Source organism: Bacillus sp. 2D03 (genome assembly GCF_003946765.1).
In the GTDB taxonomy this organism is placed as follows: domain Bacteria; phylum Bacillota; class Bacilli; order Bacillales; family Bacillaceae_G; genus Bacillus_A; species Bacillus_A cereus.
Genome location: NZ_RPSJ01000002.1, coordinates 1 through 115,343 on the forward strand (window position 1 = coordinate 1; position 115,343 = coordinate 115,343).

Genomic DNA, 115,343 nt, shown 5'->3' on the forward strand with positions numbered 1-115,343 from the left:
ATATTCATTACTACAATCACAAAAGAATTAAAACAAAACTAAAAGGATTGTCCCCTGTGCAATACAGAGTTCAATCCTTAGTAGCTGCTTAATATATTTGTCTAATTTTTTGGGTTCAGTTCAAATTTAGGGGGCTTTTTTATTGTTATCAATAAAATTGAGGGGCCGTAGTTGGTTCAATGGAATACGAATTACCTTGTAAATAGTCTGACTATTTTTTATAAAAAAACTATTCATTTACATTTTTTGGTTTCGTGTTATATTTTTAGTGTTAACATAGTTGTATTGAAAATTCTGATTTTAAAATTAGGAAAACTTTAGAAAATGAAATACTCTTACTTGAATTGAAAATCATATAAACATAGTTTGAAAGTAAAGTATGAAAATGAATCAGATTTTTAAATTAAATTTGTCAATTCAATAGAGGTTCGTGGGGGAAATGTAACTAAGAAGAAATCTCTTATACTCCATGTTTTTTATTTGTAAATCGGTAATTCTAATAGCTCTGACGAAAAGTAAAGGAGTAAAAAAGAAGTGGATAGTTTGTTTAATAGAAGATAGGTGTAAAAAATAAAACAACGGAGGTTTTATAATGAATAAAGGAATACTGCAGATTACAGAAATTGAAGAAATTACTATTCCGAATCTATTGAAGGATAAAATGAAGAATCTGATAGACAATGAATTAAAAACTCATAATCCTTATACTTGTGATCAAGAAATAGTAGCATATTTTTCAAAAGAGTGGCTTAATTGTTTGATTGACTATTCAAAGAAAACCCCGAATTCAGACATGAAAAATCTACTACACATGATAAAAATAGCGAATTGTGGTGGGAACGTACCGCCTATCCTTATTAAAAATACTCCATGTGATCCTATGGAAACACTATTACCTGGGGAAAATCGCAGAGGTTTTAATTATGGTGAAGACGAACACGATAGAATGAAAAAATATTTTTATGCAGAATGGGTCACATGGCTTTTTGCCACACTTTTTAATTATGATGCTTTAATTCACCCATCCGAACATGCTGGGAAAAATAGATTTCATCTCATTTCTCCTTTAAATAACGATGAAGTTTTGCGAAATGTCGGTGCAAGCACCGGTGGCGGGAACTTTTATCAACATAACGATGCCACAGTGTATACAGATATGAAAGAAAAATCAGATATTGAAGCAAGATTGAATACATTCAATACGAATTTAGAAATTGTATCAAATAGACTTAATAAATCTGTGGAACGAATAGTGTCTGAAATTACTTGTGGAAAATTTACTAGAGTTGATGCTCTTTTATTAAAAGGAGTGTTAAATTTAAAAACTCAAACTCATATTGGAACGCCAAAATTACTTCAAAAGCATCTTGAAGAAAATCACTTCAGTAAAGATGACATATTGGCAATAAGTAAAATGCCTATTGCTCATATAGCAGGAATGGCGGATGGTGAAATATCTGGATTTGTAGGGGAAATAAACCAAATTATATTTTTGGATGATAATGGCGATATTATTGCAACTTGTTTAAATGGAGCAGAAAATAGATTGATTTATGTGGGAGAAAGTGAAGAAGAAAAATTGAAATTTGACATGTTTTTAGAACTCTTACGAACAACGCCTACTTATAAGGTTCCACTTACATCTGAAGATTTATTACTTATACCAAATTCTTACTATGGTAAACAAACAAATGTAACTCATGGTAGGGAAAGGTTATCTGAGGAAGAATATAAAATCCCGATTGGAAATAATAAATACGGAAGAAGAATTGTTTGCAGGCAATACGTTTCCAGCCGATTACGTGATCAGAAAGAAAGTTACTTTAAAGATTTAATTAACTAGTTTAAAGAGAGGAGGGCTGATGGGGAGGTTTGGGGTATAATAGCTCAAGTCTTCCCATATTCTTTGTATGGATTTTACTATTGAATTACTCATATTACTATTTTTAGTAGCTGTATTAGCAGGATGGGTAGACACGATTGCTGGAGGCGGTGGTATGATAACTATCCCGATAATGTTATTAGTAGGTATGTCTCCTTCTGTAGCGATAGCAACTAATAAACTGCAAGGGAGTAGCGGAACTCTCATGGCAACAGTGTTTTTTATTAAGAAGAAAGAGATTAATCTTAAAGAAATGCGTTTGTCCATCTTAATGACCTTTTTTGGATCAGTTTTGGGTGGATGGCTTGTTTTACAGATACGAGCAGAATATCTAATTATGATATTACCTTTTTTACTTGTTTTTATTGGGATTTATTTTCTATTATCTCCAAATATAGCAAACGAAGATCGACCGAGAAAAATAAGTATGTTGTTGTTTGCGTTAACAGTGGCTCCGTTACTGGGATTTTATGATGGTTTCTTCGGCCCAGGAACAGGTAGTTTAATTGCTTTAGCGTTCATTCTTTTATGTGGATATAGTGCTACACGGGCGACTGCAAATGCTAAGATTTTGAACTTTACAAGTAATTTCGCTGCTTTGTTGTATTTTATTATTTTTGGCCAAATCGATTGGACAATTGGATTGATTATGATGCTTGGTCAAATTATAGGGTCATATATTGGGGCGAAGATGGTGCTTACAAAAGGGACGGCATTAATACGACCAATAGTGGTTATTGTTTGCTTTGTCATGGCAATTAAAATTTTTTTACAAAATATGAACTAAATGTAATCAATATATTATTTGTATCAAAGTTAAAGTGTTTTCATGTTCTTATTGCAGTATTACACTGTTTAAGATGTGTTCAAAATTACACAATTTGACTAGTGTAATGTATTGCGTTATGCTTTTTCTAGTATAAAAGAAAGGCTTGAAGATAATGATTCGTCGTTTGAGAAAGCTAAAAAATGTAGCAGTCGTAGTAAGCTTCTAAGTAAATAGCAATATATATAATACTTAGAAGCGAGGAATAAAGCTATGAAGTATCCATTATTTAATCATTGGTCAGAAACAAAGTATATAAAAGATATAGTAACAAATCCACTCATTGAAGTAGGAGAGTACTCCTATTATTCAGGCTATTATAGTCATCAAAATTTTGAAGATGGATGTGTAAGGTATTTGTGGGGAGATGCTAAGTCCCAAGCACTTTTCAATCCAATTGAACAGATGGGATGGCACCTTGATAAACTCATTATTGGGAATTATGTTTGCATTGCAAGTGGAGTAGTCATTTTAATGGGTGGTAACCATAATCATCACTCAGAATGGATTACAGTATATCCATTCGCTGAGCAAATTAAACAATCATATGAACCTAAGGGCAATACAGTCATTAAAAGTGATGCTTGGATTGGAATGAATGCTATAATAATGCCTGGCGTTACTATTGGTGAAGGTGCAATTGTTGCTGCAGGATCTGTAGTAAGTAAAGATGTTCCGCCGTATACAATAGTTGGTGGAAATCCTGCTAAGGAAATAAAGAAACGATTCACTGATACAGAAATAAACATGTTAATGGAAATGCGTTGGTTTGATTGGGATAGGAAATTGATTGAGAAGGCAATTCCGCTGTTATCTAGTCCATCCATCGAACCATTATTTACTTTTTATAAAAATGAAGTGAAAAATAAATAAATCAGTTAGAAAAACTACATCCAGTATAGGGTGTAGTTTTTTATTTTTTGTAAATGTGGAACAAATGTATTATTTAGATTGTCTATTAATTGTAATCCTAAAAAATATGAAAGTGTGAATCATTTTGAAAAATATAAGGGGATTAAAAATAAGGATATGTGTGGAAATACAAAGTATTAGCGCACCTAAAAGTGTCGGATGAGATGGTCTATATGAAAGCGATTCTAACGTTTTATATGTATATACAATTTGAGAACACTGTCTATTTTTTTTGCGGGATTATGTTAGAATAACGCTTTTTTTTAGTACAAAGAAATTGGAGGTAACTGAAGTGAAAGGTATGTTTTGCAAGAGAGTTATTGCAATAGTAACAGTGCTTACAATATTTTGTAGCATGGTCGTTACAATTGGAAAAGCAGCAGCGGAAACAGATCCTGCTATAGACGTTGAAGCAGGATCAGCAATTTTAATAGAAGCAAATTCCGGAAAAATTTTATATGAAAAAAATGCAGATGAATCATTGGCAATTGCTAGTATGACAAAAATGATGAGCGAATACTTAGTTCATGAAGCGGTGGATAAAGGAAAACTTAAATGGGATCAAAAAGTTAAAATCTCTGAATATGCACATAAGATTTCGCAAGATCGTTCACTATCAAATGTTCCATTAGAAAATGGTGGCTCTTATACGGTAAAAGAGTTATATGAGGCAATGGCAATTTACTCTGCAAATGGTGCAACAATTGCTTTAGTTGAACAGATTGCTGGTAAAGAGGTCAATTTTGTAAAAATGATGAACGATAAGTCAAAAGAGTTTGGTATGAAAGACTATAAGTTTGTAAACTCTACCGGCTTAACAAATCAAGATTTAAAAGGATATCACCTAGAAGGGACAACTCTAGACGAGAAAAATAAAATGTCTGCAAGGGATTGTGCAATTTTAGCACAACGTCTTATTCAAGATTTCCCCCAAATATTAAATACAGCAAAAATTCCTAAAAAAACATTCCAAGAGGGTGGTAAATATCCAATTGATATGGCGAACTTTAATTGGATGTTAAAAGGCTTAATTAAGCAATATGAAGGTGTAGATGGTTTGAAAACAGGAACGACTCCAGAAGCGGGAGATTGTTTCACTGGTACAGTAGAAAGAAATGGTATGCGCCTAATTTCTGTAGTGATAAAAGCAAAATCTCATACGGCACGTTTTGATGAAACAAAGAAATTATACGATTATGGATTTGCGAATTTTGAAGTGAAGAATGTCTATGGAAAAGATTCAGTAGTAAAAGGGCATGAAACAGTTCGAGTAGCAAATGCAAAAGAAAAAGATGTAGTAGTTCAAATGAAACAAGTTGTTTCGCTTCCAATGCCGAAGGGCAACAAAGACATTTATAAAAAAGAATTTAAAGTATCGAATACGGAACAAGAAGCGCCTATTAAAAAAGGTGTAACAATTAGTAAAATGATTATCTCGTCTAAAGATAATACAGATCATGGGTTCTTATCAGGTAATTCATTACAAATAGACCTTGTAACAAAATCTGATGTGGAACAAGCAAATTGGCTTACACGTTTTATACGTAAAACAGGATCTTTTTTTAGTGGTATGTGGGATAGTGCGATTGATATAGTAAAAAGCTAATTTTATAGGATACAACTAAATGTTTCACTTTATAAAAATTTAATAAAATCTTTTCTTTGTATTAAATATTTTGTTTTAAATTATGTATATAAAAAAATGGAGGTCAAATTAACTTTGTACTGCTTATATTAGGAATTTAAAGAAAGAATATGTACAATTCTCCCACTACATTCTTATAGTGGCCTTTATGAACAGCAAAATTTACAATTTACAAGGAGAACATTTTATGAGTAAGAGAATAAAAGAATTAGATTCCATACGAGGGTTAGCGGCACTTACTGTGGTATTTGGACATTTTTGTTTAATGCTACCATCGTTGCCTAATTCTATTAAATTTTCCCCACTTAGGTTTTTATGGGCGGGTGGGGAAGCTGTTATCGTTTTTTATGTACTAAGTGGTTTTGTGTTATCTATGGCACTTTATCATTCAAAAACAAATTATTGGGGATATTTAATTAAGAGATTTGTAAGAATCTATATTCCTTATTATTTTTGGATAATCGTTACCTTTGTTTTATTTATTTTATTTTCGTCGTATGAAGTGGTAGGACTACGGGATTGGTTCTATGATAGGTGGCAAGGGTCTATAACAAAATTAGATATTTTAAACCACTTTGTGCTTCTTAATAACTTTTTTACGGAAAATTATAATCCAGTTATTTGGTCATTGGCTCAAGAAATGCGTATATCTATTGTGTTTCCTTTGTTATTCCTTCTTTTTTATAAACTGAATTGGAAGAAAACGATACTATTTGCTTTGAGCTTTTCTTTAATTAGTGTTGTTCTTAATATGTTGCATATTGGGAAAGCTGAAGGATTTTATAATGGTTATGCTGATACACTGCATTTTACATCTATGTTTATGGTTGGAATGTTACTTTTTAAGTATCAGGAAAAACTTATCTACTCATATAGGAATATGAAAAAAATTAAAAAAGGATTTCTTATTGCATTAGGGGTTATTCTATATTTATATTCCATTTTAATTTATGGTTTTTCCCGTAATGATACAACTTTCTTATTAAAAGATTGGGGTGTCGTAATGGGGGTTAGTATATTTATTATAATGGCTATGAGTAACCTAAAAGTAAAAGTATTTTTAAATAAGAGTGTATTTGTATACTTAGGAGAAATTTCATACAGTATCTATTTGTGTCATTTTCCAATCATGATGATACTATTTAAACTATTGTATACAAAGATACCTATCTTTTTCCTTCTTACTTTGTGCATTGCAATGACAATACTTTTTTCTATAGTTTCGTATCATTTAATCGAAAAGAAATGTATCAACTGGGCAAAACAAAGAACAACAAATTTTTTGAAAAAAAGTATAATTCCTAGCGGGATTTTATTTCTTTAGTAAATATACGAATATGACCGATTCCTTAGTATACTTGGGAATCGGTCAATTTTGGATTCTAAATGTAAATATAGTAAAGTCGAATATAATTGAAATCGAAAAACACTTAGAAATAACAATTACGCTGTGAGCTATTGTATAGTATAGATATGTTTAAAAATAAAGGGGGAATACATATGTGGAAGCGATTTGTAGCAATTGGTGATAGTTTTACAGAGGGGATAGGGGATGAAGTTGAGGGAATTGCATTAAAAAGCTGGGTAGATCATTTTGTTCAACTGTGTGAAAACGATATAGAATATGCCAATTTTGCAAAGCGTGGGTTAGTAACTAAAGAAATTCGCTCGCAGCAATTGGAAAAGGCGTTAACTTTTAATCCAGATTTGGTTAGTCTCATTGCAGGGGCAAACGATGTTTTAAAAGGACGTTGGAATCATGATGCATATAAGAATGATATGGAATTTATGATAGATACATTAAGTAAAGCAGGGGCTGATATTATTATAGCAAACCTTCCAGATTTTACAGTTAGGCTTCCTTTTGCTTCTGAAAAAAAACAAGTAATAAAAGAACAATTATTAGAGGCAAATGAAGTTATACATTCACTGAGCAGAGAGTATAAGCTTCATCATGTTGATTTTTGGAATCATCATTTAGTTAATGACAATACGCTTTGGTCTAAGGATTTAATTCATCCAAACTCAAAAGGATATGTAAAAGTTGCGGAATTGATTTTTAGTAGTTTGCCTGTACAGAAGACAAAATAATAGTTTGCAATGTAACGAATATGATATTAAGTGTATGAAGCTATGTTTTTTAGTAAATGGAAAGAACTAAACATTTAGCAAACAAAGCGTTTCTACGATATATTTCTACAATAATGCACAAATACAGAATCACAAAGAAAGATCACTTATGGAAATAGGTGGTCTTTAAATGTTTTTATAACTAAATTAGTATATACTGTATTACTAACAATTTCGTACTACATAAAAATTAAGTTCTCTTATAGAAAAACTGATTTTATATTATCTTAAAATATAATAACATGTTCAAATCATATTTTGGGTATGTATCCTAATTGTGAATGATGTGTAATTTTTTTTGAAGTATAAATATCCAATAAATAAAATAGGTAGTAGGTGCAGAAGTATTAATACTATATTATTCAATTCTTGTTATGAGTGCATTAGTGATTGGTAATATTATATTTTTATTATCAACTTTAGTTATTGGAATTAATTTGAATAGAAAATATGTAGGATAGGGAAAGGTGCATATACTTTAATGTATATATACCTTTTTATTTAATAGGATTTATAGTCTCTGTAAACTATTATATTAATAAAATTAAAAAACTTAATTCTTGATATCCTTATGGCTAAAGCCATCTATAAAATGACAATATAACTAAATAATTGTTTGGTATGATTTGTGGATTTAGCTTTTTATCCGAATTTTCTGATTCAAATATTTCAACTTTATGAATATAGTAGGTGAAATATTTGTGTGATAGTATTTGAGATAGAAAAAAGCCAACTTTAAAAAGGATGTGAATTGAATGTGCAAACGACTGTAAAGGGTTATATTAAGGCAACGTTTAGCTGTTATTAGTGTAAGGTAAAGATATATTTTGTAACAGTTGATATAAAAATGAAGAAATAGGTACGCTTTCGTTTGTCTGACTATTTTAAATATATGAAAAACAAGACTGGTTTGAGTTTTGACGAAATTAAATTCTAGGTGAGATGTCAATAATGATTAATTAGGTTTAATAAAGAGGTACCTTATACGCAAAAGCGTTTATATTAGTAACCTAAGGAGCTTGCTTTTATGAAAACTACTGATTCAAAAGGCCTATTAGAAAATAGGGTTTATTTACAAGTTTTCTCTGCCTATTCATTGCTTATGCTTGGTGTTTTTATTGATATGTTAGCGATTATGACTATAGTTGGGTTTGAATGGGAAGTAGATCCTACCATGATTGGATTGATTCCTGTTGCATATGCACTTCCTGGAATTATTTTTGGCTCATGGGCAGGTGTTATTGCAGATCGTTTTAGAAAAATTCCAATTATGATGTTCTGTAATCTAATGGTTGGTCTAATAACAATTGCTCTTTTATTTGTACAAGATATCCACTGGCTCTTAGTGGCATTAATGATTCGTTCCATTTTTATTGTTTTCTATTATCCTGCACAGCAAACACTAACAAGACAGATTGTATCCCCGGACTTGCTTACTAAAGCAGTAAGTATCAACGGAATAGTAGAGCAGGGTACAAAGATAGTAGGCCCACTTATAGGGGGCATGTTGTTGAGCTGGTTTCAACCAGAGTTCTGCCTCATTATAAGAGCTATAAGTTGTTTATTAGCTACTTTAGTTTTGATACCCACAATAAAATTTAAAGAAACTATATCGAAAGAATTTGTTGAAAAGCAAAAACAAAGTACTTGGACCGCTTGGGTACAAGGGTGGGGTTATGTGTTATCTAATCGGATAATATTATCAACCATGATTTTCGTTACAATAGCCATGGCGGTATTACAATTAGTAGACTCACAATTCCCAACTTTATTTAAGAGCTTATTCCCACATGATAAAAGTAAAATGGGATATATCATTTCTATTATTGGTCTTGGCGGAATACTTGGTGCATTACTAACTCAGAAATTAAAACAATTTCAATATGGCTGGGTAGTATGCGGAGGTATGGTTTTAATGGGAATTGGTTTTGGGGGGATTGGTTTGATAACGCCCGGTACGGTCTTCGTTTTAGCCTATTTAATTAGTTTTATCGCTGGTATCGGAAGTGGGCTGATGCTTGTATCTAATCAAGTCATTTTACAAATAGAATCGGATCAAGATCAAGTAGGAAGAGTATTTGGTATACAAAGCAGTTTAACAAACGCAGTTCTAATTATTTCTCCTGCTATGAGTGGTCCATTAGTGCATTTGTTTGGAGTAACTCAACTCTATGTTTATGGAGGGATTGGGCTTGTTATTATTGGAGTAATTGGAGTTTCACTGCAGAAATATTTATGGGCTAAACATAAACACGAACCTATAAGAGCAAATAATTTTTGAAGGGAAGATTTTTATGACCAATGAGGAATGTTATCCATTAAGCCATCCGCAGCGAAGAATATGGTATACAGAAGTTATTCATTCTGATAAAGGAATATGTAATTTAAGATTTTTATTTAAACTTCATCGAAAAATGAACTATTCAAAATTAAACCAAGTTGTGAATCGCGTTATCAGTGAAAATGACGGTCTGTGCATTAGGTTAAAAGAAAATGAGCATCAGGAACCGAAACAATATTTTATTAAACATGAAGAACAAGAATTTGAGTTTTTTGATTTCAGTAATGTGGAGAATACAAATTTGCTTGAGGAATGGATTGAGCAGAAAACAAAAGAAACGTTTACATTATTTAATTCAAATTTATACTATTTCGCTTTAATAAAATTAAACGATAATGAATGTGCAGTCTTTGGAAATGTTCATCATATTATTATGGATGGTTTATCAATTCAAATATTTACTGAGCAGATTGCAAAATATTATTATGACATGCATAACGAGAATGAGGAAGGCGAAATTAAAAATTCATATGTTCAATTTCTGACTAATGAACAAACATATTTGAATAGTAGTCGTTTTCAAAAAGATCAAAAATTCTGGTTAGAGGAATTTAAAACACTGCCATCTGCGACTGGATTGAAGCCTTATAATACGTACCAAGTTAGTACCAAAGCATCACGTGAGACGTTTATATTAACGGAGCATTTGAAGAGAAAGATAGAAAAATTTTCTGAAGATTACAAAATTAGTTTATACACTTTTTTTGTTGCTGCTTTCTCGTTGTCCATGTATCGGTGGACCTCATCGCTTGATATTGGTTTAGGAATGGCTTACGGCAATCGTATGACTAAAATGGAGCGAAAATTGATTGGAATGATGGTGAGTACAGTTCCTTTAAGAATGGATATTGATCCGGAAGAAGAAGTACTTTCATTTATTAGTAGGGTATCCAGAAAACAAAGCAAATTATTGAGACACCAGAAATATCCATTTGATTTGTTATTAAAGCAGATTAATAAAGAGAATAATAGTAATGTGAGACTTTTCGGAACTACGATTGATTATAGGGATCGTGATGAAAGTGGTGACTCACTATGGATTCCAAACCATGAAGAGGTGCAAGATTTTGCAGTGCATATTGAAAATCTAATTGATATTGACTCTTTACATGTACATATTGATTATCGTGAGGAGCTATTTTCTAAGGAAGAGATAAAACGTTTTTTTAACGTGATGTTAGCGATAATGGAAAACACTTTTGAAAAACCAAAGCAGAAGGTAGCTGAAATCGAAATCATTTCTGATGAAGATAAAAGAAGAAGTTTAGTTGAGTTCAACAATCCTAAGCTGGATTTCCCATCTCAAGTAACTATTCATGAAATGTTCGAACGGCAAGCGATGATTTATCCAAATGCTATTGCAGTTACGTATGAAAAAGAAAAAATTACTTATAAGGAGCTTAATGAACGTGCAAACCAGTTAGCTCATTATCTGCAGAAAAAAGGAGTAGGACCTGATAATTTAGTTGGACTGTGCGTTGAACGTTCCCACGAGATGATTGTAGGTATTTTAGGGATTTTGAAGGCTGGTGGGGCTTATGTCCCACTTGATCCAACATATCCAGAGCAACGACTTCAATATATTTTAGAAGATGCTAGCATTCAGTTATTCGTAACGCAAGAAAGTTTAAAAGAATTAAAATGGTTACCAGAAAATGTCGAGGCGATTTGTCTGGATCGTGATCAAGATGAGATTTGGAAAGAAAGTAAGACTTTGCCGGTTTCTAGTGTCGGTCCCCAAAATCTGGCATATGTAATCTATACTTCGGGATCAACGGGAAATCCAAAGGGCGTTATGATAGAGCATCACAATGTCATTCGGTTATTTAAATCGACGGATTGTTGGTATCAGTTTAATGAAAAAGATACTTGGACGCTTTTTCATTCGTATGCATTTGATTTCTCAGTATGGGAAATTTGGGGAGCGTTATTATATGGTGGAAAATTAGTTGTTGTTCCGTACTGGATTAGTCGATCACCTAAGGATTTTTATCAATTATTGGTGGAGGAAGAAGTCACAGTTCTAAATCAGACACCTTCCGCATTTCGACAATTAATACAAGTATGTGAACAAGAAGATAAGAATAAAAATTTACAGCTGCGTTATGTCATATTTGGCGGAGAAGCGTTAGAACCTACTAGCTTGTTACCGTGGTTTCAAAGGTATGGGGAGAAAAACCCACAGTTAATTAATATGTATGGAATTACAGAAACCACAGTTCATGTTACATATTATCCAATTACTTTAGATGATGTGCAGCATGCTTCAAGAAGTAATATTGGAAAGCGGATTCCCGATTTAGAAGTGTATATACTAGACGCTTATCAACAACCTGTTCCTATAGGTGTTGATGGTGAACTTTATATTGGCGGGGCGGGGCTTGCACGTGGGTATTTAAATAGACCTGAATTAACAGCAGAGCGTTTTATATCTCATCCATTTAGTAGTGATCTGAAAGCAAGATTATACCGGACAGGAGACTTAGCGAGGTATTTGCCAGATGGGAATCTAGATTATCGTGGAAGAATTGATCATCAGGTTAAAATACGTGGTTTCCGAATTGAGATTGGGGAAATTGAGTCTACTTTACATACATATGCATATGTAAAAGAGGCAGTTGTAATTGTAAGAGAAGATCAGCCAGGCGATAAAAGATTAGTAGCATATGTTGTAGGAGATGGAAATGTAGATGCGTGGAGAGAGTATCTTAAAGCGAAACTACCAAGTTATATGGTTCCTTCGGGATTTGTGGCGATGGAAGCTATTCCACTTACAGCTAACGGTAAAGTTGATCGTGAGGCCTTACCTATGCCGGAGGAAAAGCAGATTAATAGTGAATGTGTTGGCCCTCGGAATAGTAACGAACAGATACTAACTACCATTTGGAAGAGAGTATTAGGTGTTAAAAAGGTGGGAATCTATGATAATTTCTTTGAAATTGGTGGCGACTCGATTCTCAGTATTCAAATCATATCTCAAGCAAGTCAAGTGGGGTTAAAACTTACTCCAAAGCAAATGTTTGAATGCCCAACTATCGCTGAGCTGGCACAAGTGGCTATAGAAACGCAGGGAGTACAAGCGGAGCAGGGAATTGTGATAGGTGATGTGCCTCTTACTCCAATTCAGTGCTGGTTCTTCGAGCAAGAACATGCACATCCAGAGCATTGGAATCAATCAATGCTTTTAAGAGTAAAAGAAAGATTGGATGTGAAGTTACTAGAGGGAGCGATATTAAATTTACTGAAACATCATGATGCTTTACGTTTCCGGTACGAACAGTTACCAAACGGAACGTGGAGGCAGAGAAATGAAGGGACTGATGAACTGTCAGTACTCCATGTTGTAAAACGGAATCAAGTTAATGAAAAAGAGTGGAATAAAATAATACAAGAAGAGATGAACATTAATCAAGCTAGTTTCAATTTAATTACTGGTCCGTTAATGAAAGTAGTGTACTTTGAAGATAACTTGACTGAAAATGATCGAATATTCTGGGTGATACATCATTTAGTAGTAGATGGAGTGTCATGGAGGATTCTATTGGAAGATTTACAGGTGGTATATAACCAGATGAAACAAGGTCAAGAAATTCGCTTACCTGCGAAAAGTACATCTTTTAAAGAATGGTCTGAACGACTTCAGACATACAGTGATTCGGGTATTTCAAAAGAAGTAAAGGATTATTGGAATGAACAAGTAGAAAAAGAAACGATGAAAATTCCAATGGACTATCCAATACAAGAAACGACAGAAGAATCGATTGATCAAGTGACGGGGACTTTAGGAATAGAAGAAACACAAGCATTGTTTCACGAAGTTCTAGTCACTCATAAGACAAGGATTGATGAGGTACTATTAACGGCATTAGGACAAGCTATCGTCGATTGTACAAATCAGCAAACCGTTTCTATTCATCTAGAAGGACACGGAAGAGAAGAGATGATTGAAGGTATTGATTTATCAAGGACAGTGGGCTGGTTCACGAGTATTTATCCCGTTCATCTCAATTTTCAAGGAACTCAGACACCTATTGAAGGGTTAAAGGCAGTCAAAGAGCAATTGCGTCGAATCCCAAATCGCGGAGTTGACTATGGTATTTTACGTTACTTGAATAAAGGATTAGTTCCGTTTTATCAGCAAAAGCCTTCAATAAGCTTTAACTATTTGGGCCAATTTGATCAGGTGTTTTCAAGGGACTCTTTGTTTATGCAAGAGACAGGATTTACATTTTTAGATCATGCTCCAGATTCCAAACCATCTCATCTAATTGATGTTATCGGAATGGTGAAAGATGAAAAGTTACATTTTATTTGGATGTATAGTAGGGAACAGTTTTCTAAATTAAAAATTCAAGTGATAGCAGATGGTATGTTGAGGCATCTTCGTCAACTTATAAATAAACCAACAACAGAGTCTGCTTTTACGGTATCAGATTTTGCTGATGCAGAGGATCTTACGGAAGAAAGCTTGAGCAAAGTATTACTTAAATTAACAAAGAAGAGGGTGTAAAAATGGGAGACGTTATTGATATATATGGTTTATCACCTTTGCAAAAAGGAATACTGTTTCATACTTTATACGATCAAGATGATGAACATTCTTTTTCCTATATTGTACAAGTAGGTTTCTTGCTCGGGGGGCAATTGGATGTTGATACTTTTGAAAAGGCTTGGGAATATGTTATTAATCGACATGAGGTTTTACGTTCAGTATTTGTATGGGAGGAAGTAGAAAAGCCACTACAAGCGGTTTACCAACGTCTTCCTTTTACTATTCATCAAGAGGATTGGAGCACCCATCCACATGAGGAAAGGGCGAAGAAATTAAAACAGTTTTTGAATGTAGATCGTAGAAAAGGATTTTTATTGGATGAAGCACCATTGATGAGAGTCACTGCGATTAAAGAAGCAAAAGAGAAAACGAGAATTATTTGGACACATCATCATATTTTGCTAGATGGATGGAGTGTGTCATTGGTCTTTAGTGAAGTGATGGAAGTTTATCTCAAGATGATAAAGGGAGAATTGTTGAATTTCCCTAAATCTCTTCCTTATAAAAAATATATTCAATGGATAAATAAACAAGATCAAAGTCAAGCAGAGGAATTTTGGAAAGAAGAATTAAAAGGGTTCTATGCACCTACTCCATTAGCAATGGAAAGAAAGGATCAAGGACAAGAGAAGGGTTATGGAGAATGTGCTTATCAAGTATCTGAGGAACTTACTGAGAGTTTACAAGAGTGGGTACGAAATAGTCGATTAACGTTGAATACGTTAGTACAAGGTGCATGGGCTTATTTGATGAGTAGGTATAGCGGTGACAGTGACGTCGTATTTGGCGTAACTAGCGCTGGACGTCCTACTGATTTAATAGGAGCAGAGAATATGGTGGGGCTATTTATTAACACATTACCTACCAGAATTCGATTAACGGATAATACATCAGTAGTAGATTGGCTTCGTAAAATACAAATGAAAGAAATGGAACGAAGACAGTATGAGTATAATTCGTTGATAGATATTCAAGGCTGGAGTGAGGTTCCGCGAAATTGCTCCTTATTTCATACCTTGTATGTGTTTGAAAATTATCCAATTCAAGGTGAGAGAAATGATGATTTAAGATTACTAGATGTTACAAGCACGGAACAAACAAATTATCCTTTAACACTCATTGTAATGCCCGGTAAGAAAATTACTTTAAAGTTGATGTATGATCGAAGCTATTTTAATGAAGAAGCAATAAATCGGATTCAGAATCACTTATTGCAAATATTAATTCAGATGACGAAGAGCCTAGATTCAAAACTATTTGAAATTACTCATTTAACAGAAGAAGAACAAATACAGTTACTAGAGGAATGGAATCATACTCAATTTAATTATTCGGCTGAAGGCATGATTCATACGATGTTTGAGGAGCAAGTTAAAAAAACACCGGAAGCAATCGCGGCTAGTTACGAAAATGAACAAATTACCTATAAAGAGTTGGAGAAGCGTGCAAATCAGCTAGCTCATTATTTACAAAAGCATGGTGTAGGCCCAGAGTCTCTAGTTGGGGTATATATGGAACGTTCATTACAAATGATGATAGCGTTATTAGGTATTCTAAAATCAGGAGCAGCGTATGTTCCACTTGACCCTACTTATCCAGAGAGTCGACTTCGATATATATTAGAGGATGCTGGAATCGAAGTACTAGTGACGGAAGAGAATTCTAAAAATTTGTTTGTATCTGAAAATATAGAAACAATTTGTATGAATAAAGATTACACTGCAATTGAAAAAGAAGAATCAACCCCATGTATAAGTGGTGTAACAGGAGAAAATTTAGCGTATGTTATGTATACTTCAGGATCTACAGGGAATCCAAAGGGAGTAATGATTGAGCATCATTCAGTAATTAATTATCTAGAATGGATGCAACATAAATATCCGCTTTCTGAAAAGGATGTGGTCTTGCAGAAAACGCCATTCTCATTTGATGTCTCTGTTTGGGAATTGTTTTGGGGCATTCACGTTGGTGCAAGTGTATCTTTCCTACCTCCAGGTGGAGAAAAAGATCCTTCTATTATAGCTGAAGTGATTAAACAACATCAGGTTACTATAGTTCAATTTGTACCTTCGATGTTATCTGTTTTCTTAGACCACTTCAATCATATTGAATTGAACATGAATTGCTCGTCCGTACGCCATGTATTTTCTGGTGGAGAAGAACTAAGTTCAGGGTTGGTTAGACGATTTCAACAGAAATGGAATTATAGTGGACAAGTGAAATTAACCAACTTTTATGGGCCAACTGAAGCCACTATTTATGTGAATGCATTTGATATTCAGCCTAATCAAGAATTTGTTTCTATTGGGCAGCCAATACAGAACACGCAATTATATGTATTAGACCAAAATCAACGCTTGCAATCAATAGGAATTGAGGGTGAGTTATATATTGGTGGTGCTGGTTTAGCACGTGGATACTTAAATCGTCCGAATCTTACTGCTGAAAAATTCGTTTCGCATCCATATCGATTTGGGGAACGACTATATCGAACAGGAGATTCAGTAAGATATTTAACTGATGGGAATTTAGAATTTATAGGTAGAATGGACCACCAAGTCAAAATGCGTGGTTTTAGGATTGAATTAGGAGAAATTGAAGCGACTTTAGAAAAATGTTCGTTTATTAAAGAGGCTGTCGTATTAGTTAGAGAAGATCGTCCAGGTGATCAACGATTGGTTGCATATGTAATAAGCGATGGAAATACCGAGGAGTGGAGAGAGTATTTACAAAAACAATTACCGAATCATATGATTCCAGCGCACTTTATAGAGTTAGAACACTTCCCGCTTACTCCAAATGGGAAAATTGACCGAAAGGCCTTGCCAGCACCTGATGAGCAAGCTATTGAAGATTTAAATGTGCTACCTCGGACGCCATCGGAAGAGCTTATCGCCTCGGTTTGGAGTCAAGTGTTAGGAACAGAAAATATTGGCATTCAGGATTCCTTCTTTGAACGTGGTGGGCACTCACTACTTGCTACTCAAATTGTCTCTCGATTGCAAGAACTGTTCCAAATTAAAATTCCATTACGTGAACTTTTCAAGCACGATACAGTGGAAGCATTGGCGAAACGGGTGGATCAGTTACGAAAAGAAGATAAAAAACGAGAGGTTGCTCCCCTTGTACCTATGACACGAGAAGAAATTATCCCACTTTCCTATGCGCAGAAACGTCTATGGTTTATTGATCAATTAATGCCAAATAGTGCTATGTACAATATCCATGCAGCGTGTCGCTTAACAGGTGAATGGTCAATTGAAGCATTGGAGGCCGGATGGAATCAATTGTTGGAGCGTCATGAATCATTAAGGACGATAATTCTAGAACAAGAGGGTGAACCTTTTCAACAAGTTCAATCTCATGTATTCAGACATATTCCTCAAACGAATCTAACAGATCTTTCTTTGGAAGATAGGGAAAGAGAAATGAAACGGCTCATTCAAAACGAGGCTGAGGAACCATTTCATTTTGGACAAGGTCCTCTAATTCGAACACGAATGTTGAAAGTGGACAAGGAAGAATGGATTCTCATTTGTACGATGCATCATATTATTTCAGATGGATGGTCAATGGGAATCTTACTTGAAGAATGGATGGCTTTTTATGAAGGCGCATTAAGCGGCAAACCGGCAGAATTGAAGGAGTTATCTATCCAATATGCAGATTTTGTTATGTGGCAGAAGGAATGGCAAAAAGAAGAGAATTTGAATCAGCACCTTCAATATTGGAAGGAAGAATTGTCTGGGGAACTACCGGTTTTACAACTACCGATGGATCGTCCTCGACCTGCAGTTCAAACCCATCGTGGTGCAAGTCAGTCCTTAATAGTGGCGAATTCCTTACAGGAAAAGCTCAAAGATTTAAGTTTGCAAGAAGGATGCACTTTATTTATGACATTGATGGCAGCGTATCAAAGCTTCCTTTCTCGTTATACAGGACAGGACGACATTATAGTTGGAAGCCCAATCGCTAATCGAAATGTGAAAGAGATTGAGGGATTAATAGGATTTTTTGCAAACACGTTAGTTTATCGAGCTGATTTCAGTGAAAATCCGACGTTCCAAGAACTTTTATCGCAGATAAGAAAAAAAGCACTAAAAGCATACGAGTATCAGGACATCCCATTTGAGAAAGTGGTAGAATCCGTAAAACCTGAACGGAATACAAGTCATTCACCAATATTCCAAACTATGTTTACTTTACAGAATACGAAACAAGAGTTTCTTCAGCTATCTGAAAGACAAATGGAACTCATGGAAAGCCATGTTTCTGTTGCCAAATTTGATTTGAGTTTATTTGCTTCTGAGACGGAAGAAGGATTATCACTAACCTTTGAATATAATACTGATTTGTTTAATGATACAACCATTGAACGTATGGTAAATCATTTTGAACATTGGCTAAATCAAATTGCCTCTTATCCAAAATGTTTATTATCAGAATTGAATATGTTATCGAAAGTGGAATATAAGCAACTACTAGTGGAATGGAATGAATCAGCCGTTATAGATATAGAAGATAGCACGATTCATACAATGTTTGAAGAACAAGTGGAAAAAACACCAGAAGCAATTGCAGTAGTGTGCGAAGATGAAGAACTAACATATCGAGAGTTGGACGAACGCTCGAATCAGTTGGCACATTATTTACAAAAAAATGGTGTAACATGCGAAACATTGGTTGGGATTTGCGTTACACGTTCATCCGAGATGATTGTCGGTCTCTTAGGAATTATGAAGGCGGGAGGAGCATATGTCCCAATTGATCCAGCGTATCCGGAAAGTCGACTGCAGTACATTTTAGAAGATGCTCAAATAAAGGTACTGGTGACACAGGAAAAGTTACAACAAAAAATGGTTATACCTACATTCGTCAACGTCATTTGTATTGATCGTAATCGAGCAGAAATAGAACAAGAAGTTACTACGGTATGCACGAGTGAAGTGACGGGCGATAACTTAGCCTATATTATCTATACTTCAGGTTCCACTGGAAATCCAAAGGGAGTAATGATTGAGCACAGGAATACAGTAACAATGATTCATTGGGCGCATCATACGTATTCTCGAAAGGAATTAGCGGGAGTATTAGCTTCAACTTCACTATCTTTTGATTTATCCGTTTTTGAAGTATTTGTTCCCTTAACGATGGGTGGTAAGGTGATTGTCGCTGAAAATGCTCTACATCTAGACAAGTTGTCTACCAAAGGTGTGACTTTGGTTAATACTGTGCCATCGGCAGCAAAGGAACTGGTTCGAGCAAAAACAATTCCTTCTTCAGTAAAGGTAATGAATTTGGCTGGAGAACCGTTACCATATCCGCTTGTTCAAGATTTATACGAGAGAAGTACGATTGAGAAGGTGTTCAACTTATATGGACCGTCTGAAGATACTACGTATTCCACGTATATGGAATTAGAAAAGGGTGTCATGCATAGGGTACCACCAATTGGTAAACCAATCTTCAATACAGAAGTATATGTATTGAGTGCTGAACAAAAAATGGTTCCAATTGGTGTAGTTGGTGAGTTGTACATTGGTGGATCAGGGTTAGCACGTGGATATTTAAAACGCCCTGACTTAACGAAAAATCGATTTATACCGCATCCGTTTAAAGAAGACGAGCGAGTATACCGGACTGGAGATCTAGTAAGGTATTTGCCGGATGGAAATTTGGAGTATGTTGGACGAATTGATCATCAGGTGAAAATTCGTGGGTTCCGGATTGAACTAGGAGAAATCGAAGCGGTATTACAAAAGCATACATTAGTTAACGAAGCTATTGTGATGGTGCGGGAAGATTATCCTGGCGATCCACGTTTGATTGCCTATGTTGTAGGAGACGGGGATGCTCAAAAGTGGCGTGATTATCTCAAGGACCAACTACCAAATTATATGATTCCATCCTATTTTGTTGGATTAAATGCATTTCCACTCACTCCTAATGGAAAAATTGATAGGAAGGCTTTACCAGCACCAGAGAAGCAGGAGATAGCGAGTTGTTATATTGCTCCTCGTACGTCTACGGAAAAAACAATTGTTTCGATATGGCATGAAGTTTTAGGCATGGAAAACATCGGAATTCAAGATTCGTTTTTTGAAATTGGTGGACATTCATTACTTGCTACGCAAGCCGTTTCTAATCTTAAAGAGGCTTTTGGAATCGAGATACCATTGCATGATTTATTTATGTTTCATACGGTGCAGCAATTGGCAGAACAGATTGATCAATTGCTCGATAACAAAAATCAAGAAATGCAGAATGATAGTAAGGAGAATGTAAGCCTTCAAGATTATATTCAAAAAGAAGCAGAAGTGAGTAATGATGAAGAATTACTGGAACTGCTTAAGCAATTAGAAGAGTTATCAGAGGAAGAAGCACAAGGGATATTTGAGAGTAATTTGATTGAGGAAGGGGTAAAAAAATGAGAAGTGATTTACTTGCAAAGCTGAGTTCACTTTCTCCTGAGAAGAGAGCATGGCTTCAGAAGCAAATGCAAAAAAAGGAGAATAAAGAAGCACTCCCGTTGTCTTATGCACAACAACGTTTGTGGTTTATGGACAGATTTAACCCAAACAGTTCTTTATATAATATTCCAACAGTATGGCATCTAAAAGGAAATTGGATACCTGAAGCATTAGAGAAGGGATTCAATCGACTCATTGAACGTCATGAATCATTACGAACTGTTTTTAAAGAAATAGGAGAACAGCCTGTGCAACAAATTGTCGAATTCCTTCCTAGAGCATTACCTGTAAGGGATTACTCTCAACTTCCTCTAGAAGTAAAAGAAAAAGAGGTAGATAGTTTAATTGCGAGAGAAGCGCAAGAACCATTTGATTTAATGAATGGTCCTTTAATTCGTAATCAGCTTGTTCAATTAGAGAAGGATGAATGGTTATTACTGTGTACGATGCATCATATTATTTCTGATGCTTGGTCCATTGGTATATTCATGAATGAATTCCTTGCTTTCTATGAAGAAGAAACGGGCGGAAATCCTGCTAAATTAAGTTCATTATCTATTCAATATGCAGACTTTGCGAAGTGGCAAAAGGAGTGGTTGCAAGGTGATGTGCTAAATCGTCAGCTTACGTATTGGCAGAAAGAATTGTCTGGTGAGCTTCCTATCTTACAACTGCCAGTGGATCGACCTCGACCGGTTAAGCAGACTTACTCTGGGGCTGCGCATCATGTGATTTTTCCTTATAAATTGCTCAGTCAATTGAAGGATATAAGTCGACAAGAAGGATCTACTTTATTTATGACTTTAATGGCCGCATACCAGAGCTTTCTTGCTCGTTATACGGGACAAAAAGATATTCTAGTTGGTAGCCCGATTGCAAATCGGAACCATAAGGGAGTAGAAGGATTAATTGGTTTCTTTGTTAATACGTTGGTTTATCGATCAGATTTGAGTGGCACCCCTACTTTTCGGGAGATTTTGAACCAAACAAAGAAAAAGGCGTTAAAAGCTTACGAATATCAAGATATACCATTTGAAAAAGTGGTAGAAGCTGTGCAACCTGAACGAAGCATGAGTCATTCCCCTATATTTCAGACCATGTTTACGCTACAGAATATAAAACAAGAACGACTAGATTTGCCTGATAGAAGTATTGAAATGGTAGAAAGTAATATGTCTATTGCTAAATTTGATTTGAGCTTAACTGCCTATGAAGTGGAAGAAGGTCTATTCGTCTCATTTGAATACAACACGGATTTATTTGATAGTAGTACCATTGCACGTATGGCAGGACATTTTGAGAACTGGCTAAATGAAATCACGTATCATCCAGATGAATCATATACAAAGCTGTCAATGTTATCGGATACTGAGCAAAAACAACTCCTAGAAGAATGGAATGATACGGACGTAGTTTATGGTCATGATTGTATGATTCATGAGCTATTTGAGCAGCAAGTTGCACGGACACCTGATGCAGTGGCGGTAGTTTATGAGGGTGGAAAGCTAACGTATCAAGAACTAAATGAAAAATCGAATCAATTGGCACATTTTCTACAAAAACGAGGTATCGGACCTGAATCATTGGTTGGTATATGTATTGAACGTTCTCCTGATATGATTATCGGTCTCTTTGGGATTTTGAAGGCAGGTGGGGCTTATGTCCCACTGGACTCAAGTTATCCTGAAAACCGCCTGAGATATATTTTGGAGAATTCACAAATTCAAGTGCTGTTAACAAAAGGGGCACTACAGGACTGGTTACCTAAAGATATTCAAGCAATTTGTTTAGACCGGGATCAAGTGATGATTTCTAAAGAGAGTAATTTAGCTCCGGTAAGTGGAGTAACAGCAAATAACTTAGCCTATATTATATACACTTCGGGTTCGACGGGAAATCCAAAGGGGGTAATGATTGAACATCATTCCGTTATCAACCGCCTACAGTGGATGCAGAAAAAATACCCATTGTCCGAGGAGGATACAATCCTACAAAAGACACCGTTTTCGTTCGATGTTTCTGTCTGGGAATTATTTTGGTGGTCATTTGTAGGAGCACGTGTTTGTTTACTTCCACCAGGAGGAGAGAAAGATCCTGCGGTGATTGAGGAGTATATTGAACGATATCGCGTGTCCACTATGCACTTTGTTCCGTCGATGTTATCTACTTTCTTAGATTATATGGAACTATATAATTCGAAAAGGGATGTATCGTCTTTAATTCAAGTTTTTACTAGTGGAGAAGCGTTAAACACTGAGCATGTTCGCCGGTTTAAGGGGATCTTTTACAATGTTCAGCAAACAAAGTTAATTAACTTGTATGGTCCTACTGAAGCGACTGTGGATGTGACTTATTACGATTGTGATTTAGAAAAAGAAGCAATGATTATTCCGATTGGTCGTCCGATTGATAATACAGAGTTGTATGTGTTAGATCAATATCAACAAGTGGTCCCGATTGGTGTGGCAGGGGAACTTTACCTTGGAGGAGTAGGATTGGCACGTGGCTACTTCAATCGACCGGATTTAACTACTGAACGTTTTATTCCGCATCCTTTTAAGGACGGGGAACGATTATATCGAACGGGTGACTTGGTGAGATATATGAATGATCGTAACTTAGAATATATTGGAAGAATAGATAACCAAGTTAAAATTAGAGGATTCCGAATTGAATTGGGAGAAATTGAAGCAGCTTTACATGATCACTCATCTGTAAAAGAGGCAGTCGTGTTGGTGAAGGAAGATCGACCAGGAGATAAGCAGTTAGTAGCTTATGTAGTGGGGGAAGGGGATACTGGAGAGTGGCGTGAATATCTTAAGAAGCAATTACCACATTATATGGTTCCGGCATACTTTTTCCAAATTGAAGGTATGCCACTTACTCCAAATGGTAAAGTGAATCGGAAAGCATTATTGGAATTAGAAGAACAGTTCATAAGTGAAGATATTACTTCATCACGAACACCAGTGGAGGAGCTCATCGTTTCCGTTTGGAGCCAAGTGTTAGGAATAAAAAATATTAGTGTTCAGGATTCCTTTTTTGAAATCGGTGGTCATTCACTACTAGCTACTCAAGTAGTGTCACGTTTACAGGGAATTTTTCAAATCGAATTACCAGTACGTGAACTATTTGAATATACAACGGTGGAGTCACTGGCAAAGCGATTAGAACAGTTACGTAAAGGAGATAAAAAACGAGAGATTCCGCCACTAATACCAATGAAACGAGGAGAAGCTATTCCACTATCTTATGCCCAACAACGTTTATGGTTTATTGATCAATTTACACCTAATAGTGCCCTTTACAATATGCCAATGGTATGCCGTCTTACAGGGAATTGGCTACTTGAAGCATTGGAAACGGGATGGAATCAACTAATAGAACGTCATGAATCACTGCGGACGGTCTTTCAAGAAGTGAATGGTCAACCCGTACAGCAAATTGAACCGTATGCTTTTCAATCAATTCCGAAAACGGATTTAACTATGCTTTCTTCTGAAGATCAAGAAGAAGAAGTTAAACGTTTAATTCAACAAGAAACAGAAGTGCCATTTGATTTAACAGAGGGTCCATTAATCAGGACAAGTATTTTGCACGTGGGAGAGGAAGAATGGATACTCCTTTGTACTCTACATCATATCATTTCAGATGGATGGTCAATGGGAATCCTACTTGAAGAATGGATGGCATTTTATGAGAAAGCAACGAATGGAAAGGTAGCGGAACTTGAACCATTACCGGTTCAATATGCCGACTTTGCTCAGTGGCAAAAAGGATGGCTAAAGGAGGAGGTGCTTGATCAACAACTCCAATATTGGAGGGAAGAATTGTCTGGGGAGCTTCCTGTACTCCAACTTCCTGTGGATCGCCCGCGTCCCGCAATACAAACTCATCACGGGTCGACATACACTCTGGTTCTGCCAAGCACGCTACATGATAAATTGAATGAACTTAGTCGAAAAGAAGGGGCTACGCTCTTCATGACGCTTTTAGCTGCATATCAAAGTTTTCTATCTCGTTATACGGGACAAGAAGATATTCTGGTCGGAAGCCCAATTGCGAATCGGAATTATAGAGAAATTGAAGGACTAATTGGTTTCTTCGTTAACACGCTAGTTTATCGAGCTAATTTGAGTGGTAGACCGACATTTCAAGATGTACTGTATCAGGTTCGTCAAAAGGCATTGAAGGCGTATGAATATCAAGATATTCCATTTGAAAAAATTGTAGAAGTTGTGCAACCGGAGCGAAGTACAAGTCATTCGCCAATCTTCCAGACTATGTTCATCTTGCAAAATATGAAACAAGAGTTACCGGTGTTATCGAGTAGAAGTATTGAAATGATAGAAAGCCATAGTCCAATTGCAAAGTTTGATTTAAGTGTAATGGCAGTTGAGACGGAAGAGGGATTACTTTTTACTTTTGAGTACAATAAGGATTTATTCAATGCTACTACTATTGAACGGATGGCAGGACACTTTGAGAAATGGCTACATGAAGTTTCTCATCGCCCACAAAATCCGTTGCATGACCTGAGCATGCTATCAGAAACCGAGCGTACTTTGTTATTAGAAACATGGAATGACACTGTAATGGAAATGTCTCATCAGGGTCTTATTTGCGACAAAGTTGAGGAGCAAGTAGCAAGGCGTCCTGATGCGATTGCGATAGTTGATCAAACAAAACAGTGGACTTATGGTGAATTGGATACACAAGCAAATCAGTTGGCAAATGTTTTACAGCGAAAGGGAGTAGCCCCAGAGTCAGTGGTAGGGGTTTATCTTCCGAGGTCAGCTGAGCTGATGGTAAGTTTACTAGGCATTTTAAAAGCTGGTGGAGCTTATGTCGTTTTAGATCCGTTGTATCCAAAATCAAGGTTAGAATACATGATTGAAGATGCAGGAATTCAATTTGTAGTGACGGCGGAAGGACAAGAAGGACATTTCGCACACGTCGAAATGGTGAGGTTAGAAGAATTAACGGTGGAAAGCGTAATCGCACCTACACGTCAAATAAATCCAGAGAACTTAGCCTATATTGTTTATACCTCTGGTTCTACAGGAAAACCGAAGGGTGTCATGGTTGAATATCGCTCATTAATGAATATGGTTTCTTGGCATCAGGAAGTTTATCATATTTCAGCAGAGGATCGTGCGACTCAGATTGCAGGGGTTGCTTTTGATTCGGCTGTCCAGGAGATCTGGCCGTATCTAACTGCTGGCGCAGCACTCTACTTGTCAACAGAGGAACTGAGAATTAATCCAGAAGCACTAAGGGACTGGCTCATTGATTCACGAATAACAGCTAGCTTTGCACCTACGCCTATTCTGGAAAGACTCTTGAAATTATCTTGGCCAGATAAAACGGATCTTCGTTTTATCATTACTGGTGGGGATCAATTAACGCAGTATCCATCTAACGATATTCCTTTTGCGGTAATTAATCAGTATGGTCCATCGGAAAATACCGTTGTTACCACAGATTGTTATGTACCTGTAGGAGTGACAACAGGTACGCCATCGATTGGTCGACCGATTGCGAATACAGAAGTTTATGTGTTAGATTCTCATCTTCAGCTAGTACCAATTGGTGTAATTGGAGATCTCTATATTGGAGGGAAGAGTCTTGCACGTGGATATGCTAATCGTCCGGATCTTACAAAGGAAAAATTTATTCCACATCCTTTCAAGTCAGGAGAACGTCTCTATTATACAGGAGACAAAGCAAGTTATCTTTCTGATGGTAATCTCCAGTTCCATGGACGTATAGATGACCAAGTGAAAATTCGTGGTTTCCGGATTGAATTGGGAGAAATAGAAGCTGTTTTGCAGGCACATTCTTCTGTCAAAGAAGCTGTTGTATTGGTGCGAGAGGATAATCAAGGTGATAAGAGATTAGTAGCTTATGTAGTTGGTGAAGGAAGTGTCCATGAATGGCGAGAACATCTACAAACACATTTACCTAATTACATGGTTCCAACAAACTTTATTGAGATGGAATTTTTACCACTTACACCGAATGGAAAACTTGATTTGAAGGCATTGCCTATACTTAGTGAACAATCCACTGAAAATACTGTATACCCAAGAACTCCGCTGGAAGAACTTATTGCTTCAGTGTGGAGTCAAGTGCTAGGAATAAGAGACATTGATGTTCAGGATTCTTTCTTTGATCTCGGTGGTCACTCTCTACTTGCTACACAAGTGGTCTCGCGCTTACAGGAAGTCTTTCAAATCAAATTGCCAGTACGTGAACTGTTCGAATATTCAACGATCGAGGCATTAGCGAAACGAATGGATCAGTTACGTAAGGGGAATGAAAAACGAGAAATTCCACCATTGGTGCCGATGGAACGTGGAAATAATATTCCACTATCTTATGCCCAACAGCGCTTATGGTTTATTGATCAATTTGCACCTAATAGTGCCCTTTATAATATGCCAATGGCATGCCGCCTTACAGGGAATTGGTTACCTGAAGCATTGGAATTGGGATGGAATCAGTTGATAGAGCGTCATGAATCTTTGCGGACTGTATTTTATGAAGAGGATGGCCATCCTGTGCAGCAGATTCAACCGTACGTTTTCCGTCCGCTTCTGCAAATGGACTTAAATAAGCTTTCATTAGAGGAGCGAGAAAGAAAGCTGGAGCAATGGATTCAAACTGAAGTCGAATCTCCATTTGATTTAGAACAAGGGCCATTATTCCGTGGGAAACTCATAAGAATTTCAGAAGAAGAATGGGTTCTTCTGTGTAATATGCATCATATTATCTCGGATGGGTGGTCGATGGAAATCTTGCTTCAAGAATGGATGGCATTTTATGAGAATGCGATTGGTGAAAAACAAGCAGAGCTGGAACCACTACCAGTTCAATATGCCGATTTTGCTCAGTGGCAAAGAGACTGGTTGAAAGATGAAGTACTATATCAACAGCTTGCATATTGGAAGGAAGAATTATCTGGTGAGTTACCAGTCTTAATGTTGCCAATGGATCGTCCGCGTCCGCCAGTGCAAACCCATCATGGATTAACTCATAATGTTTTGTTGTCACGCTCATTACTGGATAAATTAAACGAACTAAGTCGTCAAGAAGGGGCCACACTTTTCATGACCTTATTGGCATCGTATCAAAGTTTCCTTGCTCGTTATACGGGACAAACGGATATTATTGTTGGTAGCCCAATTGCAAATCGAAATTATCGAGAAATTGAGGGGCTGATTGGTTTCTTTGTCAACACTTTGGTTTATCGAGCTGATTTAAGTAATGCACCGGCATTTCAAGAGTTGTTATCTCAAGTACGGATAAAAGCATTGAAGGCGTATGAGTATCAAGATGTTCCGTTTGAGAAAATTGTAGAGGTTATCCAACCTGAACGAAATACAAGCCATTCTCCGATTTTTCAAACCATGTTTACTTTGCAAAATACGGGACAAAAGCTACCAGAATTACATGGAAGAAATATAGAAGTAATGGAAAGTAATGCTCCGATCGCTAAGTTTGATTTAAGTTTAACTGCTGCAGAAGTGGAAGAGGGTTTATTACTTACTTTTGTTTATAGAACTGATTTATTTGACAGCTTAACTATTGAATCCATGGCTGAACATTTTGGGAACTGGTTGAATGTAATCGTGGAGAATCCTGATAAATCATTAGCTAAGTTGCCTATATTATCAGGATTACAGCAAAAACAGTTGGAAGAGTGGAATAATGGTGCTGTAGCATATCCACAGGAAAGTACAATTCATCAGCTGTTTGAAGAGCAAGTAAATCGTACACCTGATGCGGTAGCAGTGGTAGATGAAAAACAGCAGTTAACGTATCGAGAGCTGAATGAAAAAGCTAATCAATTGGCCCACTATCTTCAGCAATGCGGAATTGGGAATGAATCATTGGTTGGACTTTGCTTTGAGCGTTCAATTGAGATGGTTGTTAGTATTATGGGGATTTGGAAGGCTGGAGCAGCCTATGTTCCATTAGACCCATCATATCCAGAAAGTCGCCTACGATATATTTTGGAGGACACTGGAATTCAAGTATTAGTTACGAACGAGTCATTGAAAGATTGGATACCTAAAGAAATCAAGATAGTTTGTCTAGATAGGGATCAAACAATGATTTCGCAAGAAAGCATTCTTTCACCAAAATGTGAAGTAACAGGAGAAAATCTAGCGTATGTTATCTATACTTCGGGATCGACAGGGAACCCAAAGGGTGTCTTGATACAGCATCATTCTGTAATAAACTTGTCGCATGGTTTACAAAAAGAGGTTTTCGAAGATGAGATACCATCTAACATGCATGTCGGTTTAAATGCGTCAATTGCCTTTGATGCATCTATTCAGCAATTACAAATGCTGCTTTATGGTTCAAGTTTGTATATTATTCCAAGCGAAGTACGAAGTGATCCGGAGCAGTTTGTAGCTTATATTAGGGAGAACAAGTTAGAAATCTTTGATATAACACCTTCATTGCTTCAATTACTTATAGATGTCGGATTGTTAGAAACGTGCGATGGCGTTCATGTTCCAAGTAAGGTACTGGTTGGTGGTGAAGCAATTATGCCGTCATTATGGGAACAGCTAGTAGAGACTGATAAAATCCAGTTTTATAATGTATATGGTCCTACAGAATGTACGGTTGATGCAACATGCTATCATATCAAAAAAGATAGTAAGAGAGTAACAATTGGGCGTCCATTGCCGAACGTTCAAACTTATGTATTAGATAGAAATAGGTTGCCAGTTCCAGTTGGTGTAATGGGGGAACTTTATATCGGAGGAGCAGGTCTAGCAAGGGGGTACTTGAATCGTCCAAAGTTAACATCCGAACGATTTATTTCTCATCCATTCAAAGAAGGCGAGAGGTTATATAGAACAGGTGATCTTGTGAGATATCTTCCTGATGGTAATATAGACTACTTAGGAAGAATGGATAATCAAGTGAAGATTAGAGGATTTCGAATTGAACTTGGAGAGATTGAGTCGACTTTACAAGAGCATGACTTAGTAAAAGAGGCAGTTGTAATGGTTAGGGAAAATCAGTCGGGAGATAAGAGGCTGGTAGCTTATGTAGTGGGCGAAGGCAGTTTAGAAGAATGGCGAGAGTATCTTAAAACAAAACTGCCAATCCATATGATACCTTCCTACTTTGTCGAAATGAAAGAATTACCGCTAACCATAAATGGAAAGATTGATCGGAAATCGTTACCTATACCAGATTATCAAGGAACACAAGAAGGATACGTGGCCCCAAGAAATGAACGTGAACATAAGCTTTCTATCATTTGGGAACGTGTGCTAGGTTCAAAACGTATTGGTATGAATGATAACTTCTTTGAAATTGGTGGAGATTCAATTCTTAGCATTCAGATTGTCTCGCGCGCGAAGCAAGTTGGTTTACAATTGACACCAAAACAAATATTTGAACACCAAACAATTGCTGAGTTGGCGCAAGTAGTCAAAGAAGAACAAGGTGTACAAGCTGAACAGGGAATTATAACTGGAGAGACGATACTTACACCTATTCAGCAAAGGTTTTTTGCACAAAATCATCCTAACCCACATCATTGGAATCAATCCATGTTCTTTAGAACGAAAGAGAAATTGGACATAGGATCACTGGAAAAGGCGGCAGGTAACCTTCTACTTCATCATGATGCTCTGCGTTTAAGATATGAACGTTTACCTAATGGGGTTTGGAAACAGTGGAATGAAGGAATAGAAGAACAATTGATGCTTACTGTCATTTCATTAGACGAAGTGCCGGAAGCTGATTGGCATCAGGTTATTCAAAAAGAGATTAATATTGCACAAGAAAGTTTGAATTTACATGATGGTCCGCTAATGAGAATGGTGTATTTTGATGAAGGTGAGCACGCTGGCCGATTATTTTGGACAATTCATCATTTAGCCGTGGATGGTGTTTCTTGGCGAATTTTATTGGAAGATTTGCAAACAGCATATACGCAAGTAGTCCAAGGGCAGAAAATTCAATTACCTATGAAGAGTACATCTTTTAAAGAATGGTCGGAGAAATTACATCATTACGCTGAAACTGGCCTATCAAAAGAAGTGCTACATTACTGGGAGGAGCAGGCTGAACAAGACGTAGTTAAATTGCCGGTAGATGGTACTATAAGTAATCCAGTAAGCGCAGTAACTGAGGAAATTACTGTGGTGTTAAATGAGAATGAGACCCGTATGTTATTGCAAGAGACTTTAAGCACTCACCGTGTCCAAATCAATGAAGTATTATTAGCAGCATTAGTACAAGCTACGGCAGCATGTACGGGGCAGCCGATATTGAGCGTAGATTTAGAGGGACATGGTCGAGAAGAGATTATTGAAGATGTTGATTTATCGAGAACTGTGGGATGGTTTACAAGTATTTACCCAGTTCATTTAAATATTACTAGTGCTAATACGCCAATTGAAGCATTAAAAGCAGTTAAAGAACAAGTTCGCAAAATTCCTAATAAGGGTGTTGATTATGGGGTGTTGCGTTACATGAACGCAACAATGTGTGAGCAATTAAGCTCCCAATATACACCGTCTATTAGTTTTAACTATCTTGGACAATTTGACCAAATGTTTTCTAGCGATGCAATGTTTATTCCGGAGAACGAATTTAAGCGTTTAGATCATGCTGCCGGTTCCAAGCGATCGCATGTAATTGATGTAATTGGGGTTGTAACGGATGGAAAACTTCAGTTCACTTGGGTATACAATGTTGGACAATTTGCCAAATCAACGATTCAAAGTATTGCACAGAATATGCTATATCAACTGAGTACATTGATTCAATTTTCAGATAGAGAATCTGCACTGACCATTTCGGATTTTGCAATGGCTAATCTTAGCCAAGAAGGTTTGACAAATGTACTAAACAAAATGCATCGCGGAAAGAACAATCAGATTACTGATTTATATCCACTATCACCTTTGCAAGAAGGTATGATTTTCCACACATTGCATGACCAAGGGGATGAACATGTTGCACCGTATATAGTGCAATTGAGTTTTATGATTCGAGGAAAAATGAATATTCCTACATTTGAGCAGGCGTGGAAATCTGTAATTCAGCGGCATGAAATTTTTCGTACAGGATTTGTATGGGACGAAATTGAAGAACCTGTACAAGTGGTGTATGAAAATATCCCATTTAAAGTGAATAAAGAAGACTGGCGTACAATGACAAGTGAAGAGATAGAGGAAAAAAGAAAAGTCTTTTTGGCATTAGATCGAAAACAAGCCTTCCAATTTGATGAAGCACCATTGATGCGGGTAACAGTCATTCAAGAAGGTGAGGAAGAATATCGGATTGTTTGGACCCATCACCATATTTTACTGGATGGATGGAGTTTACCATTAGTATTTAATGAATTACTTACAGTCTATCAGAAGAGAATGAATGGAGAAGCTGTGAAGTTACCTAAGTCCTCACCATATAAGAAATATATCCAATGGTTAAGAGAGCAAGATAAGGAGCAGGCGGAACAATTCTGGAGAGAGAAGCTAAAAGGTTTTACTGCGCCAACTTTGCTGGGCTTAGAAAGTAAAGAGGAAGAAAAAGGTTACACAGAGAAGGTTACGTATTTATCAGAAGAGCAGACTCAAGCGTTACAAGGATGGGCGAAACGCAATAAACTTACTTTGAGTACAGTAATTCAAGGTGCATGGGCATATCTCATGAGCCGATATAGTGGAGAAAATGACATTGTTTTTGGTGTAACAAGCTCAGGGCGTTCTACGGAGATTATTGATGTTGAAAACATCGTAGGTCCTTTCATTACAACGTCACCGACGCGAATTCAATTGATGGATGATATAAAATTAATAGATTGGTTGCAAAAGATACAAGAGGAAGAGATAGAAAGAAGACAATATGAGTATGCTTCTTTGACAGAGATTCAGGGGTGGAGTGAAGTTCCTAGAGGAATACCGCTGTTCAATAGTTTATATGTGTTTGAAAATTATCCAGTGAAAGAGGAGTCTTCAGAAAATCTGGAAATTGGTGAATTGGAAGGGGTAGAACAAACCCACTACCCATTAGGGTTAGCTGTAGTTCCAGGAATCCAGTTATCGTTAAAGTTAATGTATGACCGTAGTAAGTTTAATAGAGTAACCATTGAACGAATGCTGGGTCATTTACACAAAGTGTTAATGCAAATGCTCAAAAACATTGATCAAAATCTATCGGAGCTAGTATATATTACGGAAGCTGAACAAAGAAAGCTATTGGAAGAATGGAATAATAATACTATATCCTATCCACGTGAGAATGCAATTCATCAACTATTCGAAGAGCAAGTAAATCGTACGCCTGACGCGTTGGCAGTGGTAGATGAAAAACAGCAACTAACATATCGAGAGCTGAATGAAAGAGCTAATCAATTAGCCCATCATTTACAGAAATGTGGAATTGGGACAGAGTCATTAGTTGGCCTTTGCTTTGAGCGTTCAGTTGAGATGGTGGTTGGTCTCATGGGAATTTGGAAGGCTGGAGCAGCCTATGTTCCATTAGATCCATCGAATCCGGAAAGCCGCCTACAATATATTTTAGAAGACACAGGAATTAAAGTGTTAGTTACAAATGAAGTATTACTAGGCTGGATTCCTAAAGACATTAAGACAGTTTGCCTAGATAGGGACCAAGCAATGCTTTCTCAAGAAAGCAAACTTTCACCAATATGTGAGGTAACAGGGGAAAACTTAGCGTATGTTATCTACACTTCTGGTTCGACAGGGAATCCAAAGGGAGCTTTAGTACAGCACCATTCTGTAATAAACCTATCCTATGGTTTACAAAAAGAAGTTTTCTCACATGAGATACCTAGTAATATGCGCGTCGGTTTGAATGCATCAATTGCCTTTGATGTATCTATTCAGCAATTACAAATGCTGCTTTATGGTTCAAGTTTATATATTATTCCAAGTGAAGTTCGCACTAATCCAGAACAATTTGTGTCCTATATTAGGGAGAATAAATTGGAAATGTTTGATATGACACCTTCATTACTTCAATTACTAATAGATGGAGGATTGCTAGAAATAAGTGCTGATGTTCATGTACCAAGCAAGATATTGGTCGGTGGTGAAGCAATCATGCCGTCATTATGGGAACAGCTAGTAGAGACCGAAAAAATTGATTTTTATAACGTATACGGTCCTACAGAATGTACGGTTGATGCAACATGCTATCATATCAAAAAAGATAGTAAGAGAGTAACAATTGGACGTCCGTTGCCGAACGTTCAAACTTATGTATTGGATAAAAATTTGTTACCTGTTCCAGTTGGTGTAACAGGTGAGCTATATATTGGGGGTGCAGGTATAGCGAGAGAATACTTGAATCGCCCAGAATTAACAGCAGAGCGATTCATCTGTCATCCATTTAATGAAGAAGAGCGTTTATATCGTACGGGAGATTTGGTTCGTTATTTACCTGATGGTAATTTAGATTACTTGAGAAGAATTGATAATCAAGTGAAAATTAGGGGCTTTCGTATTGAACTTGAAGAGATTGAAGCGAGTATAGAGAGGCATCCATTGGTAAAAGAAGCAGTAGTTTTGGCAACAGAGGATAAATTAGGAGAGCAGAGATTGGTTGCTTATGTAGTTGGAGATGGTAGTATGCATGAGTGGCGTGAGTATCTCAAGACACAAGTACCAAATTATATGGTTCCCGCACACTTTATTAAGGTAGACGAGATTCCTCTTACAACGAATGGCAAAGTTGATCGAAAGGCATTGAACAATTTAACTATTCATAGAGAAAATAACTTCTCTACACCAATCATTCCAAGGGATGAAATTGAATATCAGTTGATTAAAATCTGGCAGGATGTGTTACAGATAGAAGATGTCTATGTAAATGATGATTTCTTTAATAGAGGAGGACACTCTCTCCTTGTAATTAAATTAGTTTCAAAAATTAGGGAGAAGTTTGGAAAAGAGATTAAGGTTTCAACATTGATTAAGAATCCAACATTGGAAGGAATCGCATGCCTTATTCGTGATAAGCATGATATGACGAAATCAGTAGCAGCGCTAGTTCCACTACAAGAATCAGAAAAAAGCCCTTTCTTCTGTGTTCATCCGTTTATGGGGAATGTATTTTGTTACATTCAACTAGCAAGATTACTTAAGAACCATTGTTCATTTTATGGTTTACAGAATCCTCTTATAGAAAAGGGAGAAATTGATGAATTGACCTTGCCGGAACTAATTCAACTTTACATTGAAGAAATCAAACGTGTTCAGCCAGAAGGCCCATATCGTCTTGGAGGATGGTCTTTAGGCGGTGCAATTGCTTATGAAATCGCAACTGTACTAAAGAATCAAGGTGAGGAAGTTGAGTTGTTGATACTAATGGATACTAAAGTACCTTCAAAGCAGGACTATAAAACGAGTGAGGATATGCTCTCATATATATCTGAACATTTCATTCCTAGAGATCTTACTGAGCAGGGGGAAGGCCTCTTCCATGAACAAGATATGCTTGTAGAGCGACTAATTATGGAGGGAGTACTCCCGCCTGATGCAGATCTTATGAATTTGAAGCAAGTTATCAATGCTCATAGGAAATGCCTGAACTTAATGGCAGAGCATGATTTAATACCATACTTTGGAGAAGTTATCTACTTTAGTGCTGAGGAAGGAAAAGAGTTGTTTACAGATTGGGGACCTTTATTAAATGGAAGAGTAAATAAGTATTCTGTCCCTGGATCACATGAGGAAATAGTAGACTTCCCCGCAGTTGAAAAGATAGCTAAGTACCTATTAAATGAATTTGAAGGGATAAAAGAAACATCCCTTTCATTAACTGAAAAGTAGAGAATGCAAAAGATGCAACGCTATGAACGAAAAGGGCAGCCCAATAACTGCAAATAAAGCGTAGGCAATAATGAATATATCAAGAGTATTACTTTTTAAGAGGATAATGGAAAATTTACTTGATAGAGACATAGAAACCTATATGAGTTGCTCATAGAATGATGTAAATGCTCTCTATTTTTTGTAATAGAAACTAATGCTTTGATGATATTACTGAGGAAAGGTGTATATTTTCATTGATATGTAAATATGCACCTTTTCTATTGTATTTGCAATTTAATAAAGTTAATTTGAATTTATGTAATGCACATATATGAAGCCATCTTTTAAAAAAGGAAGTGATTTATCATACACATTCAAGCTGTGAAAATACCAAAGAATATTGAAAGTCATTTGTTTAAGCAACTTAGTAACTTGGTTTCAAATGAGAAGAAAGAACGAATGAAGCGTTTATTAAACTCATGCGACGTTAATAGGACACTGATAGGGGATTTACTAATCCGATCTCTAATCTGCCAAAAGTATAAAATTAATAATGAAGAAATTAGATTTAAATATAATGAGTATGGAAAACCTTTTGTTGAAAATTTTTCTGACTTTCATTTTAATCTGTCACATTCAGGAGAATGGGTGGTTTGTACTACTGCTAATTTTAATGTGGGTATTGATATAGAAAAGGTTTCAGAGATAGAGGCTCTTAAATTAGCAAAAGAATTTTTTTCAGCGGATGAATTTTATGATATATCTAATATGAATTCTGATGAACAAATTAATTATTTTTATGATTTATGGACATTAAAAGAAAGCTATATAAAAACGATTGGAAAAGGGCTTTATAACCCATTAAATTCATTCTCTATAAAAAAAGAATCACGAGCTTTAATTTTATACAAGAATATACCTAAAAACTTTTACTTTAAACAATATAACATTGATCTAAATTATAAGTTATCTGCTTGTGCAACAAGGGATGAATTTCCGCAAGAGATAATAATTAAAGACATTTATGCAATTTTCCAAAATATATACAAATTTGAAAGTAAGGAGAAAATCAATGCAGGAGACTAAACTTTTTTGCTTTCCACATGCTGGGGGATCTGCTTTTAGTTACGCAAAATGGAAAAATTACTTTAATCCATATATTGAGGTAGTCCCGATAGAGTTAGCTGGTAGAGGATATAGAATTGAAGAAAACTTGTACCAAAGTATGGAAGAGGCAGTAAATGATGTCTACAATAAAATAGTTATGCAGATAGATGATTCGCCCTACATTCTATTCGGGCATAGCATGGGAAGTTTGATCGCCTATGAAGTAGCCAGAAAAATAAAAGATTCTAAAAACGTATCGCCTGAATTTCTTGTTTTGTCCGGTAGAAATCATCCAAATAGTAAAATAAAAAATATCCGACATAATCTTTCTAATGAGCAATTTAAAAGAGAAGTTATTGCAATGGGAGGTACACCATCTGGGGTACTGCAATCAGAAGAATTAATGGAGATTTTCCTCCCTATTCTAAGAGCAGATTTTAAAATCGTTGAGACGTATATTCATGACAAAAATACACAACCATGTGATATTGATTTTCTTATATTTAATGGGGAAAATGATGAATTTACTACATATGATCAAGTAATAAAATGGGAACGATACACAAGTAAAACGTGTACTTTTCATTCTTTTGAAGGTAATCATTTCTTTCTAAATGAAAATATTGAAGAAATAGCAAATAGTATTATAAGAAAGTTAGATTCTAAAAGATTTTCAAATAGTTTTTAGAGTTTTATAAGTATGCTCATAGCTAAAAATATTAAAGGGTTTGAAGTATACACTTCTTGTGCAGATATGCATGGCAAAAAGACAATCGAGTACATTCGGTGGTCTTTTTCTATTTTCATGGAGTTTGTGGCGAAATGGTAGACTTGCTAGATTGTGGATCTAGTATTCCGTTGAATGTGCGGGTTTAAGTCCTGTCATTCCGACCACGAGGGGGTATAATTTAAGGGCAAAATAGGGGCCTCCAGAACCTCTGACCATAATTGTATAAACGTAGCGAACATTTCCTATCTACAGGTCTATTTATGTACCAAAGGGATACATTCGGTACATATTTAATACAGCGCATTGGTGAAGCGGCCAAACACATCGCCCTTTTACGGCGACAACCGCGGGTTCGATTCCCGCCATCCACTTATACTTGTTCATTAAAAGGTTTCACAAACAATATGTAATACGTTATGGGTACTTACATAAATTTATTGATTTTCAGTTAAAAAAGTATTGTGCGATTATACACGTTATGTTACAGTAATGTTACTAAGTTGTTACATTATATCATAAATGTTTCGTTGTTATTTCTTGTTATTTCCGTAATGTTACAAAAACTATAAATATTGTTATGTGTATAGGAGTGTGTGTAGTAAAAAGTCTGAGTTGAAAGTACGTGCACACTTTAAATTTCCTTTCTGTCTGAATGAAGAAGACTACCAACTAATTAAGGGCTTTAAAGTAACCACTTTAAATAAAATGTGCTTCCTTTCCCACACACAATTGAGTACATATTTAAAGTACAGCCTAATTGCTACACAGACTCTTGTACATATAAACATTAAGGTGAAATAGAGATAAGAATTCATTACATAAAAAGCATTACCAAGCTAAACGTACAAAATATCATCTGTGCATTTTGATGAAATGTTAAAATGCTTAGATGATATTTTTTTTGAAGAATTCTTGGATATGTTTATGAATAACAATTCCTAATACTTAATGATTCTCTACTACTAAAACATCCGATAATTTATGTAATTAGATTTATAGGGTGTATGTACATTCACTTATATAGGGAAAATGAGGTTTTTCATATGAAGTATAGTTATAAAGTGTTTATATTTATTTGGACAATTATTTTATTGTTTTTTCTACTTTATTATGGTTACAGTGAAATTTCCGAAAACAAGCAAGTGCCAGTCATAACAATCAAACAATAAAAATAAGAAATACTACAAAAGCAAAACATAATAAAAATAGATACCCGAAAATGTTTAAGAACAGGAACAATTACATGCATAAACAACTTTACGATTTCCATGCATACCCCACGTCATTTGGGCAATAGGGGAAAAGTATTATTATTTGGCGTGCGCAATCTTCCATCACTAGTAGAAACGGAAAGTTCCGTATCCCTGCTGAAGGAGGAAGATGTCTACCTGCCAGGGGGCGGATCTATTCAGCATCTAGAAATATTGGAATTAAAAGTGTAGAAAACAAATAGTGAAAAGGGAACATATCTTGTGTTTCCTTTTTTATTCTTGTAGATAAGTCTGGGGAGAAAACGGGGATTTCTGCACGTAACATAGATCTCATCGGTATACTAATTGTGTTTTACGTATAGCTGGGAGTTGGTGTGATGGTATTTGCAATGGATGTGAGATTCCGTCATTCTTTTCATGAAATTGAATCATTAGACATTCCAAATATATTGTTTCCGAGTCAGTGCAGGAAATTGTATCAAGTGATTGGAATCGGCATTCAAGAAGAATTCCGCAATCCCTATGTCATTATAAAAGAGCAACATGGTTCCGTTACATTCCGATTACCAGAAGAATTATCAACATGGGTGCAGAACAAATTATTACTTGTTAAAGGGGGGCCAGTTTGTTTCCATACTGCATTTCAGTTAGCCATACGAAGTTTTGTGCCATTTTTTGATCTCGGATATAAAAAGAATAGTCTGTCAGGTTAGGTGAGGAGATACCACCTCTGACTTTCACATCATACGTAGGATGTGGTGTAACTTGAATCAATTCAGATTTATGATTCTGAATAAACATTCTAACCTTTTCAAACTTGTTAATTACGGGCTGTATCTCCATTTTAAACCGATCATAGGGATATGTTTTATTTTTATTGTAATACCTATCCAGTTCAATCAACTCTGAAACTGCTGTATCAAATTCACTCTTTACTTCAGGATTTACTTTTTGCAACCATTCTTTTGCATAAGGGCGGAATGAAGATTTATAAAACAAATTCATATCAAAACGAGCTAATGTGAGTGGCTTTCCTTTTTCTTTTTGTTCTTTCATATAGGTAAATAATTGTTCAAGTTCCTCAGTTTTCCATACAGAGTATAAGGATTGTTTCATCGCTTCTGTAGCGGTTGAGTTATCAAAATTTTGCTGAACAGCTGCTGCTTCCCAAAGCCCTGTTTCAAATGCAATCACATCATATTCCAGGTGTAACAGCTTGGGAGGAAGTGCTGGAAGACGGGATCCCTAAGAAAGCAAAAAAACTAGGTGTGAAATAATCAGTTATTTGTGATGGTGGATTCTCCTAGGTGGAGGGTTCGCCGTTTTTTATTATATGTTATGTTGTGGTTTTTATATAAAGCATATTGAAAAGATGGATTAAATCTTCTGGAATGATGTCTCCATAATTAATAACTTGTACAATAACCTTTCAATTATCACTAAATCCATTCATATCAACAAGTTGTCCCATATATCCCTTTGTAGCAATATCTTTTAAAGTACGCTAAAAAATACCCTTTATTTTATCTTTATCTTATCTTTACCTTATCTTTAAATTTTTATATTAAACTTGAAACCTTAAAGTATTGATATATGAGTCTAAAAGGGTGGGAGATAGATGTTCATTACATAGTTTATATATAACCAATTACCTTTGAAAAATTGCATTTCTTATACGAGGAGGAATATATGAAGGATACAAGTAAAAAACAAATTATAAAAGTGTTCCTTATTAGTATTTTAGGCTTAGGAACAATACTTGGAATGCTATATTTTAATCATAAAACCAATATTCAAAAAAATAAAGCGCTAGCCACCGAAAAACGTGTATTGCAATATGAATCTACCTTGAAAAAAGAATTAGAAAAATATAATTTAGGAGAGAAAACAGCAGTTTTATTAGGAATTATGTACCAAGAGAGTAGAGGTGAGGGAAACGACCCTATGCAGTCATCCGAATCACTTGGATTAAAGCCAAATGAAATTCAAGAGACAAGCTTGAGCATTAAACAAGGGGTAAAGCACTTTGTTAAAATGTACAAGTATGGAACGGAAAAAGATGTTAGCATGGATACAATTATTCAAAGCTATAATATGGGGCCAGGGTATATTGATTTTATTGCTAGTCAAGAAGTTAAACAACACTCGGAGGATTCGGCCAAAAAATTTTCTAAGATGAAAGTTGATCAAAATCCAGCAATGTATACTTGTGGTGGAAATAAAAATAATTTTAGGTATCCATATTGTTATGGTGATTTCACATATGCCACAAAGGTAAATGGAAAAACAAAACTTATTGAAGAACTTCTTCGAAATGTACATAGCTCTTCTAAATAAGTTGCAGAATGAAATATAATGATACCGTCAGTCATTAACAATAATATCTAAGAAAAAACTATTTTATTTCTTAATTCACATAATTTTCAAAAACAAATCCCGTAGATGTTAATATTTGTTATATAATATATTTGTCAAAGCATTACCCCTAAAGTTTCTACAGTCAATCTGTAAGATAGTTTGTTTGGCCCGTATATTCACCTTAAACTAAAAAGAACTTGTAGAGATTCCTACAAGTTTTTTTGTTTTAAGGGTTAAATGTGGATTTCAAATATAGTTGTAATTTTTTGAGGGGGAAAGTAAATGTTTATAAAAACAGAAAGGTTATTAATACGGAAATTTGAGTTCAAAGATTGGCAAGCTGTTCATGAGTATACATCAGATATCAATGTTATGAAATACATACCTGAAGGGGTTTTTACTGAAGAAAACACAAGAAACTTTGTGAATAAAAACATTGGTGAAAACGCTAAGAACTTTCCTGTAGTATTAATTCATAAAGATATTCTGATTGGTCATATAGTTTTTCATAAATATTTTGGTGAGCATACATATGAGATTGGTTGGGTGTTCAATCCTAAATATTTCAATAAAGGATATGCTTCTGAAGCAGCACAAGCTACATTGGAATATGGCTTTAAGGAAATGAAATTACATAGGATTATAGCTACATGTCAGCCACAAAATACCCCATCATATCGAGTAATGGAGAAGATTGGAATGAGAAGAGAAGGCTATTTCAGGAAGTGTATACCACATGGGAATGAATGGTGGGATGAATATTATTACGCTATTTTAGAAGAAGAGTAGTGCTTCAGAATGCATCATTTAAATTGACACTCTTATTCCTAAATAGGCAAGTTGACTATCTTTATTGGGGATTCTTGCTACTAAAGGCGAAGTTTATTTTCAGTATCGCTGACGTGCAAAACTTTGTATAATCTGATCTTATCTCTAAATCACAACTGTTACCCCATCACCAGCAAGTTAAAGTTTCATTTTATTTTGCTAACTTGATCGTGATGTGACGTAACCTTAATTATTTAAAAATTTTAAAAAGGCCCCTTAGTCATGTTAAAGGGACCTTGATCACGCAAATGATCTGTAAACCAATTCATTTTTGATATACAGATCATTTGTATGATAATTTTTATAAATAATTGCTAAATAGTGAATTTACATAAATGCTTTTAGTAGTTCTTGAATTAATGGGATTGCTCCACCTATAAATTTTAAAACTGCCATTGCGATTTCCATATTATTCTCTCCTCTTTTTCGTATTAAGATGTAATAAATCTTTATAACCTTATTATAGTAAGCGCTTACAATTATAACAATACATTTTCGTATGCAATATTGCATATTTATACGTTAGATCTCTATTATTCATTTTTTAATGGTACTATAGCGAGGTGAGAGTCTTTAAGGGTTCTGCTTAATAGGAGGAAATATGGAAAGAGTGCAAGCGATTTACAGTAATCAAAAATTTAAGAGTTGGGTTAAACAGGTATTAGCTGTAGGAGGAGTAATAGGGTGCTGTTATTTGGTGTTATATGTTTTCTGTTTCTTAGTTATCATGTAAATAGTATACAACTAAACTAGTAGAGTCTTGCCTAGAAAGGTAAGGCTCTTTTATTGTAGTACCTGGAGATGAGCAAACTACATACAATATCTCTCAGGTTTTTCAGATCACTTTGTACGGTTTCTTGTTTAGAACACTAATTCCTATCATTGAAAACAGAATTCTATGGATAAAAAATATGTTTTTACTAGATACATATTAAAAAGACAAGCATAAATTATATTAGATTTTGACAAAGTCTTTTTGATTCCTTTTTATATAATATAATCCTTATATTGATACGTAAATATAATACAGTAATAATGATTTAAAAGCAAGAATTTTAGTAGCGGTACGTTCACACATCCATCAACTTAAGTTTTTAAAGTAGCTCTTAAACAAAAAAATTCTTTTTTTAATTGATTAATAGTAAACAAGAAAGATTGGCAAATTAACAACTAAAGAGATTTATTCAGGTAAAATCTATCAAAAGGTCCTTTACAAAATTTATACATAATTCAATTACAAAACAATGTAAAAATTATGCATTTTTGTAATATAAATTCATTGACACTTGTGTATATAAGTAACTATACTCGTTACATCAAATTGAATGCGTGATAATACGATTTTATTATTATTACAAACATGTAAATATAAAAATAGAAAATTTCAATTTGATAAATACAATGGTAGAGGTGTTTATTTTAATGAAGCACAAATTAATTGCAACAGGTATCCTTGCAGGAGCTATATTATCCTATTCTTCTAATATTTTAGCAGATACTCATAAATTCCCAGATGTTCCTACATGGGCTGATAAATCCGTTAACTATTTAGTTGATAAACAGGTATTAAATGGTTATCCAGATGGAACTTTTGGTTCAAATGATTCCTTAGACAGAGCTTCGGCTACAAAGATTATGACAAAAGTTTTAGGTATACAAATTGATCCTAATGCAAAACCATCTTTTACAGATTCACAAAATCACTGGGCTACTCCTTATATTGCTGCTGCTGAAAAAGCTGATATTGTTAAAGGTGAAGGTAATGGAATCTTTAATCCATCCGGAAAAGTAACTCGTGCTGCTATGGCTATCATGCTAGTAAGTGCATATAAACTACAAAGCGCAGCAAATCATAACGAGCAGGTTAGATTTGAAGATTTAAAAGGGCATTGGGGAGAAAAACATGCCAATATTTTAATAGATTTAAAAATTTCTAATGGTACCGAGAACGGTTGGCAACCAAATAGATTTATAACACGTGCTGAAGCTGCTCAACTTACTGCAAAAACAGATATGTTACAACAAAATTTAAACGATGAAAAAGAGGTTATTACTGCTACCTCATATGAAGATTTAAATTTAACAGTGGCTTCGAAAATTACAGCTCAAGAGATTGATAGTTTTATTGCAAAATATCATTCAGATAGTCCCTTAGTTGGACATGGACAAGATTTTATCAATGCGCAAAATCAATATGGCGTGAGTGCTCATTATTTAGCGGCGCATGCGATTTTAGAATCTGGATACGGAAAATCAGAAATCGCATATCAAAAACATAATTTATTCGGTCTACGTGCATATGATGGAGATCCGTTTAAATATGCGAAATATTTACCAAGCTACGGCGATAGCATTGCTTATAATGCTAATTATGTACGAGAAAGATATTTAGAAGAAAATGGTATGTATTATAACGGGCCAACATTAACTGGCATGAATGTGAAATATGCATCAGATAAAGGCTGGGCTAAGAAAATTGCAGGCATTATGGAACGTATTAAACCGTTTCGTGTAGAAGACTATACATATGAAAAAAAATTATCAAAGAATCCTGAAACATTAGATGTCGAAGCGTTATCAAATGAAATTCCGTATAAAATGTATGCAGACGGTTCAAGCACAAATGTTGTATCATCAGCTACTTACTACCAGGTACCTTATCCATTTAATTTGAAAATTAAAAGTAGACCAGATGTAGCTGTCGAGGAAAATAAAGTTGGTACAGTAACTCCTGGAACAACCATCTTTATTTATCGTGAAGATCCAAATGGATGGGTAGAATTCTCTTTTGAAGCTAATGGAGAAAAATATTGGACATTAAAAAATAAATTAAGTATGTAATTAAAAAGATCTATTGCACTAGTTTTAAAAGTATGGGATTGGACAATTGATTCTCTAGATTGGAAATACAGTAAATTACCCGTTGATGTAGCAGCTGCAAAGATTATTCAAAATGTCTTAGTAGGTGCGACATCCGCATGCTTTTTCGGGAAAATGTTGCGCAAAGTAGGTTCATTTTCAGCACTATCTCCTGGTTCACCGTAATCTTTAATGATGTAATATTCCTTATCTTAAATGTATATATTGAATATATGAATATATTGTGTTATGATGTGAATTAGAAACTCGCGTGTTTCAAATACAACATTTTTATCTTCTTGATGACCTCTTATCTTTCCATAAGAGGTCCTTTTTTATCCCTCCGTATTGCATAGCCGCTAAAATACTATGAAAAGATACTAGAGACTACTACAATGTGATATTCTCTAGTATTTTTTCTTTATCCATATTATCTATTGTTGGGTAATCGATGAATTATTAATTTTTGTATGATTTTCACAAAATAACTTTGAACCATTATTTATTTCAATTTAAAATAATAAAGGGGTATATATGAATAGGTATGTCCTTTTTATGTGATGATAATGTGAATTGAAGCGTAATACTGAAACGGTAAACGAGAACAATCAGTGCCGAAACAGATAGTAAGGAAAGTAAAACAGTAACAGCAGACAATACTTATAATGAAAACGTTCATAATGGACTGTCTATGGATGGAGAAAAAATACGAAAAGATAAAAGGGGCAAATGAATATGAACAGAGCCTTTAAAGGTACCGTATTAGCAGGGATAAGTGTGGGTTTCTTGCTAGCTGGTTGTACAATAGAAACATATGTCCTAACGCAGTCCAGAATATAAGCAAGTAGATTAAGTATTCTAAGCAGATAAATGAAGACTATAGCGATGAAGAAATTGAAAGACAACTAAGAGGTATAGCATCCTGACTTTCTAAATAACATGAGTGTTTCTATAGAATGAATCCTTAGGAGGGCTATTGTGGAACCTTTAATCAATGCTATTTTATACTTTGTATTTTTATTTGGAGCACTGTTTCTTATACTGGGTACTGCATTGGTTTTATTAATCGCGGCTGCATTACCAGTAATCTGGAAGAAGAATCTATCATTCCTAATGATTAGTTTAGGTATAAATATACTTGTCATTCCATTGTCTTTTTTTATTGGCGGGATGGCAACAGATTCCCCTGGTAGTACGATGCACGATTTTTGGGAAGTATTTTTCTTTATTCAGGTATTTCCGTTTCCCCTAGTACTGCTATCTTTAGTTTGGTGGCTTGTGCGTCGAAAAAAAGCAAAAGTTCATGTATAGTGTTTTTAATGCAAATAAGCTGTCCGTTTGGGCAGCTTATTATATTTATTACTAAGCGTGATTATTTCCAAAATGAATGCAATACCACTATACAGTTAAATTGAAGGTGAAACATATTGAAATCTTATCAAACTTTAGCCCACTTGTATGCATTAGGACTAGGCTGCGGACTTTGGAATAGAGAGGAGGTTATTTCATGGTGCGATAGGTTGATTGAAGCAAGTGATCACCCGCCATATGAAATTATGGAGATATCTTTAATGTCTAAAGCAAAGCTGATATATATAGAATCGGCTTTACTGTCATATAGCCGCATAGTTGATGAAAAACCCTTGGTAAACATCCTTCTTTCAGTCTTAAATGAAAAGTTAGTAGCTCAGAAATGGAATATTAAACAAGCGATTACTTGCTCTACTCGATTACTAGTAAATAGAGGCCTGTATTGGGAAGAAGAATATTTTGATTTATACAGCCTTAATGATAGCTATGACTTAGCACAGGAAGGTATCCATTTCAATGAAAAAGATGTGATTTCTGCTTATATCGATACATTAGATGTTTTTCGCATCCATTTTAACGAGTTTGAAGATCTCTATTTACAAGTCATGAAACAGAAGTGGCAAGGGGAGAAGGCAGGAAAAAGAATCATTGAATCGTAAGAGTTATTTCCTGTATTTATCACCAAATTTATCTAGCCAAGACAAATCTGTCTTCGTGTTGATGAATTTTTGTCTCTTAATAGCTTAATGCTATCGTTTTTAATTTTTCCGACAGCAAGCAAAGTTAGCATGTTTAATGCATAATCAGACGCCTGTAAATGAGCATTACTATTTAAATTTTTACCAGAGAGTAATTTAGTTAATTAGTAGAAAAAGGAAGGGGCCTATTTGGCTCCTTCCTTTTTCTCATACATACATAACGCTTGTTGACAACTTATGAAATAATAGCATTCATCGCTATTAAAATATAACATTAAAAGCAATTAATTAGATATGTAATTTTGCATATATTGTACTATTTCATGAATAGGAACAAAACTATTTATTCCTTTCTGTATGGAGACAAATAGATTTAGGTTTACTTAGGGTAAGAAGACCTGATCATTGATTGCTGGTTAAACCATATTTCTACGTATTTGAAACAAATTATTTCACTGAATTGTATGTTAAAGAGAGTGCGGGATTTATGAAATGTAGATTATTCCTTGATTTCTTACTCGTGATTTTACTTGGACATCGGAAAAGAAGTTACGTTATATACGATTTCAAAAGGGGATATTATTCAGTGCATCCAAAGATGCACTCCGTTTCCTGTTTCCTATCCTACTAAATTACCATTCCAAGCAAATTTCTTCTCTTTCAAACAATTCATCCATTGAATAAAGATAATTCGGCCATACGTATCGGAGGACATGAAACTTTCTTAATACCATTTGGAATATATTTCAATATACTTCCGATACTATAACAGATCGAAAATTTCTTTATTGGAGGTATATAATGGCATATCCATTTCGTAACTTAGTATTTGAAGGTGGCGGGGTAAAGGGAAGCGCTTATATAGGTGCCATCCGTGCACTAAATGAAGAAGGGATTTTACCAGAAATACAACGATTTGGAGGGACTTCAGCAGGAGCGATTACTGCATTACTTTTAGGTCTTTCCATTCCATTCGCAGATCTTGTAAAAATCCACAAAGACATGAATTTCAAAGCGTTTAAAGATGATGATTTTTCGATTGTACAAGATAACATTCGTTTGTTTTTTGATGGTTTTGGTATCTATAAAGGGGATTTCTTCACTGAGTGGGTAGGAAAGATCGTTGAAAAGTGGACAGGGAGTAAGGACACAACTTTTCAGCAGTTGTATGACAAAACAGGAAAAGACGTGTTTTTCCAAGGAACGAACGTTTCTACACACCAGCTTCGTACGTTTTCTCGCGAAACGACACCTGATGTCCCGTTAGTAGTTGCTGTGCGGATTTCGATGTCCATCCCATTCTTTTTTAAATCTGTGGAATGGGATAAAGATTATTATGTAGACGGAGGTGTACTCGATAACTACCCAATTCGTTTATTTGATCGGAAAAGTTTTGTGAATAAAGAAGAACACTTCACGACCACAGATACGATTGACGAGGTTAATAAACTGATAAGCAATATAGAGGATCATTCTACACTAAGAAGCTTACACACGAAATACAATGCATCTTTCTTTGATCCTACAGATGAAATTGTCTACAACAAAGAAACACTTGGTTTCCGTTTAGAATCTCAGGCGGAGGTTGCCATGTTAAAACATATCGCAACCTCAACAGAACATCATATTGGCCATTCTCTTATTCATTTTGCATGGAATTTGTCTCAAACCATGATCAAAGGTCATGAGAGCGGAAAAACCACCAAAGAAGATGCTGCCCGCACTGTATTTATTAATACATTCTTTACGTCGTCGTTTAATTTTGATATCACAGAAGAAGAAAAGAAAACACTCATGAATTCAGGTTATACTTCTACTAAAGACTATCTACATCAGTTTAATACGTCTGAAGTAAAATTGTTTAATCGACCATAAAGCCGAGTGCAATGCACTTGGCTTTTTTTAATCGTCCTGTAAATTCTTTTTTTAGTAGCTAATAAAAATTTAGATAGACTATGCATAGAACAAGAGAGAGGAGATAACAGAAAGTAATAAATATAAGTTTTGATGACTTCTTATTTTGTAAAACTAGGGTGTAGAAAGGGTGAAACAGGTGGAAGAAAAACGAATTATGATTTATACAATTTTTTGGCTAACACAGTACAAAAGAGAACCTTAAAACGGTGGATAGGAATGTATCAAAAAATGAATAGAGTAGCAAGGCGGATTTATTGTGGAAGTAGGGATTTTCCTTTTTCTTTCTACTGATAATAAAGCGTTATGTAGACTGGGGATGTATAAGGTATTCATTGCTATTCCTTCAAAATGCTGATGTTACATCACATTAAAATAACCTCTAATTTAAGTATTGAAATTCTCTAAATCTCTATGTATTATATTCTTGTATTTTCTCACTTTGCGAAGCCTAGAAAACATCATCATTTCTGAAAGAACTCGAACTCTAGCCGGTTCTTTGAATTTACTTGAACTTATTTTTGAATCATTGTATTATATTTTCGAGTCTTACTCATATAAATCATTATCAGGAGAATCTGCAAATTTGCAGGTTCTTTTTTATTTTATTGAAAGTAAAATTTTAGCCAGTCGTTTATTTTCATATTGTTGGTTTTTATACGTGTTTGGTAAAAAATCAATGTGTTGCAAAAAAATACTATGCTGAAATCTAGTTCGGTATAGCAATGTGCATATAAAAGATCTCACTTTGCTATATCCCCTAAAAAGAGTCATAAAAATCTATATTTTTTTAATTCAGTTGCATACTACAAAACTTCTTTTAAAAGAAATGTATGTACATACACATTATATTTTGTTCTATAACTCTCTAACTTTTGTTCACGATAGTCTGTTAAGTACAGGATTATTGGCGGGTGGTGCAATAGGTGCAGAAGATGTGAAAACAAATGAAAAAGTACAAGTTGCTGTTGCAGGTAAAGAGGGAAATATGACGTATAAAGAAATTGATAAAGCAGAATCTCCATTGTTATTTGGAATGTATCCTTTATGTTAAGATCCTAATAAGAAGTTAGTTTTTTTTGATAATTAATATTTATACAAAATGTATAATTAATATACTAAAACGTTTTTAAATTTTATTAATGTATTCCTTTTCATCTGAATGAATTATTTATTGCAACAGGTTTCCCTTTCAAAATAAGATGTTCAAACAAAAGACAATATAAGTATCTTTATAATGATTTTTCAATATAATCAATGTGTTTATGAAAGGAACTCTGTGTTATTTTTGCTTTTTTACTAACTAATACAGCTTCAAACAAAGGACACAATTGCTACATACTAAGTGTAATTTATTACCTATTCAAAATTCTGTCTATTCAATCTTTCTAAAAATAAAAAAAGATTAAACTTATAAATATACAAGTTATAATGAGGGCGTCGAGACACAATTTATTACCTCTAGAGAAAATATCAAACCTCGTTTTGGATTAAAAATTCTAAAGAACTTGCCAGTAATTTTTTTAAATTGGACATACTGATATGATTACTATACGGAGGATAGCGGATTAGAAGGGAAGTTTATTCAACTCAATAAAGAAAGCGTTATCAAATGAAACTTGTTTTGAATCGATCATTCTAATAACTTAGATTCAACTACAGCTAAAAATAATAAATTATGGGGGTGCTTATATGAACATGAATGTAGCATCTATTAAAGAAAAAAAGATTGTTAAATACAAAAGTTGTTTTGATGTGATTGGGCCCATAATGATAGGCCCTTCAAGTTCACATACTGCAGGTGCTTTGGCTATTGGAACAGTTGCTAATAAATTATTTCAAGGTCTTCCCAAAAAAGTTGTGGTAAAGTATTATGAATCATTTGCTGAAACCCATAAAGGTCACGGAACTGATTTTGCAATTATTGCTGGTATATTAGGCTTAGCTGCTGATGACAGCAAAGTGCCAGATGCTATTAAAATAGCAGAGTCTAAGGGAATTGACATTACCTTTATTGAACAATTGGGTAATAGTCCTGCTGGTCATCCAAATACGGCAGATGTATATGCAGAGGATGAAAGTCGAAGTATTAGAGTAATGGGTATTTCGGTCGGTGGTGGGTTGATTGAAGTCAAAAATGTTGAAATTGATGGATTTAGCTTAAATCTGCAGGGGCCATTGCCAGTTGTTATTGCGATTTCAGAAAGAGCTGACTTTGAATTTGTTTTACGCAGGATCTTTAAACAATATGATGTGGAAATTAACAACTTTCATAGTTTGGAAGATAAAACAAAATATTTATATGCATTCGCTTTGGATTCGATATTGCCAGGTAATGCTCAGAAGGAATTAGGAGATTTAAGCAATATAGCTAATCTTATTATTCTTTAGTCACATTAAGGAGTGAAAAATATGTATATGGCCATAAAAGAAATTGTGGATGCAGCTAATAAAAGCCAAAAGCAAATTTATGAATTAGCAATCGAACAGGAAATCAAACAAACTAAAACTTCTTATGAAGAAGTATGGAGTAAAATGGAACGAAATTTAGCGACTATGCAACATGCAATAAATAAAAGTATCGAGGGCGACGGTGTATTTTCTCCAACAGGTTTGACCGGGGGGGATGCTGTAAAAATTAAAAACTATCGAGAAAATAGGAAAACTCTTTCTGGAGATTTGATGGTGTTAGGGATTCAAAGTGCTATCGGTGTTAATGAAGTAAATGCTGCATTAGGAGCTATTTGTGCAACTCCAACAGCAGGTGCGAGTGGGACGATTCCGGGAGTCCTATTTAGTATTAAAGATACGTTGCAGTTAAGTCATGAAGATATGATTCATTTTCTATTCACTTCAGCGTTATTTGGAACGATAGTCGCAAACAACGCTTGTATTTCAGGAGCGTATGGAGGATGTCAAGCTGAAGTAGGAAGTGCCTCAGCGATGGCGGCTGCAGCTGCGGTAGAAGCTGCGGGTGGAACGCCACAGCAATCTTCTGAAGCTTTTTCGATTGCATTACAAAATTTACTCGGTTTAGTTTGTGATCCGGTCGCTGGTTTGGTAGAAATTCCTTGTGTAAAGAGAAACGCCATTGGAACGGCAAATGCTTTAGCAGCAGCGGACATCGCATTAGCCGGCGTAAACAATCTCATCAATGCTGACGAAGTGATTGAAGCCATGTATAGAGTTGGAAGACAGATGCCTCGCGAATTAAGAGAGACAGGTTTAGGTGGTATTGCAGCTACACCTACAGGAATTTCCATTAAAAATAAAATCTTTGGGGAGAAACAATCAAATCAATAAGTTATCGAGTATATTGTGAAGTTTTTAACAATTTTTACTCTATTGTTCGCCTAAGGATGTCTGTATATTGGGGGAGTTATCAATAAAATATACTACTATATAATTAAAATATTTTATAAGTGGTAACAAACCCTTCAGGTTGATGCTTCGCTAATTTTTTGATTTTTATTAACCTAGAAGGGGGATATTCGTTGTGGGGCACTATATAAGCTATTCATTTTCAAGAACGGTCTATATTCCTATATCTTAAAAAGAGAATTAAGAATAGGACACAAGGAGGAATTATTATATGGATGGGAATACTGCAAAAAACATAGAATTTCAAGCTGATAACACTGCAGTAAAAAATGAGAAATATCTAGACCCTAAAAAGTGGCATAAACAGGATACTACCTGGGCATTGAGCCTTTTTGGAACAGCAATTGGAGCAGGAGTACTCTTTTTACCGATTAATGCAGGTTCAGGTGGTTTATTATCATTGCTGTTAATTACCATACTTGCATATCCTGTTATGTATTATTCACATAGGGCGCTTGCTAAAATGATTTACGCTTCGAACTCTGCCGATGAGGGGATTACAGGTACAATAAGAGAGTATTTTGGAAATAAGGCAAGTATCATTTTTAATATTGTATATTTTGTCTCCATTTATACGATTGTGCTGATGTACTCGGTCGCACTTACAAATACCGCTAGTAGCTTTATCGTGCATCAATTGCACATGTCGGAGCCTCCAAGGTCCATTTTATCGCTTGTTTTAGTACTCGGTCTTATCGCTATACTAAATTTTGGTCAAGATATAACTGTAAAGATCATGAGCATGCTAGTGTATCCTTTTATAGCTTCTCTACTTTTTATCGCAATATCTTTGATTCCACAGTGGAATACGTCAATGCTTAGTTTTTCAAGTGTTTCTACTGCTTCAACAGGAACAGGATATTTAGGAACGATATGGATGATACTTCCAATCATAGTATTCTCGTTTAATCATTCGCCTATGATTTCGTCATTTGTTATGAAACAGAGAGCTACGTATGGAATAGATGCTACTGATGCTAAATGTGCTCAAATACAAAAAGTTTGTTATATTATGACATTCGCAGTTGTTATGTTCTTTGTTTGGAGCAGTACCTTAAGTTTAACTCCAAATGATCTTAAGGTGGCAAAAGAACAGAACTTGTCAATCCTATCATATCTTGCTAATGAGCTTAATTCGCCAGTAATCACTATTGCAGCTCCTATCATTGCATTTGTGGCTATTACAAAGTCTTTCCTTGGTCATTATATAGGAGCGTATGAGGTAATGCGTGACATGATTATCAAGTCCAGTAAAAAACGTGGGAAAGATATAGGAGAAAAAACAGTTAAGACAATGATTCTTACTTTTGTCGTATTAACATGCTGGTATGTTGCTTATACAAATCCAAGTATTCTTGGAATCATTGATGCCCTTAGCGGTCCGCTAGTTGCTGCTATCTTATGTATACTACCAATGTATGCAATCCATAAAGTAGCAGTACTTGCTAAATACAAAGGGAAATCTAGCAATGTATTTGTCATTATTATAGGTATTCTTACTGTCCTAGCAAGTATTAAGTCATTATTCTAATCCACTATTGTTAGTATCGATGCAAAAATCGTGGGATATGGAAAAAAGAAAGATTCTTATCGGAACTGAATTCTATATTGTTAAACTAAAGAAATCATGTTTTTGGACAAACTCCTCACATTGGAGAGTTTGTCTTTTTTTATTATATGCATAACTTTTATCATTTTAGCCAAGAAGACCCCTTCCTCAAGGAACGCGAAATAAGTAGGTGGGAGATGAATTGGCTAAAATGATAAACTGGTGACCCCGTATGTAGAAGTAAAAAAGGGGAAAACTATTGTATAATTATCGATAATTTAGGGGGCGCCAAATGAAACATAATAAAGAAGTAACACTTGGGGATTACGTTGAATTTTCATATCGTAAAAATCATAATTTGAAATTAATGGGATTTGTGGTGAATGTTTTACAAAATACAATTGTTGTAGATATTGCGGAAAGAATGGATATCGAGGTAGATGATTTTAGGCAAGTTGTAAAGCATGGTTATTATAATAAAGTGGTTCATAAGCAAATAAAGAATAGTGTTTCATAAAAAGTGCTCCTATATATAAATTTAGGAGCACTTTTTATGGAGAGAATTTTCGCAAAGATTTTTTTGTCTGAGGTATAAAATTTTCATATAAAAATACGTTTTGAAGATATTTTCTTATTTGTTAATTAATAATTTTTTCAATCTTTATAGCTGTTATGGATTTAAAATATTATTCATAAAAATTTCACATAATTTTATTAAAAAGAAAAATACTAATACTTGTTTTAATACTTTACTTCGAGTCATTAAAACAAATTTACTAACTACGAAACAAGGAGGCATCACTGTGGACATTCGTGAAGGATTAATTCCAACAGCTTTAGGTACAGCAGTGACAGCAGCAGGTTATGCTCTTAAACAAACTCGTGGAACTAATAAAATGATTGCAAATACAGTATTTGGTTTTGGTTTAGCACACGTCGTTTTAGGTGTAATCGATCTTGTTGAACATCGTCGTTAGAACGAAAGGCAAGCATTGATATATGCTTGCCTTTTTGGGAGTACATTTATTATTCATTTTTCAAAATATGTTTGTATGACGTAATCATTATCAATGTAATTAAATAGTTACACTACAAGAAAATTAGAAAGTAAAACTGTGAGCATTGAATTTTATGAAATGAGATGGTGATGGAATGGAATTTTCTTCTGAAAGTAATACGTATCATGCTGGTGACATTGTTTATATTTTTTACCGAAATCCTCATACTCAAGACGTAGCTAACATACAAGCTGCAGCAGTTGTAAATAATCCTGAAAGACCTAATGAATTAGCACTATTTCTTTACGAAACGTATTATCCACTAACAAATGAGATGGCTATATATGCTACCGAAGATGAAGCAAACCAAGCTTACACTTACTATTATGGTGATATTTCAGAGGGGATGTTAGAATGAATAAGCCATTTATGCCTAAGCTCGTATATTTTGAACCGAAAGCATTAGATTATCCTTTGGGGAAAGAGCTGTTTGAGAAGTTTTCAAAGATGGATGTTGAAATTCGACATACTACTTCCCATAATCAAGTAAGAGATTTGCCAGGGGATAACGATTTTCAAAAGTATCGAGTAGCAAAATCCACGCTGGTTGTTGGTGTTAGAAAAACACTGAAATTCGATACTTCCAAGCCTTCAGCAGAGTATGCAATTCCTTTTGCAACGGGATGTATGGGACATTGTCATTATTGTTATTTACAAACAACGATGGGAAGTAAGCCTTATATACGAACGTATGTAAATGTTGAAGAAATTTTAGATGCTGCTGATAAATACATGAAAGAGCGTGCACCTGAAGTAACAAGATTTGAAGCGTCGTGTACTTCAGATATTGTAGGAATCGATTATTTAACGCATACCCTTAAACGGGCCATTGAGCATTTTGGAGAATCTGAATATGGGAAATTGAGATTTGTTACGAAATTCCACCATGTAGATCATTTACTTGATGCTAAACATAATGGAAAAACAAGATTTCGCTTTAGTGTAAACGCTGATTATGTGATTAAAAACTTTGAACCAGGAACTTCTCCCTTAGCTAAACGAATTGAGGCAGCAGGAAAAGTAGCTAGAGCTGGATATCCTCTTGGTTTCATTGTAGCTCCTATTTACCTGCATGAAGGCTGGAAGGAAGGATACTATCATATGTTTGAACGCCTAAATGCTGAATTACCTCTTGATGCACGGGATGATATTACATTTGAATTTATTCAACATCGTTTTACAAAGCCAGCTAAGAGAGTAATTGAAAAAAACTACCCGATGACAAAACTAGAATTAGATGAAGAGAAAAGAAGGTATAAATGGGGGAAATATGGAATCGGAAAATACATTTATCAAAAAGAAGAAGAAGAGGATATAAAAAACTATCTGTATTCCTATATGAAACAGTTCTTTCCTAATGCAAAACTAGAATATTTTACATAAAAGAAACGAAAAAAATTCATTACATTATCAATCTAAAAAATTACTCACTCAAAAAAGTGATATTGGTCAACAATTCGCTAATAAATCATTTGAAAAATTTATATACGAAAGTCTTTTATGTAAAAATATGTTTCATTATGAACTGAATCCCAACAGTTAAACAGAAAAATACAGCGGTTGTATGAATATAAGTCCGGTATTGTACCGGGCTCATTCTTTTTAACGTTGCATCAATTCTTTTGTGAACATATTAATTTGAACATGTTTAAAAACGAACCATCTTTTGACAATGGTATTAGCGCTTTAGAAAGAACTTTCATAAAAAATGGTACTAATAATCCCTCCAAGTATTACTCCCATAGTAGAACCTAATAACAAAAATCTAATTGTTTAATTAGTAATTCTAATCTACCATTTTTTGCTGTACTATCAACTAAAGAAACAGTAAATGGTTGTTGAAACATATTAGAAAATCGAGCAATTAAAGACATAATATTATATTTAGCAAAAGCCGATGCAACTAAAGCTAATTTCGCTCCAACAAGTTGAACTCCATATCCTAAAACTTCTATAGAAGTCATAAGCATTAAAAATAAAAAGATACAAATTACTTTAAAAGTAATAAACTCCATAATCATACCCCTTAAGTTTCTATAAATACATAACTCAATAATTATATTAAAAATATTCAATATTTTCATTAAAATATAAATCGATTTCTATTTTATAATCAAAAACTATACTCTTTTATTTTGAATGATGGCATCACCTTTTATTAGAATTGTCCCTTGGTTTAGCAAATGTTTTTTTGTAAATAATATATTTGTTAAACCATTAATTAAGGGGGACTAGTATGCCGCAGGATCGAAAAGAAGAAGTGCAAAACGATACATATGAAGGAAAAGAGGTTATGCCAGATAATCCACAATATCTACCGCGTCACGTGCAAATGGAGCTGCCTCCCGAATTTTCTATAAATCCTCTTTTTGCCCGCAAAGGAGAATCAGTCGTTCCGCGCTTTCACATGCCTGATGAAGGCATGTTACCAGAAACAGCGTATCAAATCGTCCATGATGAAATGACTCTTGATGGCAATGCACGCTTGAATCTTGCAACATTCGTTAGTACATGGATGGAACCTACCGCAGAGCACTTATATGCTAAATCATTTGATAAGAACATAATTGATAAGGACGAATATCCACAGACAGCTGAAATTGAGGAGCGGTGTGTCCGCATTTTAGCCAACCTCTGGCATTCCCCCAGCCCCCTTACAACTATGGGCGTTTCAACAACTGGATCGTCGGAAGCCTGTATGCTCGGGGGGCTTGCGTTAAAGAGACGCTGGCAAAATGCACGAAAAAGAGAGGGTAAGCCGGTGGATCGGCCTAATATTGTGTTTAGTTCTGCTGTTCAAGTCGTTTGGGAAAAATTTGCGAACTATTGGGAGGTTGAACCACGCTATGTGAAGGTTAGCCCTGAGCATCCCCGATTAGATCCTCAAGGGGTCCTTGCAGCCGTGGATGAAAATACGATTGGTGTGGTACCGATTCTCGGTGAGACTTATACCGGACTTTACGAACCGGTTGCCGCCATTGCAAAAGCGTTGGACGATTTACAGGAGAGGACGGGACTCGACATTCCTATGCATGTAGATGCGGCTTCGGGCGGATTTATAGCACCGTTTCTTCAACCAGATTTAGTCTGGGATTTTCAGTTGCCGAGGGTGAAGTCCATCAATGTATCGGGACATAAATATGGATTAGTCTATCCTGGCTTGGGTTGGATAATTTGGCGGGAAGCTGATGATCTCCCCGATGATTTAATCTTCCGCGTCTCCTATTTAGGCGGAAACATGCCGACTTTTGCCCTGAATTTTTCACGTCCTGGCGCACAAGTGCTCCTACAATATTACAATTACCTGCGTTTGGGGAAAAGTGGGTACTATGATGTCCAAAGGGCTTCTCAGAAGGTCGCTCTTTTTCTTAGCAAGGCAATTCAGGAGATGGAACCGTTCGAACTTTTGTCCGATGGTTCGGATATTCCGGTTTTCGCTTGGCAACTGAAAAAAGGTTACACATTAAACTGGAACCTTTATGATTTATCTCGACAATTGCGTGTGTTCGGCTGGCAAGTACCCGCATATCCATTGCCTCCAGACCTAGAAGCAGTGACGATTATGCGCGTTGTGGTTCGAAACGGGTTTTCTATGGATCTCGCGCATTTATTTTTGAGGAACCTCAAACAGGCCGTTGCCTTTCTGGATTCCTTGGATGGACCTATGCCACATGATACGAAATGTGATAATGGGTTTCATCACTAATTGGGGAGCAGCTCTCGTCGTCGTTAAGTTGAGCTCAACACTCATAACTTTTCGAGCTATCGACTGGGAAGAGGTACAGAAAAGCTGATGGTTTCAACCAAGGGATACATGATGATAGGTGATGAACAAATTGATGCCTGAGGGCTTTACAATATCAAATCATACGCCCAGTTTTCAGAAATCTATTGGCTTTTCTTCTGGTTTCGAAAGACACAATTCAAATCTGTTGAAGAGTTAAAGAAATTTGTAGCTAGTATTTCCTTTTGGGAGGTACCATTACCTGCTTTAGGAGTTACTCCACCATTACATTGGATTTTATCGGATAAATGGGGTGAATCTATTGTATTAGAATCGACAAGGAGTAGTGACTAATAGTCCTGAGTTTAATTGGCATTTACAAAATTTAAGACAATATATAGGTCTTAAATCGCAGCCATGCGAGGGGGATATACCATTAAGTACTTTTGGACAAGGTTCAGGTTCAATGGGACTTAATGGAGATTTCACCCCACCATCAAGGTTTATACGAGCAGCGTATGGTAAATAAAATATTCAGGGTATAGATAACGAAGAAGAGGGTATATCGGTCATTTTTCGTATTTTGTAAAATTGTGAGGTTCCAAAAGGAGGAGTAATAACGGAAGAAGATACATTAGATAATACTATTTATACAAGCGCAACGTGCATGGAGTCTGGTACATATTATTATCATATCTATGATTGTAGATAAATTATTGCCCTTCGATATTAGTAACAGGATAGCTGCTTAACGATAAAAATGAATTTGCCAATTTTCTTGCAAAATGTAACGGGTGCTCTACCGATTGGATATGAATATACATAATTAAGGGATTCATGTATAACCAGTGATTATGTAAAGCACTGACAATAATTCCTTGTTGTACAATTGATTTCATAAATGCAGGGATCTCTTCTTGTAGAACCGCGATTTCTCCTAAATTTAATGCATTGCCATTTTGATCCAACGATTCAAAACTTACTCCGACGGGAACTACATAGGCACTTCGTTTTCCTTGAACCAGGACCTTAAAATTGCGGTGAAAAGACACCGAACAACCACCTTGATTTATTTTACTCTTTCCTTTAAGAATTGCAGCAAATTGATCAGAAATGAAATTTAAATTAGACATAAGTTCAATTCCTTTCCCGTGCTAAATTTATCCATTTAGAAATTTAATTTAAAAAATGTAGTTCCTTCTTTTAAAGAAAAGAACTACTTATAAACAACTTTTCTCTAAAATAAACAGGCTGATATGTGTAATTTGTACCCTGTTTATTTTAGAAGAAATATAAATGTTATTTCCCAACAAACATAACTTAATGAATCCTTTCTATATATCATTATAAAAAATTCATAAAGTAGGCAATTGTACATCTTTATTTTATGTAGGTTAGATAAATATGTGCCTTAATAAGTCTGTGCTTTCTTTATGAAATTCTTATTGGTAATTAATACAACAATAAATTTAATATATTTTAATGATTGTATAGGGTAAAACTTAAGTTGTTTTTTCATTGAGACTATTCGTTTTTTCCATATTTCATATGGGAGTAAAGCACAAATTATTAATCCTATTGTTCCTAAAAGTAGCTTTGTTAATTGAGCATCAACAAAATGTCTACTGTTATAACCGTAATGTTGGACAGCGACAATGGATGGAGGTTCTTCTGCTACGCTATATTTAGGAGGAAAGGTTATAAATTCACCGTCTACATTATCCCATGAAGATCGTTATTTACTGAACGCTTGGGTGGTAACAGCAAACCAAAAACAAAAAATAAAGATGACAATTGATGGGAGAAAAATAGATACCAAAACATCAGATGAATTTGATGCGAACATTTCAACGAATTTATGAATTATTAAAAATAGAACAAATACATGATTTTTATCCCGTTAGCTGGAAAATTGAAATTATTTTTAAAACTTAGAAATTCTTATTTCATACTCATGATTTGCACATTATCAAACGAGAGTGATGAGGATTCCAAATTTATGGAATTCTTATCACTCTTTTTTAGTTTTTTGTAAATATGGAACAATATCATTACTTTCACTGTCTATTAAGCGTTAAAACATTTTTTATTAAATAAATTAAGAAAGGAATCATCATTTTTAACTAAGGGAGAAGATTGAATTGAAAAAATTATGGATGCTGCTTTTCGTTTGTTTTGCGGTTATGTTGGTAGGATGTAATAAAAACGAACCGCCAAAACAAGCATTTGAAGAATATATCAATTTATGGAATGATAGAAAATTTACAAATATGTATGATCATTTATCAGATCATGCAAAAAAATCAATTTCTAAAAAAGAATTCACAGAAAAATATCAAAAAATCTATGAGGGGATTGGAGCTAAGAATTTAAAAGTTAAAATGAAAGGAGAGAATACGAAAGATAAAGAGCTTTTTCTTTTTGAAGTTAAGATGGATACGGATGTAGGATCAGTTTCATTCATCCATGAAGCAAAACTTGTGAAAGATAAAGAGTCTTGGAAAATAGATTGGACACCAGACTTCATTTTTCCAGGAATGAAAAAAGATTACAAAGTACGTATGCAAATAGAGCAAGGAAAACGTGGAGAAATATATGATCGAAATGGAAAAGGGCTTGCAACGAATGGTAAAGCGACTGAGGTTGGAATTATTCCAGAGAAACTAGGCGAAACAGCAGCGCAAACGAAAGAAATAGTAGCACAATTACTTGATATGTCTACAGAAGAGGTTGAACAAAAGCTCACAGCGAAATGGATAAAACCAGACTCCTTTGTACCAATTGGTATTTTAAAAGAAGGAACCAGACAGAATGATTATATTGAATTAGAAGGAGTTTCATCTCGTCCAGTAAATATTCGTACGTATCCATTAGGTGAAGCAGCGGCACACTTAACTGGATATATAGGAAAGGTGAATGCGGAGGAGTTAAAATCACTTCAAAAACAAGGTTATCAAGCAGATGATTTAGTAGGTAAGACCGGTTTAGAGAAAGTGTTAGAAAATAAATTGCGTGGTGAAAAGGGTGGACGCGTATTTATAGAAGATGAGAAGGGGAAAGAGATTAAAAACGTAGCAAAAAAAGAATCAAAAGAGGGAGAAACTGTTACGTTAACAATTGATGCTGCAATTCAAGAAAAAATCTTTAATGAGATGAAAACTGAAGCAGGGTCTAGTGCAGCGGTCAATCCTAAAACAGGTGAAACAATCGCACTTGTAAGTAGCCCTGCTTATAATCCAAATATAATAGTTAGAGGAGCATCGAAAGCCCAACGAGAAGTATGGAGTAACGACTCGAAACTACCAATGATGAATCGCTTCACACAAGCATTTGTACCAGGTTCCGTATTTAAAACGATTACAGGTGCAATTGGTTTGGAAACAAACACAATAAATCCAAAGGAAGAATTTAAAATTCAAGGATTAAAGTGGACAAAAGATTCATCTTGGGGAAATTACTATGTAACGCGTGTGAAGGATGCAAGTCCAATTGATTTTGATAAGGCAATGAAGTACTCTGATAATATTTATTTTGCTCAACAAGCTTTGAAAATGGGAAAAGATCAGTATGTAAATGAATTTAAAAAGTACGGATTTCATGAAAAATTACCAATCGAATACGAATTTCCTATTTCAATTATTGCAAAAGATGGGATAAAAAATGATATTCAACTAGCAGACACGGGTTATGGACAAGGACAAGTATTAATGACGCCACTTCATTTAGCATTAACATATGCACCGATTGTGAATGAAGGGAATATTCCGTCGCCACACCTTTTAAAAGAAGCAAAAGTAGCGGGGAATTGGAAAGAAAATGTGATTTCTAAAAAGAATCAAGAGATATTAAAGAGTGCATTAATCAAAGTCATTAATGACCCTGATGGCGCGGGGAGAATTGCAAAGGTTAATGGTGTAACGCTTGCTGGTAAAACCGGTACAGCAGAACTGAAAGAGTCGAAAGAAGCAGACGGAAAAGAACTGGGATGGTTCGCAGCTTTCGATGCAAATGCGCCAGACATGATTGTTACAATGATGATTGAAGATGTAAAAGGAAGAGGAGGAAGTAACGTTCCAGGTGAAAAAGTAAAACATGTATTTCAGAAATAATACTTAATTATATGGTGAATTTTTTGACTAAATTTATTACATGTTTGCTTAACTCAAAGATATAAATTGGGGAAAATATAGAACAATTAAATTTCAAAAAAGCATTCTCGATTAGAAAGAATGCTTTTTTGCTGTGATTCTAGAAAAGTTGACATTGTTAATGGCAAATAGAAGGAGATAGCAAATTGAAATGGACAAGTGGAGTGTTACGTTAAATTCAAAAAACAGATTTTCATGAGTAGAATTTTATCATTGTATGCTTTACTTGTTTTTTAGTAGTATTATTCTGCTTGAAAAAAGATAAACAATGGAACAAATGAAACTTGTATCTTGTCTATATATTGAAACCATAATAAAAGTGAGGGCAGTTTTTATGTTTATTCAAATAAGTTTGAGGTGTGGAAATGGAACAGACGTTTATTGAAAAGTGTAATCATGATGAGCTGGACTATGTTATAAAAGACTATTGGCAAGATGTATGGAATTATTCATTTATTATTACGAAAGATCCACACTTATCAGATGATATCACACAAGATGTATTTATAAAGGTGTTTAAAAATTGGAATTCATTTCGAAAGGAGTCATCTGTTAAAACGTGGATATTAAAAATCACAAGAAATACGGCAATAAACTATTTGAAATCCTCCTATTTTAAAAGGATATCTTTAATAGGATTTTTTAGTGACGATAAGCAATCCTTGTCAGCAGAACAAGAATTTTTTAAGCAAGAAGAAATGAATGATGTGTGGAAGGTTGTATTAGAACTACCTAAAAAGCACCGTGAAATAATTATATTGGACGCAAAATATGAATTATCTTATGAAGAAATGGCTGAAACATTAGGAGTATCCATTGGAACTGTAAAATCGAGATTAAGTAGAGCGAGAAGTAAGGTTTCAAAATTAATAGGGGAGGGTAGTAGTGATGAACAATAAACAAAATCCTGACTGGTATAGAAAAATAAAAAAAGGGCCAATGGAGAATCGTAAAGATGAAGAAGAATTTATTTCTAAAATAAAGCAGTCTATATATGAAAATAATGAAGTGGATTTTGTAAAACATAAAAGACCATTTCGTAAAAAAGCATTACCTATTGTAGTTGTTTTGGTTTGTACAATGTTATTTTTCATTGTTCAACAACCTTGGCTTGATGATAATAAATCACCGGTACAAAGTAGTACTCAAATTAAGCCTAAAACAAAAGATGAGTCTGCTCAAGATCCATCATTAAAACAATTTATGAATGAACTATATCAAAGTACGAACTCAAAAAATGAAAATGACCTGTACAAAGCGTTAAATGATGAAGTTCTATTTAAAGGGAAGAGTTATAAGAAGGATGAACTGAAGTTTGATGAAGATATTTTTCATGAGTTGCAAGTCGCCCTTACAATGGGAGGAGAGTTTGCAAAAGATACAAAGCAAGTATATAAAGTACCAAGTGGATTGACAGAAAGTAACCAACCAAACCAAGCGCATTTTATATATGCAACTGTTACTGGAAATAAAACGAAAATTTTAGCTGAACCAAAGCGAGAATCACAAGTTTTATATGAAGTATCTAATGAAATGGTAAAAGCTTGGATTCCAGAAAAAGTACAGAATAATGGATATATAAAAATATCTACAATTAACGGTAATACTGGATATGTACAGAAAGAGTATGTTTTAACTGATATTAAATATTCATTTATGTTCGAAAAGAATAATGAAGGTATATGGAAAATAATAAATATAGATTCTATATGGTAAAAGAGGAAGGTTCATTAAAGTGAACCTTCCTCTTTATTTTTATTTTCTTTTTGAAGAGTATTCCAGTACTCTAAAATTTCTGATGTAACGAGAGCGGCAATGTTTTTTTCTGAATTACTACCAGGGATAACGACAGAAACGGCAATTTGTGGATCTTCCGTAGGAGCATACGCAATGAAAAGAGAGTGATTTATCATTCTTGCTTGCTCATTTGGAAAACCTGTAATACCTGTTTTACCTGCGACGTCAAAGGGCAACTTTTTAATTTCCTCTATATTTTGACTCATCCCACCTTGCACGACACTCCAAAAGTTCATCGGGTAACGATTTGAACTTTCTAAAATGGGTTTAAACTTTTTGGTTTCCTTACCATCTTGACCAATAATCGCACTTACGATTTGAGGTTTATATTTGTCGCCTTTACTTGCCAAAGTTGCTGCATATTGAGCGAGTTGAAGAGGAGTATGCACTTCATTTCCTCCCCAAGAGGCATTTAATAAAGCTGAAATCCCATTTTCAAATTTATTAGATGGATGGAATTCATATTGTCCGTCTTCTTCAAAGGGTAAATCAATCCCAGTTTTAGAACGTAGGCCGAATTGCATTAAATAATCTGTCCATATATGTGCCACTTTTTCTATATTTCCATTATTTTGGTTGAATAAGGGCAGAGCTACTTTTGCTGTCATAAATGTGTTAGATGAATTAATGATAGCCTGCCTCGGTGTAATCTCCCCTGTTGGTGTTCCAGGCGCATTCGTAATGTTATTTTGATTATCATACTGAAAAGTACCTTTATCTAAATAAGTATCTTCTGGTTGGAAAAGCTTTTCATTTAATCCAATTAAAATAGTGAGTGGTTTTATAGTAGAAGCCATATTTACATAAGATTCACCATACTTTAATTTTTGAATTGCTTTATTTTGCGAAAGAGATTTAATGTTTTCTTTTCTAGAAGATACATGTGTATTTAATATATTTGGATTAAAAGCTACCGAGTTGGCCATAGTTAAAATTGCGCCAGTTTTTGCATCGCTCACTATAGCATAACCAGCTTTAGCATCAGGTGTTTTCTTAATTTGAGATTTTAATGCTTCTTCTGCCTTTTGCTGCAACTCAGAGTCTAAAGCTAGCCGCACATCTTTTCCTTTTTGTACTTTTTGAATGTTCCATAAGAACTTTTTATTATTCAATTTAAAAATAAGAGTTTTGCCTGGTTTTCCTTTTAAATCATTTTCATATTGCAGCTCAATCCCGCTTTTTCCAACAGCCAAATGCTTTGAATTAAGGTCATTTTCTACATACCCAATTACCTGTGAACCAATTTCGTGTTTAGGGTAATATCGAATCCATTCATCTTTAATTATTACATTATTGGGTTTATTTTTGTTTATGAATGCAAGTTCATTCTCATTAATATCAGAGTATAACGGTATATCATTCATAGTCTTCTTTTTACAAGATTGTTGTAATTGAGATTTTATGTTCTCTGTAGAAATATCATGTTGAAACTCGCTTGAAAATTGGTTGAAAAAAGCTAATGTGTTTGATGTATCTTGTTTCGATAGCTTTTCATCATTAGAAGTGCAATATAGAGACTTAACTTTCTTATTTGTAGCTAGCATTACACCATTTTTATCAAAAATCTTTCCTCTTTCAGCTGAAGAAGTTGCGATAGTAATTGAAATGAAGTTGATTTTTAATAAAATTAGTAAAATCAAACCTACAATAGAAAGAACCGCAATAAATCTCCATCTTTTTGTATGTAACATATAACCCTCCCTTATGTAGCCTATTTCATCTTATATTTAATTATTTTTTTTGTAAATGTGGAACAACTTTATTGTTTAGGTTGTCTATTAAGTATTACAGCATGAAGAAAGGAATAATTAGCATGAAAATTTACTAGCAAGTTTATATGTAAGTTTAATAAGAGTCATTATACAGTTTAGCACTTCTAATGCAAGCGGCAAAAAATAGAGAGAAAACAAGAAGGGAGAGTTACTAATTCCATAGCTAAACGAAAAGGAATAGATGCTTACAAGGAATAAGCAAAAGATTGAGGCGATATTTATAACCGATTATCGGTATCTAATATATAAGGGATGTTTTTAGTATTTGTAGCAATTCCTGAAAGGATTAAATGGAGGATTTATGAAAGGACAAAAAGGCAAGAAGCAGAAGACATATATATCTATTCGATTAAATATAATGTTCCTTTGCATATTTGTACTATTCTCAGCTATTATTATGCAGCTAGGAAAGGTACAAATCGTTGAGGGAGAGGCTTATAAGAACCAAGTGGAAAGTAGTCAAAATGCAATAACTAGTATTCCAGTTCCACGTGGGCAAATTTTAGATCGAGAAGGGAAAATAGTTGTTAATAATAAATCTCTTCGCACAATTACGTATACAAGGGTGAAGGGAATTACGAGTGAAGATATTTTAAAAACAGCAAAAGACTTGGCGAAAGTACTTGAAATGCCTGAACAAGATATAAATAAATTAACAGATATCGATAAAAAAGATTTTTGGATGCAGTTGAATTCGAAACGTGCGGAGACAAAGATTACTAAGAAAGATATAGAAAAGTTTAAAGAAAAGGGTATAGAGGGAAAAGAGTTAGATAAAAAAATAGAAGACTTAAGAAGAGGTCGTGTTACAGAGGTAGAATTAGCAGAATTAACAGCACAAGATTTAAAGGTGTTAGCTATTAAAAGTAAAATGAGTTCAGGTTATCAACTAACACCACAAATCATTAAAAAAGATGTAACAGATGAAGAGTATGCGCGGATAAGCGAAAATCTTGCGAATTTTCCAGGAGTAGATGCAACTGTTGATTGGGAACGTAATTATGTAAACGGTAATTTATTTCGTTCTGTATTAGGAAATATTACGAGTAGTGAAGAAGGATTACCGAAAGAAAATTTAGATTCTTATTTAGTACGTGGATATAACCGTAATGATCGTGTTGGAAAAAGTTATATTGAACAACGATATGAAGATGTATTACACGGCACAAAAGAAGAAGTGAAAAATATTACTGATAAATCAGGAAACATTGTTAGCACAGAAATAATCTCTAAAGGAAAAAGTGGTAATAGTTTAACATTAACGATTGATATGGAATTACAAAAGAAAGTGGAAGAAAGTATAGAGAAAAACTTGAGAGCTTTTAAGAGTTCAGAGCCACTGCTCGATCGAGCTTTTGTTGTCATGACGAATCCAAATAACGGACAAATTTTATCAATGGCAGGCAAAAAGATTGTAGAAAAAGAAGGAAGAATAGAGGTTGAGGATTTGGCATTAGGTAACATGACAACTTCGTATGAGCTAGGGTCAGCTGTAAAAGGTGCTACTTTATTAACTGGATATGAGACAGGGGCAATACATCCAGGAGATCAATTTTATGACGCGCCGATGAAATTTAAAGGTACACAAGCTAAGAAATCGTGGAATGTATCCGGATTTGGTAATATTAATGATTTACGGGCTTTACAAGTATCTTCGAATGTATACATGTTCCAGACAGCTTTAAAAATTGCGGGAGTCAATTACGTACCAAATGGCTCATTGGATATTAAACAAGGAGCATTTGATACGATGCGCTATTATTTCAAGCAATTTGGTTTAGGTGTCCCAACAGGTATTGATTTACCGAATGAAATAATTGGACAAACGAGAAAAGTAGATAGTCAACCTGGTTTTTTACTAGATTTTTCTATCGGTCAGTATGATACGTATACGCCGTTGCAATTAGCGCAATATATTTCAACGATTGCGAATGGGGGTTATAGAATGCAACCTCAAATTGTACAAGAAATACGAGAACAATCAATAAAAGAAGAGGTTGGCAAAGTTATACGTTCCATAGAGCCTGTCGTATTAAATCGAATTGATATGAAGAAAGAACATATTGATCGTATAAAAGAAGGGTTTAGATGGGTATTCCAAGAAGGTGATGGAACTGGCGTGAAATATTTCAAAAACGCGCCATATAAACCAGCAGGAAAGACAGGAACAGCCCAAACTGTATATGGTGGAGATGACCCGATTGGTAGAAATGCAAAAGGAGAACGTATGGAATGTTATAACTTAACGTTAGTTGGATATGCTCCATATGATAATCCAGAAGTAGCATTTTCCGTAGTAGTTCCATGGCTTCATGATGATAAAAATGGAATTAATTCTATAATTGGAAAGGAAGTATTAGATGTATACTTTGATTTAAAACAGCAACGTATACATGGTGAATCTACTAGTACAGGTGGTTCCAAGCAAAATTAGAATACTTTTCTCAGGGAAGAGAACCTGTTTATATAAAGCCATTTATAAGTAAAAAAATGAAATGTGAAATAAGAGATAGTGGCGATCATAGCTACTATCTCTTATTTTGTTAATAATTCTCATACTAGCTATAAATTTTTTCAGTTTATGGAACAAATTTGGTTCGGTGATTGTCTATTATGTGTACGTATAAAAAGGTGCTAAAAATTTGGAAGGAATGATGATTTTGAAAAATAAGAGGATGCTAAAAATAGGAATATGCGTTGGTATATTAGGTTTAAGTATTACAAGCCTAGAAGCTTTTACAGGAGAGTCACTGCAAGTTGAAGCGAAAGAAAAGACTGGACAAGTGAAACATAAAAATCAGGCAACGCATAAAGAGTTCTCTCAACTTGAGAAAAAATTTGATGCTCGATTAGGTGTATATGCGATTGATACTGGTACAAATCAAACAATCTCTTATCGACCTAACGAAAGATTTGCCTTCGCATCAACATACAAGGCTTTAGCCGCGGGAGTATTACTACAGCAAAACTCAATTGATTCATTAAATGAAGTAATCACATATACGAAAGAAGACTTAGTGGATTATTCACCTGTTACAGAGAAACATGTAGATACTGGAATGAAACTAGGAGAAATTGCAGAGGCAGCTGTTCGTTCAAGTGATAATACTGCAGGGAACATTTTATTTAATAAAATAGGAGGACCGAAAGGATATGAAAAAGCGCTTAGGCATATGGGGGATCGGATTACTATGTCTAATCGCTTTGAAACAGAATTAAACGAAGCTATTCCAGGAGACATTCGTGACACTAGTACAGCGAAAGCTATTGCTACGAATCTTAAAGCTTTTACGGTCGGAAATGCACTTCCAGCTGAAAAACGTAAAATTCTTACAGAGTGGATGAAAGGAAATGCTACAGGGGACAAACTTATTCGTGCAGGCATACCAACTGACTGGGTAGTTGGAGATAAATCAGGTGCTGGTAGTTACGGGACAAGAAATGATATTGCTGTCGTTTGGCCTCCAAATAGAGCACCAATTATCATCGCAATTTTATCTAGTAAAGATGAGAAAGAGGCAATCTATGATAATCAACTCATTGCAGAGGCAACTAAAGTTATAGTTAAGGCTCTTAGGTAATAGTATTTTAGTTTTCGCATTTTTAACATGAAAGTATTAAAAGTATAAAGTTAGAAAACGACTCTTTTCTTGTAATAAGAGTCGTTTTTGTATTCTTATTATTAAAAAGGTAAAAGTAAAAATATAACGAATATATATGACATATCTCATACGAAATTTCATGTACTGCATTATTTTATTAATTTAAACAAATTTCAAGAAAGTATAATATAATTCAGTTAGCATATAGAAGTGTTTGATGAGAATGTAAAGGAGAAAATATGAAAAAGAAAATTAATAGAATTGTAATGATTATTTGTATATTAGTAGGTTTTACAATCTTTTTATATTTACAGAACAATTTAATAAGTATAACTGAGGTTAAAATAACCTCTAGTAAAATACCATCCTCTTTTAAAGGGTATAAAATTCTACAAATTTCAGACTTACACAATAAAAAATTTGGCGATAATCAAGATGTGTTAATTCAAAAAATAAAAAGTATAGACCTAGATATTATTGCGATTACGGGTGATTTAATTGACAGTAAATCATACGATGCAGAAGTGAGTATGCAATTAATACAAGAAATGGTAAAGAAGTATCCTGTATATTTTGTGACAGGAAACCATGAACAATGGTCTGGAAAGTATAACAGTTTAGAAAAAGAGTTGAAGAAATATGGTGTCAATGTTTTAAGGAATGAACATGTAGGCATTCGAAAGGGTGAGCAAGAAATAAACTTGCTAGGTATTGATGATCCAGAGTTTGTTACTGGAAACCGTGATGAAGGAAATATTATAATAGATGAAATTAAAAAAGCAAAAATTGAAATGCAGCCAGATAGATATAATGTATTATTATCCCATAGGCCTGAATTTATAAAGGAATATACGAATGAGAGGTTGGATTTGGTTTTATCGGGACATGCTCATGGAGGGCAAGTTAGATTGCCATTTATCGGTGGATTAGTTGCTCCAAATCAAGGTGTTTTACCTAAATATACAGCAGGTTTATATGTAGAACAAAATACATCAATGGTAGTGAGTAGAGGATTAGGAAATAGTATCATTCCGCAAAGAATTTTGAATAGGCCAGAGATTGTAGTCGTGCAGTTAAATTAAGCTGTACGATTTTTTTATGCAAAAGTGAGTAAAGAGATTTTATGTATTTTGCAGGAGTTAACATTACAATTTTGTTAAAAATTTTCTACGTTACATAAAGTAACAAAATTTGACCCTGATTGTTTGTTATAGTGTAAATAATCAAAAAACTTAAAATTTGTCGAGTGAAAATTGTGATAAGTAATTCATGTAAAAAACTTAAAGGGGTGTACACATGCATAAAGAATATGAAATTGAAGAATACACGGCGATTGAGGAACAAATACATTATTATTGTAAATGTTTATTAGTAAGTCATCCTGATCAAATAATAAAGTATTTAGAAAAAAGGTTAGAAAAATATGCAGAAACATTACAATATGCACATTTATATCCTGACACAGTTATTTTACCGTTACAGCAATTAGTTATTGAATATTCTTTAGATGTTGCTAGAATTCGGAAGTATATGAATTTAAAAACGTAAAGTGAAATTTATAGTTTAAATGAAACAGAGTCGATTTTAGGAAATGAAATTCTAATGTCGACTCTGTTTCATTGTTTAATATCGTTGATTGAACATACATACTAATCAATGAAGTTTGACATATAATTAAGCAAGGGTAAAATAAAAGTGAGTACTCACTCATTTTATTGAAAAAGGAGGATGAAACGTGCAACAACCTTCAATTATTTTACGGACTGTATCAAAAAGTTTTGGAAAAAAAGAAGTGTTACACAATCTTTCATTGCAAGTTGAAAAAGCAGAAATTTTTGGTTTTGTTGGACCTTCTGGATCGGGGAAAACAACGCTCATTAAAATGATTGCAGGTATTAATGAGGCAACGAAAGGTGAAGTGCTTGTTAATAATACTAATATGCCTAATTTAAATGAAATGAAAAGAATTGGTTATATGGCCCAGGCGGATGCATTATACGAAGAATTGTCAGCATATGAAAATGCAGATTTTATAGCAACGATGTATGGACTAAAGGGAAAACGTAAAAAGATAAGAATTGCAGAGGTTTTTGAACTTGTACAATTGTCACAGTATATGAAAAAGCAAGTACAACAATTTTCAGGTGGAATGAAAAAACGCTTATCATTAGCAATAGCGCTCCTTCACGAACCAGAAATATTAATTTTAGATGAGCCTACAGTGGGGATAGATCCGCTTCTTAGAAAAACGATTTGGGAAAAATTTTATGATCTTAAAAAGAAAGGCACAACGATTATTGTAACGACGCACATTATGGATGAAGCTGAATTTTGTGAGCGTCTAGGGTTAATTAGAGAAGGGAAACTAGTTGCGGTTGGAACAACTGAAGAATTGAAAAAACGCGTGTCATCTGGACGGATTGAAGATGTCTTTTTGCTAGAAGAGGTGGTGCCATCATGAGAGTTACTGGTGTAATTATACGTATTATTCGTCAATTTTTTCGAGATAAGCGTTCGTTAGCAATGATGTTTGGAGCACCGATGTTATTACTTTGGCTTTTGTCACTAGTGTTTACACAGAAAGACTATGTACCGCAAATTGCTGTTGTTGATATGCCCGCTCAAATAGTAAAAATGATGAAAAATCAAGAAGCGTCAATTTATGAATACAGTAAAGAAAAGGCGATTTCTGAGTTGGAAAAACAAAAGGTAGATGCAGTATTTCGTATAGAGAATGGAAAAATGAAACTTCTGTTGGAAGGTAGTGATTCGTCAAAAAATCGTGCTGTACTTCAAGTATTGCAAAAAAGTACAGAGAAGAATGATGTATCGATTATGAAACCTGAAGTAAATTATTTACATGGCTCTAAAGACTTTACGATGTTTGATGGGCTTGGTCCTGTATTAATTGGTTTCTTTACATTTTTCTTTGTATTTATATTATCAGGTGTATCTTTCGTAAGAGAACGTTTAAGTGGTACGCTAGAAAGGTTATTATCCACCCCAGTAAGAAGATGGGAAATAGTCGCAGGTTATATTATTGGTTTTGGAATCTTTGCCTTTATACAATCCATTATTATCGTAAGCTTTTCCGTTTATATTTTAGATTTATACGTAGCTGGCTCCATATGGCTAACGCTACTTATTACATGTATGCTCTCTTTAACTGCACTAACATTAGGTACGTTTTTATCGGCATACGCAAATAATGAATTTCAAATGATTCAATTTATACCGCTTGTTATTGTGCCACAAATCTTCTTTTCTGGATTGTTTCCAATGGAATCTATGAATAAGTGGCTACAAATGTTAGGGAAAGTATTTCCACTCACATACGGCGCTGACGCAATGAGACAAGTGATGATTCGGAATCAAGGGTTTACAGAGATTGCATTAGATCTTACTGTATTATTACTTTTTTCACTATTATTTGCAGTAGGAAATGTATTTGCTTTAAAGAAACATCGCAAAATATAATAATGACAAAAAGGAGCTTTATAAATGCAGAAGGATTGGCTGGAGGAATTAATAGCTGCAACTAATACGGATAAACGAAATGAACGTCAAATGCGAATATTAGAGGCGGCTGTTGATATGTTTGGAGAAAAAGGATACGCTTCAACTTCAACAAGTGAAATTGCAAAGCGTGCTGGTGTAGCGGAAGGAACCATCTTCCGCTACTATAAGACGAAAAAAGATTTATTGTTAGCAGTCGTCATGCCAACATTAACAAAGTTTGCTGCACCATTTTTCGTACAAACCTTCGCAAAGGAAATATTTAAATCGGAGTATGAATCATACGAAGGGTTTCTAAGAGTTGTGATTTATAATAGATTTGAATTTGCAAAAAAGCATTTTCCAATGATAAAAATATTAATTCAAGAAGTGCCATTTCAGCCAGAACTAAAAAATGAAATACAACATTTAGTAGAAACAGAGTTATTTTCACATTTTAAAAAGTTGATTGTAAAGTTTCAAGAAGACGGGGAAATTATTGAAATGCCGCCATCTTCAGTATTAAGACTTACTTTATCAGCTGTATTAGGTTTATTATTAACAAGATTTTTATTATTACCTGAAGAAAAATGGGATGATGATTTGGAAATTGAAAATACGATTCAATTTATACTGTACGGATTAACGCCACGAAATTAATCGTCGAAGTATGAATTACATATGTTACATTTAAGCAAAATAATAAATCGCCTTTAAAAAGGCGATTTATATTTGTTATATTTTTGATAAATAAGTACTTGTTTACGAAAAACATTCTAGATTAACGTACTTCTTTGTCTCTTCTTCTAAGACCTAATAATCCTGCTAGTCCTAATAAACCGAGCCAAGCCCAATTATTATTTCTATCACGATTATCATTTAAATCATTTGTCGTATTTACATTTCGAGTTCTCACATCATTATTAACTCTGTCTAAATTATTGTCATTAACTCGAGTTGAAATATCAGTGTTATTAACTCTATTCATATGATTTCCATCGTATTCAGCTTGGGCAGATGTACCTAAAAACATAATAGATAGTGCTAAAACACTTAAAATAGATGATAATTTTTTCTTCATAAATTTCCCCTCCTTTCTTACGTATTACATTCTCCAACTCTTTTGTGCATTATTCATTTGTGATAGTATCAAACCATGATTTTAAAGCGAACATCTTTACGTCGTAGAGCTAAATAACTGTTAAAATGGCATTGAATATGTGCATTAAAATATTAAATAAAACAAACTTTGATTACGATACTAAACTTAGTACAATTTATATAGTACGGACTAGTACAAAGGAGGTAATGAAATGCGACAATTTGCAAAACCAACAATTGTTGTGAGTAAATGTTTAGAATTTGATGCTTGTCGTTATAATGGAGAGATGATTCCAGATGTAACAATACGAAATTTGCAGCCATTTGTTACATTTATACCTGTTTGTCCAGAAGTGGAGATTGGATTGGGAACTCCTCGTGAAACGATACGAATTGTAGAAGAAAATGGTGAGAACAGACTTGTGCAACCGTCGACACGAGAAGATGTAACTGAAAAAATGGAGCAGTTTTCAAATGACTTTTTACAAACGATATCGGATGTGGATGGTTTTATTTTAAAGAATCGTTCGCCAAGTTGTGGTACGCGTGATGTGAAAATTTATTCTGGTTTTGAAAAAGCGCCAGCAAAGGGAAAAGGATCGGGCTTATTTGGCGGAGCAGTAGTAAAAAATTTTTCGCATCTTCCTATTGAAGAGGAAGGCAGATTGTCGAATTTTATTATTAGAGAGCATTTCTTTACAAGACTATTTACAATCGCATATTACAAAATGATTAAACATAATAAAAATATGAAAGACCTTGTATCGTTTCAGTCGGACAATAAATATTTATTTATGGCATATAATCAAGTGAAACAAAAGGAATTAGGGCGTATAATTGCAAATCACAAAAATGAAAAGATTGAAGTTGTATTTGAAAACTATGAGAAGACTTTATATGAATTATTTATGCGTACACCCCGCTATACATCGAATGTAAATGTATGTGAACATATTTTTGGATATTTTAAAACAAAATTGAAAAAACAAGAAAAAGATCATTTTTTAGATCTGATACAAAAATATAAAGAAAAGAAAAGCCCGCTTAGTAGTATACTTGCAATTTTAAAATCATGGGCTCTTCGATTTGATGAAAAGTATTTATTACGACAAACATATTTCGAACCATACCCTGAAGCTTTAGTAGAGATTTCAGATTCGGGTAAAGGTAGAGATTATTAAACAATAAATTACATATTTCGACAAGAAAACTCCTATGTTGTTGTAGAACAATGTAGGAATTTTTTTGTGCATTAGTACAGAATCTGTTTTAAAATTAAGTTATGACAGAATTGTAGCAATTGTCTAACTAATATTCTTGTCTTTTAAGTTGTTATGTTTGTAGTAGAAACTCGCACGCTGTCGAAACTCAATATTCGATAAGGGGTGTGTAGCGGAATGGAATTTACTCTAACTCGCGAAAAACAAATGATTAAAGAAATGGTACGTGACTTTGCTGAAAAGGAAATCGCACCGAAAGCTGTATATTATGACAAAACTGCAGAGTTTCCATATGAAACATTTCAAAAAATGGGCGAACTAGGATTATTAGGCATCCCATTCCCAGAAGAGTATGGAGGTTCAGGTGGCGATACTGTATCGTATGCGTTAGCAGTTGAAGAAATTGGTCGCGCTTGTGGTGGCACTGGTTTAAGCTATGCTGCAACAATTTCATTAGGTGCTTCTCCAATTTATTATTTCGGTACAGAAGAACAAAAACAAAAGTATTTAGTTCCAATGGCGTCAGGTAAAACATTAGGTGCCTTCGGATTAACGGAGCCGAATGCTGGATCAGATGCAGGTGGTACTCAAACGAAAGCGGTACTAGATGGCGATGAGTATGTAATCAGTGGTGAGAAGTGTTGGATTACAAACGCAGAGTATGCAAATACCATTATTGTAACCGCTGTCAACGGTGTTGAAGAGAATGGTAGAAAACGCATTTCAGCATTTATCGTACCTACTACTAGTGAAGGATTAACGATTTCTAGTCCTTACGATAAAATGGGCGTTCGCGCTTCTAATACTTGTGAAATCGTACTTGATGGTGTTCGTGTACCGAAAGAAAATATTCTTGGTGATGTAAATAAAGGTTTTAAACAATTTTTATATACACTTGATGGAGGACGTATTTCAATCGCAGCATTGGCAGTTGGTATTGCGCAATCAGCCTTTGAACGTGCATTGCAATATGCGAAAGAACGTCAACAATTTGGAAAGTCAATCTCTAATTTCCAAGCGATTCAATTTAAATTAGCTGATATGGCGACTGAAGTAGAGCTAGCACGCAATTTAGTACATAAAGCAGCTTGGTTAAAAGATAACGATAAACCTTTCGGTAAAGAAGCGGCAATGGCAAAATTATTTGCATCGGAAGCGGCAAGCCGTATTGCGAATCAAGCAGTACAGATTCATGGTGGATATGGCTATATGCGTGAATATGAAGTTGAACGACATATTCGTGATGCGAAACTATTAGAAATTGGTGAAGGAACTTCTGAAATTCAACGTCTCGTAATTGCTAGACATTTAGGATGTAGATAAAAGGGAGGAATCACTATGTTTCAAAAAATATTAATTGCGAATCGCGGGGAAATCGCTGTTCGTATTATGAAAACTTGTCAAAAACTTGGCATTCGCACTGTTGCTATTTATTCTGAAGCAGATGAAAATGCCCTTCATGTGAAAATGGCAAATGAAGCTTACTTAGTAGGTGGACCGCGTGTCCAAGAAAGCTATTTAAACCTTGAAAAAATTATTGAAATAGCTAAGAAGACAAATGCAGAAGCAATTCATCCGGGTTATGGTTTATTATCAGAGAATCCGTCTTTTCCGGTTCGCTGCAAAGAAGAAGGAATCGTATTTATCGGTCCTTCAGAAGAAATCATTACGAAGATGGGAAGTAAAATCGAATCACGTATCGCAATGCAAGCAGCAGATGTCCCAGTAGTCCCAGGTATTACTACAAATATTGAAACTGCTGAAGAAGCAATTGAAATTGCAAAACAAATTGGTTATCCATTAATGCTTAAGGCATCCGCAGGCGGCGGAGGCATTGGTATGCAGTTGATGGAAACTGAGCAAACGCTCACCAAAGCGTTTGAAAGTAATAAAACGAGAGCGCAAAACTTCTTCGGTAACGGAGAAATGTATTTAGAGCGATATATAGCAGACGCGCATCATATTGAAATTCAGCTTTTAGCAGATACACATGGTAACACAGTGTATTTATGGGAGCGTGAATGTTCGGTACAGCGCCGAAATCAAAAAGTAATCGAAGAAGCACCTTCACCATTTTTAGATGAAGGTACACGAAAGGCGATGGGAGAAGTTGCTGTACAAGCTGCCAAAGCACTTGGTTATACAAATGCAGGTACAGTTGAGTTTCTTGTAGATGATCAGAAGAACTTCTATTTCTTAGAGATGAATACGAGATTACAAGTAGAGCATCCAGTGACAGAAGAAATTACGGGATTAGACCTTGTAGAACAACAACTTCTGATTGCAAGTGGAGAGAAACTATCATTTACTCAGGATGATGTAAAACGTAGTGGTCATGCCATTGAAGCTCGTATTTATGCAGAGGATCCGAAAACATTCTTCCCGTCACCTGGGAAAATTACAGATTTAACATTACCGTCAAATGTACGGATTGATCACTTCTTAGAAAATCATGTAACGATTACACCTTTCTATGATCCAATGATTGCGAAAGTCATTGCACATGGCGAGACTCGTGAAGAAGCAATTTCAAAATTACATGATGCTCTAGAGGAATTAAAAGTAGAAGGTATTAAAACGAACACACCAATGCTACTGCAAGTTTTGGAAGACGAAGTGTTCAAAGAGGGTATTTATACAACAGGCTTTGTAACGAAACAACTCGTTAAAAAATAAGATTTAACAATATTAAGGGGGAAAAAATGATGACGAAAGTATACGCATCGATGGCAGGAAACGTTTGGAAGATTGTTGTAGGAGTAGGAGATACAGTAGAGGAAGAGCAGGATGTCGTCATTTTGGAATCTATGAAAATGGAAATTCCAATCATTTCAGAAGAAGCTGGCACGGTTATGAAAATTAATGTGCAAGAAGGCGATTTTGTAAATGAAGGAGATGTATTATTAGAAATTGAATAGGGAGATATAGGGGGAAGCGAATTGAAACTACCTAATTTTGCTGTCATTAAAGAAGTCGGGCCACGTGATGGCTTACAAAATGAAAAAAAGATTGTTGGCACAAAAGATAAAGTAAAATGGATTCAACTACTTACAGAAGCAGGATTGTCGTATGTTGAAGTTTCCTCATTCGTTCACCCAAAATGGGTCCCTGCATTAGCGGATGCAAATGATGTATTTTCTGAGCTGAAAAGGGATCCAAATGTTACATATGCTGCGCTTGTTCCGAATCAAAATGGTTTGGAACGAGCTTTTTTGCAAAATGTAGATGAGGTGAATGTTTTTTTATCAGCAAGTGAATCTCATAATAAAAGTAATATTAATAAATCGATTAAAGAAGCATTAGTTGTAATTGAAGATATAACAAAACAGGCATTATTCGAAGGGAAAAAGGTAAGAGGCTATGTTTCTACTGTATTTGGATGTCCTTATGAAGGGGATATAAGTCTCGCAGCAGTTGACGAATTATGTAATCAACTATTTTCATACGGCATTTATGAAGTTTCTCTTGGGGATACAATCGGTGTAGCGAATCCATTACAAGTAGAACAAGTATTAGAACACCTATTAAAGAAGTATGATGCTTCGCAGTTTGCAATGCATTTTCATAATACGTATGGAATGGCTCTAGCGAATGTAGTTAAATCATTAGAATACGGTATTACAACGTTTGATAGTTCTTGTGGTGGACTCGGGGGCTGCCCTTATGCACCAGGAGCATCAGGTAATGTTGCCACTGATGACCTAGTACATATGCTCCATAAATTAGGAGTCCAAACGAATATAGACGAAGAAAAGTTATTGAGAGCTAGTCAATTTATTCAAAGTAAGTTGAATATCCAATTACCGAGTCATGTGTATAGAGCGCTTCAACATAAAACGATAAGTAGGTGAGTAGATGCTACAATTACAAAACATTTCCGTTGATTATGTAACACCTCACGTAGTAAAGATTTCGTTAAATCGTGCAAGACAAGCAAACTCATTATCTTTGGCATTATTAGATGAATTACAAACGATATTAACTCAAATAAGTGAAGATTCAAACGCACGTGTAGTTATTTTGACTGGTGCTGGTGAAAAAGCATTTTGTGCTGGTGCAGATTTAAAAGAGCGTGCCGGTATGAATGAAGAACAAGTTCGCCATGCTGTTAGTATGATTCGTACTACTATGAAGATGGTTGAACAATTACCACAGCCAGTTATTGCTGCTATAAATGGAATTGCACTTGGTGGTGGTACGGAATTAAGTTTAGCTTGTGATTTTAGAATTGCTGCTGAATCTGCAAGTCTTGGTCTTACTGAAACGACACTTGCAATTATACCAGGAGCAGGTGGTACACAGCGCTTACCGAGATTAATTGGTGCTGGTAGAGCGAAAGAATTAATTTATACAGGTAGACGTATTTCAGCGCAAGAAGCAAAAGAATACGGTTTAGTAGAATTTGTTGTACCAGCTAATTTACTTGAAGAGAAAGCGATTGAAATAGCAGAGAAAATTGCTAGTAATGGACCTATTGCTGTTCGATTAGCAAAAGAGGCAATTTCAAATGGTATTCAAGTTGATTTACATACCGGATTACAAATGGAAAAACAAGCGTATGAAGGTGTAATCCATACGAAAGATCGCATAGAAGGATTACAGGCATTCAAAGAAAAACGCAAACCGATGTATAAGGGGGAGTAAATATGTTAGACCAAAAACAACAATCTAATTCATTTGAAGAACGAGTTGAAACAATTAAACAAGGCGGGGCACCGAAATATCATGAGCAAAATAAAGCAAAAGGAAAATTATTCGTTCGAGACCGTTTAGCGCTTCTATTTGATAATGGCGAATATGTAGAAGATGCATTATTTGCTAACTGTGAACAAACAGGCTTACCTGCGGATGGCGTTGTAACGGCAACGGGTAAAATACATGGTCGTACTGCGTGTGTAATGGCCAATGATTCTACTGTAAAAGCTGGATCATGGGGATCACGCACAGTTGAAAAGATTTTACGTATTCAAGAAACAGCTGAAAAACTACGTGTTCCGTTATTTTATTTAGTTGACTCTGCTGGAGCGCGTATTACAGATCAAGTAGAAATGTTCCCAGGGCGCCGCGGTGCAGGAAGAATCTTCTATAATCAAGTGAAGTTATCAGGTAAAGTTCCTCAAGTATGCTTGTTATTTGGACCTTCTGCAGCTGGTGGTGCGTATATTCCAGCCTTTTGTGACGTTGTAATGATGGTAGAGGGAAATGCATCTATGTATTTAGGATCTCCTCGTATGGCTGAGATGGTTATCGGTGAGAAGGTAACTTTAGAAGAGATGGGCGGAGCTCGTATGCATTGCTCTGTATCAGGATGCGGAGATGTTTTATGTAAGACGGAAGAAGATGCGATTACACAAGCAAGACAATACATTTCATATTTTCCAAACAACTATTTAGAAAAGAGTCCATTGGTTACACCTCAAGAACCGAAACAATTCGATAAAACGTTAGAACAAATCATTCCAGAAAATCAAAATGCTCCTTTCAATATGAAAGATCTCATTAATAGAGTTATTGATGAAGGTTCATTCTATGAAGTAAAAAAATTATTTGCTCAAGAGCTAATTACAGGCTTAGCACGTATTGATGGTAAGCCAGTTGGTATTATTGCAAATCAGCCGCGTATGAAAGGCGGCGTATTATTCCACGATTCAGCGGATAAAGCTGCTAAGTTTATTAATTTATGCGATGCATATCATATTCCATTATTATTCCTTGCGGATGTACCAGGATTTATGATTGGTACAAAAGTAGAGCGTGCCGGTATTATTCGCCACGGTGCAAAAATGATTTCTGCAATGAGTGAAGCAACTGTACCGAAGATTTCTATCGTTGTTCGTAAAGCATATGGCGCTGGTTTATATGCGATGGCAGGTCCAGCATTTGAACCAGATTGCTGTCTGGCATTACCGACAGCTTCTATTGCGGTAATGGGTCCAGAAGCTGCGGTTAATGCTGTATATGCAAATAAAATTGCAGCTTTACCAGAAGAAGAGCGTGCTAGCTTCATTGCTGAAAAACGTGAAGAGTATAAGAAAGATATTGATATATACCACTTAGCATCAGAGATGGTGATTGATGGTATTGTTCATCCAAACAATTTACGTGAAGAGTTAAAAGGACGTTTCGAAATGTATATGAGCAAATATCAAGTATTCACAGATCGTAAACATCCTGTATATCCAGTTTAAAAGCCCTATTTAGGGCTTTCTTGCTCAAAAAGTTAAGGAGGGGAAAACATTGAAACAAGCAGTTTGGTTTCCAACAGAAGAGTACAAGGAAAAAACACGTTTATATGGTTGGATGAAATCATTGGGATATGAAGACTATGAAATTTTTTATAATAAATCTATTGAGGAAACAGCTTGGTTTTGGGGAGAGGCAGAAAAAGCAGTAGGCTATCAATGGATGAAACCTTATACAGAAGTGTTAGATTTAGAAAATGGTACACCGTTTGCACAGTGGTATAATGGCGGAACATGTAACGTTGTAGAATCAGCTTTATCCCGCTGGCTTGCGGATGAAGAGACGAGAATACAGCCAGCACTTCAGTACGAAGGGGAAAATGGAACTTCAAAATCATTTACATATGAAGAGCTTGACAACTGGGTAAGCCGTGTTGCAAATGGTTTGAAACACGCGGGTATTGAGAAAGGTGACCGTGTAACAATTTATATGCCGATGATTCCAGAAACAGTTGTTGCGATGCTAGCTGTAATGAAAATCGGAGCAATTATTTCACCAATATTCTCAGGCTTTGCGTCTGATGCAGTTATGACACGTGTGCAAGCGGCAGGTTCAAAAATGATTATTACCGCAGATGGATTTTCACGCCGCGGTAAAATTGTTTCTTTAAAAGATGAAGTAGATAAAGCTTGTGAACATTGCCCAACTGTTGAAAAAGTTGTTATCGTTCGTCATGCAGGAAATGATTTTACACCACATAACTATGACTTTTCGTGGAGTACGCTAGAAAAAGAAAAACCATTCATACATGCAGAGGAAATGCAAAGTGATGATCCATTAATGCTCATTTATACATCAGGAACGACTGGTAAGCCGAAAGGAACAGTACACACGCATGCAGGATTTCCTTTGAAAGCAGCTTTTGATGCAGGATTTGGAATGAATATTAAACAAGGTGATCGTGTATTATGGGTAACTGATATGGGCTGGATGATGGGGCCGTTTCTATTATTCGGTTCACTCATTAATGGAGCAACGATGGTTATGTACGAAGGTGTTCCAGACTTCCCAGAAGCAGACCGGTTATGGGAGACAGTTGATAGATATGAGATTACTCATTTAGGTATTTCGCCAACGTTAATCCGAGCATTAATGGCAAAAGGTGATGAGTATGTCAATAAGCATTCTTTAAAGAGTTTGGAAGTATTCGCATCAACAGGAGAACCTTGGAATCCTGATCCATGGATGTGGTTATTTGAAACAGTTGGAAAAGGAAATGTCCCAATCTGTAACTACTCAGGTGGAACTGAAATCTCTGGTGGGATTTTCGGTAATGTTCTTATTAAGCCAATAGCACCGATTAGTTTTAACGCATCTTTACCAGGAATGGCAGCTGTCGTACTGGATGATCAAGGTAAACCAATTCGAGATGAAGTCGGAGAATTATGCTTAGAGAAACCTTGGGTAGGTATGACGAAAAGCTTCTGGGAAGATGATGAACGTTACGTAAACACATATTGGTCGCGTTTTGAAAATAAATGGGTCCACGGTGACTGGGTCATTTACGATGGTGAACAATATATCATCACAGGGCGTTCAGACGATACGTTAAATATTGCAGGTAAACGTATTGGACCCGCTGAATATGAATCTATTCTTGTGAAACATAACGATGTAATCGAAGCTGCTGCAATTGGTATACCTGACGAAGTAAAAGGTGAAGTTTGTCATTGTTTTGTAGTATTAAGAGACCATGTAACATTCACAGGAGAATTAAAGAAAGAATTAATGAGTTTAGTAAACTCTCATATTGGAAAAGCGTTGTGTCCTAAAGACATCCACGTTGTAGAAGATTTACCGAAAACACGTAATTCTAAAGTAATGCGCCGTGTTATTAAAGCAGCTTACTTAGGAAAAGAATTAGGTGATTTGTCTTCACTTGTAAATCCTGAAGTAGTTCCGTTTATTCAGGGGTTACAGTCTAGTAAATTATAAAATTAGAAAGGAGCTCTATATAAATAGAGCTCCTTTTTTATGTTTATAAAAAAAGAAGAAGTGAAGTTGATGAAGATGAAAAATTCTACTATTAGTGTTAAGTATGTTTTATAGTTTTAATCAAAATACGATATTATAGAATGTCTATTCAATGGGGGAATACTAATTTACAACAACAAGGTGATGACAAAGCGTGACTGCTTATATGTCTGTTTAAACCTTTACGTGTTCATATATAAAAAGCTGACTATACTCAGTCAGCTTTTTATATATTACATTCTAGTATTTATCTCGCTATTTGTCAGGCAGTAATGCCCCCACCTAAAAATTCAGCGAAAGCAAGGAAGTAGGTGAGGGATCAACTTTCCGGAAAAGTCCGATTGGTTCCAAAAGACATATTCTTTCCGTTAAGTTGACATTAAAAATATTACCAATTTTTTCTTTTACAATGGCAACAAATAAAGAAACATTTACAACGACACTTATTTCGTTTAGAACTCCAATCGTCATCACAATGACACTTTTCTTTAGATTTCCACCAATCATCATTACAATGCTTTTTCTGAGAACTCCAATCGTCATCACAATGACACTTTTCTTTAGATTTCCACCAATCATCATTACAATGCTTTTTCTGAGAACTCCAATCATCATCACGATGACACTTTTCTTTAGATTTCCACCAATCATCACAACAATGCTTTTTCTGAGAACTCCAGCAATCATTTTTCCATGACATTTATTTCTACCTCCTTTCAATAGTGTTCATATTATTCTATGTTTTAATAAAAAAATGGCTTGTTTATTAACCTACTATTTTATCTCTATATAATAGAGTGTTTTCTACTCGATATAGAGTTCATACAAACTATGCTAATTTTTAAGAGATAGTGGAGGGAACTACTACTAGTTATGGTATTTTTTAATAAACATTTGTTGAAGAAAGCGTTCTGATTACAAATAATATCTTATTTTCGAGTACGCTTTTTTGAATGTATATTTCACAATAACAAAGGAAAAATCCACAAATAAAGTCTATGTATATGTGAGTTAATGGGAAAATCTAGTGCGTTTTTAAGGAGCGTCTTATTTAAAAGAAAAAAGATTTGTTTTAGAAAGCGGTGTCTAAACATTAAATGGAGTAGGACTAAATTCACGGCCGCTCATTAAACAAGCTTTTAATTAGGAGAGGTCTGTTTTTATAATGAATAATGAAAAGAAGGTTTGGTACAATTGCTTGTTTTTTTCTTTTTATGCGTTTGCCTCGTACCCTTTTAAGCTAGTGGACATACTTTACTAATAGAAATGATTAGGGGGTGAGGTATTGGGTTCTCGATTTAATAATTGTAAAAAGAAGTGTACATGTAAACAGGATGATTGTTGGGAAGTATTCGAAGAGTGTAAAAAAGAACAGCATGAGAAATGTGATAATTCTTGTGTACAAGGAATTAGAGATGAACTTAAGAAATTAATTAATCGAACAGTTCAAATTAACACAGAGGGACGTACTTATGTAGGTACTGTTTCGTCTGTAAGTTGTGATGTAGTTAAGCTTGCGGCTATTCCTGGATCGGTTGGAGTAATTATTTCCATTTGCAAAATTGAAGCAATTTTCCCACCTGTTACAACGGTTACTGCTGACTTTGATTTTAATGGTATTGATGTAGCAAACAAGGCATAATTATGCTGCTTTTTTGTAAAGCCATTCACATGAATGGCTTTATTTTAATTTCATATAAAAGGAGAATATATTCTTTATATAGAAATAAGTTTGAGGTTATAAAGCATGATGTACGAAAGGAGCAAGGAAGTGATTAAACTAGAAACCTTTAAAAAATCTGATTATAAACAATTAATAAGTTGGATTAATTCCGAAGAATTTCTAATACAATGGTCAGGTAATGCCTTCACATTTCCTTTAGACGAACAGCAATTAGAGAAGTATATAGAAAGTGCAAATACATTCGCTTTCAAAGTGGTAGATGAAGAGACTTCAGACGTTATTGGTCATATTTCGCTTGGGCAAATAGATAATATTAACAAGTCCGCTAGAATTGGAAAAGTATTAGTTGGTAATACGAAGATGAGAGGACGTTCTATAGGAAAACATATGATGAAAGCAGTACTTCATATTGCTTTTGACAAATTAAAACTACATAGAGTAACTCTTGGTGTGTATGATTTTAATACATCGGCCATTTCATGTTACGAAAAAATAGGGTTTGTAAAAGAAGGCTTATTAAGAGAGTCAAAAAGAGTAGGAGAAACGTATTGGAATTTATGGGAAATGAGTATGTTAGAATATGAATGGAAGAAGTAGCAACGATAGTAATTTATAATTATATTATGTTAACAAAAGGGGCTTGGTGGGTATAGTGGATAATAAAACAAAAATAATTTCAATTGCAGCTGTTTCGGGGGGAGGTAAAACTACAATTACAGAAAGATTAAAGCATAAGTTTAAAAACTCAAAAGCTCTATATTTTGATAGTTACACATTTGATAAATCTCCTGCTGATATTTGTAAATGGATTGATGATGGGGCGAATTACGACGAGTGGGTATTAACACCATTAATTCATGATATTGAGCAACTTATACAAAATAATACCTTAGACTATATTATTGTAGATTATCCTTTTGCATACTTAAATAGTGAGATGCGAAAATTCATTGATGTAACTATATTTATTGATACGCCTTTAGATATTGCGATGGCTAGAAGGATTTTGCGAGATTTTAAGGAAGGTACAATAGATGAAATACATAATGATTTGGAACATTACATGACATATGCGAGAAAAGCTTATTTAGAGGCAATTCATACTGTTAAGCCGAATTCAGATATCATATTGGATGGTTCTTTATCTGTAAGTGAAATAATTAATCACGCTGTAGAGGAACTTGGCCGAAGAGAAGTGATTGTCAATGGTTAAATGTATAACAGATGCTGTTAGGTGGATAATTGAAGTAAGGGAGAGATAAATGTGTACACTTTATTTCAATATAATTGGCAAGTAAGAGATGATTGGTTTAAGTGGTGTGAACAACTTTCAGAGGAAGATTTACTTTGCAAACTGGGGGTATGTTAGAAACATTATTTCATATTGTAGATGTAGAGTATAGTTGGATTAGTGCTCTTCAAGGATAAGAAGATAGAGAACAGCAATTTAAAGATTATCAATCGATTCAAAAAGTGAAAGCGTTATTTAATTTATATAAACGAGAACTTGAAGTTTTTTTGCAGTCATAATTATCTAGCCTAGAATGCTAGCACACTTAAAATAAGCCGTATAAAAAGTTAATCATTGTGTGCTTTGATTATATAATGTCGGCGAAATAAATAGTGTGAAGGACAGCTATCTTAACAAGTGTTTCATGTAACGTTCATATACTTTAATTTTTTATAATTAATTAAATTTGAATTTTGTTTGTTGTTAAGAAAAGGTGAGAAGAAAATAAAAAAAGAGGGCTAATGCCCTCTTTTTCTTTTAATTTGGTAATTAATCACAGATTGGTATCCCAAGCACTCTTAGAGCTAATGCTACTTGAAGGGAAATCTCTAATCTAGCAATTTCAATACCAGCTACTGAAAGAACTAAAAAAGGTTGTCCGTTTACAAATACAACGCAACTATCCATAGTTAAGCCTCCTTTCTAGTAATCTACTACAGTATATGATTAGAACTTTAATATGTAATAGTTCAATTGTTGGATTTAATAGAATTAATAGATTAACCCATTTAAACTAAACAAACGAATACAACGAAAGGAAACAGAGATGGATGTATGCCTCAAAAAACATAGGTTTTAAGACATGTAATGGGATATGAAATTCATCATATTGGTCATCTATCTATATGGGCGAGGGAGTTAAACTTGCAATCTGTTTCAGCAAATTTGATTGGACGAGGATGATAGAATTAAAAACCGACTTGCATCTTAAGCGCAAGTCAGTTTTATATATAAGAAGATTTCTTAATTGAAATCCTCGGATTTTTTCTGACGTATATGTAAAAACATTAAGGTGGTAATGATTAAAAAAATCATTATAGTTTGTATAATTAAATTTTTAAACTGAAGTAATATTGTCCAGGATGTAATTGTGTCTTTAAAAGCTTGGAGTGCAGAGTACGAGGAAGGATCAAAACCATACTGTAGTAACTTTTTTGTTTCAATAAATGAAATGTTTTCTTCATCTGCATCTAATATTACTGAAATTAGTCTAGTATCTCCAAGTTTTGCTGTACTGACAAAACTATAATTACCGTTAGTTGAAAAACTAGTTTGTAAGCCATCAACACCTTGAAGTTTAATGTTTTCATTAAGGGAATATATCATTTTATTCGTATTGAAAACCTGGGAATCTTTGAAGGTAAATTGGTAAGAGGTTAGTTTCGTAATATTCAATACATCTGGAAAATCTTTTACTAATCGTGCTGCTAGTTTAGCTGCGTCTATCGCTGTTGTAGTTGATTGTTTATTTGTATTATTATTAATTCCAGTAGAGTTTAGAAATGGAGATGGTTGTAATAACTTTAGTTCTTTTGCTTTTTTATTCATTAATATTGTAAAGTTATCTTCATTTCCAGCAATGTGTTCTGCTAGAGCGAGTGCAGAACGATTATTCCCTGCCAGTAGCAATGCATGAAGTAAATCACGAACCGTTGTTTTATCATTCGATGTTACTTGTATAGGGCTTGTTTCTACTCGGAAAACTTCGTTACTTATTTGTACTAAGTCATCTAACTGTATCTTTCTATCATTTAGTTGCTCCAATACGATATATTCTGTCATTAATTTAGATAAAGCAGCTGATTGTACTGGAGTTTCTTCATTTTTTTTATAAACAATTTCACCTGAATTAGCATTTATTAAAATAGCTGATTTAGCTTGAATAATCGGACCATTTACATAAAGGTAAAAATATAAAACGATAAGTGCAGTAATGAAAAAAGATAATAATAAAATAGCGAATTTTTTTAAGAATTGCATAAGCGATCCTCCTATTATGACATCAATACTAGTATTGTAAAAAGGAATGCTTAATTAGGAAGAAAGAAAAGGTAAAGAATTTCTAAAGAATTATAAAGGATTATTAAATTTTGGGTATTAATGGAAAAAGTTCAATTTCTTATATGATAAGAAATTGAACTTTTTATTTATAATATTAACATTTGTATGGGAGTAGTTTTACAGTGAATGTTGTTTTTTCATCATCACTATATACTTCAATTGTTCCTTTATGCAATTCGACTATACTTTTTGCAATAGCTAATCCAAGTCCAGATCCACCAGTGTTTGTAGAGCGAGATTTCTCAACGCGATAAAAACGCTCAAAAATATGAGGTAAATCCGTACTAGGAATAGGTTGTCCGTAATTTGTTATATCAATTGTAATCATATTATTGCTTTCATAAGCAGTAAGGTCAATATAGCGACCTTCGCTTCCATAAGCGATAGCGTTTATAATAAGATTTTCAAACACACGCACTAATTTTTCACCATCAGCTAATACCATGAGCTTTTGAGATGGGAAAGAAGGTCGACATTCTATATTTGCTTCTTGAAATTGTATACGGAATTGAACAGTTAATTGCCCAAGTAACTCTACTATGTCAATAGGGACAGAATACAAGCTTAACTCTTTATTTTGAACACGTGTATATTCGAACAGGTCATTCATTAATGCATTAAGACGAGTGACTTTATCGTAAATGACTTGAATATAGTATCGCAATTCTACTTCATCTCTATAATTATCATGATGGATTAAATTTACGTATCCAACTATAGAAGTAAGGGGAGTGCGTAAGTCATGTGATACATTTGTAATAAGCTCACTTTTTGCTTGTTCCGCTTGTCTTTCTTCATCAATTGAGACTTTTAATTGTTCAACAATTTCATTGACCCCGATTGCTAACTCTTCCAGATAATTATGATTTACAATAGAAACTTTATGATTGAAGTTTCCATTTGCAATATAACGAATTTCTTCTATCATTTTTTTAATACAAGTTTCATAATAAAGTTTTTTCTCGTGACGATAAAAAATGTAAAGATAGGATGAAAAAATAGAAAATAAAAACAAATAAGATACAATCATCATCCATAACGATTCTTTAATCCCTTTATACTTTTCATAACCAAAAATTCGAATGAATTCTTTACCAAGTTCAGTTAGAGTAAGTGAACTCTCAATTACACTCGTAACGAGGCGATAAATAATTAACTCAGTAATAGGCGTGAGTGTGATAGCTAATAAGAGCCAAAAAATAAGTTTCCATTTAGGGATATCTTTTAATATATCAAATGCTTCATTTCTCAATTTTATAGCCAACTCCCCAAACAGTGTGAATAAATTTTTCTCCATTTATTACTGTTTCAAGTTTATCCCGTAAGTTGCTAATATGAACCATTACAGTCTTATTTGAACCGTAACCATCTTCATTCCAAACGCGTTCGAAAATTTCTTCTGAACTAAATACTCTTCCTGTATTACTTGCAAGTAAATATAAAATATCGAACTCAATAGAGGTTAATTTAATATACTCTCCATTTACTTTAACAGTATGATTATGTTTGTGTATTTCAACAGAGCGAATACGAATAATACCATCTTCATTCTTTTGCGAAGTAGCGTTTTGGAAAGAGGATCTTCGTAATAAAGCTTTCACTCTTGCTACTAATTCTAATGGATTGAATGGCTTGATCATATAATCATCGGCACCTGTCATAAGACCTAATATTTTATCCATATCTTCTGCTTTTGCACTAAGCATTAGAATTGGTACAGTATTATTTTCACGCACTTCCTGACAAACTTCTAATCCGTTTCGTTTTGGCATCATAATATCCAAAATCATAAGGTCAACTTCATATGTATAAAGCTTTTGCAATGCTTCATCGCCATCATAAGCTTTATAAATGTTATAGCCTTCATTTCGCAAATAAACAGCAAGTAATTCAACAATTTCTTTATCATCATCAATAATTAATATGTTTTTATTCATTGTGTAGTTCCTTTCCTTACAAATCATCAACATTACTATAATATCAAACATTTATGTACTTGTAGCGATGATTCTGTATAAAATTTCATGTAACGTATTAAAAAGGAGTAAAAAGATTAATAACGAATATAAAATAACGAGGATATTTAGATTCTACATTATAATGAAAGTTAGTTATAAGGGGGATTTTCTATGTTATGTAATGATATATATTCATTTACTCCAACTGGAAAAATAGAAAATGATATTAAAGCTTTTCTACTAAAATATAATAAAGAGTTTACATATAAACATTCAATTCGTGTGGCAAATGAGGCAAAAAAGATTGCAGAAAAGTTTCACGTAGATAAAGAAAAAGCAGCAATTGCAGGATATTTACATGATATTAGTGGCATTTTTCCGAACGAGGAGCGGATTGCAGTTGCTGAAGAATTTGGTGTAGAAATAGTGGAAGCAGAAAGAAAGTTTCCTATGATCATTCATCAAAAACTATCGAGAGTAATCGCAAAAGAAATATTTAAAGTAGAAGATGAAGAGATTTTAAATGCAATTTGTTGCCACACAACGCTGCGTAAACATGCAACGAAGATGGATTTAGTATTATTTGTTGCAGATAAAATAGAATGGGATCAAAAAGGGACACCACCATATTTAATAGAAATAAAAAAAGGATTGGAAAAATCTTTGGAAAAAGCAGCTTTTGTATATATTTCATATTTGTGGGAAAGGAAAGATACATTGAAAGTTATACATCCGTGGCTAGAAGAAGCATACTGGGATTTAAAAGGAATTGTACAGTAGAAAGGACAAGGAAATGCAATTAAAAGAATATGTGAATCAAACATTTCCAGGAGTTACATTAGTACCCTACTTATATTCTTAGTGGGAAAATCATTTACATTTTGATTTTGGAAAAGATAAATATCAAATTGTAGAAGGAACCGACAATTTAAATACGGAATACTTTTCTCAACTATATACATATAATAAATTCTTATTTGAAGACATATTTTCAAAAGAAGATGTAGTGTTTGTAGTGACAAATGTTTATAGATTTAAAAAGGAAAATATAAAAACTCCACAGAAAATAAATGTATACAATAAATATATTAGGAAAAGAGATTTAAGATTTCATATAAGATAAGAAACGTTACCGTTTTTATTTGAAGATGAAGAAGCAGATTTATATTGTACATATCATTTTTCTTTAAAATGCCTTGCGGAACATATTAAATATGAATCGCTTATACAAGTTGCTAATCATGAGGATTTCTTTGATTTATATCCTCGATTTGGACGAAAAAAAGAAATTTCTTATCCAGATGTATTTCTCATAAATGCAACGAAAGATATTGTCATGTTGATGTATGATGATAGAGGATGTGAAGTAATTGCGAAGAATAAAGAAATAATACGAGATTTATATAAGAAATACAAAGAATGGATTCCAGATTATGAACGAGAAAGTATAGATAACTTATTTAAATGACAATAGGGGAAGTGAGCGTGTAATGAAACGTATTGCAATTGTATCTGCATGGGAACCAGAACTGACGTATTTGCATCAACATTATCCAAGTGAACGTGTTGAAAAAAGAGCAGCTTGGGAATTTCATTTTCATACTATTAATGAGCTGGAAATTATATCAGTTGTTACTGGTGTCGGTAAAGTAAGCTGCGCTAGTTGTGTACAATTGTTAATTAGTGAGTTTCAGCCAGATGAGTTGTTTATGACAGGAATATGCGGAAGTTTATCAAACAAGGTGAAAAACGGTCATATTGTAGTCGCACTAAACGCAATACAACATGATGTTACTGCTGCTGGTTCAGGGGAAGATGTTTTTAATTTATATAACGGTAGAACAGCACCTATTGAAACAACAAAATCACTTGTAAGAAGAATAAAAAAAATACGATCGTATGATCCGATACATTTCGGTACATTTTTATCAGGAGATCAACGTATTCGTAGTTCGGAAATGAGATATTTACTCCATACCGTATATGGAGCATTGGCAGTTGATCAAGAAGTAGCAGCTTTCGCCTATGTATGCCAAATAAATAAAAAACCATTTCTCTGTTTAAAAGCTGCTTCAGATCAAGCAAATGATAAAACGAAAGAAGAACAAAAAATCTTTAAAATGCTAGCATGTGAAAGAGCATGTGAGCATTTAATTGCTTTTTTACGTGTTTATGAGGTTAATGTAGTAAATAATAGATAGTTTGTTATAAAACAAATCAATAGTGAGTTATATGTAGGGAAATGTCCGCTCATTTCAAATTAAGAGCTGAAATTTATAATAGATGGAATATATTATATGGGTACACGTTGAGTTTAATATAAGCAGTTAGAGGGCAATTTTATATGATTCAATATAAAAGGTGTAGTGAAGTAAATATTGATTTAGTATATGAAGCTTTTAAAGATGGATTTTCAGATTACATTATTAAGATGGAGGTTTCAAAAGAGGATTTTATACAACGTTTTTTGGGACCAGAAGGTAATTTGCTAGAGCATTCTTTTCTTGCTTTAGAAGAAGGCAAATCTGTTGGCGTAATACTAGGTGGCATAAAGGATTATGAAAGTATAAAGACTATGCGCTGCGGAACATTAGCGGTTCATCCTAATTACCGCGGTATTGGTGTGAGTCAAAAATTATTTGAACTGCATAAAGAAGAGGCGATTCAACATGGATGTAAGCAACTTTTTCTCGAAGTCATTGTAGGAAACGACCGAGCGATTCATTTTTATAATAAGTTGGGCTATGAAAAAGTGTACGATCTTTTTTATTATAATTTAAATGATTTGACTAAAATAATGAATAAAGATTGTAAAGATATTGAAGTAAAACAATTAGAATTTCCAACTTTTAAAGATGAAATTCAGAAATGGTTAAACTTCCATATAAATTGGCAAAATGATATTGATTATATTAAAAAAACAAATAATGTATTTTATGGTGTATATGTCGATAATGACTTAAAAGGCTCTCTATGCGTAAATGAACAAGGTAAAATTAGTTTTATTTTCGTAGACAAAGGTTATAGAAATATTGGTGTTGGGATGAAATTATTACAAGTAGCAATAGAAGAATTAAATTTATCAAGTTTATCAATTGGGTTTCCTAACAATAATTTATTGGAGGGTTTTTTAAAGAAGTGTGGATTTGAAAAGAATTCTTTAGCGCAATATGAAATGTATTTATTACTCTAAGAGCGGAAAGATTTATTCTTTTCGTTTTTTATTTAGCCGTTATGTTGGTAAATGCTCCGCAATTATAATTTATAATGAGAGGGATTTTGTTTATCCTTAAGTTATTTTTTTAATTGTCAATTTCTTGCTAATAATTTTCTTTGTATAATATTCTAATTTTATGTAGAATAGATACGATGGGAGTGGATGAAATGAATAATGGATTAAAGTTTAAGATTTTTGAATTGCATTGTCTCGTTCAAAAGACTTATTCTGATATTAAAATAGCATGTGATATTGCTATTTATCAAGAAAACACTTCTAAATATTTAATTTCATTAGGATTTTTAAATAAATCATATATGACTTATATAGAAGCAAAAAGATTCTATCGCGAAAATGAAGAGCTTGTAAGTGTAGAATTTGATAATTTTTTTGATATGTATGATAAATTAGAAAATGAATTAAAACAAGTTATTTCAACTGAAGATAAAAATCCTTCATCGCTACATAACAGATTTGATCAGTTTCAGCAGAAAGTTGAAAATATAAATGACCTAATAAAAGTATTGCAAAATGCTCGTTAATGAATGCTTTTTTCTTTTTTGTATAGAAATTATGTATTAAAAACATTTTAGGGATATTATATATTGAAGAGGTGGCTTTTGTAGATTACAAAAGTCATCTTTTTATGTTAGGAATAGATTGTATACATTTTAGCAGTTTCATATAAATAATAGAAATTTATACGAGGTAAATACCATGGGAAATAAAAAAGAAATAGCTATAGTTGCATTAACAACAGGATTCGTTTTAACAAGTGTAACACCATATGGAGTAGGTCATGCAGAGGAACCTGGTCAAATGCAAGTTGAAATTCACGAGGATTCGTTCCGTACAGGTGATCTTACACAACCATCAAAAAAGGCGCCAGAGAATGTAGTGAAAGATGCACTTAAGGAAAATACGGACCATGCTTTGTCTCCAAAACAAGTTAGTGCAGAAACAGGAGTAGATTACAAAGTTCTTCAAAAACGTGGTTCTTATGATGGAACTACACTTGTGCGCATGCAACAAATATATGAAGGAAAAGAAGTGTATGGCCACCAGTTGACTGTTCACGTAGATAAAAAAGGTATTATTAAAAGCATTTCAGGAGCTAGCGCACAAAATTTAACACAAGAAGATTTAAAGAAACCTATTAATTTATCAAAAGAAGAAGCGAAACAATATATTTATAAAAAGTACGGAAACGACATTAAATTTATTTCTGAACCAGAAGTTAAGGCAGTTATTTTTGTTGATGAAAATCATGGGCAGGCTAGCAATGCATATCAAGTTACATTTGCTGCTACAACACCAAATTATGTATCTGGAACTTATTTAGTGAATGCTCATAATGGCGATATGTTAAAAGATATGGTACAAGAATCAAGTTTGAAAATAAGTGAAGAGTATGTTGAATCCGTTAAGGAAAATAAAACTAGCAATTTCACATCATTAACTGGAACAGGAAAAGATGATTTAGGCGTAACTCGTACATTTGGTATTTCTAAACAGACCAGTGGGAATTATGCGCTTGCTGATTACACAAGAGGGCAAGGAATTGAGACATATGATGTAAATTATAGAGATATTACAAATGAAGAAAGTTATTATCCTGGCATACTAGCAACTAGCGCTTCAACAACATTTAATGATCCAAAGGCGGTAAGCGCTCATTTCTTAGCAACAAAGGTATATGATTTTTATAAAGAAAAATATAATCGTAATAGTTTTGATAATAAAGGAAAAAAAGTAGTTTCAGTTGTACATGCATGGGATTCTGGAGGAACAAATGATCCTGAAAATTGGGAGAATGCATTTAGTACTAATATTAATAACATTAGTATGCTTTTATATGGAGATCCTATGGTAAAAGCGTTCGATATAGCCGGTCATGAATTTACACACGCAGTTACATCAAGTGAATCTAACCTTGAATTCTCAGGAGAATCTGGGGCAATTAACGAGGCATTATCGGATATTATGGGAACGGCTATAGAGAAATACATAAATAATGGGGAATTTAACTGGACAATAGGAGAGCAAACTGGATCGACTTTTCGTAATATGAAAAATCCAACTGCAATTAATTTTTCAGAAGGACTACCGTATCCCGATGATTATAGTAAATATAATGATTTAAATGGAGAGGATTATGGAGGCGTTCATTTTAACTCAAGTATTATTAATAAAGTTGCGTATTTAATTGCACAAGGTGGTACTCATAACGGTGTAAATGTAAATGGTATTGGTGAAGATAAAATGTTTGATATATTCTATTATGCAAATACTGATGAATTAAACATGACTTCTAATTTCTCTGAATTGAAATTGGCATGCCTTAAAGTGGCAACTAATAAATATGGAACGAACTCAATTGAAGTTCAAGCAGTCCAAAATGCTTTTGATGCTGCAAAAATTACCGGAACAGTGAAAGAAAACGAAAAAACAGCAGAAAACCAAGCTCCAGAGTTAACTGTGCCGTTTACCATTACACTACGTGTAGGTGATACGTTTGATCCAATGAGAAATGTAAAAGCTGTTGATAAAGAAGATGGTGATTTAACAAATAAAGTAAAGCATAAAGGCGATGTAGATACTTCAAAACCAGGTACATACATTGTGGAATACTTGGTCGTTGATTCCCAAGGGAGAACTACAACGGCTACACAGACTGTAATTGTAGAGGGAAATGGAGAAATATTAGATTTAGAACCTAAATTAACAGTGCCTGTTGGAGCGACAATTCATGTAGGAGATTCATTCGATCCAATGATAAAAGTAAAAGCTATTGATAAAGAAGACGGCGATCTTACTTCTAAAGTAAAAATTGCTGGTGGAGTAGATACATCTAAAGTCGGTACTTACGTATTAACGTACACGGTTACAGATTCTAAAGGTCATGAAGTAACGGCGAAACAAACTGTAACGGTCAAAGTTAGAGAAGAAGTTAAAAATGATAAACCAATACTAAAAGTACCTGCTACAACTTCAATTACTGAGGGTGATCAATTTGATCCGTTGGTAGGGGTATCAGCTACTGATAAAGAGGACGGTGACCTTACTTCTAAAGTAGCGTATGAAGGAACTATAGATACAACTAAAGCTGGTACTTATGAAATAATATATAGTGTTAGAGATTCCATGGGTAATGAGGTAAATACAATACAAAAAGTATTAGTGAAAGATAAAGAAACTAGCAAAGCTAATGGCCTTACTAATAAGACAAATAACAATAATAGCGATAAAAAAGAATATACATATAAGGAGCTTCCAAAGACGGGTGTAAGTACAACTAACAGTGCAGCAATCGGCATATTGATGATTATTACAGGCACAGTACTCACTTTTGTTCGCAAATTTAGAAAGATACAAAAATAATAGTAGGGATCATTCTTTTGAAGAAAAGAGTTCATTATTCAAAAGAAATAAAGTAGAAAGTAAGTAAAACAAAATATGGATTTTTACTTAATAAGATTTTAGTAGTTAAGCGGTGCATTTGGCTTCTATAAAAATTTGTAGTTGGATCATGTTATGTCTACAAAACTACATTACATAAAAAACACGTTATTATTCTCATTAAAATAAAAGAATAGTAACGTGTTTTTTGGTTTGGAAAAAGCATAAATCCTATAGTTCATGAATCTGGGGGTGCTTCTAATCTGCCATTGATGAGTTACTGAAAACATGTTGTTTTAATGGAAGTTTCACTCTAAATGACAACATGAGATTTTCGATATTTACCAGGTGTTTCATTGGTGAATTTTTTAAAAATTTTAGTAAAATAACTTTGATCGCTAAAATTAAGCGAAGCGCATATGTCTGATAAGGGATAGGTGGTGAAAGTTAATAATTTCTTTGCTTCTTCGACTCGTTCACGTTGAATGTACTCAATTAATGAAATACCGACCTCTTTTTTAAATAATATAGATAAATAATCTGAATTCACATTTGCAAATTTAGCAAGTTGTTTAACAGATATTGGATTGTAAATATTTTTAAAAATATAGTTTTTGCAAATAGCAATAGTCTGTGAATATTGCTGTGTTTTTTGTGCCTTTACACGGTCTGCAAAGGTACAAAAAGCATTTTTTAATAAATCCCAAACAGATTCTTTGTCTTTTAAATCTTCTGTTCTTTGAATATGTAAATCATAAATTTTGTAAGCAATCCCAGATGGAAGTCCCCCTTTTATCGCATATCTAGTAGCGAGCGTGATGGATGAAATACAAATGTTTTTATGACGTCTTAATTGATGGAATGAAGATAAAGATGAAAGAGTCTCTTGTTGGAATTCGTAATAATATTTGAGTACGGTTTCTTTATCCCCGTCTTCTATAGAACTAAGTAGTTGCTGCTCTATATATAAATTATGATAAATGGATTCGTCTTTTTGCATTGAAATATATACATCTTCGTTTAAGATGCTGCTATGACTTATATGAAGTGAGTCACTGTTATTTGAAAAGGTGCTTACATCTGAATTTTTTTTATAGAGAATGTTATAGAACAATATCGCTATATTTACAAAGAAATTTTGATCTTTGACTGACAATGAAAAATAATGGTCTCTTGTTCTTTTATAATTTGGAATAAAATTAAGGTTACTATCCGCTTTACTTGTAGAAAAATTTACATGTGTCAAGGGCCCAATAATAACAGTACCGTTCACCATATAATCGCTCTTTATGTGAATTAAAATAAAGTGCCCTAGATATTCGTGAGTTCTGAAGATGGGAGAATTATATGTATCATTTCTCTGAAAAAGCATATGTAACTGTTCTATTTTTGATGTATATAACGAATGTGAATCATTTTTGGATTTAAATTCTAAAAGAATATTTTTGTTACAATCTAAAAAACAAACTGGAATTTCGAAAGATTGAAAAAACATATTGCAAATGTACTCTATCTCAACTAGACTGAGTTTTTTAGTCATATTCTTCCTCCTTACAGTTATGCGTAATAGTTAAATAAACATATATTCCTTTTTCATAAGTAGATACGGAAAACCTTTATCAATAAAAAATATAAATAAAAGTTATAAACTTCTAAGAATAATACCATAATTTAACATGAATAGCACATATTATTTGAATATACAGGTAATAGTTTTGGACAGTAACGTAAAATATGAATCGTCACACTTATTTGTTGGTTATTACTTATATGTATCAAAAAATGATTAAGATTGGATTTTAAATAGGGATAGGAAGTGAGATATGAATAGATTGACAGTAAGTGACTAGTCGAAATTAGCAGTGAAAGCTATTATGTAACAAATGTAATGATTCTTGAAATAGGGATATACGTGTAATTTAGGGGAGAAAATTACATATATCATGTGGAGAGACAACGTAATAATAGAAGATAAGAAAAGTGAATAAGTGATTGTAAACAATGGATTGTTGGACGACTATGTTTTATGTTATTCGTTTAAATCTGATACTTGGCACACTATTGCTTTTAAGAAGGTAATAGTAATAAAGAAATTTTTAAAATGATAGAAGTAGTAAAGGGGATAAGAGAAATGAAAAAAATATTTAGTGTGCTTTTAGTGTTATTCTTAACATTTTCTACATGGTCTAGTGTATTAGTAAAGGCAGATTCACCATCTAAAGGTACTTTAACGATTCATAAGTATGAACAAGAAAAAGATGGAGCGCAGGGACTAGAAGGTGACGGTTCTGCAAATCAAGAGGTGCCAAAAGATGTGAAACCATTAAAAGGTGTAACGTTTGAAGTGAAAAGGGTTGCTTCTTTTGAAAAAATTTCAAACGATGGGAAAATCGTAAAAGAAGACGTGAAACCTGTAATGGGAGCCACTCCAAATCAAGTAGTAACAGATGATAACGGACAAGCTGTATTAAAAGATCTTCCGCTAGGACGTTATGAGGTGAAAGAAGTGGCAGGACCTCCACATGTTAATCTAAATCCCAATACGTATACAGTGGATATCCCATTAACGAATAAAGAGGGTAAGGTGCTAAACTATGATGTTCACATGTATCCCAAAAATGAGATTAAACGTGGTGCAGTGGATTTAATAAAAACTGGTGTAAATGAAAAAGCATTAGCAGGTGCAGTATTCTCTTTATTTAAAAAAGACGGTACAGAAGTGAAAAAAGAGTTAGTAACAGATGCTAATGGTCATATTCGCGTGCAAGGATTGGAGTATGGTGAATACTATTTCCAAGAAACAAAAGCTCCGAAAGGCTACGTAATAGATCCAACTAAACGTGAGTTTTTTGTTAAGAACTCCGGAACAATTAATGAAGATGGAACTATTACTTCTGGTACAGTAGTTAAAATAGAAGTGAAAAACAATGAAGAACCAACAATTGATAAAAAAATTAACGGAAAATTGGAAGCGTTACCAATAAATCCGTTAACTAATTATAATTATGATATTAAAACATTAATTCCAGAAGACATTAAGGAATACAAAAAATATGTGGTAACAGATACTTTGGATAATCGTTTAGTGATTCAAGGAAAGCCAATCGTGAAAATTGATGGAGCAGAAGTAAATGCAAGCATTGTAGAGGTAGCTATAGAAGGTCAAAAAGTAACAGCTACAGTAAAAGATTTCACAAAATTAGATGGTAAAAAAGAATTTCATTTGCAAATTAAATCTCAAGTAAAAGAAGGAGTACCATCTGGTTCGGAAATTTTAAATACAGCAAAAATTGATTTTACAAATAAAAATGATGTAATTGGAGAAAAGGAATCTAAACCTGTAGTTGTTGTTCCAACAACTGGAATAATTGAGTTAACAAAAATTGATGGTGCTAATAAGAGTAAATTAAAAGGTGCAGAGTTTGTACTTAAAGATAAAAATGGAAAAATAGTTGTTGTAGCAGGAAAAGAAGTAACAGGTGTATCAGATGAAAATGGTGTTATTAAATGGTCTAACATTCCATATGGAGACTATCAAATTTTTGAAACGAAAGCACCAACATATACAAAAGAAGATGGTACAAAAGCTTCTTATCAATTATTAAAAGATCCCATTGATGTAAAGATTAGCGAAAATAATCAAACGGTTAAATTAACGATTGAAAATAATAAAAGTGGATGGGTTCTTCCGGTAACGGGTGGCATAGGAACGACTCTTTTTACTGTAATAGGTCTTACGTTAATGGTTACAGCGGCATTTGTTTTCTTCAGAAAAAAGTTTGCTAATAATTAAGATTTTAGGAACATGTAACTATGGGAAAAGGGGAGAAGCAAAATGCTTCCCTCTTTTCGATATTTAAGCATATACAGAGGTGGAAATATGAAACGAAATCTTGTTTTGGGAGGTATTTTTTTATTTGGATTAGGTGTTTTTTTATATCCTACTATTAGTAATTGGTTGGCGACTCGTGCACATTATTCTGAGATTAGCTCTTACGATAAGAAGATCAAAGCGCTACAAAAGAAAGAAGTTGAACGTAGGGAAAAAGAAGCAGCCGAATATAATAAACAAGTTCACACTTCCACGAAAACATTTACTGATCCATTTTCTGAAAAAAAAAGTAATCATCAAGCATATGCTGATGCGTTAAATTTAGGAGATGTAATGGGGTATATTGAAATATCGAAAATTAATATAAAACTGCCAATCTATCAAGGGACATCTGAGGAAGTATTGAGCCGCGGGATAGGTCATTTAGATTTTTCTTCGCTCCCGATAGGTGGAGAAAGTACGCATACTATTTTAACAGGGCATCGTGGTTTACCATCAGCAAAATTATTTACAGATTTAGATAAGTTGAGCGAAGGAGATCTTTTTTATATTCATTCTTTAGACAAAGTTCTTGCTTATAAAGTAGATCAAATTAAAGTAGTGTTACCACACGAAACGGACGATCTACAAATTGTACAAAAAAAAGATTATACAACTTTAATTACGTGTACGCCTTATGGAGTAAACACCAATAGATTGCTAGTTCGAGGTGTGCGTGTGGAGTTAAACGAGAAAGAAAAACAAAAAGTGAGTACAGAGATATTTATATTTAATAAGTGGACTGTAATAGTTCCAATCCTATTGTTATGTGTGTTTCTAGTCGTAATTTATAAGAAAAGGTTAACTAGATAGAATGTATTTATTTATCCTGCATTAATGGACAGTGGGACCGGAAATTCAGAGATAAGTAAAGAAGGTATATAGGGAATGAAGTAAATCCTCATTGATAAATATGTCATTTTATTCGACTATAGAAAAAATACGGTAAAGGTGGGAACAAAGGAATTGAGGCTACGATTAAAGCTGGTAAGTATTCATTTTATTGTTTTGTTAATGTTAAGTGTAAGTTTTGTCGTATATGTACCAAAAGAAGTATATGGATCCACGACAAACTTAGAAGGTCTAGGTGATATATCGCGTTATAATGCAGTTGTCTTTGGTAACCATAAAGCAATAGGTGGCGACATTGAAGGAGCAATTGCAGTTCAAGGTGATATGGATGCATCGGGGTATACGATTGTAGGTGCTGCAGCGGGAACATCTAATATAGTAGGTGAAAAATGGGTTGATGAGGGATATCCGTCCTTGTTATTGTCTGGAAAATTTAAGAAATCAAGAGAAGAATCTTTTATCATTCAAAACGGAATAGTCGTAATGACAAAAGAGAGTGATCCAGATCGCATCATACAATCCTCTTATGATCGTATCGTTTATAAAGAAAAACTAGAAATTGACGCGAAATTTAATGAATTTCGCAATATAGTGAACCAAGTCAGTAAAAATGCAGGTCAATATAAAACGAATACCCCAATTCCAAATATGAGTCATGGAATCGGAAAAGATATAAACAATCCTAATATTTATGTTTCATCAGAATTGACAGGGAAAATCAATTTAGATATAAGAGATGTATTTTTACCAAATGCTAAGGACAAAGATTTTATTGTTATGTATTCGGATGCAACAGAGGTTACATTTAAAAACGGGTCTATTCTATATGACACGAACAATATTGGAAGGGCTACAGATATAGTTCCTACATCACAACCATATTCTCCTAATTCCCCGTTTACTGAGCTATACGGGAAAGTGATTTGGGTTTTTCCAAATGCGAAAAAAATTACAACAGAGGGATATGGTGTCGTTGGGAGTGTGTTTGCCCCAAATGCTGTATTAGAAACAAAAGGCGGCTCGATTAATGGACAAGCATTTGTCGGCGCGGTACAACAAACTGGTGGATTTGAATTTCACAATTTCAAATTTAACTGGCAACATTGGAACAAGCCTAGTACTGGAAAAGTAAAAATAAAAAAAGTTGATAGTAATAATGATAATAAAAAATTGGTGGGAGCAAAGTTTCATATAGAAGATTCAAAAGGAAAAATAGTTGGAGAACTATTAACAAATGAAGAAGGAGAAGCGATATCAAAAGACTTACCAATAGGAAACTATACTTTAGTGGAAAAAGAAGCACCTAAAGGTTACGAATTATCAAAAGATAAAATAGCTGTAAAAGTAGAGAAAGATGCAGAAGTAGAAATTAAAATAGGAAATAAGAAATTGCCAGATCCAATGGGAAAAATGAAGCTTGTGAAAGTAGACATAAGTGATAAAAATAAAAAGCTAGCAGGAGCAAAGTTTAAAATTGAAGATTTAAATGGGAAAATAGTTGGAGAACTAGTAACAAATGAAGAAGGAGAAGTAATATCAAAAGACTTACCAATAGGAAACTATACCTTAGTGGAAGTAGAAGCACCTAAAGGTTACGAATTATTAAAAGATAAAATAACTGTAAAAATAGAAAAAGATGCAGTAGTAGAAATTAAAATAGGAAATAAGAAATTGCCAGATCCAATGGGAAAAATGAAGCTTGTGAAAGTAGACATAAGTGATAAAAATAAAAAACTAGCAGGGGCAAAGTTTCATATAGAAGATGCAAAAGGAAAAGTAGTTGGAGAGTTAATAACAGGTGAAAAAGGAGAAATGATATCAAAGGACTTACCAATAGGAAACTATACCCTAGTGGAAATAGAGGCACCTAAAGGTTATGAATTATTAAAAGATAAAATAGCTGTAAAAATAGAAAAAGATACAGTAGTAGAAATTAAAATAGAAAATAAGAAATTGCCAGATCCGACTGGGCAATTTGAAATTGAAAAAGTTGATGATAAGGATAGTGAATTAAAGCTAAAAGGCGCTGTATTTCAAGTGTTAGATAAAGAAGGGAAAGAAGTTAGTAGATTAATAACGGATGAAAAAGGAAAGGTAATTTCCAACCAATTGGCAATTGGAAAGTATACGATTAAAGAAATAAAAGCACCGAACGGATACATGTTACTTAGGGATCCAATAGAAATAGAAATTACAGAAGCAGTAAAGACACAAAAAATAACAGTGAAAAATGCGAAGAATAATTGGGTAATTCCTAATACTGGTGGGAGCGGAACAACAATTTTTTACGTAATTGGTATTATGCTAATGTTTGGTGTGCTATATTTCTGTAAGAAAAATCGTATATTATGAACTAATTTTATAGAGTTAGACAGATCGTTGCGTTAGAGAGTTTTAGGACATGAGTTCGGTATTGTACTGGACTCATGGTACTAAATTTGTTAAAGGAGGAAGGATAATAGTAAACATAGAATATATTAATGAATTAAAATATTTAAGAGGTGAACATGGTGGCAATAAAACAAGACGAAATTAAAGTAGTTGCCGGAGCTGGAGTGTTTAATAATAATCCAGCTTGGATTCAAACGCAAGAAGATGAACTTAACTTACTAGATAAAGCTACGTGGGAAGAAAGATTTGAATACAACTCTATTTCAGCTATTTTAGCTGAGCATGTATGGGAACACCTTACTTTTGAAGAAGGTGTAAGAGCAGCTGAAATTTGTTATGAATTTTTAAAGCCAGGAGGGCATATTCGTTGTGGTGTTCCTGATGCATTTTTCCGAGATGAAGCATACCAAAACATAGTTCAAATAGGCGGACCTGGCCCGAAAGATCATCCAGCAGCAAGTCATAAAATTGTTCATAATTATAAAACATTAACGGAAATGTTTAAATTTGCTGGATTTGAGGTAGTTTTACTTGAATATTGTGATGGAAATGGTCAGTTTTATTACAACGAATGGGATGCAAACGACGGTGTTATTTTCCGTTCGAAAAGGTATGATTCTAGAAATAAAGGCGATAAACTTGGTTTTCCATCGCTAATTGTCGATGCGATTAAGCGCTAATCATTCAACCAAAAAAGGAGTTAATCCTATGATTTCATAAGTCGCAAATGCGGCTTTTTTATTTGTACGTAAATCTATATTTAATTTTCAATACTATATAACTCGATTTAGAAAATATTTAAGTTTTTCTCAGCGTCAGTCACTTTAAATTAACACTTCGTTGACATAAATATTTATTTTATATTTATATTCGTGTAAAATGAAATGAGAACATATATTCTGTATAAGGAGGCAATCAAAATGATAGCTGAAATTGGGAAACTAAATGATGGATATATTGTGAAATTTGAACGCCAATTTCCATATACGGCAGAAGAAGTTTGGTCTGTTTTAACAGAAAACAGTAAGCTTAAAAAATGGATGTCTAATTTACAAATTGAAAGTCTTAAAACGGGTGGAATAATAAAGTTCGACATGATGGACGGTTCATTTATAAATATGGATATTTTAGAGTGTCAAGTAAATTCAGTACTTGAATTTACTTGGGATAAAGATCGTGTCCGATTTGAAATACATAAAGAAGAAAGTGGGACTCTTTTACTTCTTAAAGAGTACATTCATGTATTAACTGATCATACACCGAAAGATATAGCTGGTTGGCATATTTGCTTAGATCTTTTTTCTTCCGTACTAGAAGGAAAAGAAAAAGAATTTTCTAAAGATGAATGGCAACAATGGTTTGAAACATATAAGAATAAGATCCTTGAAATGAGAGGATAATTGTATAAAAAGTTATATTCATTATGTAATTATTACACTGTAAAAATGATTTTAAAGAAAAATAAGAATAGAGGTTAATATGAAAGTAAATCAATTAATTGCTAATAACATAAATAAATTAGATACAGTGATTCCATTTAATAAGTCGTTTGGAATCGCTGGGTTATCAGGCTCAGGTAAAACAACCTTTTGTCAAACGATTGGTGAAGAATCAAAAAAACGATTAGTTTCTTTATTGCCAAAGGCTGAATATCAATATTTATTTCCTAACATTATGCAAACGAATTTTAGTGCTATTAAGATAGAAGATATGCCTTTAGTTCTTTTTCTAGGAAAATCATCGATTTCTTCCAATCCACGTTCAACAATCGGTACACATACTGGTGTTTTCACAGAGGTACGTGAAAAACTTGCTGATGTATTTCATCTTTCACCTGAGGTTTTTTCATTCAATAACCAGTTAGGCTGGTGTACTGGCTGTAAAGGCCGAGGTACTACTAAAAATATTGAGTGTAAAAAATGTAAGGGAAAACGTTATAGCGAAGAAATCGAACAACATAAGATAGATTTATTTGCTAAACCACATACAATTTCAAATATTAATGATTTAAGTGTTGAGTCTATTCTTTCGTTAGCGGAAGAGTTAAAAATTAGTGAAGCAAAGCAACATATACTGCAAAATATAATTAATATGAACATTGGTTATTTAACATTAAATCGAATTATGGGTACGTTGTCAGGTGGAGAGTTAACAAGACTATATTTGGCTGAATTTATGGCAGTAAGCGAAAATGCTGTAATTATTATTGATGAGATTTCAGTTGGACTTGATCATGAAACATTATTACAAATATTAGAAGAGATTAAGCAGTTAGGGTGTAAAAATCAAATTTGGCTCATTGATCATTCAGATACTGTACTGGATACAACAGATGAGCAATTGTTCTTTGGACCTGGTAGCGGAAAATATGGTGGACAAATTGTGAAAGAATCGCCAAGACCAAAACCAATACTGTCGGATCTAAATAAAGAAGTACCAACAGAATACTATACATTCCATGAATTATATTGCCGTAATATCCAAATGGCGGAGTTTCAAATCCCTAAAAATAGGCTTGTGACGGTTACTGGAGAATCTGGATGCGGGAAATCTACACTTGTCAATGAATGTTTAGCTACAGATTTCTTGAAACGATATCCAAAAGATAAATTAGTTATGGTAGGACAAGATCGAAATCAATCCATTACAAGTCGATCAACTGTAGCCACTTTCCTAGATATTAAAAAGAAACTATCAAAGTATAGTGAAGAAATTGATGATATTTTTGAGCGTTCGATCGAGGATATTATAGATGAACTTCCAAATGAAGATATTGCGTATAAACGCTTGAGTCTACTTATTAAATTAGGACTTGGTTATTTAACGTTAGAACGAAAAACACAAACATTATCAACAGGTGAGTTTCAATGTGTTCATTTAGTTTCGGAGTTATTTGCAAACACTAGAAATCCACATACATTATTTATCTTTGATGAGCCTTCAAAAGGTTTATCCCAAAATATTTTAAATCAATTTATAGATAGTGTTAGAGGGATATTGCAAGATGAATCAGTCTCTATCATTATGATTGAACATAATAGTTACATGTTAGAAAGCTCTGATTATATTGTAGATTTCGGGAAAAGACAGCCTGAATCTATAAAGCATCTTGATGTAGTAAGTCATGAAAATTATTATCGTCAAAAAAGCAGTGTGAATAATGCTGAGCAAATACATATTTCTTCAGCACTTAAGCATAAAGAAGGCGTTCACTATTTAGAAGAAAATCATATTAACTATTTTAAAAATGCCGAAAACCTTTATAAGGGTGGTATTTTAAAAAGTTTATCATCAATGGCCCGTTTAATTTATGGCGAATATGAATCTGATACAATTGCACCTGTTGTTGCTATTGATCTTGAAAGACATTTATATAGTCAATATAGTTTCTTATATGAGATTGGTGGATTAATTAATCATATTGTAGCTGCTCATCCAATTAATAAAGATACGAGAAGTTTTGATTTCTATTCACAGGACAATCATTGTCCATCTTGTTCTGGACGTCTTCAAATTGAAGTTTTTGATAAAGATATTGCCATTCAAGATAAAAGTGTTCCATTTTGGGATGGGCTATTCGATCAAGAAATCATGAAGGTATTAAAATTTTATCAGCATGAAAAAATAGAATTTCTATTCGAAGAAATAAAAAATGAGCTTGGTCACGATTTGTCAAAGAGCTATAATGATATGTCAGAAGAAGAAAAGCATACGTTTTGGTACGGATATTTTGAAAAATCATTTTATGATAAAAAAGGAAAGACACGCAGAACATGGGTAGGGTTTAATACAATTATTGGTGGATATATTGTTATTTCAAAAGCACCTATTAAAGAAGAAATTAAGAGTTCAAAAAAAATGATGAAATGTCCAATTTGTGAGGGGACGGTTTTAAATCATCATAAACCACTTAAATTTGGTAACGTAGATATTCGTGAAATAATCAATCAGCCTATTAATAAAGTATTGAAAATAGTTGGTGATTTACCGGCACTTGTTAAATTGAAGTCTCTTGTTGGTGGCGATATGGTATTGACGGAAGATGTTTCTTTATTGCCAAGAAAAGCACAAGTTGCATTGAAAATGTTTGAATTAGAACAAGCAAGCTTTTCAAACTATGAAATGGTGTTACAAAATGTCTTACCATTCTGGAGCGAAATAAAAGGAAATATCGAATCCATTAGTGTTAATAATCAGGTAACTGTTTGTGATTTCCCTAATGTTTATGAAACGAGAGAAACCATTATAGATAAGTATTTCACAAATGGTAAATATAAAAAACTTACGTATGTATACGAAGCGTTTGGATACAAAAAATTAGTTACCCAAATTAATAAAATTAAAAAAAGTAATCTATGTCCATTTTGTAAAGGTAAGAAAGTGATAACCGAAGATAATCTACATGATGGTGTCTTTAAACTAACAATTCCATGTGTAACTTGTAATGCAAGTGGTATTAATGACGAAGGGTTAAAAGAAGTTGTCGAGGGCGTGGATGTACAAACGTGGTTAACTGGAAAAGTAAGTGATGTTGTGAATGAAAGCTTATTAACAGAAGCTGTTGGACAAATACCCATTTTCAATCGCATACGTGAGTTGGATAAACGAGATATGATGGCGGTTTATGAATGTCTTGAGAGTAATCAGTAAATTTTATTAATATATGTGTTATTAACATAAATTAATAACACATATATTCTTTATAATGTATATATTAGCGTAGTATGATTAATACAAGGTAATGAAAGAAGATCCAATTTCTTAATATCAAAATTAAGAAATTGGATCTTTTAGTATTTTTATGTCTCCATACAATATTTTTCAATAAGAAAAGAAGTAATATGGAAGGAGAGATACAAAACAAATAGTGATAAACGATTAATATATTATGTAATTATTATATTATAAAAGCGAAAATTAAGGTTTAAAATGGTTCGTAAGTGATATGTTTTTGTTTATTAATCTATTTTGCATTGTCTGATTTTTTAAATTTAACAGAAATATATACTTGAATGAAGTATATATTTCTGTTAAATTTATCCTATGGATAGAACAAGTTTAATTAAAGGTCATTTAGAAATGTGTGTATTATCTATTTTATCGAAAAAGAAAAGTTATGGTTATGAGATCATGAAAGAACTTGAAATAAACAATTTAAAATTGAAAGGAGTAGGAAGTATTTATCCTATTTTAACTAAGTTGAAAAATCAAGAGTGGGTTAACACTTATCAAGAGGTAACAGACAGTGGTAAAGTGAGGATTTATTATGAAATTAATGAAAATGGGAAAATACGTCTTGAGAAGAAAATTAATGAGTGGTTAGAATTGCAATTGGACATTCAAACATTATTAAAAAGCGGTTTGAAAGGAGACCTTCTGAAATGAGGAATAAATTGATAGGTAAAGAAAAGCAATTTTTAAGAGATGTACTTAAGGAATTAAAGCAATACGATATTAGTTTAGAAGAAAGGGAAAATATTAAGAGACAAATATTAGAACATATTCAAGAGTGTCATGAACATGGTGAAGACAGTATAGATGATTTAGGTACCCCTCAATTATTTGTTAAAGATTTTATAGAAATAAATGAAATTGATTTACAAGTTAAAATGAAACAACTTCAAAATGAAAAAGGAAAATTTAACACATTTATCTTACGTGGCATATTCATCGCAATTATTACTTACCTCATCTCGCAAACTACATTTTCAATATTTTTAACTGAATCATTTAATTCAACTAATAGCAAAAATACATTTAATTATAATATTTTATATCGCATATCAGAGAATCAATGGTGGAACGTTTTATTAATAATGATTAGCTTTATGCTCTCTGTAGTAGTGTTTATTAGCTTAGTAAGTTATAAAAAAAGAAAGCTATCTAAAGTATAATGAAGAAAACTATCTATAAACTATTTCAAATCTATATTCTTTGTAATGTAATAGTATTATGTATCATTTATCCAAAAGCATATGCTCAGCAAGATATTAAAGCTACTTTAGATAAGTATATTGAAAAATTTATAAAGGAACAGAATATTCCAGGGGCTGCTGTTGCAATTGTACATAATAAAGATGTATTCTTCACTAAAACGTGGGGGATTACTGGGGAATCTGAAAAAAAAATAACTAGTAAAACACCATTTGCAATCGGCTCAATAAGCAAATCTTTAACAGCTTTAGCTATAGTGAAATTAATAGAAGACAAAAAGATAAAATTAGAGGATTCAGTTCAACAACATCTTCCTTGGTTTAAACTAAAAGATTCTCAAATATCCTCATCTATAACAATCCAACACCTTTTAACTCATACAAGCGGAATAAACACATATGAAGGCTTATTAATATCAGATAAGCAATCCAAAAGTTCTACAGCATTAAAAGAAAATGTAATGAGACTTTCAAATGTAAAATTAACTGCTCTACCAGGAGAAAAATATCAATATAGTAATGCGAATTATATTGTTTTAGGTGCACTTATTGAGGAAATTACAAATGATACATATTCCTCATATATGGAAAAACATGTTTTTCAGCTATTAAATATGAATGGTGCGGCAGCAAGTAAAGAAACTGCATATGAAAAAGGCTATTTAACAGGTTATCAGTCATGGTTTGGCATACCAAGAAAAAGTGTAGTATCCTATGATAATGCCGGGGCACCGTATGGTTATATTACCGCAAATTTGGAAGATATGATTCAATTTATTATGTTTTTGAATCGACAAGAAGATACTCAATTTTTAAAGAAAGAAAACATCGACCTTTATCTTACACCACTTTATAACATAAATTCAGAAAAAAGCTATGGTTTTGGATTAAGAACAACAAGTATAAATGAAAGCGAAACGATGATTTGGCATTCAGGATCAACGCCCGATGCTCGTACAGAAATATTTACTTTAAATAAAAGTGGCTGGGGTGGTGTGATTTTAACAAATAAAAATCATGTATTAGAAGAACCAGCACTTTCAGTATTAAAAAAGGGGATTATTAATATTTTGAATGAAGAAGAACCGGTTGATCCCCATAAAAGCATACCATTTACACAAATTGTTATGTCTACAGTTATACTCGCGCTTTTCATTTCATCAATTATGTTAATTAAAAAATATAAACATAAGGAAACTGTAAAAAAATTAACTTGGTTATTCGTAGGGGCTCTATTCCTACTATTATCTATTATTTTCATCCCACTTCTTACTTATTGTACAAGCTCACCATGGCGTACGATAAAAATATTTGCGGCAGATGTAGGTTTACTTACAAGTATTATAGTAATTTTATTAGCTGTGAACGGATTATTATCAATCTTTATAGGCATAAGACAGAAGAGTATATAAGGGTAAATAATTAAAGAAATATAATTCAAACGTTATAAACAGTTGACCCTCACATAATGTCATTGTTTAAGATAAAGTTGAGCTTCAAAGTAGATGTAACTTATAGGAGGAAATCATGTTTAAAATAGGGGATTTTTCAAAACTATCTTCCATTAGTATACGAATGTTGAGACACTACGATAAAGTGGAATTACTACAACCAGTAAAAGTCGATGAGCAGAGTGGATATCGATTTTATTCAGCAGACCAATTAAAAAAAGTAAATCAAATTCAAACGTTAAAAGCTATGGGGTTTAATATTGCTACCATCAAAGAAATAATAGAATGCGATAATATAGATACCATAAAAGAGCAATTTTTTAATCGTAGTGCTCAAATTAAAGAAGACATGAATAACCTCCAAAAACAATTACGTCTCCTCGAAGACTCAATGAAAACGATGAGAGAGGATGTTGTTGAGATGAATTATCATGTTTCAATAAAAGAAATTCCAGAAAGAACTGTAGCTAGTGTTAGAAAGATTATTCCATCGTATAATTGCGAAGGTGATTTATGGAGTGTATTAATGCAAGAAATTCAAATGAAAAATATTAGTATTGCCCAACCGAGTTATAGTATTGCGGTTTTCCATGATCGTGAATACAAAGAAAATGATGTGGATATAGAAATACAGCTAAGTATTCTTGGTAAGCACGAAAATACAAAAGACGTTACATTTAAAAATATGGAATCGACTAATGTAGCTTCTATAACAGTTAATGGAAGTTATGAACAGATGACAGCTGTAAATGAGGCTGCGGCAAAATGGATTGAGACAGAGGGTTACAAATTAGCAGGCCCGATGTTTAATATTTATCATGTGAGCCCAGCGATGGAATCCGATCCTAATAAGTGGGTTACAGAAGTTTGTTATCCAATAAACAAATAAGTAATAAAAAAAGGCATGTTTTATGCCTTTTTTATTTTATTAATATCTCAAAATATATAAATCTTCATCTTTACAGTTTTCGTATCGGACTATATAAGGCAATAAAGACTTCAATTAATTTAGTAAAAGCAGCTAAAGCAAATATAAATACAGGATTGTAGGCTGAAATAATTCCACCTACTAATGCGCCTAATGGCATAGCTAATCGTGTAAGTACACGAGAAAAACCTAAAACACGTCCTTGCAAATTGGATGGAACAGTTTCCTGGCGAATTGATGTAACAATCGTATTCCATGTGATATTACATGTCATCGCGATTCCGAAAGCAATTCCGGGAGCAAGCCAATATGTACTCCACAAAGCAAATGTTAACCCAAGCGCTCCTAAAAATAGGAGTAAAGGAATAAGTACACCACGTCGAAATTTCTTTTCTAAAGGAACGGCAATTAAGCTTCCTAAAAGCCCACCTATTCCTATTAAAGTATAATTATAGCCACTTTGTGCGGAGGTAAGATTTAATGTCGATAATAAATAATACATAAGTACACCTAAAACAGCACTTGCTCCAAAGTTACCTACCATAGCTTGAAGTGACAAAGCTATATTTAACCGATCATTTTTGAGCCATTTAAATCCATCAAACAAATCATTTAGTACATTTTGCAATGTTTTTTTATCAGTATTCTTTTTATTTAAGTTTTTCATAGAAGGTAATATAATCACAGCAATTAATGTAGCAATAAATGAAAGAACATTAATCCAAAGTACTTGAAAGCCGCCAATAAAAGATATGAAAAGCCCAGCTATGATTGGACCAAACAAACTAGCCAATTGATTAACCATTTGATATAAAGAATTAGCCTTCGTTAATGATGCACCTGCGATGTGTGGAATGACTGTAACTGTTGTTACATCAAAAAGCATGGACATAACTGCTAAGATAAAAGTAATTACGTATAAATGCCAGACTTCTAATATATGTAATGCATGTAAAATTGGTACGAGACTTACTAAAATAATATTGGTGATATCCGCCATCCAAAGTAACTTTTTTCGATCATATCGATCAACTAGTACACCAACTAAAGGGCCAAATAAAACGATTGGCAATACGTTAACAGCAAATAAAGAACTCATAATTACAGCTGAACCAGTTAATTGATAGGCAATCCAAGGCAGTGCAAAAGTATATAGTGAATCCCCGATTCGTGAAATGAGTAAACCAAAAATAAAAATCTTGTATTCTTTTGAAAAAGTTGTCTTGACAGTTAATCTTTGTTCTTGTACAAATTTCACAATTGTATGACCTCCCTTTTTTATAGAGGAACTTGAAAATAATCCGTCCAATACGTATTAAATATAGAATTCTGTAAGAAGTTGTTGAATCCTACTTTATAATATTGATTTTATATAAAATTGTAGGGAATAGAAATTAGGGCGGTTTTTATGCGAGGAGGCGGAATGATTCGAGAACAAAAGGGGTTGCTGGATAAAGAGTTAATCTTATGACCTTTTCCGCAATTAGTGTTGTTAGCAGAACTTTTGAAAGAAGATCCTACATTAATAGATCCCTTTTTTAGTTAATAATGCCTCCTTAATGCTAGTTAATACAAGGAGGCATTAAATTTTTAATAATTAATGATATGTGTACCCTCCATCTGGAAATAATACATTACCTGTAGTAAAACTATTTTGCATTAAATATAGAACAGTATGTGCAATTTCATTATTATGGCCAGGCCTTTTTACAAGAGAAAGAGATTTATAAGATTCATAAGCATCATCAAGAAATACCACCTAAAGTAGAATATAGCTTAACTGAGCATGGAAAAACAGTCAGTACTGTTTTGGATAGTATGTGTAGTTGGGGAAGAAGACATTTAGAACATATAGTTAAAGATAAACTATAAAATTGTTATGTAAACTAAATGTAGTGCGAAGTGAAATGTTGTTTTAATAATTTTTATTTTATAATATATAATTAAACAGTGTTGCAGGTTATAATACATGTTTAATTTATTTTTACAAAGGGGAAATTATAAGGTGAATGAATTAGAGTATAAAAGCTTTTATGATAAAGTAGGAAGATTAAATGGATGGGATTTTAGTAAAATAAAAAGTGAAACTGTAGGAGAAGTATGGGACTTTTATGGAGAAGTAAAAGAAAGATGTAAACCATCAGACATTCTACTTGATGTTGGTACAGGTGGAGGAGAAAATGTACTTAACATAGCATCTTGGGCTAAATTGTTAATTGGAATTGATAATTCTAACGGCATGATTGAAACGGCACATTCTAATTTGAAAAAATCAGGTGTACAAAATGTTGAGTTTCTTCAAATGGGTTCTGAAGCTTTAACGTTTCCACATGCGCATTTTGATATCGCTTCAAGTTGTCATGCACCATTTGCAGCGACTGAATTATCAAAAGTAATGAAAAAGGGTGCTTTTTTCTTAACGCAACAAGTTAGCGAACATGATAAATTAAACCTAAAAGAGACATTTGGGAGAGGACAATGCTTAGGTGAAAGAGATGGAACTTTAAAAGAAAAGTATATGGGTGAACTTATAAATGCAGGATTTGAACTCGTGCAAGTACGTGAATATGATGTTACTGATTATTACAGTACGCCTGAAGATCTTATTTTCTTATTAAAACATACACCTATTATTCCTAGATTTGGA

At 33.9% G+C, this 115,343-nt stretch carries 77 protein-coding genes, 1 tRNA gene and 11 pseudogenes (1 of these 89 running past the window's edge); 72 read left to right on the forward strand and 17 right to left on the reverse strand.

The features are described 5' to 3' along the window. The 14 genes from EBQ15_RS05100 to EBQ15_RS05170 form a co-directional block, all read left to right on the forward strand. Positions 1-92: IS3 family transposase (locus EBQ15_RS05100; protein WP_164514457.1), on the forward strand; the 92-nt coding region annotated here is incomplete at its 5' end. Between the two features lie 500 nt (positions 93-592). Further along, the gene (locus EBQ15_RS05105) at positions 593-1,843 is read left to right on the forward strand and encodes a hypothetical protein (protein WP_001032362.1); all 1,251 of its coding nucleotides are present in this window, start codon (positions 593-595) and stop codon (positions 1,841-1,843) included. A 67-nt stretch (positions 1,844-1,910) separates the two neighbouring features. Continuing rightward, entirely contained in the window at positions 1,911-2,669 is a 759-nt protein-coding gene (locus EBQ15_RS05110) for a TSUP family transporter (RefSeq protein WP_000347995.1), read from the forward strand. Between the two features lie 252 nt (positions 2,670-2,921). Beyond that, positions 2,922-3,581, forward strand: coding sequence for a CatB-related O-acetyltransferase (locus tag EBQ15_RS05115; RefSeq protein WP_000876939.1), 660 nt, complete (start codon positions 2,922-2,924; stop codon positions 3,579-3,581). A 331-nt stretch (positions 3,582-3,912) separates the two neighbouring features. Then, positions 3,913-5,226 carry a D-alanyl-D-alanine carboxypeptidase family protein gene (locus tag EBQ15_RS05120; protein WP_000677702.1) on the forward strand — a complete coding sequence of 438 codons (1,314 nt, stop codon included), beginning with the start codon at positions 3,913-3,915 and terminating at the stop codon, positions 5,224-5,226. A 187-nt stretch (positions 5,227-5,413) separates the two neighbouring features. Beyond that, complete coding sequence (locus EBQ15_RS05125; RefSeq protein WP_001999762.1) at positions 5,414-6,589, forward strand: acyltransferase family protein; 1,176 nt, start codon at positions 5,414-5,416, stop codon at positions 6,587-6,589. Positions 6,590-6,765: 176 nt separating this feature from the next. Further along, positions 6,766-7,356, forward strand: coding sequence for an SGNH/GDSL hydrolase family protein (locus tag EBQ15_RS05130; protein WP_000265884.1), 591 nt, complete (start codon positions 6,766-6,768; stop codon positions 7,354-7,356). A 1,066-nt stretch (positions 7,357-8,422) separates the two neighbouring features. Next, positions 8,423-9,676 carry an MFS transporter gene (locus EBQ15_RS05135; RefSeq protein ID WP_000858609.1) on the forward strand — a complete coding sequence of 418 codons (1,254 nt, stop codon included), beginning with the start codon at positions 8,423-8,425 and terminating at the stop codon, positions 9,674-9,676. Positions 9,677-9,689: 13 nt separating this feature from the next. Continuing rightward, positions 9,690-14,246 carry a non-ribosomal peptide synthetase gene (locus EBQ15_RS05140; RefSeq protein WP_000180426.1) on the forward strand — a complete coding sequence of 1,519 codons (4,557 nt, stop codon included), beginning with the start codon at positions 9,690-9,692 and terminating at the stop codon, positions 14,244-14,246. Positions 14,247-14,248: 2 nt separating this feature from the next. Then, a complete protein-coding gene (locus EBQ15_RS05145) occupies positions 14,249-20,719 on the forward strand; it encodes a non-ribosomal peptide synthetase (protein ID WP_000503034.1) in 6,471 nt (2,156 codons plus the stop codon). Continuing rightward, positions 20,716-35,598: a non-ribosomal peptide synthetase gene (locus EBQ15_RS05150; RefSeq protein WP_001255742.1), complete on the forward strand. Its 14,883-nt coding sequence runs from the start codon at positions 20,716-20,718 to the stop codon at positions 35,596-35,598. The genes EBQ15_RS05145 and EBQ15_RS05150 overlap by 4 nt, the downstream gene beginning before the upstream one ends. Positions 35,599-35,961: 363 nt before the next feature. Continuing rightward, positions 35,962-36,666: a 4'-phosphopantetheinyl transferase family protein gene (locus EBQ15_RS05155; protein ID WP_000701219.1), complete on the forward strand. Its 705-nt coding sequence runs from the start codon at positions 35,962-35,964 to the stop codon at positions 36,664-36,666. Beyond that, entirely contained in the window at positions 36,653-37,375 is a 723-nt protein-coding gene (locus tag EBQ15_RS05160) for a thioesterase II family protein (protein ID WP_001158423.1), read from the forward strand. The genes EBQ15_RS05155 and EBQ15_RS05160 overlap by 14 nt, the downstream gene beginning before the upstream one ends. Before the next feature lie 347 nt (positions 37,376-37,722). Then, positions 37,723-37,782: transfer RNA gene (locus EBQ15_RS05170), tRNA-Lys, on the forward strand. A gap of 1,455 nt (positions 37,783-39,237) precedes the next feature. Here the strand turns inward: EBQ15_RS05170 and EBQ15_RS05180 are convergent. Both EBQ15_RS05180 and EBQ15_RS31505 read right to left on the reverse strand, forming a co-directional pair. Beyond that, positions 39,238-39,822: an erythromycin esterase family protein gene (locus EBQ15_RS05180; protein WP_001999767.1), complete on the reverse strand. Its 585-nt coding sequence runs from the start codon at positions 39,820-39,822 to the stop codon at positions 39,238-39,240. 160 nt (positions 39,823-39,982) lie between these two features. Then, positions 39,983-40,105 (reverse strand): annotated as a pseudogene (locus EBQ15_RS31505) (vancomycin resistance histidine kinase VanS); the annotation flags it as partial. Positions 40,106-40,317: 212 nt separating this feature from the next. Here EBQ15_RS31505 and EBQ15_RS05185 point away from each other — a divergent pair. Both EBQ15_RS05185 and EBQ15_RS05190 read left to right on the forward strand, forming a co-directional pair. After that, entirely contained in the window at positions 40,318-40,965 is a 648-nt protein-coding gene (locus tag EBQ15_RS05185) for a lysozyme family protein (protein ID WP_000655725.1), read from the forward strand. A 303-nt stretch (positions 40,966-41,268) separates the two neighbouring features. Continuing rightward, the gene (locus EBQ15_RS05190; protein WP_000470153.1) at positions 41,269-41,775 is read left to right on the forward strand and encodes a GNAT family N-acetyltransferase; all 507 of its coding nucleotides are present in this window, start codon (positions 41,269-41,271) and stop codon (positions 41,773-41,775) included. Between the two features lie 366 nt (positions 41,776-42,141). Here EBQ15_RS05190 and EBQ15_RS05195 read toward each other — a convergent pair whose 3' ends face one another. Next, positions 42,142-42,327, reverse strand: a complete 186-nt coding sequence (locus EBQ15_RS05195) for a hypothetical protein (protein ID WP_001987408.1) — start codon at positions 42,325-42,327, stop codon at positions 42,142-42,144. A 909-nt stretch (positions 42,328-43,236) separates the two neighbouring features. Here EBQ15_RS05195 and EBQ15_RS05200 point away from each other — a divergent pair. Beyond that, a complete protein-coding gene (locus EBQ15_RS05200; protein ID WP_033693057.1) occupies positions 43,237-44,655 on the forward strand; it encodes an S-layer homology domain-containing protein in 1,419 nt (472 codons plus the stop codon). Positions 44,656-44,679: 24 nt separating this feature from the next. After that, positions 44,680-44,793, forward strand: a pseudogene (locus EBQ15_RS05205) (polysaccharide deacetylase); the annotation flags it as partial. On the opposite strand, the pseudogene EBQ15_RS31965 reads toward EBQ15_RS05205, so the two are convergent. Beyond that, a pseudogene (locus EBQ15_RS31965) lies at positions 44,775-44,873 on the reverse strand (peptidase M56); the annotation flags it as partial. The pseudogenes EBQ15_RS05205 and EBQ15_RS31965 overlap by 19 nt on opposite strands. 778 nt (positions 44,874-45,651) lie before the next feature. On the opposite strand from EBQ15_RS31965, the gene EBQ15_RS05210 reads away from it, so the two are divergent. The 10 genes from EBQ15_RS05210 to splB all read left to right on the forward strand — a co-directional run bounded on the left by EBQ15_RS05210 (position 45,652) and on the right by splB (position 55,967). Continuing rightward, entirely contained in the window at positions 45,652-45,984 is a 333-nt protein-coding gene (locus tag EBQ15_RS05210) for a hypothetical protein (RefSeq protein WP_000433517.1), read from the forward strand. Positions 45,985-46,100: 116 nt separating this feature from the next. After that, the gene (locus tag EBQ15_RS05215; protein WP_000844538.1) at positions 46,101-46,643 is read left to right on the forward strand and encodes a hypothetical protein; all 543 of its coding nucleotides are present in this window, start codon (positions 46,101-46,103) and stop codon (positions 46,641-46,643) included. 840 nt (positions 46,644-47,483) lie between these two features. Beyond that, positions 47,484-48,557 carry a patatin-like phospholipase family protein gene (locus EBQ15_RS05230; protein WP_000331137.1) on the forward strand — a complete coding sequence of 358 codons (1,074 nt, stop codon included), beginning with the start codon at positions 47,484-47,486 and terminating at the stop codon, positions 48,555-48,557. A gap of 1,731 nt (positions 48,558-50,288) precedes the next feature. Beyond that, positions 50,289-50,987: a serine dehydratase beta chain gene (locus tag EBQ15_RS05245; RefSeq protein ID WP_001056999.1), complete on the forward strand. Its 699-nt coding sequence runs from the start codon at positions 50,289-50,291 to the stop codon at positions 50,985-50,987. Between the two features lie 21 nt (positions 50,988-51,008). Continuing rightward, entirely contained in the window at positions 51,009-51,899 is an 891-nt protein-coding gene (sdaAA, locus tag EBQ15_RS05250) for an L-serine ammonia-lyase, iron-sulfur-dependent, subunit alpha (RefSeq protein ID WP_000281779.1), read from the forward strand. 289 nt (positions 51,900-52,188) lie between these two features. Beyond that, positions 52,189-53,508 carry an aromatic amino acid transport family protein gene (locus EBQ15_RS05255; protein ID WP_000348955.1) on the forward strand — a complete coding sequence of 440 codons (1,320 nt, stop codon included), beginning with the start codon at positions 52,189-52,191 and terminating at the stop codon, positions 53,506-53,508. Between the two features lie 310 nt (positions 53,509-53,818). After that, positions 53,819-54,043 (forward strand): DUF2187 domain-containing protein, encoded by a 225-nt coding sequence (locus EBQ15_RS05260; RefSeq protein ID WP_000682213.1) that lies wholly within the window; start codon positions 53,819-53,821, stop codon positions 54,041-54,043. Between the two features lie 286 nt (positions 54,044-54,329). After that, a complete protein-coding gene (locus EBQ15_RS05265) occupies positions 54,330-54,503 on the forward strand; it encodes a hypothetical protein (protein WP_000354585.1) in 174 nt (57 codons plus the stop codon). Positions 54,504-54,678: 175 nt separating this feature from the next. Continuing rightward, positions 54,679-54,942, forward strand: a complete 264-nt coding sequence (locus tag EBQ15_RS05270; protein ID WP_000396091.1) for a transcriptional regulator SplA — start codon at positions 54,679-54,681, stop codon at positions 54,940-54,942. Continuing rightward, on the forward strand, positions 54,939-55,967 hold the full coding sequence (gene splB / locus EBQ15_RS05275; protein WP_001039638.1) for a spore photoproduct lyase: 1,029 nt from the start codon (positions 54,939-54,941) through the stop codon (positions 55,965-55,967). Before EBQ15_RS05270 ends, splB begins: the two co-directional genes overlap by 4 nt. Positions 55,968-56,335: 368 nt before the next feature. Here splB and EBQ15_RS05280 read toward each other — a convergent pair whose 3' ends face one another. Beyond that, positions 56,336-56,599, reverse strand: coding sequence for a lipid II flippase family protein (locus EBQ15_RS05280; protein ID WP_000394421.1), 264 nt, complete (start codon positions 56,597-56,599; stop codon positions 56,336-56,338). Between the two features lie 221 nt (positions 56,600-56,820). Between EBQ15_RS05280 and gad the strand changes: the two genes are divergently transcribed. Next, the gene (gene gad / locus EBQ15_RS05285; RefSeq protein ID WP_001135433.1) at positions 56,821-58,290 is read left to right on the forward strand and encodes a glutamate decarboxylase; all 1,470 of its coding nucleotides are present in this window, start codon (positions 56,821-56,823) and stop codon (positions 58,288-58,290) included. A gap of 210 nt (positions 58,291-58,500) precedes the next feature. Next, positions 58,501-59,017 (forward strand): annotated as a pseudogene (locus EBQ15_RS31510) (linear amide C-N hydrolase); the annotation flags it as partial. A gap of 4 nt (positions 59,018-59,021) precedes the next feature. Here EBQ15_RS31510 and EBQ15_RS05295 read toward each other — a convergent pair. Continuing rightward, entirely contained in the window at positions 59,022-59,441 is a 420-nt protein-coding gene (locus EBQ15_RS05295) for a DUF1259 domain-containing protein (protein ID WP_000067579.1), read from the reverse strand. Positions 59,442-59,824: 383 nt separating this feature from the next. Further along, positions 59,825-59,968 (reverse strand): annotated as a pseudogene (locus EBQ15_RS05300) (cell division protein FtsW); the annotation flags it as partial. Here EBQ15_RS05300 and EBQ15_RS05305 point away from each other — a divergent pair. From EBQ15_RS05305 to EBQ15_RS05320, 4 genes and pseudogenes are all read left to right on the forward strand, one after another. Next, a pseudogene (locus tag EBQ15_RS05305) lies at positions 59,964-60,170 on the forward strand (phosphodiester glycosidase family protein); the annotation flags it as partial. The pseudogenes EBQ15_RS05300 and EBQ15_RS05305 sit on opposite strands and share 5 nt — an antisense overlap. A gap of 279 nt (positions 60,171-60,449) precedes the next feature. Then, entirely contained in the window at positions 60,450-62,417 is a 1,968-nt protein-coding gene (locus EBQ15_RS05310) for a penicillin-binding transpeptidase domain-containing protein (protein WP_000737771.1), read from the forward strand. Positions 62,418-62,821: 404 nt separating this feature from the next. Further along, complete coding sequence (locus EBQ15_RS05315) at positions 62,822-63,355, forward strand: RNA polymerase sigma factor (RefSeq protein WP_000438334.1); 534 nt, start codon at positions 62,822-62,824, stop codon at positions 63,353-63,355. Continuing rightward, complete coding sequence (locus EBQ15_RS05320; RefSeq protein ID WP_001060758.1) at positions 63,345-64,172, forward strand: SH3 domain-containing protein; 828 nt, start codon at positions 63,345-63,347, stop codon at positions 64,170-64,172. The genes EBQ15_RS05315 and EBQ15_RS05320 overlap by 11 nt, the downstream gene beginning before the upstream one ends. 14 nt (positions 64,173-64,186) lie before the next feature. Here EBQ15_RS05320 and EBQ15_RS05325 read toward each other — a convergent pair whose 3' ends face one another. Continuing rightward, a complete protein-coding gene (locus tag EBQ15_RS05325; RefSeq protein ID WP_000903354.1) occupies positions 64,187-65,944 on the reverse strand; it encodes a peptidoglycan D,D-transpeptidase FtsI family protein in 1,758 nt (585 codons plus the stop codon). Between the two features lie 382 nt (positions 65,945-66,326). Between EBQ15_RS05325 and EBQ15_RS05330 the strand changes: the two genes are divergently transcribed. From EBQ15_RS05330 to EBQ15_RS05360, 7 genes are all read left to right on the forward strand, one after another. Then, entirely contained in the window at positions 66,327-68,459 is a 2,133-nt protein-coding gene (locus EBQ15_RS05330; protein ID WP_000678282.1) for a peptidoglycan D,D-transpeptidase FtsI family protein, read from the forward strand. A 220-nt stretch (positions 68,460-68,679) separates the two neighbouring features. Beyond that, positions 68,680-69,606: a class A beta-lactamase Bla1 gene (bla, locus tag EBQ15_RS05335; protein WP_033683998.1), complete on the forward strand. Its 927-nt coding sequence runs from the start codon at positions 68,680-68,682 to the stop codon at positions 69,604-69,606. Between the two features lie 260 nt (positions 69,607-69,866). Further along, entirely contained in the window at positions 69,867-70,709 is an 843-nt protein-coding gene (locus tag EBQ15_RS05340) for a metallophosphoesterase (protein WP_000727183.1), read from the forward strand. 214 nt (positions 70,710-70,923) lie between these two features. Continuing rightward, positions 70,924-71,175, forward strand: a complete 252-nt coding sequence (locus EBQ15_RS05345) for a hypothetical protein (protein WP_000548621.1) — start codon at positions 70,924-70,926, stop codon at positions 71,173-71,175. A 187-nt stretch (positions 71,176-71,362) separates the two neighbouring features. Continuing rightward, entirely contained in the window at positions 71,363-72,088 is a 726-nt protein-coding gene (locus EBQ15_RS05350) for an ABC transporter ATP-binding protein (protein WP_001187066.1), read from the forward strand. Then, the gene (locus EBQ15_RS05355; RefSeq protein ID WP_001266755.1) at positions 72,085-73,104 is read left to right on the forward strand and encodes an ABC transporter permease; all 1,020 of its coding nucleotides are present in this window, start codon (positions 72,085-72,087) and stop codon (positions 73,102-73,104) included. Before EBQ15_RS05350 ends, EBQ15_RS05355 begins: the two co-directional genes overlap by 4 nt. Positions 73,105-73,128: 24 nt before the next feature. Next, positions 73,129-73,782: a TetR/AcrR family transcriptional regulator gene (locus EBQ15_RS05360; protein ID WP_001168186.1), complete on the forward strand. Its 654-nt coding sequence runs from the start codon at positions 73,129-73,131 to the stop codon at positions 73,780-73,782. Positions 73,783-73,903: 121 nt separating this feature from the next. Here the strand turns inward: EBQ15_RS05360 and EBQ15_RS05365 are convergent, their stop codons facing one another. Beyond that, positions 73,904-74,203, reverse strand: a complete 300-nt coding sequence (locus EBQ15_RS05365; protein WP_000728148.1) for a WGxxGxxG family protein — start codon at positions 74,201-74,203, stop codon at positions 73,904-73,906. A gap of 232 nt (positions 74,204-74,435) precedes the next feature. Between EBQ15_RS05365 and EBQ15_RS05370 the strand changes: the two genes are divergently transcribed. The 8 genes from EBQ15_RS05370 (at position 74,436) to EBQ15_RS05405 (ending at position 83,621) form a co-directional block, all read left to right on the forward strand. Next, on the forward strand, positions 74,436-75,404 hold the full coding sequence (locus EBQ15_RS05370) for a YbgA family protein (RefSeq protein WP_001248646.1): 969 nt from the start codon (positions 74,436-74,438) through the stop codon (positions 75,402-75,404). A 216-nt stretch (positions 75,405-75,620) separates the two neighbouring features. Further along, complete coding sequence (locus EBQ15_RS05375) at positions 75,621-76,766, forward strand: acyl-CoA dehydrogenase (protein ID WP_000397282.1); 1,146 nt, start codon at positions 75,621-75,623, stop codon at positions 76,764-76,766. A gap of 15 nt (positions 76,767-76,781) precedes the next feature. Then, positions 76,782-78,119: an acetyl-CoA carboxylase biotin carboxylase subunit gene (locus tag EBQ15_RS05380; RefSeq protein ID WP_000486742.1), complete on the forward strand. Its 1,338-nt coding sequence runs from the start codon at positions 76,782-76,784 to the stop codon at positions 78,117-78,119. Between the two features lie 26 nt (positions 78,120-78,145). Next, complete coding sequence (locus tag EBQ15_RS05385; RefSeq protein WP_001987345.1) at positions 78,146-78,361, forward strand: acetyl-CoA carboxylase biotin carboxyl carrier protein subunit; 216 nt, start codon at positions 78,146-78,148, stop codon at positions 78,359-78,361. Positions 78,362-78,382: 21 nt separating this feature from the next. Next, on the forward strand, positions 78,383-79,294 hold the full coding sequence (gene mvaB, locus EBQ15_RS05390; protein ID WP_000775429.1) for a hydroxymethylglutaryl-CoA lyase: 912 nt from the start codon (positions 78,383-78,385) through the stop codon (positions 79,292-79,294). 4 nt (positions 79,295-79,298) lie between these two features. Continuing rightward, positions 79,299-80,087, forward strand: coding sequence for an enoyl-CoA hydratase (locus tag EBQ15_RS05395; protein ID WP_000939795.1), 789 nt, complete (start codon positions 79,299-79,301; stop codon positions 80,085-80,087). A gap of 2 nt (positions 80,088-80,089) precedes the next feature. Next, the gene (locus tag EBQ15_RS05400) at positions 80,090-81,631 is read left to right on the forward strand and encodes an acyl-CoA carboxylase subunit beta (RefSeq protein WP_000886743.1); all 1,542 of its coding nucleotides are present in this window, start codon (positions 80,090-80,092) and stop codon (positions 81,629-81,631) included. 49 nt (positions 81,632-81,680) lie between these two features. Then, a complete protein-coding gene (locus EBQ15_RS05405; protein WP_000806461.1) occupies positions 81,681-83,621 on the forward strand; it encodes an AMP-binding protein in 1,941 nt (646 codons plus the stop codon). A gap of 321 nt (positions 83,622-83,942) precedes the next feature. On the opposite strand, the gene EBQ15_RS05410 is transcribed toward EBQ15_RS05405, so the two are convergent. After that, positions 83,943-84,380: a hypothetical protein gene (locus EBQ15_RS05410; protein WP_206430789.1), complete on the reverse strand. Its 438-nt coding sequence runs from the start codon at positions 84,378-84,380 to the stop codon at positions 83,943-83,945. A gap of 565 nt (positions 84,381-84,945) precedes the next feature. On the opposite strand from EBQ15_RS05410, the gene EBQ15_RS05415 reads away from it, so the two are divergent. The 4 genes and pseudogenes from EBQ15_RS05415 to EBQ15_RS31430 form a co-directional block, all read left to right on the forward strand. Continuing rightward, positions 84,946-85,302, forward strand: a complete 357-nt coding sequence (locus tag EBQ15_RS05415; protein WP_000535573.1) for a hypothetical protein — start codon at positions 84,946-84,948, stop codon at positions 85,300-85,302. Between the two features lie 105 nt (positions 85,303-85,407). Beyond that, positions 85,408-85,941 carry a GNAT family N-acetyltransferase gene (locus EBQ15_RS05420; protein WP_000990087.1) on the forward strand — a complete coding sequence of 178 codons (534 nt, stop codon included), beginning with the start codon at positions 85,408-85,410 and terminating at the stop codon, positions 85,939-85,941. Positions 85,942-85,987: 46 nt separating this feature from the next. Continuing rightward, the gene (locus EBQ15_RS05425; RefSeq protein ID WP_000513265.1) at positions 85,988-86,557 is read left to right on the forward strand and encodes a nucleoside/nucleotide kinase family protein; all 570 of its coding nucleotides are present in this window, start codon (positions 85,988-85,990) and stop codon (positions 86,555-86,557) included. Positions 86,558-86,608: 51 nt separating this feature from the next. Further along, positions 86,609-86,868 (forward strand): annotated as a pseudogene (locus EBQ15_RS31430) (DinB family protein); the annotation flags it as partial. A gap of 256 nt (positions 86,869-87,124) precedes the next feature. On the opposite strand, the gene EBQ15_RS05435 reads toward EBQ15_RS31430, so the two are convergent. Further along, complete coding sequence (locus EBQ15_RS05435) at positions 87,125-87,262, reverse strand: DUF3956 domain-containing protein (protein ID WP_000376554.1); 138 nt, start codon at positions 87,260-87,262, stop codon at positions 87,125-87,127. 165 nt (positions 87,263-87,427) lie between these two features. Here EBQ15_RS05435 and EBQ15_RS05440 point away from each other — a divergent pair. Beyond that, a pseudogene (locus EBQ15_RS05440) lies at positions 87,428-87,538 on the forward strand (DinB family protein); the annotation flags it as partial. A 60-nt stretch (positions 87,539-87,598) separates the two neighbouring features. On the opposite strand, the gene EBQ15_RS05445 reads toward EBQ15_RS05440, so the two are convergent. From EBQ15_RS05445 to EBQ15_RS05455, 3 genes are all read right to left on the reverse strand, one after another. Continuing rightward, the gene (locus tag EBQ15_RS05445; RefSeq protein WP_001160050.1) at positions 87,599-88,615 is read right to left on the reverse strand and encodes a D-alanyl-D-alanine carboxypeptidase family protein; all 1,017 of its coding nucleotides are present in this window, start codon (positions 88,613-88,615) and stop codon (positions 87,599-87,601) included. Between the two features lie 175 nt (positions 88,616-88,790). Next, on the reverse strand, positions 88,791-89,948 hold the full coding sequence (locus EBQ15_RS05450; protein WP_001243309.1) for a sensor histidine kinase: 1,158 nt from the start codon (positions 89,946-89,948) through the stop codon (positions 88,791-88,793). Next, entirely contained in the window at positions 89,938-90,633 is a 696-nt protein-coding gene (locus EBQ15_RS05455; RefSeq protein ID WP_001038803.1) for a response regulator transcription factor, read from the reverse strand. The genes EBQ15_RS05450 and EBQ15_RS05455 overlap by 11 nt, the downstream gene beginning before the upstream one ends. 192 nt (positions 90,634-90,825) lie before the next feature. On the opposite strand from EBQ15_RS05455, the gene yqeK reads away from it, so the two are divergent. The 6 genes and pseudogenes from yqeK (at position 90,826) to EBQ15_RS05485 (ending at position 97,252) form a co-directional block, all read left to right on the forward strand. Next, positions 90,826-91,434, forward strand: coding sequence for a bis(5'-nucleosyl)-tetraphosphatase (symmetrical) YqeK (gene yqeK, locus EBQ15_RS05460; RefSeq protein ID WP_000882443.1), 609 nt, complete (start codon positions 90,826-90,828; stop codon positions 91,432-91,434). 13 nt (positions 91,435-91,447) lie between these two features. Continuing rightward, positions 91,448-92,122, forward strand: a pseudogene (locus EBQ15_RS05465) (DUF3885 domain-containing protein). Between the two features lie 22 nt (positions 92,123-92,144). Next, the gene (gene mtnN, locus EBQ15_RS05470; RefSeq protein WP_000820810.1) at positions 92,145-92,855 is read left to right on the forward strand and encodes a 5'-methylthioadenosine/S-adenosylhomocysteine nucleosidase; all 711 of its coding nucleotides are present in this window, start codon (positions 92,145-92,147) and stop codon (positions 92,853-92,855) included. 143 nt (positions 92,856-92,998) lie between these two features. Further along, the gene (locus EBQ15_RS05475) at positions 92,999-93,847 is read left to right on the forward strand and encodes a GNAT family N-acetyltransferase (protein WP_000617061.1); all 849 of its coding nucleotides are present in this window, start codon (positions 92,999-93,001) and stop codon (positions 93,845-93,847) included. A gap of 191 nt (positions 93,848-94,038) precedes the next feature. Next, positions 94,039-94,413 carry a hypothetical protein gene (locus EBQ15_RS05480; protein ID WP_001059023.1) on the forward strand — a complete coding sequence of 125 codons (375 nt, stop codon included), beginning with the start codon at positions 94,039-94,041 and terminating at the stop codon, positions 94,411-94,413. A gap of 175 nt (positions 94,414-94,588) precedes the next feature. Continuing rightward, the gene (locus EBQ15_RS05485; protein WP_000527048.1) at positions 94,589-97,252 is read left to right on the forward strand and encodes a M4 family metallopeptidase; all 2,664 of its coding nucleotides are present in this window, start codon (positions 94,589-94,591) and stop codon (positions 97,250-97,252) included. 331 nt (positions 97,253-97,583) lie between these two features. Here the strand turns inward: EBQ15_RS05485 and EBQ15_RS05490 are convergent, their stop codons facing one another. Continuing rightward, entirely contained in the window at positions 97,584-98,810 is a 1,227-nt protein-coding gene (locus tag EBQ15_RS05490) for an AraC family transcriptional regulator (RefSeq protein WP_000162834.1), read from the reverse strand. Between the two features lie 591 nt (positions 98,811-99,401). On the opposite strand from EBQ15_RS05490, the gene EBQ15_RS05495 reads away from it, so the two are divergent. The 10 genes from EBQ15_RS05495 (at position 99,402) to EBQ15_RS05540 (ending at position 112,657) form a co-directional block, all read left to right on the forward strand. Continuing rightward, positions 99,402-101,063, forward strand: a complete 1,662-nt coding sequence (locus tag EBQ15_RS05495) for an LPXTG cell wall anchor domain-containing protein (protein ID WP_000719306.1) — start codon at positions 99,402-99,404, stop codon at positions 101,061-101,063. Between the two features lie 87 nt (positions 101,064-101,150). Next, positions 101,151-101,954: a class C sortase gene (locus tag EBQ15_RS05500; protein ID WP_001999842.1), complete on the forward strand. Its 804-nt coding sequence runs from the start codon at positions 101,151-101,153 to the stop codon at positions 101,952-101,954. Between the two features lie 153 nt (positions 101,955-102,107). After that, positions 102,108-104,345, forward strand: a complete 2,238-nt coding sequence (locus tag EBQ15_RS05505) for an MSCRAMM family protein (RefSeq protein ID WP_001239485.1) — start codon at positions 102,108-102,110, stop codon at positions 104,343-104,345. 155 nt (positions 104,346-104,500) lie between these two features. Then, complete coding sequence (locus EBQ15_RS05510; RefSeq protein WP_000225716.1) at positions 104,501-105,064, forward strand: class I SAM-dependent methyltransferase; 564 nt, start codon at positions 104,501-104,503, stop codon at positions 105,062-105,064. 240 nt (positions 105,065-105,304) lie between these two features. After that, the gene (locus tag EBQ15_RS05515) at positions 105,305-105,784 is read left to right on the forward strand and encodes an SRPBCC family protein (protein WP_000559835.1); all 480 of its coding nucleotides are present in this window, start codon (positions 105,305-105,307) and stop codon (positions 105,782-105,784) included. 79 nt (positions 105,785-105,863) lie between these two features. After that, positions 105,864-109,034, forward strand: coding sequence for an ATP-binding cassette domain-containing protein (locus tag EBQ15_RS05520; protein WP_000867775.1), 3,171 nt, complete (start codon positions 105,864-105,866; stop codon positions 109,032-109,034). 429 nt (positions 109,035-109,463) lie between these two features. After that, on the forward strand, positions 109,464-109,769 hold the full coding sequence (locus EBQ15_RS05525; RefSeq protein WP_002094025.1) for a PadR family transcriptional regulator: 306 nt from the start codon (positions 109,464-109,466) through the stop codon (positions 109,767-109,769). Further along, positions 109,766-110,278 carry a hypothetical protein gene (locus EBQ15_RS05530; RefSeq protein ID WP_001244705.1) on the forward strand — a complete coding sequence of 171 codons (513 nt, stop codon included), beginning with the start codon at positions 109,766-109,768 and terminating at the stop codon, positions 110,276-110,278. The genes EBQ15_RS05525 and EBQ15_RS05530 overlap by 4 nt, the downstream gene beginning before the upstream one ends. Further along, positions 110,278-111,729: a serine hydrolase domain-containing protein gene (locus tag EBQ15_RS05535; RefSeq protein WP_000751428.1), complete on the forward strand. Its 1,452-nt coding sequence runs from the start codon at positions 110,278-110,280 to the stop codon at positions 111,727-111,729. The genes EBQ15_RS05530 and EBQ15_RS05535 overlap by 1 nt, the downstream gene beginning before the upstream one ends. Positions 111,730-111,844: 115 nt before the next feature. Then, the gene (locus EBQ15_RS05540) at positions 111,845-112,657 is read left to right on the forward strand and encodes a MerR family transcriptional regulator (RefSeq protein WP_000472627.1); all 813 of its coding nucleotides are present in this window, start codon (positions 111,845-111,847) and stop codon (positions 112,655-112,657) included. A gap of 70 nt (positions 112,658-112,727) precedes the next feature. Here EBQ15_RS05540 and EBQ15_RS05545 read toward each other — a convergent pair whose 3' ends face one another. Both EBQ15_RS05545 and EBQ15_RS05550 read right to left on the reverse strand, forming a co-directional pair. Next, entirely contained in the window at positions 112,728-113,954 is a 1,227-nt protein-coding gene (locus EBQ15_RS05545; protein ID WP_000673885.1) for an MFS transporter, read from the reverse strand. Positions 113,955-114,293: 339 nt separating this feature from the next. Then, a pseudogene (locus EBQ15_RS05550) lies at positions 114,294-114,437 on the reverse strand (SDR family oxidoreductase); the annotation flags it as partial. On the opposite strand from EBQ15_RS05550, the pseudogene EBQ15_RS31515 reads away from it, so the two are divergent. Both EBQ15_RS31515 and EBQ15_RS05560 read left to right on the forward strand, forming a co-directional pair. Next, positions 114,404-114,568, forward strand: a pseudogene (locus EBQ15_RS31515) (winged helix-turn-helix transcriptional regulator); the annotation flags it as partial. The pseudogenes EBQ15_RS05550 and EBQ15_RS31515 overlap by 34 nt on opposite strands. Before the next feature lie 133 nt (positions 114,569-114,701). After that, positions 114,702-115,343, forward strand: partial view of a class I SAM-dependent methyltransferase gene (locus EBQ15_RS05560; protein ID WP_001003884.1) — the 5' portion only. Its footprint extends 111 nt past the window's final position; the window shows 642 of its 753 coding nt (coding positions 1-642); the start codon lies at positions 114,702-114,704; its stop codon lies off the right edge, out of view.

Bases quoted from the DNA above. Each gene is read 5' to 3' on its own strand.
- EBQ15_RS05245 (WP_001056999.1), top strand. From the start codon at position 50,289: ATGAACATGAATGTAGCATCTATTAAAGAAAAAAAGATTGTTAAATAC.
- EBQ15_RS05280 (WP_000394421.1), bottom strand. From the start codon at position 56,599: ATGGAGTTTATTACTTTTAAAGTAATTTGTATCTTTTTATTTTTAATG.
- EBQ15_RS05420 (WP_000990087.1), top strand. From the start codon at position 85,408: ATGATGTACGAAAGGAGCAAGGAAGTGATTAAACTAGAAACCTTTAAA.
- mtnN (WP_000820810.1), top strand. From the start codon at position 92,145: ATGAAACGTATTGCAATTGTATCTGCATGGGAACCAGAACTGACGTAT.
- EBQ15_RS05525 (WP_002094025.1), top strand. From the start codon at position 109,464: ATGTGTGTATTATCTATTTTATCGAAAAAGAAAAGTTATGGTTATGAG.
- EBQ15_RS05145 (WP_000503034.1), top strand. From the start codon at position 14,249: ATGGGAGACGTTATTGATATATATGGTTTATCACCTTTGCAAAAAGGA.
- EBQ15_RS05150 (WP_001255742.1), top strand. From the start codon at position 20,716: ATGAGAAGTGATTTACTTGCAAAGCTGAGTTCACTTTCTCCTGAGAAG.
- EBQ15_RS05480 (WP_001059023.1), top strand. From the start codon at position 94,039: ATGAATAATGGATTAAAGTTTAAGATTTTTGAATTGCATTGTCTCGTT.
- EBQ15_RS05475 (WP_000617061.1), top strand. From the start codon at position 92,999: ATGATTCAATATAAAAGGTGTAGTGAAGTAAATATTGATTTAGTATAT.
- EBQ15_RS05355 (WP_001266755.1), top strand. From the start codon at position 72,085: ATGAGAGTTACTGGTGTAATTATACGTATTATTCGTCAATTTTTTCGA.
- EBQ15_RS05125 (WP_001999762.1), top strand. From the start codon at position 5,414: ATGAACAGCAAAATTTACAATTTACAAGGAGAACATTTTATGAGTAAG.
- EBQ15_RS05295 (WP_000067579.1), bottom strand. From the start codon at position 59,441: ATGTCTAATTTAAATTTCATTTCTGATCAATTTGCTGCAATTCTTAAA.
- EBQ15_RS05370 (WP_001248646.1), top strand. From the start codon at position 74,436: ATGCGACAATTTGCAAAACCAACAATTGTTGTGAGTAAATGTTTAGAA.
- EBQ15_RS05105 (WP_001032362.1), top strand. From the start codon at position 593: ATGAATAAAGGAATACTGCAGATTACAGAAATTGAAGAAATTACTATT.
- EBQ15_RS05340 (WP_000727183.1), top strand. From the start codon at position 69,867: ATGAAAAAGAAAATTAATAGAATTGTAATGATTATTTGTATATTAGTA.
- EBQ15_RS05315 (WP_000438334.1), top strand. From the start codon at position 62,822: ATGGAACAGACGTTTATTGAAAAGTGTAATCATGATGAGCTGGACTAT.
- gad (WP_001135433.1), top strand. From the start codon at position 56,821: ATGCCGCAGGATCGAAAAGAAGAAGTGCAAAACGATACATATGAAGGA.
- EBQ15_RS05495 (WP_000719306.1), top strand. From the start codon at position 99,402: ATGAAAAAAATATTTAGTGTGCTTTTAGTGTTATTCTTAACATTTTCT.
- EBQ15_RS05325 (WP_000903354.1), bottom strand. From the start codon at position 65,944: ATGTTACATACAAAAAGATGGAGATTTATTGCGGTTCTTTCTATTGTA.
- EBQ15_RS05445 (WP_001160050.1), bottom strand. From the start codon at position 88,615: ATGCAATTCTTAAAAAAATTCGCTATTTTATTATTATCTTTTTTCATT.
- EBQ15_RS05200 (WP_033693057.1), top strand. From the start codon at position 43,237: ATGAAGCACAAATTAATTGCAACAGGTATCCTTGCAGGAGCTATATTA.
- sdaAA (WP_000281779.1), top strand. From the start codon at position 51,009: ATGTATATGGCCATAAAAGAAATTGTGGATGCAGCTAATAAAAGCCAA.
- splB (WP_001039638.1), top strand. From the start codon at position 54,939: ATGAATAAGCCATTTATGCCTAAGCTCGTATATTTTGAACCGAAAGCA.
- EBQ15_RS05435 (WP_000376554.1), bottom strand. From the start codon at position 87,262: ATGGATAGTTGCGTTGTATTTGTAAACGGACAACCTTTTTTAGTTCTT.
- EBQ15_RS05185 (WP_000655725.1), top strand. From the start codon at position 40,318: ATGAAGGATACAAGTAAAAAACAAATTATAAAAGTGTTCCTTATTAGT.
- EBQ15_RS05110 (WP_000347995.1), top strand. From the start codon at position 1,911: ATGGATTTTACTATTGAATTACTCATATTACTATTTTTAGTAGCTGTA.
- EBQ15_RS05115 (WP_000876939.1), top strand. From the start codon at position 2,922: ATGAAGTATCCATTATTTAATCATTGGTCAGAAACAAAGTATATAAAA.
- EBQ15_RS05365 (WP_000728148.1), bottom strand. From the start codon at position 74,203: ATGAAGAAAAAATTATCATCTATTTTAAGTGTTTTAGCACTATCTATT.
- EBQ15_RS05510 (WP_000225716.1), top strand. From the start codon at position 104,501: ATGGTGGCAATAAAACAAGACGAAATTAAAGTAGTTGCCGGAGCTGGA.
- EBQ15_RS05320 (WP_001060758.1), top strand. From the start codon at position 63,345: ATGAACAATAAACAAAATCCTGACTGGTATAGAAAAATAAAAAAAGGG.
- EBQ15_RS05380 (WP_000486742.1), top strand. From the start codon at position 76,782: ATGTTTCAAAAAATATTAATTGCGAATCGCGGGGAAATCGCTGTTCGT.
- EBQ15_RS05140 (WP_000180426.1), top strand. From the start codon at position 9,690: ATGACCAATGAGGAATGTTATCCATTAAGCCATCCGCAGCGAAGAATA.
- EBQ15_RS05455 (WP_001038803.1), bottom strand. From the start codon at position 90,633: ATGAATAAAAACATATTAATTATTGATGATGATAAAGAAATTGTTGAA.
- EBQ15_RS05255 (WP_000348955.1), top strand. From the start codon at position 52,189: ATGGATGGGAATACTGCAAAAAACATAGAATTTCAAGCTGATAACACT.
- EBQ15_RS05190 (WP_000470153.1), top strand. From the start codon at position 41,269: ATGTTTATAAAAACAGAAAGGTTATTAATACGGAAATTTGAGTTCAAA.
- EBQ15_RS05385 (WP_001987345.1), top strand. From the start codon at position 78,146: ATGATGACGAAAGTATACGCATCGATGGCAGGAAACGTTTGGAAGATT.
- EBQ15_RS05345 (WP_000548621.1), top strand. From the start codon at position 70,924: ATGCATAAAGAATATGAAATTGAAGAATACACGGCGATTGAGGAACAA.
- EBQ15_RS05400 (WP_000886743.1), top strand. From the start codon at position 80,090: ATGTTAGACCAAAAACAACAATCTAATTCATTTGAAGAACGAGTTGAA.
- EBQ15_RS05490 (WP_000162834.1), bottom strand. From the start codon at position 98,810: ATGACTAAAAAACTCAGTCTAGTTGAGATAGAGTACATTTGCAATATG.
- EBQ15_RS05130 (WP_000265884.1), top strand. From the start codon at position 6,766: ATGTGGAAGCGATTTGTAGCAATTGGTGATAGTTTTACAGAGGGGATA.
- EBQ15_RS05375 (WP_000397282.1), top strand. From the start codon at position 75,621: ATGGAATTTACTCTAACTCGCGAAAAACAAATGATTAAAGAAATGGTA.
- EBQ15_RS05395 (WP_000939795.1), top strand. From the start codon at position 79,299: ATGCTACAATTACAAAACATTTCCGTTGATTATGTAACACCTCACGTA.
- EBQ15_RS05260 (WP_000682213.1), top strand. From the start codon at position 53,819: ATGAAACATAATAAAGAAGTAACACTTGGGGATTACGTTGAATTTTCA.
- EBQ15_RS05230 (WP_000331137.1), top strand. From the start codon at position 47,484: ATGGCATATCCATTTCGTAACTTAGTATTTGAAGGTGGCGGGGTAAAG.
- EBQ15_RS05270 (WP_000396091.1), top strand. From the start codon at position 54,679: ATGGAATTTTCTTCTGAAAGTAATACGTATCATGCTGGTGACATTGTT.
- EBQ15_RS05330 (WP_000678282.1), top strand. From the start codon at position 66,327: ATGAAAGGACAAAAAGGCAAGAAGCAGAAGACATATATATCTATTCGA.
- EBQ15_RS05520 (WP_000867775.1), top strand. From the start codon at position 105,864: ATGAAAGTAAATCAATTAATTGCTAATAACATAAATAAATTAGATACA.
- EBQ15_RS05500 (WP_001999842.1), top strand. From the start codon at position 101,151: ATGAAACGAAATCTTGTTTTGGGAGGTATTTTTTTATTTGGATTAGGT.
- EBQ15_RS05135 (WP_000858609.1), top strand. From the start codon at position 8,423: ATGAAAACTACTGATTCAAAAGGCCTATTAGAAAATAGGGTTTATTTA.
- EBQ15_RS05195 (WP_001987408.1), bottom strand. From the start codon at position 42,327: ATGCAATATTGCATACGAAAATGTATTGTTATAATTGTAAGCGCTTAC.
- EBQ15_RS05540 (WP_000472627.1), top strand. From the start codon at position 111,845: ATGTTTAAAATAGGGGATTTTTCAAAACTATCTTCCATTAGTATACGA.
- EBQ15_RS05515 (WP_000559835.1), top strand. From the start codon at position 105,305: ATGATAGCTGAAATTGGGAAACTAAATGATGGATATATTGTGAAATTT.
- bla (WP_033683998.1), top strand. From the start codon at position 68,680: ATGATTTTGAAAAATAAGAGGATGCTAAAAATAGGAATATGCGTTGGT.
- EBQ15_RS05160 (WP_001158423.1), top strand. From the start codon at position 36,653: ATGCAGGAGACTAAACTTTTTTGCTTTCCACATGCTGGGGGATCTGCT.
- EBQ15_RS05485 (WP_000527048.1), top strand. From the start codon at position 94,589: ATGGGAAATAAAAAAGAAATAGCTATAGTTGCATTAACAACAGGATTC.
- EBQ15_RS05360 (WP_001168186.1), top strand. From the start codon at position 73,129: ATGCAGAAGGATTGGCTGGAGGAATTAATAGCTGCAACTAATACGGAT.
- EBQ15_RS05530 (WP_001244705.1), top strand. From the start codon at position 109,766: ATGAGGAATAAATTGATAGGTAAAGAAAAGCAATTTTTAAGAGATGTA.
- yqeK (WP_000882443.1), top strand. From the start codon at position 90,826: ATGTTATGTAATGATATATATTCATTTACTCCAACTGGAAAAATAGAA.
- EBQ15_RS05535 (WP_000751428.1), top strand. From the start codon at position 110,278: ATGAAGAAAACTATCTATAAACTATTTCAAATCTATATTCTTTGTAAT.